Genomic DNA, 111,511 nt, shown 5'->3' on the forward strand with positions numbered 1-111,511 from the left:
GCGGGGGGGGTGTGGGCGGGGGGAGGAGGGGGGTTCAGCCCCCGCCCCCCACTTAACTGTTCATCTCCGGCCGCGGTTCCCAGGCCCTAGGGCCTGGGAACCACTCCTTTTTTGTTGCCCTCTTACCGGGGCGGCGAACGTGGGGAGATGAGGACCAGCAACCGCGCGACGGTCGCTGATCCATGCCCGCTGCGGTCAGGAGGGCTGCACCAGCTTGGTGTCGTAGGCTAGGATCACGGCCTGGATGCGGTCCCTGGCCCCGGTCTTCGCGAGCACGCGGCCCACGTGGGACTTCACCGTGGACTCGGCCAGATGCAGCCGCGCGGCTATCTCCGGGTTCGTCCAGCCTCTGCCGATGACGGTCAGGATCTCCAACTCCCGTTCGCTGAGCGAAGCGATGCGCTCGTCGACCCCGTCGTCTCCCTGCTCGGCCTCGGAGGGGAGGTGCTGCACGTACGCGTCGAGGAGCCGCCGGGTCAGGCTCGGTGCGACCACCGCGTCCCCTGTAGCCACGGCGCGGATGCCGGAGAGCAGCTCTTCGGGGAGGGCGTCCTTGACGAGGAATCCACTGGCTCCCGCCCGCAGCCCCGCGTACGCGTTACTCGTCCAGATCGAACGTCGTGAGGATCAGGACCCGGGTGTGTGCGCCGGCGGCGACGATGTGGCGAGTGGCGCCGATTCCGTCGAGGCCGGGCATGCGGATGTCCATCAGAACGACATCGGGGCTGAGGCGCTCGGTGAGGCGGACGGCCTCGGTTCCGTTGGCGGCCTCGCCCACGACCGTGATGTCGTCCTGGCTCTCCAGCAGCATGCGGAAGCCGAGTCGCTGCAAGGGCTGGTCGTCGGCGATCAGAACGGAGGTCACGTCACGGCTTCCTTGGGCAGGGGCAGCAGGGCGTGGACCCGCCAACCGATGGAGCGGCCCTGGTCGTCGGTGACAGGACCGGCGTCAAGTGTCCCCTGGTACAGGGCGGTCCGCTCACGCATGCCCGTCAGCCCCCGACCGGAGGACGGCGGACCGGGCGGACCGGATGGGCTGGGCGGCCGGGCGGACGGCTCGGTACGGGGCGACGGGCCGCTGCCGGGGGTGCCGCCGGTGTCCGTGACGGTGATGCTGACGAGTCCGGTCTCGTACCGGACCCGCACCTCGGCCGCGGCGCCGGGGCCCGCGTGCTTCATGGTGTTGGTGAGCGCCTCCTGGACCAGCCGGTACACGGTGAGTTGGAGGCCGGGCGGGACGGAGTGCGAGGTGCCGTGAACGGTGGTGCTGACCGGCAGTCCTGCGCTGCGTACGCGTTCTATGAGACCTTCGAGGTCCGCCAGGGCGGGCTGTGGGGACAGCTCGGGACTGGCCGCGGCCGGCTGGTCCTCACGCAGCACGTCGAGCAACCGCCGAAGCTCCGACAGTGCCTGTCGGCTGGTGCTCGCGATTGCTTGGAGTGCTTCTCCGGCCCGTGCCGGCGACTTCTTCGATGCATAGGCTCCGCCGTCGGCCAGCCCGGTGATCACGGACAGGTTGTGGCCGATGATGTCGTGCATCTCGCGTGCGATGCGTGTGCGCTCCGCGGCGGCGGCCAGACGTGCTTGCTGGTCCCGCTCGATCTCCAGTCTGCGGGCCCGTTCCACCAGGGCATCGGTGTGTTCGCGGCGACTGCGTACGACTGTTCCCAGGAGAGCGGCCATGACGCCCGCCCACAGCGGTTGGGCGACCGACTGGGACCAGCTCACTTGGGAGAAGCGGAGGGCTTCGGTGACCAGCGGTGCTGACAGCAGGGCGAAGGACCACCACAACATGCGGAAGGGCAGCCGGAGCGCGATGTGGAAGAGGGCGAGGAGTTGCAGGAAGGCTGCCTGGAAGAACGCCCCCGAGAGGGAGTTGGCGAAGGACACCACCGTCATGCACATCAGAACGGTGAAGGGGTGGGTCCGGCGCCAGAACAGCGGCACCGTGAATCCGAAGGTGAGGAACAGCATCAGCCAACCGGGCTGCTGGGGTTCCAGGGCCACCGTGCTCCAGCCGCCGCTGAGGTAGTCAGTGAGGGCGGCGCACACCCAAGCACCCGTCACCAACCCGTCCCAGAGGAACGGCCGGCGCAGGTCGATGGAGCGGCCGGCCTGCTGCACCCTGTGGATGAACTGGGTGTGGACCGGCTTGCCCGCGGCGGCCGTTGGGTGCGTCGGACCAGCCTCCGGCGCCCCGGGCACCGGCGTGCCGTGGGCCCGCGGACGGGGTGGTCGAGCGGTGTCGACGGTGTCGTACGTTCTTGTCGTGCGCACCTGAACATCGTCGTACGGGGCGGGCTCGTCGCACATCACACCACGGTCGTGGAACATCTCCCCCTGACCCCGTACCGGGGTATGAGAGGGATTCGCTACGCCAGTGTGATGTCCCCTGCCCCTCCACCATGGTCCTCTTCTCCTGCCCGGGTACGAGCCCGAGGGTTCCGAGTGAACCGTTCACGACGGTGCACCGGAGCGAACCAGTCCAGGAGAAGGGGCCCCGATGACGACGGCGACGACGAAGTGGCTGGTGCTGGTGCTGGTGCTGATGCGGCTGGCGGTGAAGCGCGTGGGTGTGTGGCAGTTGGAGCGGCAGATCAGGCGGGAAGTTCGTCCTCGGGCCAACGTGCCCGGGCCTGCTCACGGGAACGGAGCAGCGCCAGTGTCGGCAGCCCCCGCTCTTTCCCCGCGGCGAGCAGGGAGGGCAGCTGGGGGATGGGCGCGACCGCCGCCACATCGTCGAGGACGAGGGCGAGTGGTGGGTCGAGCCGACCGGAGGATGACCGTTCGGCCATGCGCCGGCCGTGCTCGACCACGCTTGAGGCCAGAGCCGTGAGGAGGGGCATGGCTCCGGGGCGGAGCTTGGGATCTTCGATCGCCTCGCCCACCAGATAGATCGTGCCCCCTTCGGACACGAAGGAATCCAGTGCGAGCGCATCAGTTCTGTTGGGTGTGCACGCCTCACGGACGTTCACGGTGAAGAGGGAGGAGAGCGTACGTGCCGTCAGCTCCTGTGCCATGTCCCTGCGTTCCGGGTGAGCGGTGAGCGCCGCTTCCAGTTCGCCCGCGCTGCCGGACGCGGCCTTGGGGTTGGTGCGCAGGGCGCGAACCGCTTCCTGGACCTGATTTCCCTGTGCCCACCGGTGGACGTGACGGAACTGGCGTCCGTCGACCGCGGCGGCGTGGAGGAAGCAGCGCATCAGGGTCTCGGCGGTATCGGCCACCGCCGCGTCCAGCTTCGCGGTGGGCCTCGTCGGAGCTAGCAGTGCCCTGGCCCGCTGTGCTGCCGTCTCCCGGTCCTCGCAGCCGCTGATCGGTGACCAGTGCAGGCGGGCCGGGGTGTCACAGAGGTGAAGGGGGTCGTAGAGGAGGACCGGGCCCAGCTTGGCACGGGCGTCCTTGGTGTCTTCCCACAGGGCAGGAGCGGAGGTGATGACGAGCACGGGACCTTCCGCGTCCCGTACTGCCTGGGCGGCCACGGGGTGGCGGTCCCGCGGGGGCCCCAGGAAAACGGGTCCGCGTGCGGCTGGTAGGGAGGTGTGGACGGGGGCACCGGGACCGGGGCCGGCTGGCCCGGTGGGTGGCACGGCGCCGCTCGTGGACGGCGTGCGGTGCGCCCGGCTCGGCGCATCGGCTTCGGCGGCGACCAGCGCTTGGGCTTGCACCTGCCGGGATTCCGATAGCTCGCTGAGCGGGGTATCGGCGGCATGAGAGGGGCGGGGACGGGGGGCGGGGGTGGGGGGAGCCCCCCGGAGCGGCTTCTCCAAACCATGCCGCTCCCCCACCTCCCCCGCGTACCGCGTCCCGTTCCGGTCCCCGGGAGCGCCGTCGTCTCCGTACTGCCGGGGTTCGTCGTACTCGTCCGCGTAGCGGGCGTGGGGGCCGCGGTGGCGGGCGACCTTGCGGGCGTGGGCGCGTTCGGCCCGGGTGAGGCCGGTGCGCAGGCGCGCGACCAGTCCCATCACGAGGAATCCGGCGACGACGAGTAGGGCGGTCTGAACGGCGAACAGGGTCCAGAACAGCTCGTGGCCGGAGAGTTGCTCGGCGGGGGTGGCGGGCCAGGCCCCGGTCACGTCCTGGGGGTTGGTGATCAAGTGGCGTAGCGCGGCGGGGGTGTTGTCGAAGGTGATCGCGGTGGGCCAGGAGCCGTGTGCCAGTCGGCCGGCGAGTCCGGTGGAGGACCAGATGAGCAGCGTTGCGCCGAGGAGAGCGGCGAGGCCGCCCACGAGGAGGGAGTCGGGCACGCCGCGACCGCCCTGCCCGCGGTCGCCGTCGTCGTACGGGGTTCCGTACCTGCTGCGGTCATGCCCGGGCATCAGGACACCGTCCGGTTCCGCATCGCTCCTCCGCTCGTACCTGTGTCACTGTCCCCAGTCGCCTCCGTGCTCACCCGCGTATCCCGGCAGGTGCGCCGCTGCACCACCACTGCTGCCGGGGTGCGGGCCGGTGTGCGGGTCATGCGACGGTCGATTCGGACGGGTCGCCCCACTGTTGTTCCACGAAGGCCGCGGCGCGGTGTTCCGCTTCGAGTTCCGCGGCGTGCAGGGCCTCGTCGCGGGTCGCGGAGGATTCGGTCATGGCGCGGTCGGTGAAGACGAGGGGGCGTTCGGCCTCGGTGACCAGGTGTTTGACGACCTGGACGTTGCCGTTGACGTCCCAGACGGCGATGCCCGGGGTGAGGGTCGGGATGATCTCGACGGCCCAGCGGGGCAGGCCCAGTACCCGGCCGGTGGCCCGGGCCTCGTCGGCCTTCTGGGCGTAGATGGTCCGGGTGGAGGCCATCTTCAGGATGGCCGCGGCTTCCTTCGCTGCGGCGCCGTCGACGACGTCGGACAGGTGGTGGACGACGGCGATGAACGAGAGGCCGAGGCGGCGGCCGAACTTCAGCAGCCGCTGGAACAGCTGGGCGACGAAGGGGCTGTTGATGATGTGCCAGGCTTCTTCGACCAGGAAGATGCGTTTCTTGCGGTCGGGGCGGATCCAGGTGTGTTCCAGCCAGACGCCCACGATGGCCATGAGGATGGGCATGGCGATCGAGTTGCGGTCGATGTGGGAGAGGTCGAAGACGATCAGCGGGGCGTCCAGGTCGATGCCGACGGTGGTCGGGCCGTCGAACATGCCGCGCAGGTCACCGTCGACCAGGCGGTCCAGGACGAGGGCGACATCGAGGCCCCAGGCGCGGACGTCGTCGATGGCGACGTTCATGGCCTGCGCGGACTCCGGTTCGGGGTGGCGGAGCTGTTCCACGATGTCGGTGAGTACCGGCTGCCGGTCCAGGATCGTTTCGTTGACGTAGGCGTGGGCGACCTTGAGGGCGAAGCCGGACCGTTCGTCGAGCCCGTGTCCCATGGCGACCTCGATGATGGTGCGCAGCAGGGCGAGCTGTCCGGTGGTGGTGATCGACGGGTCGAGCGGGTTGAGGCGGATGCCCATGTCGAGGGCGGCCGTCGGGTCGAGCCGGATGGGCGTTATGCCCAGTTCCTGTGCGACGAGGTTCCATTCGCCGACGCCGTCCTCGCCCTGGGCGTCGAGGACGACGACCTGTCGGTCCCGGAACCGGAGCTGCCGCAGGACGTAGGTCTTCTCCAGGGCGGACTTGCCGTTGCCGGACTCGCCGAGCACCAGCCAGTGGGGGGCCGGGAGCTGCTGCCCGTACAGCTGGAAGGGGTCGTAGATGTAGCCCTTGCCGGAGTACACCTCGCGGCCGATGATCACCCCGGAGTCGCCGAGGCCGGGTGCGGCGGTCGGCAGGTAGACGGCCTGGGCCTGGCCCGTGGAGGTGCGCACGGGCAGTCGGGTCGTTTCCACCTTCCCGAAGAGGAAGGCCGTGAACGCGTCCGTAAGGATGGACAGCGGGTCCCGCATCAGTTCATCAGCTCCCGTCCACACACATCACCCTGTCCCCGCTCATCGCTCATCATCGGTGGGTCCGGTTCACGTTCGCTGGCCTGGTTCGCGTGTTCACTGACCTGGTTCATGTTCGCTGGGGTCTGGTTCGTTTCCTGGACCCGGTCCACGTGCATGGCCTGGTCGTTCCCGTGGTGCGTGCCCTCCGTGGGGTGCAGGGCCGTGCGGTGGGGCCGGGTCCGCGGTGGTCCCGGCCGGGTGGTTCGGCTATTTGCGGATGCCGGTGGCGAACGGCAGGGTGTTGACGAAGGCGCGGTGGTGTTCGCGGTCGCACCACTCCAGCTTGAGGTAGGACTTGCCGGCGGAGGCGCGGATGGTGCGCTTGTCGCGGGCGAGGGCCTCGGGGGAGCGGGCGGACACGGTGATGTAGCCGACGAGGTTGACGCCGGCGGCGCCGGAGGCGAGGTCCTCGCCGCGTTGGTCGAGTCGGGAGTGGGCGGCGATGTCCCGGGGGTCGACGGTGCGGTTCATCTTGGCGGCGCGGCTGGCGTCGGCCTCGTCGTTGGTCTTCTCGGTGAGCATCCGTTCGATGGCGATCTCGGTGGGTTCGAGGTCCATGGTGACGGCGACCGTGCGGATGACGTCGGGGGTGTGCACGAGGAGCGGGGCGAGGAAGTTCACGCCGACGGGGGTCATCGGCCACTCCTTCACCCAGGCGGTGGCGTGGCACCAGGGGGCGCGGGTGCTGGACTCGCGGGTCTTGGCCTGGAGGAAGGTGGGTTCGACGGCGTCGAGTTCGGCGGGCCAGGCGTTGCGCTTGGTCATGGCCTGGATGTGGTCGATGGGGTGGTCCGGGTCGTACATGGAGTGCACGAGGGAGGCGAGGCGGCTCTGCCCCAGGGGTTGGCGCAGCCGGATGTCGGCTTCCTGGAGGCGGGAGCAGATGTCGGTGAGTTCGCGGGCCATGACGACGGCGAGTCCGGCGTCGCGGTCGAGTTTGCGGCGGCCGGTCTGGGCGCGGGCGGCGCGGGCCATGGCGTTGGCTTCGGCGGCGAGTTCCCGGCTGTGGTGCATGCAGGCGACGAGGTAGGCGCGGTGCTGTTCGCTGCTGGTGGACACCATGGACTGGAGTTGCTCGTAGGAGTCCTGGAGCCAGCCGGGGGCGTGGGTGTCGCCGCGCTGGGCGACGTCCTTGGCGTGCGCGTCGGGGTCGGCGGGCAGGGTGCGGGCGAGCATCTGGATGCGGGTGACGAAGCCGTCGCCGTTGGCCACGTGTTTGAGGAGGGTGCCGAAGCGGTCGACGAGGGCTTCTTGGTCCTCGGAGTCGCGCAGGCCGACGCCGGGGCCTTCGATTTCGATGGCGGCGGTGATGGTCTTGCGGTCGGCGTGGAGGAGGACGGCGATCTCGTCGGGTCCGAAGGGTGCGGAGAGCCAGGCGATGCGGCCGATGCCGGGCGGCGGCCCGATTTCGACTTCGTGGCCGTCGACGCTGATGCCGGCTTCGGGGGCTGCGGAGCGGTAGGTGGTGCCCCGCTTGAGTTGCCGTTTGAAGCTGCGGTTGATCTCGAACCACTTGTAGAAGGTGCGCCGTTTGTAGGGGACGTAGACGGCGGCGAGCGCGAGCAGGGGGAAGCCGAGGAGCAGCACGATCCGTAGGGACAGCACGGGGACGAGGAGTCCGCTCATCATGCCGATGAACGCCCCGGCGATGATGAGGGCGATCTCGCCGGTCTCGCGGTTGCGGCCGACGACGGCGTTGGGCCGGGCGCGGCCGATGAGATAGGTCCGGCGGGCTGCGGCCGGGTGGGACGCGTGGGACAGCGATTCGGTCGTCAACGTCCTTCACCTCCCGTGCGGTTGGTGTTGCGGTTGGTGCTGGCGTGCGGGCTGTTCATGGGGCTGGAGCGGGGTGCGGGTGCGGAGGTTCCGCCACCGCCCTGCCCGCTCTGTCCGCCCTGGCCGCGGCTGCTGTGGGCGGCGACGCCTCCGCTGACCGGGTTGCTGGGGCGGGGGGGTGCTCCGCCGCCGCCGTGGTCGGCGCGGGTGCTGTGGGTCTTGATGCCCTGGGAGACGAGGGCGGCGGGGGAGCTGATGACGGCGGCGGCGCGGCTTTCGGCGCCGTGTTGGATGCGGTTGTTGCGGGAGTTCGCGATCTCGTCGCCGAAGCCGGGGACGAAGCGGTAGATCATGGCGCTGGCGAAGATGGCGAGCAGGATGATCGCGAGTCCGGAGACGACGGCGGAGAACGCGTCGGGTCCGTCGTCGGAGCTGGAGAGGGCGCCGGCGAGGCCGAGGACGATCACGATGACGGGTTTCACCAGGATGACGGCGATCATGATGCCGGCCCAGCGGCGTACGTGGCCCCACAGGTTCTTGTCGACGAGTCCGGCGTAGACGACGGTGCCGAGGAGTGCGCCGACGTAGAGGAGGGCGGCGCGGATGACGAGTTCGAGCCAGAGGACGCCGGCGGCGAGGACCGAGACGAGGGAGACCACGATCAGCATGATCGGTCCGCCGCCGATGTCGTCGCCCTTGGTGAGGGCTTCGGAGAACGAGCCGAAGAACACGTCGGTCTGGCCGCCGGTGGCCTTGGCGAGGACGTCGGTGACTCCGTCGGTGGCGGAGACGACGGTGTAGAGGATCAGCGGGGTGAAGGCGGAGGCGATGACGGTCAGCCACAGGAACCCGACCGCTTCGGACAGTGCGGTTCCCATCGGTACGCCTCGGACGGCTCGTTTGGCGACGGCGAGCAGCCACAGCAGCAGGGTGAGGATGGTGGAGGCGGCGAAGACGACGGCGTACTGCTTGAGGAAGGTGGGGTTGGTGTAGTCGACTTCGGCGGTTTCCTTGACGGCCTCGGACAGTTTGTTCACGGTCCAGGCGGCGGCGTCGGCGCAGCCCTTGGCCAGGGCGTTCAGGGGGTCGAGGGCGTCGCCGAGGGTGTCCGCGGGGTTGTCGGAGGAACCGCTCCCGCCGCCTTCGTCCCGGTCACCGTCCTCGCAGTAGTCCTTGGCGGGGCCGCGGATGAGGTCGCACGGATCGTTGCTCGCGGAGGGGCTGGGCGTGGCGCTCGGCGATGAGCTCCCACTGGGCGAGGGGGTTGGCTCTGCGGTTGCCCGGGTGGCGAGGAGGACGAGTGTCGCCTGGACGGTGGTGACGGCGGCGGTGAGCGTGAGCGCGCGGTGGCGTCGGCCCGGAGGACGGAGGGCGTCGGTTGCGGGTGTGCGGGAGCGTTCGCTGCTGGGCGCTTGCCTATCGGGCATACGTGAACCCTCCGTACTCTTCGACTGCCTTCGCCAGGTCGTCGGCGGTGGACGCTCTCTGGTCACGCCCGGTGGGTACGGGCCCGTCCTGCTGGTCGAAGTCGGAGACCTTCCAGTCGCCGTCGGTCCACCGCAAGGTGTACGTGGTGGTGTACCAGCTCTCGGTGACGGGGTTCTTGGAGGTCTCGCCCGCGAGCCCGAACAGGGAGGTGTGCCATACCGCGACGGTCGCGGCGTCGGCGTTCGACTTCTCGACCTTGGTGCCGACGGGAATGGTCCGGGAGACGAAGGTCTGCCCGTCCGGTGTGCTGCCGTCGGGGCCCAGGCCGATGCGCTCCAGGAAGTCTCGTGCGCCGTACGCCTCGTCCAGGTCGGCCCGCCGTTCGGCAGCGGCATTGGGCACGTGGGTGGCTGTGATGATGGCGTCGCGGAGTGGTTTGTCGAACATGTCCGCCGAGCCGAGGGCGACCGCGTAGTTCGCGGCGGCCGACTGCGCCCCCTGCGCATCGCGGGCGAACCCGGTGGCGATGCCGCCCTGCTGGCCGTCGACGGGTCGGGTGCCGCTCGCCGCGGTGGAGTCGGCCTTGGGCCGTTCGGTGTCGGGGCGGGCCGTCGACGGTTCGTCACCGCCCCGGTTGGCGAAGGCGATCGCGGCGATGAGGAGGACGACGATCCCGACGACGGTGACGAGGCCGCGGGACGAGGAGCGGGCGGGTCTGCGGGGCCCGCCCGGGCGGTCGTCGGCGTAGTCGGGCAGTCGGGTCCGGGTCTGGCCGCTGCCGCCGGGCCCGGGCCTCCCGTACGGATCGGCGTGGCCGTCGCCGCGGCCGGGGTCGCCGTAGGCCCCCTCGTCCGGACTCATCGCGGGTGGGTCCCCTCCGTGTCGTGCCGGTCGCCGTCACCGGTCGCGGTGCGGGTACGGATGTCCGTACCGCGTGAGGCGTCCCCGTACCGACCGGTTCCGTGTCCGGTGCGTTCGCGCGGTCCGGCGCCCCCGTGCCCGGGTGTGTCGCCGGGGTGTGCACGGGGTCGTGCTGGTGTTCGCGGGGACGCGGTGTGGTGACGTGGCATCAGGGGACGCAATCTCAGCGGCGGACGGGTGGGCGGGGGCGGCCGGGGCGTGCCCCCGCGTGCGTCCCACCGGTGGGTGCGGGTCGCAGGGCGCGGCGACGGGGGTGCGGTGGCGGGGTCACACGGTCAGACGGCCATTCCGTACACGATGGTGAAGACCGTGCCGAGTGATCCGATGATGAAGACACCGGTGAGGCCCGCGACGATGAGTCCCTTGCCCTGCTCCGCGCTGAAGGTGTCGCGCAGTGCCGTGGCGCCGATGCGCTGCTTGGCCGCGCCCCAGATCGCGATGCCCAGACACAGCAGGATGGCCGCTGCCATCACCACCTGGATCATCACCCGTGCCTCGTTGCCCAGGCTCCCGAAGGGACCCCAGTCCGGGGCGATCCCGCCGATGATGGTGGTGATGTCGCCCTTGTCGGCTGCCCTAAACATGTAACTCACCGCCCCTGTATGGGTAGTTCCTGAACCCCCTGCGAGGGTGCAGAGGTCACGCTCATTCTCGCTGACGAATCCGCCTCAGCATGTCGACTTGGCGTCTTTGGTCGGCGGGTTTCGTACAAATTATTGTTCACCGGCTCACGCGGGGGCGTGAAACGGCATACAAGGGACCGTTTGATCACTCTGTGTATCATGCGGCGTCACGCCGGGCAATGATGGCCTTGCGCAACCTCACATCTGTTGGGTCGTTAGACCCTTTTCCCCTCCGTGGCGTGCCCTGCACCTGTTGCGGGTGTGCGCCGGGCGGCCCTCATGGTGCGTGCAAGGGCGCATCGGAGCGGTCGGCACCCCCTCGTTGCGCTCCTGTCGGGCCGTGGTGCCGGGCCTACACTTGCGGGCGGCGGACTCGCTGGCGCTGAGGAGGGGTTGACGGTGCGTAGGGCGCGTGGGGCCTGGATCGTCGCCGGTGCCGTCGTCAGCGGTGGGATCGGGTTCGTGTTGCTGCTGGTCGTCGCCACGTTCCTGGCCGCGGGGAACCTCGCGGGCGGTGGTGGTGGCCAGGGGGTCGGGCTGGCGAAGGGCGCGGTTCCGGCCGCGTACCAGCCGCTGGTGGAGAAGTGGGGCAACCTGTGCGCCGCGATCAACCCCGCTCTGCTCGCCGCCCAGCTGTACCAGGAGTCGGGCTTCAATCCGAGGGCGCAGAGCCCCGCGGCGGCGCAGGGCATCGCCCAGTTCATCCCCGGCACCTGGGCGACGCACGGTGTCGACGGGGACGGGGACGGGGACCGGGACGTCTGGGACCCGAAGGACGCGATCCCGTCGGCGGCCTCGTACGACTGTGCGCTCGCCACGTACGTGAAGGACGTGCCGGGCGACCCGACGAAGAACATGCTCGCCGCGTACAACGCGGGCCCGTACGCCGTGATCAAGTACGGCGGGGTCCCCCCGTACCGCGAGACCCAGAACTACGTGAAGATCATCACCAGTCTCCAGGAGAGCTTCGCGCGGCCGGTCGGCCGGGTGGAGCCCTCGCGGCAGGCGGCGGGGGCGATCCACTACGCCCAGGGGAAGCTCGGTACGGACTACCTGTGGGGCGGTACGGGCACGGCCGCGCAGGGCGGTCGCTTCGACTGCTCGGGGCTGACGCAGGCCGCGTACCGGAGTGTGGACATCGAACTGCCCCGGGTCGCCAACGACCAGTACAACGCCGGGCCGCACCCCTCGCGGGACGAACTGCTCCCCGGGGATCTGGTCTTCTTCTCGGACGACCTCACCAACTCGCGGGCCATCCGGCACGTGGGGATCTACGTGGGAGGCGGGTACATGATCGACGCGCCGAGGACGGGTGCCGTGATCCGGTTCACCCCGATCGATACACCGGACTATTTCGGGGCGACCCGGGTGACCCAGGACGGCGCGGAAGCGTTGCCGACGCGAACGCCGTCGACCTGAGGAGACCCGTCGTGACCAGGGGCGGGGCAGCGTGTCGGAGGGCTGAGGAGGCGTGTGATGATGAAGATCCGCACGCATCGAGTGGCTGGAATCTCCCTCCGGCGCCCGTCCCTGAGCTGCGATGACGAATCTCTCTTGGGTAACGTCTCAGTGATCTTTCGGTTGAGAGCGGAACGCGTCCCCGGGGGTTGTGCGTTCCTCGTGTACGTGGCCCCCGGGGCCGTCTCGGCCATCAGAGCGGGAGACCGCCCCGGCCGGGACCGAGGGACGGGCAGACGCCGGACGAACCGGCGGTGACCGTTCGACGTGACACGAGGATCAACGGGGGTTGGTCGGTGAGGCGCACAGCCGGGTGCGTCCGCAGTAGCGATGCATGACGAAGGGGCCGCGGCACCATGGCTGGACTCGAAGACTCCGGGTCGAACCCCGATGTCAGCCTGCTCTACGAGATCAATGGCCTGGCCAAGGACGCCCCGACCTGGTTCGACGACGTCATGCACTACGTCGGCGAGTACGGACTGATGTTCGCCCTCGTGCTGCTCGGGGTGTGGACCTGGTGGAAGCTGCGGGCCCGCGCGGGTTCGCTGGACGAGGCCGCGCAGTCGGCCGCCGCCGTCATCTGGGTGCCCCTGGCCGCCGCCATCGCGGTCATCGTCAACATCCCCATCCGCGGCTTCGTGGAGCGACCGAGACCGTTCAACGACCACGAGGGCCTGGAAGTCCTCATCGAGGGCAAGACGGACTACTCCTTCGTCAGTGACCACTCCACGCTCGCCATGGCCATGGCCGTCGGCATCTTCATCGCCCACCGCAAGTACGGGCTGATCGCCATCGTGATGGCGTTCTTCGCCGGGGTGTCCCGCATCTACATGGGAGTGCACTACCCCACCGACGTCATCGGCGGATTCGCCCTCGGCACGGCCGTCGCCCTGCTGCTCGCCCCGCTCGCCGCGATGCTGCTCACCCCGCTCACCCGGGCGATCGGGCGCTCCCGGCACGGCTCCTGGCTGATCGTGCCCCGCTCGGCCACCGATGTTTCCCGTGAAACGTTCGGCACCCCCGGCTCCCGCTCCGAGGAACGCGACCTCGCGGCCTGACGTCCACACCGGGGCGTACCGGGGACCGCGGCGCTACAGGGACTGCGGGAAGGTGAAGAAGCCCGACGGGTCGTACGTGGCCTTCACCGCCCGCAGTCGTCCGGCCGCCGCCCCGTAGTAGGCGGTGCGCCAGTCGGTCAGCGCGGCGTCGGTGTAGTTCTGGTAGGCGGCACCGGAGGCGTGCCGCCGCATCGCGGTGTGCGTCCCGTCGAGCCAGCCCGACGCCGCGGTGCCCGCCGTTCCCGCCGTCCAGGACACCAGGTACTGGGCCAGCATCCGGGAGCGACGGTGCACGAAGGCCGTCGCGGTCGGGGCGACCCGGTTCACGGCCCCGCCGAGCGCGGTCAGCGACACGCTCCCCGACCCGCCGCGCACCCCCTCGATCCGGCCGAGCAGGGCCCGCACCCCCGCCTCGGACAGGGACTGGTCGAAGAAGTCGGACCGGGCCGCATAGGTCTCCCGGCTCAGCGCGCCCCGCGGGGAACGCCCCGGGACCTCCCCCGGCAGTCGGCACTGCGCCGCCTCGCCGAAGCCCGAGCAGCCCGCGTACACCTCCATCGCCGCCGCGTACGACAGGCGCCGCAACCGGACGCTGCTCGCCGAGGCGCCGATGCGGTCGGCGAGCCGGTCCACCGCGTTCTGGAGCTCGCCGTACGTACCGAGCGAGAAGCAGTTGACCGCCACCCGCGGGGCGCCGCCCGGCGAGCGGGTCAGGTGCAGCGAGGACCAGATCTCGTCGGGCTGTGTGGGTCCCCACGCCTGCCACGCCTTCAGGACGGCCGCCGCCCGGGCCCACGGCCAGGTCAGCCGGCCCGAGACGGCGCGGGGTGCGGGACGGGTACGGAAGCGGAGTTCCGTGACGACGCCGAAATTGCCGTTGCCGGCGCCGCGCAGCGCCCAGAACAGGTCGCGGTTCTGTTCCCGGTCCGCGACCAGCTGCTTGCCGTCGGCGGTGACGATCCGCGCCCCGACGAGGTGGTCGCAGGTCAGCCCGTAGGCGCGGGACACCACACCGTGGCCGCCGCCGAGGGTGAGCCCGCTGATGCCGACGGTCGGACAGGAGCCGGCCGGGACGGTCACCCCCCGGGCGGCGAGCGTCCGGTAGACGTCGATGAGCTTGGCCCCCGCGCCCACCACGGCATCGGCGCCGTCCGCGCGGATGCGGGACAGCGCGGACACGTCGACGATCAGTCGCCCGTTGCCGGAGGACCAGCCGGTGTACGCGTGGCCGCCGTTGCGGATCGCCACCCGCATCCGCCGGGCCCGGGCGTACGCGAGGACGGTGCGGACGTCCTGTTCGTGCCGCACGTAGGCGACGGCGGCGGGGCGCAGCCCGTCGAAACGGGTGTTGTAGAGGACCCGGGCGGTCTCCCAGACGCGGTCGCCGGGCCGCACCAGCGTTCCGTCGAGGTCTCGCGCCAGGTCCCGCCACCGTGCGGGGACCCTGGTGGGCGCCGCGCGGGAGGCGGAGGCGAGCGTGGCGGGTGCCTCCGTGCTCGGTGCCGGGGAGGTGCGGGTGCCGACCGCTGCTCCGTCGTCCCGGGCGCCACCGCCCGTGCAGCCCGCCAGGGTCGTCACCGCGATCGCCGCGCCCGCGCCGATGAAGCCGCGCCGTTCCATGTCCGCCTCCCCCGGGGCCCGGTCGGCGGCACGCGGTGTGCGTCGCCCCGCCGACCGTCCGGCGCGCGACCGCCCGCCCCCACGCCCGTTCGTCCGTCACCCCCGTAGAGCCGTGGCGGTGCCGTTCGGTTCCCGGGCGGGTTCAGCCCAGGGGGCCGGACCGGTGTCCCTCGGCGTCCGAACGGGCCTTGCTCCGGGCACGGCGGGCCGCGCCGCGCCAGCCGCAGCTACAGGACGCGTTGACGAAGCGGCCCTGCTCCACGGTGGTGGTGCGGTGTTCCGCGGCGGTGGGGGGTTCGGTGAGATCCAACTCGTGCGCCACGGTTCCACGGTAGCGCCGCGGGGGCGCCATGCGAACCCGAGCGTGACGGGCGCCGGGACACGTCGTTAGGCGGAACGACACAGCACGGTGCCCTGACTCGTATCGACAGCTTCTCGACAGCCATGGGGGTCGGCGATGGTGGTGCGGCAGTACAGGCGGAACCCGGGCGCGGTCCTCGCGGCCGTCGCCGTGACGGGGCTGCTCGCTGGGACCACCGGGTGCACCGAGGCCGGGGTCGTCACCGGACAGTTGCCCCCGGCCGATCCGGTGGACGCCGTGCACCGGGCCGCCGCCCGGCTGGTGGGCGCGGGGACCGCCAAGGCCCGCACCGCGATGGACATGGCGACCGGCGGCACGCGGGTCACCATCCGCGGCGAGGGCGTGTACGACTTCGCGCGGCGGCTCGGTCGCTTGCGGGTGGTGCTGCCGCAGGACCCCACCGGAAGCCCTCGTCAGCGCCCCATCACCGAACTGTTGGCGCCCGGGGCGCTGTACATGAAGAACCGGGGGGCCGGGGTGCCCGCCGACAAGTGGGTCCGGGTCGACACCGCGTCCGTGTCCGACGGCAACCTGGTGACCGGTGGCGTCACCGATCCGTTCGCCGCCGCCGAATTGCTGCGCGGGGCCCGTGCGGTGCGGTACGTGGGGGAGACCAGGGTGGCGGGCACACCGGTGCGGCACTACCGGGGGACCGCGGACCTCGCGCGGGCCGCGGCCGTGGCGTCCCGGGAGACGAGGAGCGCCCTCGCCGCTGCGGCCAAGGGCTTCTCCACCCGTGAGGTGCCGTTCGACGTGTACCTCGACGAACAGGGGCGGGTGCGGAAGGTACGGCACCAGTTCAGCTTCGTGAACGAGCGGCACGCGGACGCGGTGGCCGTCGCGTCTACGACGCTGCTGTTCGGGTTCGGCGCACCGGTCGACGTACGGCTGCCGGACGCGGGGGACATCTACGCGGGAAAGATCGCGGAAGGGGCGTGAACCGGGGCCGCGCGCGCGGAGTGCACGGCGCGCGAGCCGCGGCAGGACGCTGGCAGGCGCAGAAGGGGCGTAGTCGTCAGGGCGGGGCGGAAATGGTCCGTCCGTGCCATGCGCGGTGTGTAGTCGCTGCCTACTCTAGGAAGTCGGTGGCGGCCAGGAAGAGGTGATGTGTGTGGCTCCGTCCAGGGGAACGGCAGTGCAGGACCACGTCGCTCTTGCTGAGATCGAGCTGTGCGGCGAGTTGATCATCGCTGCGAGTGCGTCGCACGAGGAGCGGTTGAGTGCGGCCCTCATCGACGAGGTGCTGCGGGTGCGCAGTGCGGCGGACGAGGGGCCGGTCATCGGCAGGACCGACGGCCGGACCGGGTGACCGCACGGCGTACGGCGTTCGCCCGACCGCGTACCGGTGTCGAGCCGCACCGGTACGCGGTCGGGGTCGCCGTACGGATCAGGTGCGGAGCAGCCGGGCGATGGCCTTCGACGCTTCCTCGACCTTGTCGTCGATCTCCGAGCCGCCCTTGAGGGCCGCATCGGCGACGCAGTGCCGCAGGTGCTCCTCCAGGAGCTGGAGGGCGAACGACTGGAGGGCCTTGGTGGAGGCGGACACCTGGGTGAGTATGTCGATGCAGTAGGTGTCCTCGTCCACCATCCGCTGCAGGCCGCGGACCTGCCCCTCGATCCGCCGCAGCCGCTTGAGGTGCTCGTCCTTCTGCTTGTGGTAGCCGTGGATGCCCAGGTCGTGGTCGGTGATCAACTCCGTGGTCCCCTCGGTCGCCGCCGCGCTGGATCCGGAGCAGCAGGCGCCCGTCGTCGTCGAGTCGGTGTCGGTGCTCGCCATGGCGTCCTCCGTACTGTCGCCGCGCGGAGCGGCAGCCTCAAGGTTGTATACCCCTAGTGGGTATATGGTACCGAACTTTTCCGGGTACGGGACGGTTGGACGGACCCGGTGCCGTCCGGTGCGTTCCATGAGCGACACTGGTGGAACGCCGGTTAGCGTGACTGGATGATGCGCCTGGCATCAGCCTGACCGAAACCACAGCATCCCGAGGACCCCACGTGCGTTTTCGTCTGACCCCCAGGGAGACGAGCTTCTACGACATGTTCGCCGCGTCCGCGGACAACATCGTCACCGGCTCGAAGCTCCTGATGGAACTGCTCGGGGCCGACGCGTCCGATCGGGCCGAGATCGCGGAACGGATGCGCGCTGCCGAGCACGCGGGCGACGATGCCACCCACGCCATCTTCCACCAGTTGAACTCCTCGTTCATCACGCCGTTCGACCGTGAGGACATCTACTCCCTCGCTTCCTCCCTCGACGACATCATGGACTTCATGGAGGAGGCCGTCGACCTGGTCGTCCTCTACCAGGTCGAGCAGCTGCCGAAGGGCGTGGAGCAGCAGATCGAGGTGTTGGCGCGGGCGGCCGAGTTGACGGCCGAGGCGATGCCGCACCTGCGCACGATGGAGCACCTCACCGAGTACTGGATCGAGGTCAACCGGCTGGAGAACCAGGCCGACCAGATCCACCGCAAGCTGCTCGCCCACCTCTTCAACGGCAAGTACGACGCCATCGAGGTGCTCAAGTTGAAGCAGATCGTCGATGTGCTGGAAGAGGCCGCCGACGCCTTCGAGCACGTGGCGAACACGGTGGAGACCATCGCCGTCAAGGAGTCCTGACCTTCGTGGACACCTTCGCGCTGGTCGCGACCATCGGGGTCGCGCTGTTCTTCACGTACACCAACGGGTTCCACGACTCCGCGAACGCCATCGCCACCTCCGTTTCCACCCGGGCGCTGACGCCCAAGGCCGCGCTGGCGATGGCCGCGGTGATGAACCTGATCGGTGCGTTCCTTGGCAGCGGGGTGGCCAAGACGGTCAGCGAGGGGCTGATCGAGACGCCGCACGGCAACAAGGGGATGGGCATCCTCTTCGCCGCGCTGGTCGGCGCGATCATCTGGAACCTGGTGACCTGGTACCTCGGGCTGCCCTCGTCCTCCTCGCACGCCCTGTTCGGCGGCATGGTCGGCGCGGCGCTCGCGGGCGGCACGGACGTCATCTGGTCCGGGGTGTTCGACAAGATCGTCATCCCGATGTTCCTGTCGCCGCTGGTCGGGCTGGTGGTGGGCTATCTGGTGATGTGCGCGATCCTGTGGATGTTCCGCCGGGCCAACCCGCACAAGGCGAAGCGCCACTTCCGGATCGCGCAGACCGTCTCGGCGGCGGGCATGGCCCTCGGGCACGGCCTCCAGGACGCGCAGAAGACGATGGGCATCGTCGTGATGGCCCTGGTGATCGCCGACGTCCAGGCGTCCGGCGACGAGATCCCGGTGTGGGTGAAGATCGCGTGTGCGGTGATGCTGTCGCTCGGCACCTACGCCGGCGGTTGGCGGATCATGCGGACCCTGGGGCGGAAGATCATCGAGCTGGACCCGCCGCAGGGGTTCGCGGCGGAGACCACCGGCGCGGCCATCATGTTCGGCTCGGCGTTCCTGTTCCACGCGCCGATCTCCACGACCCATGTGATCACCTCGGCGATCATGGGGGTCGGGGCGACGAAGCGGGTGAAGGCGGTGCGCTGGGGGGTCGCCAAGAACATCGTCCTCGGCTGGTTCATCACCATGCCCGCGGCGGCGCTGAGCGCCGCGCTGAGCTTCTGGGTCATCCAGCTCGGCTTCGGCTGACCTGACCTGACCTGAATTGGCCGGGCCCCAGCGCCGGTGGGTGGCGCCGGGGCCCAGTACCGGGGGCCCAGTATCAGGGGTCAGAACGCGGGGCGCACCGCGCCCACCTCGGCCGCGCCGCCGGTGAGGGGCGCCCGGCCGATGCGGTCCACCACCTCGTCATGGACGTCCAGCTGGTGCAGCACCCGGGCCAGGACGGGACCCAGGGCCCGCCCGCCGCCGTCCTCGATCTTGAAGGCGAGGGCGCGTCCGTCGGGCAGCGCCACCGCCTGGACCGCCTCGGCGCCCATCTTCGCCAGCGTTCCCGGCACCGCCCGCATCAGCCAGGTGTCGGCCCGCCGGGTCCCCGCCACGTACTCGGGGTGGCTGCGCATGGCGTCCGCCCCCGGCCGTGCGGGCCCCCCCTCGGGCGCCCGCACGAAGGAGCGGAACGCCCGGGCGAGCCCGGTCAGGGACAGCGCGAACAGCGGCGCCCCGCACCCGTCGGTGCCCGTCGCCGCGACGGTTTCCCCGGCGGCGTCCTCGACCGTGTCGCGCACCAGGAGCTGGAGCGGGTGGTCGGGGTCGAGGTAGGAGTCGAGCGGCCAGCCGTTGCGCAGACAGGCGGCCAGCATCGCCGTGTGCTTGCCCGAGCAGTTCATGGTGACCCGGTCCCGGGTGCCGCCGGCCGCCAGGTACGCTTCCGCCTCCGTCGCGTCGAGGGGCAGGTCGGGCGGGCACTGGAGCTGGTCCGCGGTGAGCCCGTACTCGGTGAGCAGGGTCCGCACCAACTCCAGGTGAAACGATTCGCCTGAATGGCTCGCGGCGGTCAGGGCGAGCCGCCGGCCGGTGAGCGGGACCCCCGCCCGCAGGATCGCGGCGGCCTGCATCGGCTTGTTCGTCGACCGGGGGAACACGGGTGCGTCGGCGTCCCCGAGCACCCGTTCCACCCCGCCGTCCGCGGCGAGCACCACCAGGTGCCCCCGGTGCCGCCCCTCCACGAAGCCGGACCGCACCACCTCGGCGAGCACCGGCGGTACGTCGGGCCGTGGCTCCGGGCCGGTGAGGGGGGCCGGCGGCCCGGGGACGGGGGCGGGGCTGGCGGACATGGCTGGTGGCCTCCGGGAGACGGCCCGTGACCAGCCGCCCGGGATCGCCGGGCCGACGGGGTCAGACGAGCAGGTCGTCGACTTGTGCTTCGCCCTCACGGTACCTGCGGGCGATCTCGGCGCTGCACTCGTCGGTGGTCCGCTGGAGGGTCTGTCGTCGTCCGGACACCTGCTGCTCGTACTGGACGAGCCGTCCCCGGGCGTCCCGCAGCTCCTGGTCGGTGCGGGCGGCGAGGTCGGACAGCTCGACCTCGCCGAGCATCTCCGCGGCGAGCCGCCGGTACTCCTCGCCGTGCGGGGTGCCGAGGGTGACGTGCCGGGCGGAGGAGCGGTGCCGGGCGGGCTGGTCGGCGAGGATCTCGGACAGCCGGTCCACGACGGGCGCCTTCGGAGCGGTGCGCCGGCCGAGCTCCGCGCACAGGATGTCGATGCGGCCCTGGAGCAGCCGCCGTACGTAGCTGAGGTCGGCCTCGTCCCGTTGGGCGTCCCGGCGCAGCCCGCGCAGCTCGGGCAGGGTCAGCGCGGTCAGGTCGGGTTGTGGCAGCCGTTCGAAGAGCGGGGTCTGGGCGGTGCGCTGTGCGGGTGGTCGCGCGCCCGTTCGCGTGCCGCCCTTCACGGTGCTTCTCGTCCGCGGGCTCGTCCGGGTCAGTGACACGGGTACGGGCTGCTGACGCCCGGTACTCGGTGTGCTCATGTGATCGTTAACCGTCCCCTCGACCGGTGCGGCCTACCGCCTGGGAAGCATCGTGCCACCCCGAGTGGGCGCTATGTGACCGAGTGCCCCCGATCGGCCCCGGATGGGGGGTTCGGGAGCATGCGAGTGCCCCCGGATGGGCGTGGGGGCACACGACCGGCGGGTGCGGGCATGATGGTGCGCATGCGAGCGGTGGTGCAGCGGGTGGACGGGGCGGACGTCGTCGTCGAGGGCGAGACGGTCGGCGAGATCGACGGGGAGGGCCTGTGCGTCCTGGTGGGGGTGACCCACGGGGACACCCCCGAGCAGGCGGCGCGGCTGGCCCGCAAACTGTGGACGTTGCGCATCCTCGACGGGGAGCGGTCCTGCTCCGACACGGGCGCCCCGCTCCTGGTGATCAGCCAGTTCACCCTCTACGGGGACGCCCGCAAGGGCCGGCGGCCCACCTGGAACGCGGCGGCCCCCGGCGAGGTGGCCGAGCCGCTGGTCGACGAGGTGGTGGCCCGACTGCGCGAGCTGGGGGCGAAGGTCGCCACGGGGCGGTTCGGCGCGTCGATGCGGGTGTCCCTGACGAACGACGGCCCGTTCACCGTACTGCTGGAGGTCTGACCCCCTCCGGCGGCGGGCCGTCTCGCGCGTCTCGGGTGTTCAGGGGGCGACGACGGTCTCCTGGGCCGCGGCGGTGGTGTCCGCGAGGAGGTCCGCGTCCACGGGGACGTTCCGCTTGATCAGCGCGAGGGCGATCGGTCCCAGTTCGTGGTGGCGGACCGAGGTGGTGACGAACCCGATCGCGCGTCCGTCGGGGCCGTCGGCGGCGCGCCGCAGCTCCGTGCCGCGGGGCGGGAGGTGCACCTCGCTGCCGTCGAGGTGGAGGAAGACCAGCCTGCGGGGCGGCTTGCCGAGGTTCTGCACCCGGGCGACGGTCTCCTGGCCCCGGTAGCAGCCCTTCTGGAGGTGCACGGCGGAACCGATCCACCCCAGCTCGTGCGGGATCGTGCGGTGGTCCGTCTCGAAGCCCAGCCGGGGCCGGTGGCCCTCCACCCGCAGCGCCTCGTACGCGAGGACGCCCGCCGGCGGGCCGAACGGGCCGCTGCCGGAGAGGTCCGCCAACCGGGCGCGCGGCAGGAACAGGTCCCGCCCGTGGCCGGTCTCCCGGACGACGACGTCCTCGGGTACGGGGGCGATGGACCCGGCGGGCAGGTGGACGACGGCGAACTCGTCCGTGCGGTCGGCGACCTCCACCCGGTAGAAGAACTTCATCGACTCCAGGTACGCGATCAGCGCCTGCTGCGTGCCCGGCTCGACGTGCACCCACACCGTCGTGCCGTCGTCGACGAGGTACAGGGCGTGCTCGATGTGTCCGTTGGCGGACAGGACCAGGGCCTCGGTGGCGCGGCCGGGCGGCAGTTCGCTGACGTGCTGGGTGAGCAGCAGGTGCAGCCAGGCCAACCGGTCGTCGCCGGTGACGGTGAGGACCCCGCGGTGCGACAGGTCCACGAAGCCGGTGCCGTCGGCGAGGGCGCGCTGTTCACGGAACAGGTCGCCGTAGTGGCCCGCGACGCCTTCGTCCACGCCTTCGGCGGAGACGGCACCGGGCAGCGACAACAAGGGGCTCTTCATATCCACTCAGGGTACGACCCGCTGCGGCCCGGGATTATTTCCCGGTGGCGTCCCGGTCCTCGCCGGCCGCCGGTTCGGGTCCGGCCGCCGGTTCGGGTGCGGTGCGGCAGCTCCCGCACCGTCCGAAGATCGCGAAGTGCTTCATGTCGGTGTCGAAGTCGAAGGCGGCGTGCAGCTTCGCGGTGAACTCGTCGGCGACGGTCACGTCCGCTTCGATGACGCCCGAGCAGTCCCGGCACACCAGGTGCAGGTGGTGGTGACGGGCGGCGAGGTGGTAGGTCGGCGCCCCGTGCCCGAGGTGGGCGTGGCTGACCAGGCCCAGTTCCTCCAGCAGCTCCAGGGTGCGGTACACGGTGGAGATGTTGATCCCGGACGCCGTCTTGCGCACCTCGCACAGGATGTCGTCGGGCGTCGCGTGTTCCAGCGCGTCGACGGCCTCCAGCACCAGCTGCCGCTGCGGCGTCAGTCGATAGCCGCGGCGCCGCAGGTCGGCCTTCCAGTCGGTGCTCACCACGCGACCAGTGTAGGCAGGGCGGGGCGCGTCGGGGCCCGGCCGACGCAATCCCCCCGGGACGCTGGCGGAAACGCGACGGCCCCGGCGCGAAGGTTCTTGCGCGGGGCCGTCGAGGGTCGCCGGGGGCCGTGGGGCCGGCGGGGCTACTTGAAGAAGGCGATGCCGTCGTCGGGGAGGTCGCCGAGGTCCTTCGCCCAGTTGGCGACGTCCTCGGGGCTGACGACCTTCTTCAGGTGGGCGGACATGTACGGGCGCAGCGGGACGTCGGGCGTCTGCTTCTCGCCGACCCACATCAGGTCGCTCTTGACGTAGCCGTACAGGCGCTTGCCGCCGGTGTAGGGGCCGGAGGCCGCGGTCCGCGCGACCGCGTCGGTGACCAGGTCGATCTGCGGCTTCTTGTCGGCCAGCTCGCCGTACCAGATCTCGACGACGCCGTCGTCACGGACCATGGTCACCTCGACCTTGCGGTCCGCGTCGATGCGCCAGAAACCGGCCTCGGACTCCAGCGGCTTCACCTTGTTGCCGTCGTTGTCGAGGATCCAGGTGTGGGAGCGGTACTCCAGGAAGTCCCGTCCGTCGTGGCTGAAGGTGACCTCCTGTCCGAAGTTGGCCTTTTCGGCCCCGGGGAAGTCGGTGACGCCCGCGCCCGCCCAGTTCCCGAGGAGGAACGCGAGGGGGACGAGGTCCTTGTGCAGGTCGGACGGGATCTCGATCATGAGCGGAGGTTCCTAGGTGGGGATCAGCGCTGGCCCTGGTACAGCTTCTTCACAGCCAGCCCCGTGAAGGCGAGGACGCCGACGCAGACGAGCGCGAGAAGGACTTCGAAAAAGATGACCACGGGGTGCTCCTCGGTGGGCGGTCGGGCGGGGCCGGCGGTACCGGGCCGGGCCCCAGTTTAGTGGGCGGGGGCCCGGGCTTCGCGGTGAGGTCAGCCGAGCAGCTGACCCTGGAGGGTCACGGTCTGTTGGAACGGGACGTCACGGGGGCCTCCCGCCCGGGACTGGGTGACCAGGCCGATGGTGTCGCCCGCGGTGAGGAAGGCGAGGCGGGTGTGCTTGCGGCCCTGCGGCTCGGCGTCCGTGAAGGGGTACGCGGTGACGTACTGCTGCTGGGCCTCCTCCGGGAAGTCCCGGTCGCGACGGGCGACCGACACGTCCTTGAGTTCGTAGACGGGACCCGTGCTGCTCCAGCCGTGGGCGAGCCGCCAGGACTCCGCCGCGCCCGTGCTGCCGAACCGCAGCAGGTAGACCCGGGTGCGGGTGCCGTCCGGCGTGGTCCAGCCCCGGGCGGCGATCCCCGGTACGGCGTAGTCGATGAGCTGCTGACGGGTCTCGGCGCGGTCGTCGGGCAGGGCGAAGAGCTCCGCGAACTCGCCGGGGGGCAGCCAACCGTCCTCGTCCTTCAGGCCCGGGTCGGGGACCGAGCCCCGCGGCGCCGGCAGCAGGAGTTCCCGCAGCGGGGCGTGGTGGACGGCGGCCGGGTTGTCCTCCGCGAAGGGTGCGGGGGAGCCCTCGGGCAGCGCGGGCCGCTCGATCCGGGGGTAGTCCCACCGGCCGTCGGACCCGGTCGCCAGGCCGGGCACGTCGGTGCGCTCGACCGCGGTCAGGCCGTAGCCGGTGCCGGTCGCCGCGGCGGCGCACACCAGTACCGCCGCCGCCCAGCGGACGAGGCTGCCCGGGCCGCGGCGCGGGCCCTTCGGGGGCGCCTCGTCCTCGGTGGCCACCGGGGTCTGTGCGATCGTCTCGATGGTCATGCGGGCTGCCCCTGCTGGGTGAGGCGGTCGAGTTGACCGCCGATGAGTCCTAGGCGGTCCTGGTCCAGGGGCCCGGCGGAGTGCACGAAGGCGAGCATCAGCACGTCGCCGACGTGGGCCACGCACTCCAGCGAGTCGACCCGGTCCGAGGGTTCGCTGGACTCCTTCGGTTGGATCGAGGGAAACCGGTAGCAGCGGGCTTCGTGGTGCCCCTCCGGTGTCGGCCCCGGCACGGCGCCGGGCTTCTTCGCGAGGGAGTCCGCCATGATCCGCGCCACGGGCCCGGTGTTCTTGCTCGGCAAGCGGGACAAGGAGATCCGGACGACGTTGCCCTGCCCGCCGTACTCGCGGGCGTAGCTCCGCACGGCCATGGCCTCGACGTCACTGTTCGCGAGACCCCGTTCCAGGTCTCGGCGCTCGTCGTCCGACCAGGTGGGGTTCCCGGCCCGGAACCGTTTCCTGATCTCGTCGCCGCTCAGGACGGTGTCGTGACCGCCGAGCTCGACGTCGTCGGGACCGGGTCGGTAGCCGTGGTCCGCTTCGTACGGAACGAGGAGTGCGGCGAGTCCTTCGGGGTGCTTCGCCGACTGTTCCGCGGGGTCCGCGAACGTCCAGCCGGGTGCGGGCGGGGTGCGGTCGGCGGTGGCCACCGTCGTGGCGGTGACTCCGGTGGCGACGACGGTCGCGCCGGCCAGGGCGAGGGCCGTCACCAGCTTGGCCCGCCGGCGCCCGGTCGTGGGAGCTTCCTCGTTCACAGCCGGGCCACCTGTCGTCGGGTCAGTTCGCTGATCTCCTGCTCGGCGATCGGCGTGGTGCCCGTGATGATCACGCGTACGACCACGTCGCCGCGCCAGGCATGGGCCTGGCCCAGGTACATCGGTCGGCCGTCGACCTGCTCGGGCGTCGTGTGCGTGAACACCATCCCGTTGCTCGAACCGGGCAAGGCGGTGCCAGGCGTCCCGCTCTCTCCGGCCGCCTGGTAGCTCATCGCGTCCACCACGCGGGGGAGATGGTGCTCCGGGCCTGTTCGGTACTGATCGAGCTGGATCTTGACCCCGCGGCTGCCGGTGCGCCAGGTGGCCTGGGCTGTGCGGCGGAAGTCGTGATCGACCAGGTTGCTCAGCCGCCCCGCCGGGATGCCGTACAGCGCCAGCTGCCGGCCGAGCGGCGACCAACCCCGCAGGTCGCGTGCCCCGCGGGGTGCGGGGAGCAGCAGCGCGCGCAGGTCGCCGTCGGTGCGGGCGGCGGGGTCGGCCGGGGCGGTGTCGCCGCGGGGCGCGGTCGGGACGACCGGCTGGGAGAGCGGTGCGAGCGGGGTGGGGGCGCGGTCGGCCTGGACCAGGTAGCCGACGCAGGCACCGGCGATGACACCGAGTGCCGCCGCTCCGGCGAGCAGCGGGAGTGTCCTCCTCCGGGGGCGGCCGGGTGCGGTCCGGGGCCCCTCGTCGGGTCTCGGTGGTTCCACGGGTTCTCCTCTGAGGATCAGTTCAACGCAGGGGAGACCCGCGGGCACACTGTGTGGTTGTGGGATACACGATTACGATTCGGGCATGGCGAAGAAGCTCGTGATCAAGGTGACGGCGGGTGCGGACGCGCCCGAACGGTGCTCCCAGGCGTTCACGGTGGCGGCGGTCGCCGTGGCCAGTGGCGTCGAGGTGTCGTTGTGGCTGACCGGGGAGTCGGCGTGGTTCGCGCTGCCCGGGCGGGCTGCCGAGTTCGAACTGCCGCATGCGGCGCCGCTGCCCGAGCTGATCGAGGGGGTGCTGGCCGGGGGGTCGGTCACCCTGTGCACGCAGTGTGCGGCGCGGCGCGAGATCACGCAGGGCGATGTGCTCGACGGGGTACGGATCGCGGGGGCGCAGGTGTTCGTCCAGGAGGCGATGGCTGACGACGCGCAGGCGCTCGTCTACTGACGTACCGCCGCTCGTACGGGGCGCCTGCGGCGGGCTCGTGCGTTCGTGCGGGTGCGTGGTGGTTGCCCGCGCAGTTCCCCGCGCCCCCTTCGGGTGCGTTCACCTGGCGGTGGGCTGTTTCCGTGCGGGTGCGCGGTGCGTTTGCGCAGTTCCCCGCGCCCCTGATGGGGCGCTCCTCATCGTCGTCGTCGCCCCACCCGGGCCCCGACAGGGGCGCGAGGAACTGCGCGAGCAACCCCCACGCACCCGCAGGGCCCCCGGAGGCGCAACAGCGCACCCGCACGGGAACAGCGCACCCGAAGGGGGGTCAGCGTTTGCCGTCGAGTTCGTCCCACCACTCGTCGGACTTGGGGTCACCGGACGGCGCGTCCCACCAGCGGTCGTCGGGCCCCCGACGGTTGGCCATGATCGCGGCGACCGGCGGGATGAGCATCGCGACCAGGCACATGGCGACGGCCGCGGGGACCGACCACAGGCGCACCACCGACCACGCCAGGACGAAGAGCACCACGCACGTGCCCATCATGGCGAAGTACACATGCCGCCTGCGTGCGTACATGTCTCCAGCGTACGTCCGGTGCCTGGGCCCGGCCCGATTGGAAGGCCCGTGGGCGACTGCTCGCTTCAGGCGACGGTCTCCAGTGTCTCGCCGAGGGTGGTCCGGCCCGGTGTGTCGGTGGGCAGCTTTCGGTGGAGGGCGAGTGCGCGGGTACGGGTGAGGCCCGTGCGGTAGACGGTCGGCAGGTCCGTGTACGTGCGGGTCGCGAGGTGGGCAGCCGCCTCACGGTCACCGTCCTGGGCCTTGCACGTGGCGGTGTCGAGGGCGATGAGGGCGCGGGTCATCAGCGATGGAGTCCGGGACAGTTCCAGGGCACGCCGCTGGGTCTCGTACGCACGGTCCGTCTCACCGAGCAGGGTGAGCGCCTGGCTCAGATGGACGTGGTGCTTCTGCGCGGGGTATCCGAACCAGGTGTCGGCACGCTGCTCCGGGGCGAGGCGTTCGGCCATGTGCTCCACGTCAGCGACTGCCTGCCGGGCCTCCTCGCGATGGCCGGCCGCGGCGAGCGCACGGGAGGACACGGCCGCGGCGAGCGCGGCAGCGGCCGAAGGGCGCCGACCTGCGAGGTGCCGGGCCCGGCCCGCCAACTCGGCTGCCGCCTGCGGAGCGCCGTAGTTCAGCGGAACCATGGCTTCGCGCGCGAGCACCCAGGCGTGCAGGAGCGCGTCTCCCGACTGCTCGGCCGCCCGGGAAGCGGTACCGAACCACCGGTGGGCCTCACGGTGGTGTCCCAGATCGTGCAACACGATGGCCACCATGCCTGCCATCCGACCGGTCACATGGCACAGTGCCGTACGGGCCTTGACCGTCTGCGGCTCGGACAGCCGCACACCGAGTTCCGCGAAGTCGTCGAGCAGCCCGGCCAGCACCTCCGCGGGCGACTGCCCGTGGTAGCCGTGACCGTAGCGCTCCGCCGTCGAATCCCAGAAGCCCAGGTCGGTGGAGCTCCGGTGGGCAGCCAAGGCCGCATCGACGTCGTGACGGGTGGCGGACAGAGCAGCGGCGAGCCCGGGACCTGCCGTACCGGCAGCGAGCGCGCCGCGCAGTGCGTCGCGGCGCTTCATCGGATCTTCTCCATCATGGTCATCCGGTAGGGGAGGTGGTGCGTCCACCTCCCATGGCCTCATGGCCAAGCCTAAACGCCCGCCTGGAATCCTGAGCCCGTCAGCGATCCGTTCCAGCACGGGAAGCGACGTGACGCTGCCGTCGCCCTGGGCGAGTTGACTGATGCGCTCGGCTCGGATGCCGGTCGCTTCGCTCAACTTGTTGTAACTCAGACCGGCTTCGCTGTGCGCCAGCGCGAAGACGGAGCCGATGTCACCCCGGTCTAGGGCTGCGACCAGCCGAGGGTCCCGTTGCAGAGATGCCGGGAGCGCACCGTGCGACTTCGGAAAGTACATGCTTCCCCTTCGCTGAAACACCCCCACGAACTGTACGCAGGAAGGGGGCCCCTTGATGGGGTTACCTCCCGCTTCGACCCGCCCTTAACTGAATGCGCGCAGGGAGGACTTCGTGCCCTCGACCTCATGAATGCCCCCGGAAAGGACCAGCACATGCCCACCAATGACCCTCCACCCCAGCCCGGGGCCCTAGTCCGCGACACCCAACGGGACACGCTGGGCCTGTTCATGGGGGAGGTGGGCGGGCGGTGGCTGTTGCGGCCCCTGGGCGGCGGTCGGGAGTGGGAGGCGGAGCCGTCACAGGTGGAGGCCGTGGCGGCGCCCGTGCCCCGGGCCGTCCGGTACCGGTTCGGGGAGTGGACGCACGCTCCTGGCGCCGGGCTCCGACTGCTCCCCTGGTCGTCACCCGAGGGCAAACCCTGCTACCTGGCGACGGCCGACGAGGACGGATACCTCGCCCGGCTCGCAGACGGAGTGGAGGCCACCCAACTCGGCATGGCGGAGGACCTGCTCGGACACGCCCGCTCGATGCTCGACGAACCCAAGCTCACCGTCCCGGAACTCAGGTTCACCGTGGCCCGGGTGGCGGAGGCGTTGAGCGACACGCTTCGGGTGGCCCACAGCCGGGGCCGGCGCTCGGGATGAGTGGACGCTCTGCGCAGCGCGAAAAGCCCGGAGTGCCGTACCCCGGTCCAGTGGCGTCCAACCCCTGGGGTACGGCCCTCCGGGCCGCTTCGTTGCGCGGTGGCCGTCAGACGGCGATCGCGACCTCGGCGAGTCCGCCGGTCTGGGCGACGACGGTACGGTCCGCCGTGCCGCCGGGCACCAGCGCGCGCACGGTCCACGTGCCCTCGGCGGCGTAGAAGCGGAACTGACCGGTGGCCGAGGTGGGCACCTCGGCGGTGAACTCGCCGGTCGAGTCCAGCAGTCGGACGTAACCGGTGACGGGCTCGCCGTCGCGGGTCACCTGACCCTGGATCGTGGTCTCACCGGGCTTGATCGTCGAGGCGTCGGGGCCGCCGACCTTGGCTCCACACATATGCGTCTCTCCTGAGTGGCTGTCTGGCTGTCGGTCGGGGGGGTTACTTGGCGGGGCCGAGCTCGATCGGCACGCCGACGAGGGAGCCGTACTCGGTCCACGAGCCGTCGTAGTTCTTGACGTTGGTCACGCCGAGCAGCTCGTGCAGCACGAACCAGGTCAGGGCGGAACGCTCACCGATGCGGCAGTACGCGATGGTGTCCTTGCTCAGGTCGACCTGCTCGTCCTCGTACAGCGCCTTGAGCGCGTCGTCGGACTTGAAGGTGCCGTCGTCGTTGGCGTTCTTCGACCACGGGATGCTGCGGGCGCTCGGGACGTGGCCCGGGCGCTGCGACTGCTCCTGCGGGAGGTGGGCCGGGGCGAGCAGCTTGCCCGAGAACTCGTCGGGGGAGCGGACGTCCACCAGGTTCTGCACGCCGATCGCGGCCACGACGTCGTCGCGGAAGGCGCGGATCGAGCTGTCCTGGGCCTTGGCCTTGTACGTGGTGGCCGGGCGGGCGGGGATCTCGGCGACCAGGTCGCGGGAGTCCAGTTCCCACTTCTTGCGGCCACCGTCGAGGAGCTTGACGGAGTCGTGGCCGTACAGCTTGAAGTACCAGTACGCGTAGGAGGCGAACCAGTTGTTGTTGCCGCCGTAGAGGACCACCGTGTCGTCGTTGGCGATGCCGCGCTCGGACAGGAGCTTCTCGAAGCCGGCCTGGTCGACGAAGTCGCGGCGGACCGGGTCCTGGAGGTCCTTCTGCCAGTCGATCTTGATGGCGTTCTTGATGTGGTTCTTGTCGTACGCCGAGGCGTCTTCGTCGACCTCGACGATGACGACCTTCGGGTCGTCGAGGTTGGCCTCGACCCAGTCGGCGTCAACCAGGACGTCGCTACGGCTCATGCTCGTTCTCCTCCGGGGCAGTTCGGGGCAGTTGCGGCGGGGCAAACACAGGGGATCAGGGCGCGCGGCGCGGAGCCCGGGTGTCCGGGGTGGCGCCTGGCTGCGCGGGCCTGGGTGGAACCGGCCGCCGGGGCGGCTCGATGAGGCGGGACCGCGCGGTTCGTCGGGGTCGGTGACCGAGGGTCGGGGTCCGCTCAGACAGTGCGACAGAGCATGGCGGCGACGCGGCACAGGTCGACTGCCCGCCGCTTCGTCAGATCCGCCTGTCCCCGCGTTCGGGGACCGCTCAAATAGCACTGCATGGGGACGATCGTAGGTAGCCGGGGGCGGCCGTGTCACCGATGTTTCACATGGCGAGACGGGATCATCCGCTATTCGGGATGGGTGGGTCCCGGCGGGCCGGCGGGGCGGGGTCCGGTGGACCTTCGCGCGGGGTCGTATCTGAGGTACGGACTTCGGCGTCTCGCACTGTGGACGGAGGGGGTTCCGCAGGGCCTCGGGGGAGGTGTTCCGCGAGGTGGCCGACGACCGGGGACTACCCGACGAGGCGGACGTTCGAACCCTTCACGGAGATGTTCACCCCGTCCGGGGCGGCCTCGACCTTGTCCAACTCGATGCCCGCGGGCAGGTCGCTGATCCGCTGCCGGAAGTCGGTGATCTCCCGGACCTTGTCCTCGGCGAGCGGCACCCCGAGGTTCGGCAGCGAGTCCGCGTCCACGGTCACCTCGCCGTTGCGCACGGTGGCGGAGCTGGTCACGGTGATCGGCTGCGGGAGCTTGCGGCCCATCACGGTCGCCTCGACGGACACCGCTATCTTGCCGTCGCCCCCGTCGGACAGCCCGATGACCTTCGCGGTCACCCCGCGGGTCAGCTGCACCGGCTTGACCTGTGCGGCCTTCAGGAGCTCGGGGTAGGAGACGAGCGCGGTGCCGGTGGCGCGCTTGGCGGTGGCGGAGGAGAAGTCGCCGGAGAAGTCGACGTCCGTCATCCGGGCCGTCAGCTTCTCGATCCGGACCGGCTTCGCGCCGTTGCCGCTGCCGGTTCCGGCGTTCGCGTCGTAGTCCTTGATGCTGACCTCGACCTCGTCCAGGGTGCCGCTCGCCGCCTGGGTGAGGAAGGGGAAGCCCTTGATCGAGACGTCGGGCGTGCTCGCCAGACCCTCGCTGGTGCGCAGCCGCCCGGCGGCCTCGTCCTCGGCGAAGAACACGGCGAGTCGGTCCGCGGCGACGAACAGGCCGCCCAGGATGACGGCCACGATCAGGAGTATGCGTAGTGCGCGCATGAACGGTCTCTTCCCCCGGCTGCATCGGTCGTAGACGGCGAGCCTAACCCCGTCCACAGGCTGTGGACGGGGCCGGTCGAAGGTTGTGGACCACCTGTGACGAGCCGGGTCCCGCCCCTCGTCGGGAGGGCGGGACCCGGCTCGGGACCGGGCCCGGGGGGCGTCCGTGCGGGGTCAGCCGAGGGCGCGGCCCAGGAAGTACACCGCCGGGCCCGCGGCGGCCAGCGGCAACGCGACGCCCGCCGTCATGTGCACGAACCGCGACGGGTAGTCGTAGCTGGCGGCCCGGTGCCCGACCAGTGCGCAGGCGCCGGCGGCGAGGCCGAGCAGCGCACCGTCCGAGCCCAGGTCGGTCAGCCCGCCGGCCAGGAACCCGCCGCCGGCCGCGGCCACCAGCGCCACCAGGACCGACACCACCGTGGGGAGCGGCAGGGCCCGGGCGAGCACGGCCGCGGCGACGGCGAGCGCCCCGACGACCACCGCGTCCGGTTCGGCGCCGAGGTGCCCGGCCGCCACCACCGCGAGCGCCGCCGACACCACCTGGGCCAGCAACCCGTACAGCCGTTCGTCCGGGCTGGCGTGGCTGCGCAGGGTCAGGACGATGGACAGCAGCACCCAGACGCCGAGGGTGCCGAGCACCGCGGCGGGCGTGTCCTCCCGGCCCGCGACGAGCAGCGCCACGTCGGCGACGAGACCGCCCAGGAACGCCAGGGCGATGCCCTGCCGGGCGGGCCACATGCCGTTGAGCCGGAACCAGCCGGCCGCCGTCACCGCCTGGAGCAGCGCCACCGGAAGGAACAGGGCGTACTGGTGCAGGGCCCCGGTGCCGGCGATCAGCAGCGCGAGGACCGCGGTCAGTGCGGCGGGCTGGAGCCCCGGCTCCAGGATCTGCGGCCGACCCTCCGCCCGGGCCCGGTCCGCGGCGGTCGCGTACTGCGGCTCCGCGGCGGGCGCCGCGTCGGAGCCGGTGCCGGTGCTCCCGGTCGTGGTGCTCCCCGCGTCGGTCTGCTGGGGGGCGCCCGGGTCGGTGGCCTGCGGTGTGGTGCGGGTGCCCCGGCCGTACGTCTGCGGGGGGCCGTACGCCGGACCCGGCGCGGCCGGCGCGACGGGGGCGACCGGTGCGTACGGGGCGGGCTGCTGCTCCTGCGCGGGTACGGGGGGCTGGAGCTGGGTCTCCCAGGTGGGCGCCTGCCACTGCTGGGTCTGCGGCCCCTCGTCGTACGGCTGCTCCGCGAAACCGGGGTGACCCGTGTGACCCGGGTACTGGTCGGGGTACTGGTTGGCCGCCGGCGGGAACGCACCGGGCGCCTGCCCCTGCTGCTGTCCGTACTGCTGCTGTCCGTACGGGGCGTGCCCGTACGACGCGCCGCCCTGCGGGTGCGACGGGTGCGGCTGATAGGGCTGATGGGCCATGGAGTCGTGGTCTGACTGGTCAGGCATCGTGCGGGGTCACCCTCCTGCGAACGGCGGGAGCACCTCGACCGTGCCGCCCTCGGCCAGCCGTACCGTCTCGTGCCCCCGGGTGCCGACGGGCTCGCCGTCGACCAGGAACGAGCTGCGGTCCAGCACGCGTACCAGTTCCCCGGGGTGGCGCTGTCGCGCACCGGCCAGTGCCTCGGCCAGGTTCCCGGCGTCGAACGGTTCCTCCGCCACCCCCGCGGCGGCCTTCGCCGCGGCCCAGTAGCGGATCTTCCCCCTCGCCATGCGTCGCCCCTCCGGAGTCCTCTGGTACGGCTCCCATCATGCCGTGCCCCGGGTGTCCGTCGTGCCCGTGCGGCAAGGCGGAGGGACGGTTCCGTGAGCGGCGGCACACTCCGGGCGACACGTTGACCCTGCCTACGGGGGAGGCATGTGGGTTATTCTGCTGGCAGAGGACTCGGGCGAAGTGGCCCCCGGGTCCTTTTGTGCTTTCCGGCGCGTTGTATACGACTCTGGAGTCGTGACGGGACAGAGTGCGCAGCAACATGAGCAGGACGAGCAAGAGCAGCAAGAGCAGTACGAAGCAGTGCCGTAAACGTCCTCGCAGGGACCGAGGAGGAACCGACGTTATGGGCGAGCGAACCGTGCACGCAGGCAGGACGACCCGGGCGGGTGGAGTGCGATGAGCTCCCTCCTGCTCCTGACCAATGCCCTCCAGCCCTCGGCGGAGGTGCTGCCCGCGCTCGGACTGCTCCTCCACAACGTCCGGGTGGCGCCCGCCGAGGGCCCCGCCCTGGTCGACACCCCCGGGGCGGACGTGATCCTCGTGGACGGGCGGCGGGACCTGCCGCAGGTGCGCAGCCTGTGTCAGCTGTTGCGCTCCACGGGACCCGGGTGTCCGCTGATCCTCGTGGTGACGGAGGGCGGGCTCGCGGCGGTGACCGCGGACTGGGGGGTGGACGACGTCCTCCTCGACACCGCGGGGCCCGCCGAGGTCGAGGCGCGGTTGCGGCTCGCGACGGGTCGCCAGCAGATCGGGACCGACGACTCCCCGATGGAGATCCGGGGCGGTGACCTGTCGGTGGACGAGGCGACGTACAGCGCCAAGCTGAAGGGGCGCGTACTGGACCTCACCTTCAAGGAGTTCGAGCTGATCAAGTACCTCGCGCAGCACCCCGGGCGGGTGTTCACGCGGGCGCAGCTGCTCCAGGAGGTGTGGGGCTACGACTACTTCGGGGGCACCCGGACCGTGGACGTCCACGTGCGGCGGCTGCGCGCGAAGCTGGGCCCGGAGAACGAGTCCCTGATCGGGACCGTCCGCAATGTCGGGTACCGGTTCGTCATCCCCGAGAAGCCCGACAAACACGACAAGCAAGACAAGCGGGACAAGCAGAACGAGCGAGAGGGTGCCGACCGGCGCGACGGGCGCGACCGGGCCGGCGAATCTGCGGGTTCGTCGCGGTCCCCCGCCGCCGCGCCCGTTCCGGGTGGGGTGCCGCACCGGCTGCGGGGGTGACCGGGCGGGGTTCGGGACGGTCGGCGCCGGACGTACGGTGGTCGTCGCGGGACCTGCGGTGGTCGGTGCCGGACCGGCATGGTCACCGTGGGATCGCCCTCGGGTCACCGGAAGATCCCAGAGAACGGACGACCCGCTCATTTCGGGGTCTCTCCGCGTAGACTTCGCGCGTGGCCAAGGTGACTCGGGACGATGTGGCGCGGCTGGCGGGTACCTCGACCGCGGTCGTCAGCTATGTGATCAACAACGGACCCCGGCCGGTCGCCCCGGCCACCCGGGAACGCGTGCTGGCCGCGATCAAGGAGCTCGGGTACCGTCCGGACCGCGTCGCCCAGGCGATGGCCTCCCGGCGCACGGACCTCATAGGCATGATCGTCCCGGATGCCCGGCAGCCGTTCTTCGCGGAGATGACGCACGCGGTGGAACAGGCGGCGGCCGAGCGCGGCAAGATGGTGCTCGTCGGCAACTCCGACTACCTCGACGAACGCGAAGTGCACTACCTGCGCGCGTTCCTGGGCATGCGGGTCTCCGGTCTGATCCTGGTGAGCCAGGGCCCCAGCGAGACCGCCGCGGCCGAGATCGACGCCTGGGACGCCCGGGTGGTGCTGCTGCACCGCAGGCCCGAGGCGATCGAGGACGTGGCCGTGGTCATCGACGACGTGGGCGGCGCCCAACTCGTCACCCGACATCTGCTGGAGCACGGGTACCCGTACGTCGCCTGCCTGGGCGGCATCGAGGAGACCCCGACCGTGGGCGACCCGGTCACCGACCACGTCGAGGGCTGGCGCCGCGCGATGGCGGAGGCGGGCCGCTCGATCGAGGGACGTCTGTTCCAGGCCCCGTACAACCGGTACGACGCGTACCAGGTCGCGTTGGAACTGCTCGCCGGACCTCGTAGGCCGCCGGCGATCGTCTGTGCGACCGACGACCAGGCCATCGGGGTGCTGCGGGCCGCCCGGGAACTGCGGATCGACGTTCCCGGGGAGCTGGCCGTCGCGGGTTTCGACGACGTGAAGGAGGCCGCGTTGACCGATCCGCCGCTGACGACCGTCTCCTCCGACCGGCCCGCGATGGCCCGCGCGGCCCTCGACCTCGTCCTCGACGACAGCCTGCGGGTGCCCGGTTCCAGGCGGGAACGGCTCAACCTGTTCCCGTCCCGCCTGGTCATCCGCCGGTCCTGCGGCTGTCACTGATACCCGGTCGACGCCGCCGCGGGCGCTCTCCCCGCAGCTCTGCCTACGCCTCCGAGCGGTACATCAGGTCCGTCTCGTGGGTGACGAAGCCGAGGCGTTCGTACACCCTCACCGCGGCGGTGTTGTCGGCGTCGACGTAGAGCATCGCGGTCGGTGCGCCCGTCGCGGCGAGGTGGCGCAGCCCGATCGTGGTGAGCGCCTTGCCGAGTCCGCCGCCCTGGACGCCGGGACGCACCCCCAGCACGTACACCTCGCCGAGTCCCTCCTCGGCGTGCACCTTCGTCCAGTGGAAGCCGACGAGTTCGCCGTCCCGCTCGGCGAGGAAGAACCCGGACGGGTCGAACCAGGGCTGTGACGTGCGGGCGTCCAGGTCGCGCTGGGTGAGCGAGCCCTGTTCCGGGTGGTGGGCGAAGGCCGCGGCGTTCAGCGCCAGCCAGTCGGCGTCGTCCCGGCCCACCACGAAGGTCCGTACGGTGACGCCCTCGGGCAGGACCGGGTCCGGGAGGTCCAGGGCGGTCAACGGGCGTCGCATCTGGCGCAGTTCGCGGAACAAGGTCAGGCCGAGCACCTGGGCGAGGTGGCGCGCGGCGGAGTGGCCGCCGTGCGCCCAGACCCGTAGCCGCTTGCCGGTTGCGGCCAGCAGGGCGGTGCCGAGGGCGCGGCCGTGGCCCCGGCCCCGGAGCGCGGGCCGGACGACCAGTTCGGCCGCGGGGGCCTCCACCGGGTCGGTGTCCTCCAACTGTGCGTAACCGGCGAGTTCGTCGCCGACGAGCAGCAGCAGGTGGCGCACGCCCTCGCGGGTCCCGCCGCTCAGCTGGAGCCGGCCCTGCTCGGACACGGCGGGTTGGCCGTCCTCCCGGGCCGCCTCCTCGATCAGCTCCAGCACGGCGTCCGCCTGGTCGGCCGTGAGCGCCGTCAACGTTTCGATCCGCCGCAGCGGTCCGCCCGCAGGCACAGTCTCGCTCGTCATGCCCCCGAGCCTACGTCCCGGGCCGACGCTTGCCGGGGTGGTGGTGCGGTGGCGCGGTGGCCCGCGGGTTCCGCCCCCGCAACCACTCCGTAATCCTTACCCCCTGTTGCGCTACGCGCGTTGACTCTAGGCTTCCGACGATTGCCACCGACGACCGCACCCACCCAGGGGGCCCCGTGCGAATCCATTCGACCCCGTCCAGACGGAACTTCCGCGTCCTCGCCGCCGTGGCCGCCGCCGCCACGGTCGGCGCGCTCACCGCAGCCCTTCCCGCCTCCGCCGATTCCGGTCGGGGCGACCGTGACGAGCACCGTGGTCACGGCCACGGTTCGTCCCGCACGGTGGACGTCCAGCTGCTGTCCTTCAACGACCTGCACGGCCACCTGGAGCCGCCCTCGGGCTCCTCGGGCAACGTGACGGAGCGTCAGCCCGACGGGACGACGAAGCAGATAGCGGCCGGTGGCGTCGAGTACCTGGCCAGCTCCCTGCGGGACGCCCGCAAGGGCGAGCGGTACTCGGTGACCACCGCGGCGGGCGACCTGATCGGCGGCAGCCCCATGCTGTCCGGTCTGTTCCACGACGAGCCCACCATCGAGGCCCTGAACGAACTGGACCTGGACGTCGCGGGCGTCGGCAACCACGAGTTCGACGAGGGCATCAAGGAACTCCAGCGCATCCAGCGCGGCGGCTGTCACCCCACGGCCGGCTGTTACGAGCCGGGCCGGAAGTTCGAGGGGGCCGACTTCCCGTACCTCGCGGCCAACGTGACCAACGAGAAGTCGGGCCGCCCGGTGCTCGCCCCCTACTGGGTGTGGAAGGAGAAGGGCGTCAAGGTCGGGTTCATCGGGATCACCCTGGAGGGGACGCCGGACATCGTCTCGGCGGACGGCATCAAGGGCCTCAAGTTCCACGACGAGGTCGAGACGGTCAACAAGTACGCGAAGGTGCTGGAGCGCCAGGGCGTGAAGTCGATCGTCGCCGTGATCCACGAGGGCGGCTACCCGGCTTCGACCTCGTACAACTACGACTGTGACTCGCCGGGTGCGGGCGACGGCATCTCCGGTCCGATCGTGGACATCGCCAAGGGCATCTCGCCGCAGGTGGACGCGCTGGTGACCGGGCACACGCACCAGCCGTACGCGTGCACGATCCCGGACCCGTCGGGCAAGCCCCGCACGGTGACGTCCGCGGCGTCGTTCGGCCGTCTGTACACGGAGACCACGCTCACGTACGACCGGCGGACCAAGGACATCGTCCGCACCAGCGTGAAGTCCGCGAACCACGTGGTCCGGCGCGACCAGCCGAAGGCCGCGGACATGACCGAGCTGATCGGCCGCTGGAACAAGCTGGCCGCTCCGGTGGCCAACCGTCCGGTCGGCTACATCTCCGGTGACGTCCCGGGTCGCGGCGCCACGACGCCCGAGACCCCGCTGGGCGATCTGATCGCCGATGCGCAGCTCGCGCACGCCAAGTCGCTGGACCCCAAGGCTTCGCTGGCCCTGATGAACCCGGGCGGCATCCGCGGGGACCTGGTGCACCGGGCGAGCGGGGCCGAGGGCGACGGTGTGGTCACCTTCGGCGAGAGCTTCACCGTGCAGCCGTTCGGCAACACGGTGAACCTGGTGGACCTGACCGGCGCCCAGCTGGTCACCGCCCTCCAGCAGCAGGTCACCGGCTCCAACACGGCCGCCCCGAAGATCCTCCAGGTCTCGGACGGCTTCACGTACACGCTGGACCTGACCAAGTCCGGTGCGGACCGCGTCGTGGTCGACTCGATCCGGCTGAACGGTGCGCCGCTGGACCCGAACGCCACGTACCGGGTCGCCCTGAACAACTTCCTCACCGGTGGCGGTGACGGGTTCGCCGAGCTGGGCAAGGGCAAGAACCCGCTCGTCGGCGGGGACGACCTCAAGGCCCTCAACGACTACCTCGGCGCGCGTTCGTCGGCCGGGTCCCCGTTGGCCCCGCCGAAGGCGGACCGCATCAACGTCGTCCGCTAGCCCCTAGTTCCTAGCCCCGCCCCACCTGCCTCACCTGCCCGAAGGGGCCGTACGGAACCCGCGTCCCGTACGGCCCCTTCGGTGCGTCTCGGTGGCTCCGGTCAGGCGGGTTCCGGGGGGTCGTCCGGGGGTTGCGGGGGTGGGGTGGGGGCGCCTGGGAGGCGTACCGAGACGAGGGTGCCGCCACCGTCCGCGGCCTGGAGACGAACCGTTCCGCCGGACTGTTCGACCGTGCGCGCCACGATCGAGAGGCCGAGGCCCGAGCCGGGTAGGGAACGGGCGGACGGGGAACGCCAGAAGCGGTCGAAGACGTGGGGGAGGTCATCGGGGGAGATGCCGGGCCCGTGGTCCCGCACCGACAGCTCGCCCTCCCGGAGGGTCACCGTGACCTCGCCGCCGGCCGGGCTGAACTTGATCGCGTTGTCAAGGATGTTGATGACGGCGCGTTCCAACGCGGCCGGTTCCCCGCGCACGTACCAGGGGGTGAGGTCCGCGGTGATGGTCAGCTCCGGGCCGCGCAATCGGGCGCGGCGCAGTGCCAGGTCGGCGAGGTCGTGCAGGGCGAGCACCTGGACGCGGCGGGTGCCGTCGGGGCGGGAGAGTTCCTGGAGGTCGCCGATGAGGGAGGCGAGTTCCGTCATCTGGGCCTTGACCGAGGCGAGCAGCGCGGTGCGGTCGTCGGGGGGCAGGGCACGGCCGGTCTCCTCGCTGCGGGCGAGCAGTTCGATGTTGGTCCGCAGCGAGGTGAGCGGGGTGCGCAGTTCGTGGCCCGCGTCGGCGATCAGTTGCTGTTGGAGTTCCCGGGACGAGGCGAGGGCCTCCGTCATCGCGTTGAAGGAGCGGGACAGCCGGGCGATCTCGTCGTCCCCCTCGGTCGGGATGCGCACGGTCAGGTCCTGGGTGCGGGCCACGTGTTCGACGGTCCGGGTGAGTTGGTCGACGGGGCGCAGTCCGGTCCGGGCCACCAGGGCACCGGACATGCCGGCGACGACGACGCCGAGGCCCGCGGCCAGCACCAGGACGAGGGTGAGGTCGGAGAGGGTGTCGTCGATCTCGTCGAACGGGCGGGCGATCGACAGGGCGTAGGGCGCGCCGCTGATCTGGTACGTCAGGACGCGGTACTCCCGGCCGCTCGCGTCCTTGGTGTCGTGGTAGGCGTCGATGAGGGTGCCCCCGGCGACCGCCCTGTCGCTCGCGGAGACGGTGAGGGGTTCGCCGCCGAGGATCAGGCAGGTGGTTCCGTCGGGCGCGACGGTCTGGAGGGTCATCCCGTACCAGGTGGTCTCCTGGTTGGGGGTGCGCGGTGCGCACTGGATCGTCGGGGGCTGGGTCTCCATGAGGATCCGGACGTCCCGGTCGTTCGGCCGGTTGGTGCTGAGCGACTTGTCGAGCGAGTCGACGAGTGCGCCGCGGACCACGAGCCAGCTGGTGGTGGCGATGGCGGCGACCGCGAGCGCCACCGTGGCGGCGACGAGCAGGGCGAGGCGGGAGCGCAGCGGCAGGGCGCGGAGTCGGCGCAGTGCGCCCCGGCTCACGGGCCGTGCGCCGGGGTCCGGGTTCCGTGGGTCCGAGGTCCCGGGAGCCGAGGTCCCGGGGTCCGGTCCTCCCGCCGCGGTGGGAGCGCCGCTCACGGGGCCCCGTCCGTGCTGCCCGGCCGCAGTACGTACCCGACGCCCCGCACGGTGTGCACGAGCCGGGGTTCGCCGCCCGCTTCCGTCTTGCGGCGCAGGTACATCACGTACACGTCCAGGGAGTTGGAGGTGGGCTCGAAGTCGAAGCCCCACACGGACTTGAGGATCTGCTCACGGGTGAGGACCTGGCGGGGGTGGGCGAGGAACATCTCCAGCAGGGTGAACTCGGTGCGGGTCAGTTCCACCGGTCGCCGGCCCCGGTGGACCTCACGGGTCGCCAGGTCCATGCGCAGGTCGCCGAAGGAGAGGACGTCTCCCTCCGGGGCCCGTCCGGCGGCGGTGGTGTAGGTGCTGCGGCGCAGCAGGGCCCGGATGCGGGCGAAGAGTTCGTCGAGTTCGAACGGTTTGACGAGGTAGTCGTCGGCGCCCGCGTCGAGTCCGGTGACGCGGTCGCCGACGGTGTCGCGTGCGGTCAGCATCAGGATGGGCACCAGGCTGCCGCCCGCGCGCACCCGGCGGGCCGCGGTCAGACCGTCCATCCGGGGCATCTGGATGTCCAGGATGATCAGGTCGGGGCGGGTCGCCGCCACCTTCTCCAGGGCGTCGGCGCCGTCGACGGCGACCTCCGTCAGGTAGCCCTCGAAGGCGAGGCTGCGCTGAAGGGCCTCGCGCACGGCGGGCTCGTCGTCCACGATCAGGATGCGCTGCGGTTCGCCTTCGGGCGCGGAGTTCATCGGTACGGCTCCGGTGAGTGAGTGAGTGAGTGTGGGTGGGTCAGCGGGTGCGGGTGCGGGTGCGGGTGCGGGTGCGGGTGCGGGGCTTACGGGGTACCGGGGTTACGGGGGTTACGGGGGGTACGGTACGGGGCCGGTCAGCCGTCCGCTCCGGCTCGCAGGGCCGGCAGATCGGCCTTCACCGTGTTGACGGGGATGGCGAACCCCAGACCCACGCTGCCCGCGTCGCCGCCGCCCGCGCTGCTCGCGCTGTACATGGCCGAGTTGATGCCGATGATGTGCCCGTTCATGTCGATGAGGGCGCCGCCGGAGTTGCCGGGGTTGAGCGAGGCGTCGGTCTGGATGGCCTTGTACGTGGTGGTGGACGCGCCGGGGTCGCCGTTGAACTCGCGGCCACCGAACTCGAAGGGCCAGTCGCCGCCCGGCTGCCGCGGCTGGTCCTGGTTGTTGGCCACCGTGACGTCGCGGTTGAGGGCGGAGACGATGCCGCTGGTGACGGTGCCGGTGAGGCCCTCGGGCGAGCCGATCGCCACGACCTCCTGGCCGACCCGGACCCGGTCCGAGTCGCCGAGGGTGGCGGCCTTCAGCCCGGCGGCGTCCTTCAGCTTGATCAGTGCCAGGTCCTTCTTGCTGTCGGTGCCGACGAGCTCGGCGGCGTACTTCTTGCCGTCGCTGGTCGTCACCTGAATGGCGGTGGCGCCGGCGACCACGTGGTTGTTGGTGATGACCTCCCCGTCGGAGGTGATGATCACACCGGAGCCCGTGGACTGGCCGGCGGTGCCGGAGGCCTTGATCTCGACGGTGCTCGGGGTGACGGCCGCGGCGACGCCGGCGACGGTGCCGCGGCTGCTGGAGGCCACCGGGCTCGCGGCGACCGCGGAGCTGGTCGTCTGGTGGGTGGTGAGCTCCTGGATGCCGTACGCGGTGCCGCCGCCCACGGCCGCGGCGACGATCGCCACGGTGGCGAGCAGGGCGAACGGCCGTCGCGCCCGGCGCCGGCGCGGGCCCGCCGTCGGGGTGGGCGCCGGGGCGCCCTCGGGGACCGGGCTGGTGCCCCAGGCGACCGCGGGCGTCTCGGCGGCTGCCCGGGACCCCTCGCCGTCGGGCGGCTCGGGCGGTGGCGGCGGGTAGGCCCCGTACGACGGCTGCTGAGCCCCGTGCTGCTGGCGTCCGTGCTGCCGGGGTCCGGGGTCGGTGCTCCACGAGGGGTGCGTGGGGTGTGCGGGCGGGACCGGGTGCGTCCGGGGCGCCGTGGCGTCCGGGGTTCCGCCGGTCGGGGCGCCGTGCTGCTGGTCGTGGTCGCGTTCGGGGGAACCGCCGTCGCGGCGGGAGCTTTCGGTCATGTCCATGAGCGTGTCGGGGGTGGATGAGAGTGATCTGAGGACGAGCTGAGAAGCCCGACAGAACCGCGTATGCCCGATATAAGGAAGCAGGGTGCTCGGCTTCCCTGGTGGCTCCCGAGGTGGGGGTGTTCGGGATCGGTGCAGGTCAGGGGTGTGATTCCGGGTTCGACTTGACGATCACCGGGGACTTGCACCACCCTTTCACTACTCAATTAGTGAAAGGGTGGTTGTTCGAGTGGTCGAGTACCGGATCGACCGGCGCAGCGGCGTCGCCACCTACGTCCAGATCGTCCAGCAGACCAAGCAGGCGCTGCGGCTCGGTCTGCTGGAACCGGGTGACCGGCTGCCCACCGCCCGCGAGGTCGTGGAAGCCACCGCCATCAACCCGAACACCGTCCTGAAGGCGTACCGGGAGCTGGAACGGGAGGGCCTGGTCGAGGCCCGCCGCGGACTCGGCACCTTCGTGCGACGTCGGCTCGGTGCCGGGGCCGCCGACTCGCCGCTGAGGGCCGAGCTGTCCGCCTGGGCCGCTCGGGCCCGTGCCGCGGGGCTCGACCGGGACGACGCGTCCGCGCTGCTCGCCTCGGTCCTGGACGAGCACTTCACCGCCGCCGACGGAACACCGCCGGCACCACACCTGACCGGACCGTCCGAGGGCGGACGGACTCACGAGGGGGACACCGCATGACCGAGACCGCCATCGAGGCGGCCGACCTCGGCAAACGCTATGGCGGGCGCCGCGCACGGGGGACCGGCGGCAAGGACGGCTGGGCCCTGCGGGGCTGCGATTTCCGGCTGCCCGCGGGCCGGGTCTGCGCCGTCGTCGGACCCAACGGCGCGGGCAAGTCCACACTGCTCGGCCTCGCCGCCGGGCTGGCCCACCCCAGCACGGGCACCCTGTCCGTCCTCGGCACCCGACCGGCCGCCGCCCGCGAGCGGATCGCCTACGTCGCCCAGGAGAAGCCGCTGTACCCGCAGCTCACCGTCGGCGAGACGCTGCGACTGGGCGCCGAGCTCAACCCGGGCCGCTGGGACGCCACCGTCGCCCGGCGGATCGTCGGGGACGGCGCGCTGCCCAAGGGCGCCCGGATCAAGGCGCTGTCCGGCGGTCAGCGCACCCGGGTCGCGCTGGCGCTCGCCCTCGCCAAGCGGCCCGAGCTGCTGCTGATGGACGAGCCGATGGCCGATCTCGACCCGCTCGCCCGCCACCAGCTCATGGGCACCCTCCTCGCGGAGGCCGCCGAGCACGGCACCACCGTCGTGATGTCCTCGCACATCCTCGGCGAGCTGGCCACCGCCTGTGACTTCCTGCTCCTCGTCAGCGAGGGCCGGGTCCGGCTCGGCGGCACCATCGACGACCTGATGGGCGCCCACGCCTTCGTCGTCGGGCGCGGCCCGGTCGAGGAGCTGGCCGTCCACACCGTCGTGGAGTCCCGGGCCACCGGACGGGGCACCACCGCCCTGATCCGCCCCACGGGCCCCGTCGAATTCGGCTGGGAGACCAGCGAGCCGACCCTGGAGGACGTCCTGCTCGCCCATCTGCGCTCACCCGGCGCCCCCACGTTGCTCACCCCCGGCGCCGACCCGGCCGTCAACCGTACGGGGGTGGCCGCGTGAGCGCCCCCGCCCCCGCCCCGGGCACCGGCACCGCCGCCCCGTCCGGGCCCGACGCGGTCACCCCGCCGCCCACCGGTCCCCGCGGGCCGGACTCCGGAGGCTTCCGCGCCACCCTGCGCGCCACCCACCTGGTCCACCGGGGCGCGGTCCGGATCGCGGGCGTCGCCGTGCTCCTCGCCACCGCCGTCACCTTCGGCCTGTACCTGTGGACGCGGCTGGCGCCGGACCGGGATCGGTGCGACTTCCGCGACAGGGACATGCTCACCAAGGACGAGGACCTGAAGCGCCTGTCCGAGTGCTACGACTCCGACTTCGGCTATCAGAGCGCCTTGTCCTGGTACCGGCTGCTGGTCACGGAACTGGACCTGTGGGTGCTCGTCCCGGTGGTGCTCGTCGCGGTCTTCGTGGCGGGCCCGCTCATCGCACGGGAACTGGAGTCCGGGACCTTCCGGCTGGCCTGGACCCAGGCCGAGACCCCGCGCCGCTGGCTGACCGGCCGCCTGGTGCTGGGCTGTGCGGTGGTGATCGTCGCGGGCACGGTCTGCGTCGGGCTGATCCGCTTCGCACGGGCGACGTCCGTGGAGGAGGGCATGCTCTGGTCGAACGAGAGCGTCTTCCCCAGCCTGGGCCCGGTACTGGTGGCCTACCTGGTGCTGGCGGTCGCCCTCGGCGCGCTGGTCGGGCTGCTGGTGCGCCGGGTCATCCTGTCGATGGCCGCCGCCCTGCTCGGCACGGTGGGCGTCCTCGTCGGGCTGGCCCAGTTGCGGCCGTACCTGTGGCCGCACGAGACCTATGTGCGCAAGGGCGAGGGGGAAGGGGCGTTCCCTGCGGGGAATTCCTACCAGTTCGACTTCGGGCTGCTCACCCTCGACGGGGACCGGGTGCCGCACACCTGGCTGAACTGCCCCGGGAGGGAGAGCGTCGCATGCCTCCGGGGCCAGGGATACGCCGGCCGGTGGATCGACTACCACCCCGCCTCCCACTTCTGGCCGCTCCAGCTGGTGGAGACCGGCATCGTGCTGGCGCTCGCCGCGCTCGCCGTCTTCGTCTCGCTGCGGGTGCTGCGCAAGATCGCCCCCTAGAACCCCGAGGCCCTGAAGTCCGCTGCACGGGGGGACGGGCCGGGCACGCCACCGCGCGCGCCCGGCCCGTACCGGAGGGCCCTTGACCACGGCCCTCGACCACGCACCACGGCCACGGCCCCTGACCACGGCCACGGCCTTTCACCACGGCCCCTGACCAGGGCCCCGGCCCCCGGACGCCCGCACCACGGCGTCCGGGGGCCGCCTCGCGCTGCCCCGCACGTCATGTCCTCGTAACCACGCATTCAGACGGGGTTGCCACGCTTGGTGCATGCAGCCCGCCGCGCCCGCCCCCCGAGCCAACGGGACGCCCGCGCTCCCCCGCGCCCGCTCCGACGCGCCGCCCCGCCCGGTAAAGCGGAACAATGGGACCATGAGTCAGCCAGACGCCCAGGCCAAGGTCCAGCACGCGCAGCCCTCCGTGGGGTCGATCGCCGCGCACCGCCCGCACACCGTCTCCGCGGCGGTGTCCGATCTGGAACCCGACATCGACGCCGACCTCGACGCCTACGAGGACGACGACACCGAGGGCGCCCAACTCCCCCAGGGCCGGTTCCTGGACCGGGAGCGGAGCTGGCTCGCGTTCAACGAGCGGGTGCTCGAACTCGCCGAGGACCCGAACACCCCCCTCCTCGAACGGGCGAACTTCCTGGCCATCTTCGCCAGCAACCTGGACGAGTTCTTCATGGTCCGGGTCGCCGGACTGAAGCGCCGCATAGCCACCGGCGTGGCCACCCGCTCCGCGTCCGGCCTCCAGCCCCGCGAGGTGCTGGACATGATCTGGGCCCGCTCCCGGGAACTGATGGCCCGCCACGCCGCCTGCTTCCAGGAGGACGTGGCCCCGGCCCTCGCCGAGCACGACATCCACCTGGTGCGCTGGGCCGAGCTGACGGACAAGGAACAGGCCCGGCTGTTCACCCTGTTCCGGCACCAGATCTTCCCCGTGCTGACCCCGCTGGCCGTCGACCCCGCGCACCCCTTCCCGTACATCTCGGGCCTCTCGCTGAACCTCGCGGTCGTCGTCCGCAACCCGGTGAGCGGACACCGGCACTTCGCCCGGGTCAAGGTCCCCCCGCTGCTGTCCCGGTTCCTGGAGGCCTCGCCCTCGCGGTACGTACCGATCGAGGACGTCATCGCCGCGCACCTGGAGGAGCTGTTCCCGGGCATGGAGGTGCTGGAGCACCACATGTTCCGGCTCACCCGCAACGAGGACCTCGAAGTCGAGGAGGACGACGCCGAGAACCTGCTCCAGGCCCTGGAGAAGGAACTCATGCGCCGCCGCTTCGGACCCCCGGTGCGGCTGGAGGTCGAGGAGTCCATCGACCGGTACGTGCTCGACCTGCTGGTGCGCGAGCTGAAGATCAGCGAGGCCGAGGTCTACCCGCTGCCCGGCCCGCTCGACCTCACCGGCCTGTTCGGGATCTCCTCGCTGGACCGGCCCGAGCTGAAGTACCAGAAGTTCATCGCCGGCACCCACCGCGACCTCGCCGAGGTGGAGTCCGCGTCCGCGCCGGACATCTTCGCCGCGCTGCGCGAACGGGACGTGCTGCTGCACCACCCGTACGACAGCTTCTCCACCTCCGTGCAGGCGTTCCTCGAACAGGCCGCCGCCGACCCGGGCGTCCTCGCCATCAAGCAGACCCTGTACCGGACCTCCGGCGACTCCCCGATCGTCGACGCGCTGATAGACGCGGCCGAGTCCGGGAAACAGGTCCTCGTCCTGGTGGAGATCAAGGCCCGCTTCGACGAGCAGGCCAACATCAAGTGGGCCCGCAAGCTGGAGGAGTCCGGCTGCCACGTCGTCTACGGACTCGTCGGCCTCAAGACCCACTGCAAACTCTCCCTGGTGGTCCGCCAGGAGGGCGACACGCTGCGCCGCTACTCCCACGTCGGCACCGGCAACTACCACCCCAAGACGGCCCGCCTGTACGAGGACCTGGGGCTGCTCACCGCCGACTCCCAGGTCGGCGCCGACCTGTCCGACCTGTTCAACCGGCTGTCCGGCTACTCCCGCCGCGAGACGTACCGCAGGCTGCTCGTCGCCCCCAAGTCGCTGCGGGACGGGCTGATCTCGCGCATCAACAAGGAGGTCCAGCACCACCGCGCCGGCCGCCCCGCCTACGTCCGCATCAAGGCCAACTCCATGGTGGACGAGGCCCTGATCGACGCGTGCTACCGGGCGTCCCAGGCGGGGGTGCCGGTCGACGTGTGGGTCCGCGGCATCTGCGCCGTGCGACCCGGTGTTCCGGGCCTTTCGGAGAACATCCGGGTACGGTCCGTACTCGGCCGCTTCCTGGAGCACTCCCGGATCTTCGCCTTCGGCAACGGGGGCGAACCCGAAGTGTGGTTCGGCAGCGCCGACATGATGCACCGCAACCTCGACCGCCGCATCGAAGCGCTCGTCAGGGTCACCGACCCCGCCCACCGGGCCACCCTCAACCGGCTGCTGGAGACCGGGATGTCCGACTCCACCAGCTCGTGGCACCTGGGACCGGACGGCGAATGGACCCGACACGCGACCGATGCGGACGGCCAACCGCTGCGGAACGTACAGGAGATGCTCATTGACGCCCGGAGGCGCAGGCGTGGCACATCGAAACCTTGACCCCGTGGTCCACCCGACGGCGGGGGACGTCCTCGCGGCCTACCTCCAGGCCCGCGCCACGGACTTCCTCCGCTCGCTCAGGCTGCACCGCGAGTCCGGGTCCGGGGCGGGCGGCAACCCCGCCCCGGCCGAGGCGGCGGCGCGACTGCGCCGCTCCTCCCGCCGCATCAGCGGCACCCTGCACACCTTCCGCCCGCTGCTCGACCGCGAGTGGTCCGACGCGCTGCGCGCCGAACTGGCCTGGCTCTCGGGCACCCTGGCCGGCGAACACGCCCACGGCGACCGGCTGCAACGGCTGCTCGCCGCACTGGCCCGGCTCTCCGGCAAGGTGCCCGTACCGGGCCCGGCGCGCACCGCGCACCCGCCCGGCTGCACGGCGGCACCCACCGTAGGGGGAGCCGGGGCCACCGGGACGGCGGGCACCGCCACCGGCACCCGGACCGTCCGCACGGTGGCCCCGCCCGTCGCCGGCCCGCCGCTCCCCCCGGCCGCGGGGGCCCCGGGCAGCCTCACCCTCGGCGCCGCCAAGGCCGGCGCCCTCCTCGAACGCCAACTCACCCTGGCCCGCACCCGGGCCCACTCGGCGGCCCTCCAGGCCCTCGGTTCCGCCCGCTTCCACGCCGTCGCCGACAGCGTCGCCGTCCTCGCCAGCGAGGTCCCCCTCACCCCGGCCGCCGCGGCCCCCGCCGCCGCGCTCACCCCCCTCGCCACCGAAGCCGAGGCCCGGCTCCTCGACGCGACCGGCATGCTGCCCCTGCTCACGGCCGGGCACCCGTACAACGCGGAGGCGCTCGCCGCCGAGCCCTCGCCGCAGGCCCAGGACGCCCCCTGGCACCAGGTCCGCCTCCTGCTGCGACTGCACCGCTACGCCCACGAGGTGCTGGGCGCACCCGCCGGAGCCGAACCGGAACTCGCCCGGCTGCTGCGTGCGGGACGCGCCCTCGACCAGCACCGCGACGCGTCCGAGGCGGCGACGGCGGCGGCCACGGCGGCCCGCACCCCGCGCATCGCCCCGGCGACCGCGTACGCCCTCGGGGTGCTCCACGCCGACCAGCGCCACGAAGTGGAAGCGGCCCGCTACGCCTTCCAGCGGGCCTGGACCCGGGAGGTGACCACCGGATGAGCGACCACCCGACGCCCGGCACCGACCGCACGATCCACGCGGCCGGCTGCGTGCTGTGGCGACGCACACCGCACGGGGGCGACGGCATCGAACTGTGCCTCGTCCACCGGCCCCGCTACGACGACTACAGCCACCCCAAGGGCAAACTCAAACGCGGCGAGGACCCGCTGACCGGGGCGCTGCGCGAGGTCGCCGAGGAGACCGGGTACGCCTGCCTGCCCGGTACGGTGCTGCCCACGGTCCGCTACGAGGTGGGGGGACGGCCCAAACAGGTCTCCTACTGGGCGGCCGAAGCCACTCAGGGTCGCTTCGTCCCCAACGACGAGGTGGACCACCTGCTGTGGCTGGCCCCCGACGAGGCCCGCGCACGGCTCACCCACGCACACGACCGCATCCTGGTCGACGCGCTGCTCGCCGCCACCGCGCCCCACGCGTAGCTCCCGCGTCAACTCCAGTACCACCGCCACCGCCACCGCGACCCCGGGGCGTCCACACCTCCACCGGTGCGGGCGCCCCGCACTGGTGTCCGCCCGGTCACGCGCGCGGACCGCGTATCCGATTACGGAGCGTACGTCCCTCCGCAGTGGGATGAGCCGTGCGTAACCTCCGGAAGGGGGAGGGAGTTTCCAAACCGCCCGAAAAGCACTGGAGTTGAATATATGACCGAAGGAGCTGTTGGGCCGACGGACGGTTTGGAATGGTTCGGACGCGAGATCTCCGAAGCCTTGCTGCACAAGGGGGTGACACCGCAGTACCTCGCCGACGCGACGGGGTACGAAGTGCCGTACGTACTGAAGGTCAGCAGTGGAAAGGCGCTGCCCTCGACGGCGTTCGCCAAGGGCTGCGACCGCTACTTCGGCACCTCGGGCTGGTTCACCCGCCTGCTCAACCGGATCAACGAACGAGGGCATCCAGGATGGTTCGTGCCTTACCTCAAGCTCGAACGGGAGGCGGCCCGCATCGAGGACTACAGCAACATGTTCGTGATGGGCATGCTCCAGGTGCCCAGTTACGCCGAAGCCGCCTTCCGCGCCGCGCACCCCCGGGAGGACGACTTCCAGATCAAGGCGCGGGTCGAAGCGCGGATGCGCCGTCGCGAGGTCATGGACACCACGATGCCGCCGCTGCTGTGGATCATCCTGCACGAGTCCGTCCTGTGCACGGTCGTCGGCAGTCGGGCCGTCATGTCGAGCCAACTGCGCTATCTGCTCCGGGAGGCCGCGAGTCCCCATGTGACGCTCCAGGTGCTCCGGTTCACCGCCGGCGCCCCGGCCTCGTCCATGGCGTTCACGCTGCTGAAGCCCAACGAGGGGCCCACCGTCGTGTATTCGGAGGCACGGGACGTGGGCCACGTAAACGATTCCGCAGTGGCCGTCAGCAACGCCCGCACCGCCTACGAACGCCTCCGCGCCTCCGCCCTGTCGCCGGACCTCTCCCTGTCGTTCATCCGGGAGATCGCAGAGGAGCACGGTCGGTGAGCACCGCTCCCGGAACCGTTCCGGGACCGGCCTCCTGGCGCAAGAGCACGTACAGCGGTGGTGAGGGCGGGCAGTGCGTGCAGTGGGCGCCCGGACCCGTGGCCGGTACGGTCCGGGTCCGGGACGGCAAGGACCCGGACGGCCCGCACCTCGTCCTGACGGCGGCGGCGTTCGCGGGCCTGGTGGCGCTCGCCGTCCGGCACGGCACTGGTCACCCGGCCGGGTGAGGGACCGGGGGCTTGGCGGGCCCCTACGTCGAGCGCCCGCCGCGGCTGTGGGCGACCCGGAGCGTGTCGCTCAGCGCTTCCGCCAACCGGGCTACGGTGAAGCGGAGTTCCGGGACGGTGAGCTTGGGTTCGTCGAGCATCGCGTGGGCGTGCCCGAGCAGGTCCTCCGCCATCCTGAGTTGGGTGGCTTCCACTCCGTCTGCGAGTCGGGAGAGGTATCCGTCCTCGTCGGCGGTCGCGAGGTAGCAGGGTTTGCCCTCGGGTGACGACCAGGGGAGCAGCCGGGGCCCGGCGCCGGGGGAGTGCGTTCGGTCCCCGAACCGGTACCGGACGGCTCGCGGCACGGGCGCCGCCAGGGCCTCCACCTGTGACGGCTCCGCCTCCCACTCCCGGCCACCCCCGAGGGGCCGCAGCAACCACCGCCCGCCCACCTCCCCCATGAACGCGCCCAGCGCGTCCCGTTGGGTGTCGCGGACTAGGGCGCCGGGCTTCGGTGGATCGTCGCGGGTTGGCATCTGGTGTTTCTCCTTGAGTCACTTGCAGGATGGAAGGAACGCAGGTCGTGTCATGAGGAAAACGCCTTTACCGAGGGAACGCTGAGACTTGATGCGCCTGACCCATGCGCGTATTCGCAGGTGCATAAGGAGATCCGCATCCTACGAACGGATGCATATGGTGAGGAGCAGACGGTCATGAGCTGGTCGGAGAACAAGGCCCGCGAAGCCTCTGGGATCGGCGACTACGGGCGGGTCATAGAGCTGGCTCGCAAGGAGGCTCGGATGACCCAGCGGCAACTAGGTCACGCCTGCGGGCTGTCGCAGTCAGCGATCTCCCGGATGGAGAAGAGGGGAGTTGGTGCCTACAACATGACCACCCTTGCCAGAGCCGCTGGGCACCTGGGAATCTCTCCCGCGCTGGTTGGCCTCGCGGGCTCAGATGTGGCAACCGCATTGCCACCAATGCGGCCTGAATGGACGCCTGGACGCCGGTTCCTCGCGCAGAAGCCGGCCAACGCCGCGCGGTCATCCGTCAGCGGTCCATCGCCTCGCTTCTCTGGGGAAGTAGCCGACCAAGCGGACGCGTTGCGTCTCGCCACCAACGCATATCGACGTATGGACGCCACCGTCGAAGCTCGGCAGCTCTCTGACACCGTTCAAGGCCATATGCGGCTGGTGCAAACCGTGGCGGCCCGAGCCGTCGATCCTGTGAGTCGGGCCCAGCTCGCCGCGGTGGGGAGCGAAGCAGCCAGTCTTGCTGCATGGTTGAGCTGGGACATGGCAGACACCGGTTCGGCAAGGACCTGGTACGGGGCCGCGATCAAGGCTGCTCGGCGCTCTGGTGACCGGCTGTTGATGGCATACCAGCAGGGCAGTTTGGCCCAGTTCGAGGTTGAGGCCGGCAACGTGACCCAGGGCCTGAGGATGATCCGCAGCGCCCGAGGCCAACTCGGGGATGATCAGCCGGCCATCGCCACTGCATGGCTGGCGGCTCTCGAAGCCGTCGCCCATGCCACGGCTGGGAACGGGCATGCGGCGGATCGAGCTCTCCTCGACAGCGCGGATGGAGTGGAGAAGATGTCGGCAGAAGAGCCGCCGCCTTGGCCCTGGGTCTTCGCCTTCGATCAGCGCAAGGTGGCAGCTGCTCGGGTCGCTTGTGGCGCACGGTTGGCACGGCCTCAATGGGTCGCCACGTCACTCGATGACGCGAAGGCAGCCTTGTCTTCCCACCACCACAAACAGCGGGCGCTGCTCGGTTTGGACATGGCGGTTGGTCATCTGGCTTCCGGTCACATGGATATCGCATTTGACCTTGCCACCCGCGCTCTCGATACGGGCCTCCGACTGCGCTCCGGCCGTGTTGTCGAACGTGCTCGCACATTCCGCCGGAGCTACACATCGAAGACACCGCCGGCAATCGTTCAGGATTTCGACGCGAGACTCCACGACGCATACATGTAGGCGTCTGTAGGGGCTACCCGCATCACAAGGAGATGGGAGATCAATCATGAGACTGGGAATCACTGGCCACCGAGGTCTGTCGCAGGAGGTCGAAGTGCAGGTGCGGGGTCTCCTCGCCGAGGCGGTGGCTTCCTACAACGCGACTGAACTGGTGGTCGTGAGCTGCATCGCCGATGGCCCCGACACATGGTTTACCCTGGCCGTCCTCCAACACGGCGGGCAGCTGGAAGTCGTCCTGCCTGCCGAGGCGTACCGCGCGGACCTGCCCGACTGGCACCACGGCACCTACGATGACCTCCTCCGCCGAGCTACTGCCGTGCACCGCACGGGACTCGACGCGTCCGGTTCCCGTGCCCACATGGCGGGCAGCGAAATCCTGGTCGACCAGGTCGATCAACTGATCGCCGTCTGGGACGGGCAGCCCGCGCGCGGGTACGGAGGAAGCGCCGACGTCGTCGCGTACGCACGCGAGAAGGGCGTGCCCGTGACGGTGATCTGGCCGGCCGGCGCCACACGGGATTGACCGACCCCGGACATCCGCGAGGTGTTCTTGCCTTCGGCGGGAGTTCGAGGGAACGGCCGGGTGACCCGATTGTGTACTGGTCCGTGAGGGGTCGTCTCGGCGATCCTGGACGGGGTACGGAACTTCGTGAGCTACCGAGAGGTGGACACGGTGGACGTGGGGGACTTGGGGCGACGCCGGCTTCTCGGTGTGGGCATCGGCGCCCTGGCGCTCGCCCATCCGGGCTGGACGGATCTCGTGGCACGGGCGGACGCGATGCGAACGGGACGGGTCGCACGGGTGGGGCGGGGCGAAGTGCGCGTGGTGGAGGACGTCACCGTTGCGCTCTCCCGGCTGGACGACCGGTACGGCGGACGGGCGGTCCGGCCCGTCGCCGCCGCGTTCCTCAAGGGCCCCGCGACCGTGGCCCTCCGGGCGGACTCCACCGAGCCGGTCCGTGGCGCACTGACGACGGCCGTCGCGTTCTGCGCCTACTTGACCGGGTGGATGGCGATGGACGAAGGGCAGGACGCTCTCGCGCGGCGCCACTTCGACCAGGCGCTGGAGCTGGCGCGGAGCGTTGACGACCAGCGGTCGTACCGTCACATCTTGCGAGGCATGTCCGTGCACGCCGTGGACCTCGGTGAGGGGCGGACCGCGGTGGACCTGGCGGAGGCGTCCACCGCGCGACCGCCGCAGGCGGGGATGGTGGCGTTCATGGCCGGGCAGCAGGCCCACGCGCACGCGGTGGCCGGCGACCGGGCTGAAGCCTGGCGTTGTCTACGACGGGCGGAGCGGGCCATGGACCGGGCCCTGAGCGGGGCCAAGACGTTCGGGGGGTACAACCCGTCGACCCTCCAGTACCACGTGGCCCAAGTCCGCCACGCCCTCGGCGACACGACGGGCAGCGTCGCCTCGCTACGCGCGCACTTCCGTTTGCGGGATGCCTCCGACAGCGACCGGTCCGCTCTCCGTTTCGGCTCGATGCTCGCCGAACGACAGCTTCAGACGGGGCACCTGGAGGCAGCTTGCGCCTCCTGGGGAGCGGTGCTGGACGGGTTGCCGTCGATGCAGTCGGGACGGGTGGACCAGCACGTGGCACGGATTCCCGGTCTGCTCCGCCCGTACCTGGCCAGCCCGGTGGCACGGCAGCTGAACGAGCGGGTCCGCCAGCGGACACGGGGTGAGGGTCCGTGACGCTGCCTGGGTAGGGGGACCGGTGATCCGCCGTCACGTCCCGCTCGGCGCGCTCGCCGCCGGCACGGTCGGTTCCGGGCTCCGCTCCGGCAGTCGCCCGCGGAGGTGCTGGCCGGGCTCCTGGATGACTTCGCGGAACTCGGTATGCGGCTGTCCGAGCCGCAGACGGTCAAGGCCCGTACGGCACTGTGCCATGTGGCCGGTCGGATGGCGGGCATGGTGGCCATCGTGTTGCACGATTCGAGTGGAGGATCAGGTACAACGGACTTCCGCAGTGGGGCTACGGTCCGTACTCCGGCTACGGGTCAGTCCCGGGTCCCAGCAGGCCGGGGCGTCCGCGGTGAAGGAGCAGCGCAGTAGGATCCGCCGCGACAGCGTGGCGGAACCAAGCACTCCGCCGAAGCCCGCTCGCGCGCCCCCGTCACGTGGGCCGACGGCGCTTGCGACCCTGACGAAGGCAGTGAAGGTGACCACGCAGACCCACCGCGGCGACCCCGTCGACCGCGAACTCATCGAGGCCGCGGAGCACACCGCTCGCACCCGCTGCCAGGGCGACAACCACACCGTCGCGGCCGCGGCCCGCGCTCGGGACGGCCGGATCGTCACGGGAGTGAACGCGTACCACTTCACCGGAGGGCCCTGCGCCGAGCTGGTCGTCATCGGTGCGGCTGCCGCCCAGGGCGCGTACGAGCTGGAGACCATTGTTGCCGTGGGCGATCGCGGGCGGGGTGTCATTCCTCCGTGCGGCCGGTGCCGTCAGGTCCTGCTCGACTACTTCCCCGCCGTCAAGGTGATCGTCGGCGCCGGTGTCCGCGCCCGAGCCGTCCCGATCGCCGAGTTGCTGCCCGAGAGTTACGTTTGGGCCGATCACCGGCTCGACGCCGAGTAGGTTGCACCGGAGAGGGGAACGGTCAGTGATTTCGGCGCAGGTGTGGCGGGACGCGGGGACCGTCTGGGAGTACCACCAGATGCATCACGTCCCGAGGGCGTGTTCGGTCGCGATCGGGCTCGGTAGTCATGACCTGAGCGTGGCGACGACGGCGGCGGAGGCGTACGCGGCGGGTTTGGTGCCGTTGCTCGTGTTCAGCGGGGCCAACAGCCCGACCACGCGGGCCCGCTTCCCGGAGGGGGAGGCCGTTGCCTACCGGAAGCACGCGCTGGACCTCGGGGTGCCGTCCGGTGCGGTGCTGGTCGAGCCGCACGCCACGAACACCGGGCAGAACATCACGTACGCGCGGAAGCTCCTGGAGGCGGCGGGGGTCGACGTCTCGTCCGTCCTCCTGGTGTCCAAGCCGTACGAGCAGCGGCGGGCGTACGCGACCCTGCGCAGGCTGTGGCCCGGGGTCGAGGTGGTGTGCACCTCGGCGCCGATGGAGTTCCGGGCGTACGTGGACGCCATCGGGGACGGTCGGCTGGTGATCGACATGCTGGTCGGTGCGCTCCAGCGGCTCGTGGTCTACCCGCGGCAGGGGTTCATGATCGAGCAGGACGTGCCCGGGGACGTGGTCGCCGCGTACGAGCGACTGTGCGGCGCGGGCTTCACGAGCCGCCTGGTGGCCTAGCGGTCAGGTCATGCGAGGAGCAGGAGCAGGCTGATCGTCAGCATCACCGAGGCGGTGGCCCCGTGGATGCCGTAGGCGGCCGACTTGGGCCCGTTGCTGCGCAGCACGATCAGCGCGTCGCCGACGGGTATGACGGTCGCGGCGAGCAGGAACCAGCCGAGCAGGTGGGGTGTCGCTCCGAGCAGCAGGACGAAGACGAAGAGGCCGGCGGCGATGTCGCGCACGGCCTTGACGGACAGCCAGGCCCGGAAGGTCCGGTCCTCGGTCGGCGTGCCGGGGATGCCGAAGTCGACCGCGGCCTGCGGTGCCCATAAGGTGCGCGCGCCGATGAAGACGATGCCCGCGCCGATCAGTCCGGCGAGGACGTAGGCGACGTTGGTGAGCATGGGGTGCTTCCCCTTTCGTGTATCTAGCGCTGCTAGCGTTAGTAGCGACGATAGACCTAGCTTCGAAAGGATGTCTAGCGTTGCTAGGATGTCGGCATGTCCGCCATCAACGAGCGTCGTGAACGGGAACGCGCCCACCGGCACCAGCTGATCGTCACGGCCGCGCGTGAACTCGCTGAGGCCGAAGGCTGGGAGGCGGTGACCACGCGACGGCTGGCCGAGCGCGTCGAGTACAGCCAACCCGTGCTGTACAGCCACTTCGACGGCAAGGACGCCATCGTCAGCGCCGTCGCCCTCGACGGCTTCGGTGAACTCGCCGCCCAGCTGCGCCGCGCGCGGCAGGGCGCCCCGGAGAGTGCGCCGGAGTCGGGGCACGCCCTGCGTGCCGTCTGCCGCGCCTACTTGGAGTTCGCGTCCGGGCGGCCCGCCCTGTACCGGGCCATGTTCGTGCTGCCCACCGACCTGAAGTTCGCGAGCGCCGAGACGCCGCCCCCGCTACGGGCCGCCTTCGGCGAGTTCGTCAGCTGCTTCCGCGCGGACGAGGAGCGCCGCGAACTGTTCGCCGAAGTCACCTGGAGCGCCCTGCACGGCATGGCCGTCCTGTCGGACACCGGCCGCATCCCCCGGGGCGGGCAGGAGGAGCGGCTCGACTTCCTCGTCGCCCAGGTCGCCGGCGCCCGGGCGGGCTGAGTGCCGCCCACGGCGCGGTGGAAGGCGTTGGCCCGGCCGCCCACGACGTCGGTGAGCTTGCGACCTCGTTCATCGGCGTCGACGGCGAGCGCGGCCAGGTCGTTGACGGAGTCGTTCTGCCAGCTGCGCGGGGTGGCGGCGGCACGGACCGCGAAGGCGCCGTGCACCAGGTGTCGGAGCCGTTCGCGTTGACGAAGAAGAGGCGTCCCGACGGCCTTGATGCGGGCGGGCGTCCAGTGGGTGAGGGCCGCCTTGCGTTCGCCGGCGGTGTACTTGAGGACCGAGACGGGGGTGGCGGGGGCGGCCTGCGCGGACCCGGCCGTCACCGCGACCGGGGCGGCCAGGGCGAGTGCCGTGGCCGCGGTGGTGAGTGCCGCGGCCCGGGAGCGAGGGCGCCGGATCGCGGAGGGGGAGGTCATCTCGGTCATGCGGGCGCTGTGCGGTTGGGGCTGTCGTGGTCCTGTGACAGGGGTGTGCACGGGCGTGGACACGGGCTCGTGGTCCGCAGCCGTCCGCCGGCCAACTCAATACCCCCCTGGGGTAATTGACGGCGGTCGGGGTGCGGGCTAGCCTCGCTTCAGTGGATACCCCGCCGGGGTATTCGGGAAGGGGTAACGGTGATGAGCGAGACCGACTGGCACCTCAAGGGCGAGTGGTTCGACGTGTGCAGCTGCTCGATGCCCTGTCCTTGCACCTTCGCGCAGGCCCCGACGGACGGTGCCTGCCTGTTCACGCTGGTGTGGCAGATCCACGAGGGCCACTTCGGGAACGTCCGGCTGGACGGCCTGGGCGTCGTGGCGCTCGGCGAGTTCGTCGGGAACATGTGGGTGGGCGACCCGGACGCCACGATGGCCGCGATGTTCTACGTCGACGCCAAGGGGACGCCGGCGCAGCGCCACGCACTGGAGGAGGTCTTCCGCGGCAACGTCGGCGGCTGGCCGGGCACGTTCGGTGCGCTGATCAGCGAGGTGCGCGGCGTGGAGTACGCCCCGATCCGCTTCGACGCCGCGCCGGACCTCGCGTACTGGCGCGCCACCGTGTCCGACCGGGTGGACGTCGGCGCCGTCGCGCTCACCGGTCCCACCGCGGACCCCGGCCGCCGGGTGCAGCTGATCAACGCGCCCGGTGCGGAGGTCGGTCCCGGACAGGTCGCCACCTGGGGCGTGGTGAACGCGGACCGTGCGGAGGGCTTCGACTTCTCCCGCACCTACCGCGGAGGGTCCAGCAAGCACTTCCCGTTCGACTGGCGGCCCGACGCCTGACCGCGTCCCCGCCCCCTCGGCACGCCCGTCCGCGGTCCGCGGGCGGGCGACCGTGCGGTCAGTGCGGGCGGGCGGGTGGACCGCCGGGTCAAGCGGATGTTCGGTCTGGTCAAGCCGCACCTCGGCAACCGACATGCCCGTGCGCTGTACGAACGGGCCCGCGCGCAGACGCCGACCGCACTGCACGCCTGAGGCACCCACTACGGTGGATGCGCATGACCCACACCAAGACGGAGATCACCGCGGAACTGGTCCGGGACCTGCTGCGCGACCAGCACCCCGATCTGGCCGACCACCCCGTGGAACTCGGCGCGCGCGGCTGGGACAACCAACTGTGGCGGCTCGGCGACGAGCTCGTGGTCCGCTTGCCCTGGGCGACGCAGACCGCGGACGAGCTGCTGCTCAAGGAACACCGCTGGCTGCCCACGCTCGCCCCGCACCTCCCCCTGCCGGTTCCCGTTCCGCAGCGCCTCGGCGAGCCGTCCGAGCGGTTCCCGCGGAGCTGGATCGTCACCACCTGGGTGCCCGGTGAGCCCGCCGACCGCGCCCCCGCCACGCGCGCGGAAGCGGCCGACTCCCTGGCCGCCTTCCTGACGGCCCTGCACCGACCCGCACCCGACGGGGCGCCCACCGGCCGTGGCCGCGGCGGTCCGCTGTCCGACCACGTCGGGCACTTCGCCGACGGGCTCGCCTCGCTCACCGGTGCGGGGCTGATCCCCGACCCGGACGGCGTCCGTGCGGTCTGGGCGGACGCCCTCGCCGCGCCCGAGTGGGAGGGCCCGGCGCTGTGGCTCCACGGCGACCTGCATCCGGCGAACGTGCTCACCGCCGACGGCACCTTCTGCGGCGTGATCGACTTCGGTGACCTCTTCGCCGGCGACCCGGCCAATGACCTCTCCGCGCCCTGGCTGCTGTTGCCGGACGGCGCCGTCGACCGCTTCCACCGGGCCTACCGGCCGACCGTGGACGCCGCGACCCTGCGGCGCGCCCGCGGGTGGGCGGTGCTGCGCGCCTTCGTCTGCATCTCGGTCGGGGACGACGGCCTCCACGGCCGCCTCGGTGGCAAGGAGAGCTGGGGCCCGCCCGGTCAGGCCGCGCTGCGCCGCCTGATCGCTACGGCCGACCGCTGAGGGGGAACCACCTCTCGGCGCCCGCCCGCGATGACACGATGGCGCGATGGGCGAGCCCGATCCGAAGCCGTACTGGAACACCAACGTCGCGCGACACCCCGGCATCCTGCGCGCCGTGCCCGAGGGGTGCGGCGACGCGTTGGACGTGGGCTGCGGGGACGGGCTGTTGGCGCGCAAGCTCACCGGGCGGGCGCAGCGGGTCACCGGGATCGACAGCTCGCCGGAGATGATCGCCCGGGCCCGGGAGCACCCCGTCGGCCGTCCTCGACTCGACTTCGTCGAAGGGGACTTCCTCGCGGCCGAGCTGCCTGCGGCGGGTTACGACTTCATCTGCTCGGTGACGACCGTCCACCACATGGACTTCGACGACGCGCTTCTGCGGATGCGTGAACTGCTGCGCCCGGGCGGGGTGTTGGTGGTGGTCGGGTTGGCGCGGGAGACGAGCCCGGGGGAGTGGGCCGCGCTGATCGCGGCGGCCCCGGTCGTGCGGATCACCAAGGTGCTGCGTCGGGCGGGCGGTCCGGAGGGGGTGCCGGTCGCCGTTCCCGGGATGGGGTACGGGCAGGTGCGGGCCGGGGCCCGACGGCTGCTGCCCGGCGTGCGCTACCGCCGGCACGTGCTCCGCCGGTACTCGCTGACCTGGCGCAAGCCCGGGCCCTGAACCGGGATCGGTGGGGCCGCTCGACACCTGCTGCGACGCGCATTCGGGAGGGCTCGCCGCGTCGAGCCCTCTCGGGGCCGGAGGTGTCAGGAGAATGAGGGAGGGTGTGGGGACTTTTCGCTTTCCTGAATCTGGCCGATTCTCGGAGCGTGAATGTTCGGTCGACCGAGAATCCTTCTGCTGAAGGTACATGTCTGGTCCATGTAAGCATTGGCCGATAAGGCTGTTCCGATGGGCAGGAGGCGCTCGTTACGGTAGGGGCACCTGATCCGCAATAGAGGAGAGAAACGTGAAGCTGCCCTTACGTCGACCTCTCGGGGTCGCTGTCGCCGCGATGGCCGCCTTGGCCGCCTTGGCCGCCTTCGCCGTACCCGCCGCTGCCAGCAGCAGTATCGCCCCGCCCATCCACGGCGTGCCCTGCAACCGGACCGATTATCTGGAGATCCACAACAACAACGGTCAGAGCGTTCTCTGTTTCGCCGACCGCGGATTCGTGGGTGTGGCCATTTATGGCGTCAACTGGATCGAGTCGGGCAACAATAGGGTGAACATCCAGTTCCAGCGGAATCTCAGCAGTCCGGGGCTGGAAAGCGTCACCATAGAAAAGTGGAGTTCGTGGAATCCTGGCCACATCCACAAGGTGACTCGGATCGAGATTTTCTGACCGGGCTGAGCGTCCAGTCCCGCGGCGGCGCCAGCGCCGGCAGTTCGCCGACGAAGTCGCACCGCCGCTGAACGGACGGTCCGCACGGATGCGTGTGCTCGGCAGGTGTTCGGGGGACGGTCGCGGTGGCCGTCCCCCGAACGGAGTGCGTGGGATTGGTGGGGCCGACGAGTACGGCCGCCCGGGTGACCACGGCATGGAGCCGAGCGTGGCCCCGGCGCTCACCCCAGCGGAGTCACGTCCTGGGGCGCGGCCGGCCACTCGTGGCCGGTGTCCGGGCAGCGCAACGTCCACTGGCGGTCGGTCCCGGTGAGGAACTCGCCCGGCAGATGGCGTCCGGCGTCGAAGAGGAGGGCGCCGCGCCGGGGCGGGGCGAGGGCGGTGCCGTTCGCCGCCTCGTGGAGGCCGTGGCGGCGGGCCCGGGCGGCGACCGTGCGTCGTCGAAAGGTCATCGGAAGTCCTCGGAGTCCTCGGGGGTGCTCAGGGCGAGGCGGGCGCGGGGGCGTGGTGACGACGACCGTAGAGGGGTGACCTTCGGTAAGGCTACCGGTGCGGTGGGTGACCGCGGGCGGAAACGGTGCGGCGGTGCGCGGTCGTACCCCCGTAGGGTCACCCGGGTGCACCGCGGCGCCGACTTCCGTCGCGCCCCCCCGTTCGCGTCCGCATCCGACGCCCGCACCCGAGGACGACGTACATGCTGCTCACCGCCGACACGGACGCCGACCTGGAGGTCTTCCTCACGGAGGTGGGACGGCACCTCGCGGGGATCGGCGCGCAGGTGTCCATCGACCTGTACGTGGACGAGGAGATCGCCGACCCCGGTGCGCGCCGCCTGTACGAGGAGCTGCGCCGCACCGTACGGGAGGAACGGGAGCGGGCGGGTGGCCGCGAGTGGCGGCGGGAGTCGTACACGGGGGTGCCGTTGGACCTGGGCAGCGGGGACGGGCTGACCGCCTTCGTGCGGCTGGCGCACCGCACGATCGGTTCCGAGGCCGTCCTCGCCGACCGGATCGTCTTCTCCGCCGTCGAGAACGAGCGGATCGTCTGGCTCCCGCTGCCCGGCGCGGACGTCGACCGGCTGGTGGCGCGGGCCCGGGAGGCGGGTGCGCTGAGCCTCGCCCCGGTCCCGCCGAAGCCCTGAAGCGACCGGCCGGCAGGGCGCCGAAGTCGTCGTCCCCTCGCGGACGGAGCCGGCGTGCGGAGGTACGGGCCAGCGCGCGCGGTCGGTTCCGCGCCCTGCGCGGGCCCCCGTGCGTCAGGTGGTTCACCCGAACGGCAGGCGCCGTTTGCGCGCGCCCGCGTGAACATCGGCCGAGGAACACCCACTGCACGGATGCGCGGGTTCCGCACCCCTCGTGCGGGCGGCCGGGCGGTAGCCCGGGAACACCCCCTCCCGGCGTGCCGCGGCTCCCGCCGGTGACCGGTTCGCGTCCTCGCCGTGAGCGTTCCGTGACCGCACCACACCGACCGCACGGGTTCACCGGCCGTTCACCTGCGGCCGTAGGCCACTTCACCTGTTCTGCCTAATTTCGGCCTTACCGGGTGCGAGCCGGGGCCGACACGGTCCCACGGTCCGCGCCGGGTGAACGCACGACTCGGACACCCTCCGGGCCCACCCCGTGACGGGGGAGGTCCGACCGACACACGCACGCCGCCGCGCAGCACGCCGGGGCGGCTCCTGGAAGGAACTCCCGAACAGTGAAGCTTCAGCGCAAGAACCGGCTGCGCGCCCTCTCCCTCGGTGCGGTCGCCGTCTCCGGCGCACTGGCCCTCACGGCGTGCGGCTCCGACGACACGGGCGGCGGGTCCAACGGTGCCAGCGGCGGGACGCAGAGCGCCGCCGCGGGTTCCATCAAGTGCGACGACGCCCGGGGCGAGATCCTCGCGGCCGGCTCCTCCGCGCAGAAGAACGCGGTGGACGCCTGGGTGAAGAACTACCAGGCGGCCTGCAAGGACGTCCGGATCAACTACAACCCCAAGGGTTCCGGCGCCGGCATCACCAACTTCCTCCAGGGCCAGACCGCGTTCGCGGGCTCCGACTCCGCCCTCAAGCCGGAGGAGATCGCCGAGTCCGCCAAGGTCTGCAAGGACAGCCAGGCGATCGACCTGCCGATGGTCGGCGGCCCGATCGCGGTCGGCTTCAACGTCCCCGGTGTGGACGAGCTGGTCCTGGACGCCCCGACCCTCGCCAAGATCTTCGACGACAAGATCAAGACCTGGGACGACGAGGCCATCCAGAAGCTGAACCCGGACGCCAAGCTCCCGGACACCAAGGTCCAGGCGTTCCACCGTTCCGACGAGTCGGGCACCACCGACAACTTCACCAAGTACCTCAAGGCCGCCGCCCCCGAGGCGTGGTCGTACGAGGGCGGCAAGGCGTGGCAAGCCAAGGGCGGCCAGTCCGCGCAGGGCTCCTCCGGGGTCGCCCAGCAGGTCAAGGAGACCGCGGGCGCCATCTCGTACTTCGAGCTCTCGTACGCCAAGGACGGCATCAAGACGGTCGACGTCAAGACGGACGCCAGCGAGCCGGTCGCGGCCACCTCGGAGAACGCCTCCAAGGCCATCGCCGCCGCGAAGATCGTCGGCAAGGGCAAGGACCTCGCCCTGGAGCTGGACTACAAGCCGACCGCCGAGGGCGCCTACCCGATCACCCTGGTGACGTACGAGATCGTCTGCGAGAAGGGCAACAAGGCCGAGACGCTGCCCGCGGTCAAGTCCTTCCTCTCCTACGTGGCCAGCGAGGACGGTCAGGGCCTCCTCGCGGGCGCCGGGTACGCCCCGCTGCCCGCCGAGATCGCCACCAAGGTCCGCGAGACGATCGCCTCGCTGAGCTGACCGAGCCGACCGAGCTGACCGAGAGCCGATCGAGCTGACCTGCCTGAGCGTGCGGGCGGACCCCGCGCTCCCCGTCCCCGCCTCCCCCGTCATGGGCTTCCCCGAGGCCGGGAGAACGGGGCACGGGCCCGCCCGCACCGTCCGGTGCACCGCCGCCTGGAACCGCACACCACCCCGTGCGGCTCCGCAGACCGGAGAACTCCATGGACATATCTACTAAGGACATTCCGCCCCCACCCGCCCCCGCCCCGCCCTCGGAGATCGAGTCGCAGCGGGCCGCCCGGGGTGCCACCCGCCCCGGTGACCGGATCTTCCTCGGTCTGACGCGCGGCTCCGGCATCCTGCTGCTGATCGTCATGGCCGCCATCGCGGGTTTCCTGACGTACCGCTCCGCACTGGTGCTCACGAAGAACGAGGGCAACTTCTTCACGACGTTCGAATGGAACACGGGCGTCAACCCGCCGGTCTTCGGCATCGCCGTGCTCGCGTTCGGCACGGTCGTCTCCGCGCTGATCGCCATGGTCATCGCGGTGCCGATCGCCGTCGGCATCGCGTTGTTCATCACCCACTACGCCCCGCGCCGCCTCAGCGGCCCGGTCGCCTACGTGATCGACCTGCTGGCCGCCGTGCCGTCGATCGTGTACGGCCTGTGGGGCGCATTGGTGCTGGTCCCGCACCTGACCGGGCTGTTCAGCTGGCTGGACACCTACTTCGGCTGGACCGGGATCTTCGCCTGGCAGGGCGGCGCCCCCCGCTCGATGCTCACCGTCGGCATCCTGCTCGCGATCATGATCCTGCCGATCGTGACCAATGTGTCGCGCGAGGTGTTCAAGCAGGTCCCGCAGATGCACGAGGAGGCCGCGCTCGCCCTCGGCGCCACCCGCTGGGAGGTCATCCGCATGGCGGTCCTCCCGTTCGGGCGCTCCGGGGTGATCTCCGCGTCGATGCTCGGCCTCGGCCGTGCGCTCGGCGAGACCATGGCGGTCGCCACGGTCCTGTCGCCGACGTTCGACATCAACGCCAGCCTGCTCGACCCGGGCGGCGGCACCTTCGCCCAGAACATCGCCAGCAAGTTCGGCGAGGCCAACACCACGGGGCAGGACGCGCTGATCGCCTCCGGCCTGGTGCTGTTCGTCATCACCCTGCTGGTCAACGGCGCGGCCCGCGGCATCATCGCCCGCCGCAAGGAGTACTCGGGGGCCAACGGATGAACCAGTCAGCCACCACCCGGCGGCCCGAGCAGCCGGTGTCCTCCCGCATCCAGGGAGCGACCCTGCCGCGTTGGACGCCCTGGGCGCTCGCCGGTGCGTCCGTCGCCCTGTCCGTGGGCGTCGGCCTCCTCTTCGACCTGCACAGCCGGGTGCAGTGGGGACTGCTCGCCGCCCTGCTGTTCGTCCTGCTCACCTACGGCGTCGCCGCCCGGGTCGAGGGGCGCCGGCAGGCCCGCGACCGGGTCGCCACCAGCGTCGTGTGGGTCGCGTTCGTCCTCGCGGTGATCCCGCTGGCCTCCCTCATCTGGGAGACCGTGAAGCGGGGCGTGACCGTCCTCGACGGCTACTTCCTCAGCCACTCGATGGGCGTCGTCGCCGACACCGAACCCGGCGGCGGCATCTACCACGCCCTCATCGGCACCCTGGAGCAGGTGGGCATCGCGACCCTGGTCGCTGTGCCGATCGGGGTGCTCACCGCGATCTACCTGGTCGAGTACGGCCGCGGCAAGCTCGCGGCGGCCGTCACCTTCTTCGTCGACGTGATGACGGGCATCCCGTCGATCGTCGCGGGTCTGTTCGTCCTCAGCTTCTGGATCCTGATCCTCGACCTGGGCCCGTCCGGCTTCGCCGGTTCGCTGGCCCTGGCCATCCTGATGATGCCGGTCGTCGTCCGCTCCACCGAGGAGATGCTCAAGCTCGTCCCGAACGAGCTGCGCGAGGCGTCCCTCGCGCTGGGCGTGCCGAAGTGGCGGACCATCCTCAAGGTGGTGCTGCCGACCTCCATCGGCGGCATCACCACCGGGGTGATGCTCGCGGTCGCGCGCATCACCGGCGAGACGGCGCCCGTGCTGCTGCTCGTGTGGGGCACCAACTTCATCAACAACAACCCCTTCGAGGGGGCGCAGGCGTCGCTGCCGCTGTACATCTACCAGCAGTACGCGAACAGTGCGGGCTCCGGCGCGGCGTACGACCGCGCCTGGGCCGCGGCGCTCACCCTGATCGCCTTCGTCATGATCCTGAACCTGGTGGCCCGCGGCATCGCCCGCTGGAAGGCCCCGAAGACCGGTCGCTGACGCGTCCCGGCGGAAAGAAGTGTGATTCCCATGGCCAAGCGCATCGACGTCAGCGGCCTCACCGCGTACTACGGCACCCACAAGGCGATCGAGGACATCTCGATGTCCGTCGAGCCCCGGAGCGTGACGGCCTTCATCGGCCCGTCCGGCTGCGGCAAGTCGACGTTCCTGCGGACCCTCAACCGGATGCACGAGGTCACCCCCGGCGGTCGGGTCGAGGGGAAGGTGCTCCTCGACGACGAGGACCTGTACGGCAGCGGGGTCGACCCCGTGGCGGTGCGGCGGACCGTCGGCATGGTGTTCCAGCGGCCCAACCCGTTCCCGACGATGTCGATCTTCGACAACGTCGCGGCGGGCCTGAAGCTCAACGGCGCGTACAAGAAGTCCGAGCTGAACGACGTGGTGGAGAAGTCGCTGCGCGGCGCGAACCTCTGGAACGAGGTCAAGGACCGGCTGAACAAGCCCGGTTCGGGTCTCTCCGGCGGTCAGCAGCAGCGGCTGTGCATCGCCCGGGCCATCGCGGTGGAGCCGGAGGTGCTGCTGATGGACGAGCCGTGCTCGGCGCTCGACCCGATCTCCACCCTCGCGATCGAGGACCTGATCGGGGAGCTGAAGTCGCGGTTCACGATCGTCATCGTGACCCACAACATGCAGCAGGCGGCGCGGGTCTCCGACCGGACGGCGTTCTTCAACCTGGCGGCGGTGGGGCAGCCCGGCCGGCTCATCGAGATCGACGAGACCGAGCGGATCTTCGCCAACCCGTCCGTGCAGGCCACCGAGGACTACATCTCCGGCCGCTTCGGCTGAGCCGCCCCGGTCCCGCACCGCCCGCACGGCCGCGCAGGGGCCGGTGGACCGGACGGGGACCGACCGGACTCCCCGCGGCGCTGCATGGCGGTGCAGCCGCGGGGCCCCGGGCCCGCCCCCGACCCCCGGGGGCGGGCCCCTCCCCTTCCACGGCCCGGCGACCTTGCGGGGCGCCGCAAAAAGGAGGCGACAGACGGGACGGCCGCGCCTAGCGTGGAGGGATGGGTGGAGACGGAATCGATGTGCGTCCCCTGCGGGACGGCGAACTGGCCGACTGGTTGCGGGCGTTGAACACCGGCTTCCTGAGCCCGCCCACTCCGACCGCGCGCGATGTGGCGGGCCGTACGGAGATCGTCGCCGACTCCCGGGTGCTCGGTGCGTTCGACGCGGGTCGCTGCGTCGCCACGTACCGTTCGTTCGACCAGCAGGTGACCGCGGTGGGCGGGGCGCCCGTCGCGTCGAACGCCATCAGCAACATCACCGTCAGCCCCACGCACCGCCGCCGCGGACTGCTCAGCCGCCTGATCGACCTGGACCTGCGGGCCGCCCGCGAGCGCGGTGACGCCCTCGCGACGCTGATCGCCGCCGAGTACCGGATCTACGGCCGCTTCGGCTTCGGCCCGGCCACCCGCGGCACGGAGTGGGTCGTCGACGTGGCGCGCACCGGCCTGGACCCCCGCTGGTCCGGGCCCGCTGAGCCGGGTGCCCGGATCGACCTGGTGGACCTCGCCGAGGTGCGGGTCATCGGCCCGGTGCTGTACGACGGGTTCCGCCGCCGGCAGCCCGGGGCCACCGACCGGGACGCGATGTGGTGGCGCCGCTCCACCGGGGAACTGCGGCTGGACGTCCACCCGTGGAAGGAACCGTTCTACGCGGCCTACCGGAACGCGGACGGTGCGGTCGAAGGACTGATCGCCTACCGGACCGAGGAGAAGTGGGGCGAGGGCAAGCAGCCGCTGAACACCGCGACCGTCGAGGACCTGGTGGCGCTCACCCCGGCCGCCGAGCGCGCGCTGTGGGCGTACGTGTGCTCGATCGACTGGATCGTCACGGTCCGCACGGGCATGCTCGCCCCGGACACGCTGCTGCCCGATCTGTTCCCCGACCCGCGGGCGGCGCGGGCCGCCACCCAGGGCGACTGGTTGTGGGTGCGGCTGCTGGACGTCGCCGCTGCGCTGTCGGCCCGGACGTACGAGGGCACCGGCTCCGTCGTGCTGGAGGTGGTGGACGAGCCGCTGGGCGCGGGCGGGACCTCGGGCGGCCGGTTCCGGCTGGACGCCTCGCCGCAGGGCGCCCAGTGCGTCCGGACGACCGCCGCCGCGGACCTGACGCTGTCGCTGGGCACCCTGGCGTGGCTGTGGCTCGGGGAGGGCTCGGTGCAGCGGTTGCTGGCCCTGGGCCGGATCACTCAGGAGCGCCCGGGCGCCGCCGCCGTTGCCGACGCCCTGTTCCGCACCTCCCGCCGCCCCTGGTGCCCGGACGTCTTCTGACGCCCTCGGGGAAACCATCGCCACGCACCCCCCACTCTCCTAGGCTCTCCCCACAGGGCCTAGTGACCGCGGACACCGCGCCGCCGACCGAGTGGGTGACCCCCGAGACGGTGAGACACACGACCGAGCACCTCGACCAGACGATCGCGGGCGCGAAGGCCGTCCTCTGGGACTTCGACGGGCCCATCTGCCGGCTGTTCGCCCCGCCCCGGGCCGAGCGGGTCGCCGCGGGCCTCGCCGAGTGGCTGGCGGGGCGCGGACTGCGGGGCCTGTTGACCGACGAGGAGCGCGCCCTCGCCGACCCCCACGTCGTGCTGCGCGCGGTGGACCGCCGACACCCCGGCAGCGACCTCGTCACCGAACTGGAGGAACGCCTCACCCAGGAGGAGCTGCGGGCCGCCGGCACCGCCCGGCCCACCGCCTGGGCCGATCCGCTGATCCGCACCTGGACCGCGGTCGGCGCCCGGCTCGCCGTCACCACCGACAACTCGCCCCGGGCGGCCGGCGAGTACCTGGCCGGCCGCGGACTCGCCGACTGCTTCGCCCCGCACGTCTACGGCCGCACCCGACAGCTCCAGCTCCTCAAGCCCGAGCCGCACTGTCTGATCCGCGCCCTGACCGCGACGGGCACCGTGCCGTCCGAGGCGCTGATGATCGGCGACACGCCCTCCGACCTGGAGGCCGCCCGGAAGGCCGGGGTGCCGTTCCTCGGCTACGCCCGCAACGACGCCAAGCGGCATCTGCTGCAACGGGCGGGCGCGGGCCTGGTCGTCGACTCGCTGGAGGTCGTGCTGCGCTCGGTGGAGCAGCTCGGCCGCGTGCGGCGCGGTATCGGCTGACGGGGCGGACGGGGGAGGCGGCGGGTGCGCCTACGCTCGTCGGCATGAGGGGTGCGCATGAGCGGTGAGACGGGGTTGCGGGAGCGCAAGCGGCTGCGGAGGTACCGGGAGGTGTCCGACGCGGCGATCGCGCTGTTCCTGGAGCGCGGCTTCGACGGGGTGTCCGTCGCCGAGGTCGCGGCGGCGGCCGAGATCTCCAAGCCGACGCTGTTCCGGTACTTCCCGGCCAAGGAGGACCTGGTGCTGCACCGGTTCGCCGACCACGAGGACGAGGCGGCCCGGGTCGTGACGGCGGCGCTGGCCGCGCGGATCGCCCCGCTGGCCGCGCTGCACCAACACTTCCTGGACGGTCTGGACCGGTACGACCCGGTGACCGGACTGTGCGACGAGCCCGACGTCCTCGCCTTCCACGGGCTGCTCTACGGGACGCCCGCGCTGGTCGCCCGGTTGTACGGGTACCTGGAACGCACCGAGGAGCACCTCGCGCGGGCGCTCGCCCCCGGCGCCGCGGACACCGGGGGCACCGGGGCGGGTGCGCTGCCCGTCCGGGCCCGGCTCGCCGCCGCGCAGATCGTCGCGGTGCGCCGGGTCCTCGCCCAGGAGAACTGGCGGCGGATCGCGGCGGGCGCCCGCGCGGAGGCGGTGCGCCCGGGGGCGCTCGCCCAGGCGGACCGCGCGTTCGTCGAGCTGCGCGCCGGATTGCCGGCGTACGCCTGACAGTCCCGGACGCGGGTCGGCCGGTTGACGTTACTGAGTAAAAAACATAACTCGGTAACGTTTTCCGTCTAGGGTGGGGCCATGTTGCGTTCCGACCGCCCTTCCCCGGACCCCGCCGCCGACCCCGTACCGTCCGCCCTGCGCGAGGAGCGGGCCCACCACGAACGCTGCCGGGCCGCGTTGACCGTGATGGCACGGGGCGCCGAGGAACACGTCGTCACCGGGGAGGACGTCTCCGCCTCCGGTGCCGACGCCGAGGTCCTCGGGCGGGCGCTGCGCACCCGGGCCCGCCGCTTCCGCGAACTCCCCGAAGGCCCCCTCTTCTTCGGCCGGCTGGATTTCGCGTCCGCGGCCCCGGGAGGCGGCTCCGAGGTCGAGGGCGAGGTCGAGGGCGAGGCCGGCGAGCGGGGCGCGCACGCCGGGCAGAGTTACCACATCGGCAGGGTGCGGATCACCGAGGACCCGACCGCCCCGCCGCTGGTGGTCGACTGGCGGGCCCCGGTCTCGCGGGCGTTCTACCAAGCGGCCCCGCACGACCCCCAGGGCGTCGCGGTCCGCCGCCGCTTCGGCTGGACCCCGGGCGGCCGGGGCGCACCCGAGGACCTGACCGCACTGGAGGACGAACACCTGGCCGAGCCCCCGTCCGACCCCCCGTCCGGGCACCCGGACGCCGTTGCACCCGGTGGGCTGCTCGCCGCCGAGATCCGGCGCCCCCGCACCGGCCCGATGCGCGACATCGCCGCCACCATCCAGCCCGACCAGGACGACCTCGTCCGCGCGGACCCCGCCGACTCGTTGTGCGTGCAGGGCGCCCCCGGCACCGGCAAGACGGCCGTCGGCCTGCACCGGGCCGCCTACCTGCTCTACGCCCATCCGCAACGCATCCGCCGCTCGGGCCTGTTGGTGCTCGGGCCGCACCGCACCTTCCTGCGGTACATCGCCCAGGTGCTGCCCGCCCTCGGTGAGGACGGCATCGGGCAACTGACCGTGGCGGACCTGCTCGCCCGGCAGCCGGTGCGCGCCCGGGACGGGGCGGCGACGGCCCGGCTGAAGCACGACCCCCGGATGGCCCGGGTGCTGCGCCGCGCCCTGTACGCGGCGGTGCGGCCCGCCGCGGTCGCCGACGCGGGGCTGACCGTCCCGGACGGCTCCTACCGCTGGCGGGTGTCCGCGGACGAACTCCATGCGCTCGTCGCGGACGTCCTCGCGGAGCGACCCCCGTACGGGACCGGGCGCGAACGGGTCGGGGCGCGGGCCGTGGCGCGGTTGCGGGAGCGGGCCGAGCGGCGCGCCGGTCCCCGTAGCGAGGGCTGGGCCCGGCGGCTGGAACGGTCCCGGCCGGTCACCGCGTTCCTCGACGCGGTGTGGCCGAAGGCCGTCCCCGAGGAGGTGTTGGCCGGGCTGCTGTCCGGGTCACCGGCGCTGGACCGGGCGGCCGACGGGGTCCTGGACGCGGACGAGCGGGCGGCGCTGCGCTGGGACCGGCCCCCGCGTTCGTACCGGACGGCCCGCTGGTCGGCCGCGGACCTCGTCCTGCTCGACGAACTCGCCGGGCTGGTCGGGCCGCCCGAGGGGTTCGGCCACATCGTGGTCGACGAGGCGCAGGACCTGTCCCCGATGGAGTGCCGGGCGATCGCCCGGCGCGCCCCGCACGGTTCGCTGACCGTCCTCGGCGACCTCGCCCAGGGGACCACCCCGTGGGCGGCCCGGTCCTGGCCCGAACTCCTCGGTCACCTGGGCAAGCCCGGGGCGCGGCGGGTCGCCCTGAGCACCGGGTTCCGGGTTCCGGGGGCGGTGGCCGAGCTCGCCAACCGGCTGCTCGACGCGCTCGGTCTGCCCGCGGCGGACGTGCCGCGCATCCGATCGCTGCGCGCGGACGGCACGTTGACGGTGCGCCGGGTGCCGGACACCGCCGCGGCGGCGGTCACGGCGGTGCGGGCCGCGCTGGCCGCCGCGTCCGGGTCCCTCGCGGTGATCGCCGCGGACGCGGAGGTGCCCCGGCTGCGCACCGCGCTCACGGCGGCCGGGCTCGACCCCGACGACCCGACCGCCGCCACCGCGGGGTCCGGCCCGACCCTGTTGCCCGCCACCCTGGCCAAGGGGCTGGAGTTCGACCATGTCATCGTCGTCGAACCGGCCGCCGTCCAGGAGGCGGAGCCGCGCGGTGCGCACCGGCTGTACGTGGCCTTGACCAGGGCGGTCACCCATCTGGAGATCCTGCACCGACGGCCGCTGCCGTTCGACTGACGGCGGCCGGGGCGCGGCGCTCAGAAGTTGATCATGTGTCCTGCGAGGCCGTGCACGGCCTCCTTGACGGCCTCGCCCAGCGTCGGGTGCGCATGCACGTTGCGGGCGACCTCGTGCACCGTCAGGTCCCACTGCTGGGCCAGGGTCAGCTCGGGCAGCAGTTCGGTGACGTCCGGGCCGATCAGGTGTCCGCCGAGCAGTTCGCCGTGCTTCGCGTCGCTGATGAGCTTCACGAAGCCGACGGTGTCGCCGAGCCCGTGCGACTTGCCGTTGGCGGTGAACGGGAACTTCGCGACCTGCACGTCGTACCCGCGCTCGCGGGCCTGCGCCTCGGTGTAGCCGAAGCTCGCGATCTGCGGCTGGCAGTAGGTGGCGCGCGGAACCATCACGTAGTCGAGTTCCATCGTCTCCGCGTCGGCGATGGTCTCCGCCGCGATGACGCCCATCGACTCGGCGGCGTGCGCCAGCATCAGCTTCGCGGTGACGTCGCCGATCGCGAAGATGTGCGGCACCGAGGTCCGGCAGCGCGCGTCCACGTCGATCGCGCCGCGTTCGGTGACCCGCACCCCGGCCGCCTCCAGGCCGTACCCGGTGACGTTGGGCTGGAAGCCGATCGCCTGGAGCACCTTGTCGGCGCTCAGCACCCGCTGCGCGCCGTCCTTGCCGGTCACCGTGACCTGCACCTGTGCGCCCGACTCGTCGATGGAGTCGACCCGGGTGGAGGTGAGCACGTCGATGCCGAGCTTGCGGTACTGGCGGGCCAACTCGGTGGAGACGTCCGCGTCCTCCAGCGGGGCGATGCGGTCCAGGAACTCGACGATCGTCACCTTCACGCCGTAGTTGTGCAGGACGTACGCGAACTCCACCCCGATCGCCCCCGCACCGGCGATCACGATGGACTGCGGTACGTCGTCGGCGAGGATCTGCTCCTCGTAGGTGACGACCCGTTCGGTGCGGCGGGTGCCGGGCAGCAGCTTCGGGGTGGCGCCCGTCGCGATGATGCAGTGTTCGAACGTGAGGGTGCGGGTGGTGCCGTCGGCGGCGGCGACCGTGAGGGTGTTCGGGTCGGTGAAGGTGCCGCGCCCGTCGATCTCGGTGATCGCGTTCTTCTTCATCAGGTAGTGGACGCCCTTGACCCGGCCGTCGGCGACGCGGCGGCTGCGCCGGAACGCCTCCCCGTAGTCGAACGACACCGAGCCCTCCACCTTGATGCCGAAGGTCTTGGCCTCATGGGTGAAGAGGTGCGCGAGTTCCGCGTTGCGCAGCAGGGCCTTGGTGGGGATGCAGCCGACGTTCAGACAGACGCCGCCCCAGTACTTCTCCTCGACGACCGCGACCTTCTTGCCGAGCTGGGCGGCCCGGATGGCGGCGACGTAGCCGCCGGGTCCCGCGCCCAGGACGACGACGTCGAAGCGGTCTACTTCCGTGGTCATGGAGTGCTCCCTGCCCTGTGGTGGGTGTACTCCTCGATGGTCGCACCCGGCTCGTGCGTTGCGGAGCCGGGCCACCCTCTCGGCGGAGCCGGTGACCATCCGGTCAGCCGGTGACGTCGAGCGCCGTTCCGTACAGCCGGGTGACCCGCAGCCTGATCACCACGCGCCGCTCGGCGACGAGCGTCGCGAGGAACGCCGCCTCCTCGGCCGGGTCGTCGAACCCGGGGGTCAGCGCGAGCAGTTCGCGTCCGACCGCGTCCCCGGGGGTGGTGGTCGGCTCGGACAGTTCGACGGTGCCCTCGGCCACCGCGAAGGACCAGACGTCCGGCCCCTGGACGTGCAGCGCGGCGTGCGGGTCCTTGCGCAGCAGTCGCGTCTTGAGCCGTTCGGCGGTGGTGGAGACCCGTACGGTCCGCTCGGTCGGGTCCCATCCGTACAGCACCGTTGACAGGTGGGGGTGTCCGGTGGACCGGACGGCGGCGAGCGTCCCGAACTGGGCGCCGGCCAGCAGCTCGGACACGGCCGCGTCGTCCAGGACGCGGGGCGGGGGCCCGGAGGTCTTCCCGGGCTCGGGGTCCGTGGTGGGGGCGGTCACGGGGGCGGTGGTTTCGCTGGACACGGTGGGGCTCCCTGTCGGTGGGGGCGCCGAGGTGTGGACGGCGCCGTGGTCGACGACAGGACCGACCGTAGCAGATAGTTTTGTTGCAGACTATATGTTGCCCTTGCGCTGCCGGGCCCGGCGGGCCGGCTGGGTGCTCTCGGTGGGGGTGGCCAACGGGCCCTCGGTCAGGTGGCGCAGGGCGTGTACGAGGGCGTCGCGCTCTCCCTCGGCGAGTGCGGCCAGGGCGTCCCGGTGCACCCGGTCGGCGACCTCCTGGCTGCGTCGGGCCATCTCGGCGCCCTGTTCGGTGACGGCGATGATCCGGGCGCGGCGGTCCGTCCGGGAGGGGCGGCGTTCGGCGAGGCCCGCGTCCTCCAGGGCGTCGACCGTGACGACCATCGTGGTCTTGTCCATGCCGCCGAGCTCCGCGAGTTGGATCTGGGTGCGTTCCTCTGCGAGGGCGTGCACGAGGACGCAGTGCATGCGGGCGGTGAGGCCGAGTTCGCCTAGTGCGGCGGCCATCCTGGTGCGTAGGACGTGGCTGGTGTGGTCCAGGAGGAACGAGAGGTCGGGCTCCTTGCGCGTCATGCACCCAGGGTAGTCCCGTACAGGACTATCCAGAACCGGACGTTCTTCCCCCGGGTGCGCTTCCCTCCGGGTGCGTTGTTCGGTGCGGGTGCGCTGGGGTTGCCCGCGCGGGAAGGGTGTCAAACGCCCTGCGTGTGATGCGGCCCCGTCTGGTTGGTTGCCGGACGGGGCCGGTCCTGGCGGAGCTGCTAGTTGCTGTGGTTGAGGGTGCACGGCTGGGCGGCGTTCACGTGCTGTGGGCACACCCGGTGTGTGACGAACGTGGGGCCGGTCGGGCTGCTGTAGCCGATCGTCACGGGGGCCATGGTCCACTGTCCGCAGATGCAGCAGTGCGCGCCGGATGGTGCGGGGGGCTCGTTGGTGAGCGCGTCGCGGGTCATGCCGACGCCTTCACGCCGGTCGGGGCGGTGGCGGGGACGTTGCGTAGTGCGGACGGGTAGGTGTACGGGTACTCGCGTCCGGCGGTCACGGCCACTATCGCGAGACGTCGTTCCTGCTTCTGCGTTTGCTCCCACTGTTCGGGCTTGAACCGCTCGGACAGCTCGACGTACCGGAGGCGGACTGGCGGGATCTCCGGTAGGTCGGGGTCGTGGCCGGGGATGCGGTCGAACGCACCTCTGAGTCCCCGCAGATCTACAGCAATGCGATCCGGGGCGGGGGCGGGCGTGGGCGGGTTGGGGGCGCGGTGTTGTCCCCGGGCGGGAAGGAGAAGCCGAAGCACCCACGCGAGGATGCGGGCGATAGAGTCGCGCATACGTCGGTCAGCTCCTCGAAGCTGGTTCGGCGGAGCCCTGGCGGACCGGTCCTACGCGGTCTGTCGGGGCGTTTTCGTGTTCAACGGTATGGCCATCTGGATACACCTGTCTATAGCTACCTGTGCCTATGGGCATCTATGTAGTGATGGGTGGGGTGTGTACTGTCCGTCGCGTGATGGAGTTCGACCCGACCCGCCCGAAATGGCAGCAGATTGCCGACGTGCTGCGGCGACGGATCATGACGGGTGAGTATCCGCCCCAGCACCGTATCTCCGAGGTTCAGTTGGAAAATGACTTTGGCGTGGCGCGGGTGACGATGCGCAAGGCGACGGCCGCTCTACGGGAAGAGGACCTGATCACTACCGTTACCGGTATGGGTTCGTTCGTTACCGCCCAGTCCGCCAATGACGACCAGGGCGACGTGTAGCTAGCCGCGCGGGTGGTCGACCATTTCCCGCGTGTGCGCAAGGCCGTGCCCCTTGGGCAGCTCGCACGGAAACCGTTCGCCGGATGCGAGGGTGCTGTCTGACACTTCGCACGGCGTGGCGATGAGGTACGTGCACCCGGAGCCAGTCCACGTGACCCACACCTGAACGGCGGGGTCGTGCGCAACTTCGCTCACGTAGTCGACGTGCGCGCCCTGGTGGCCTCTGGCAAGTTCGCACACGAGCTGGTCATGCAACTCTGACGCCGCAAGTTCCCGCTGGTCTGCGGCTATGTCAGCCCAGGGCGCACGGATAGCGACGGTGCAGCGGTACATGATCAGATCTCCGGGTGAAGGGGCGAGGAGCCCCGCCCATGTGCCACGGGGAGGAACACACGGGCGGGGCGGGGGCGACACGGGTGCGGACCGTGCCGACCGCTTGGCCGTTCCGGGACTTCCCCTGTGTGGGGCATGTGGCCCGGAACGGAGTACGGGGGCTGGTGGGGCGCTCTAGGCTCCGGCCATGTCTGAGCCCTTCAACAGCGACGTGCACCACCGTGCGTGCGGCATCTGCCCGTCGCGGTTCCATCCGGTTGGCGAGTTCGACGTGCTCTTGCGCCCGACCCCGGAATGCCCGTTCAACAAGGCTGACGGACACCGGTACTTGAGCGATGGGACACCGGTCTGTGTCCATCCTGACCGGGTGGGCTTGCCCGCCGGGCGATACAAGAGCGAGAACGTGCCAATCACCGTCAAGCTCTGCTTGCCCGCTGACGAAGCGGCGGTCGTCCCCTACTTGCACGACTTGTTGTACGGCGCAGCGCCGTCCCTGCTCGATGACCTCATCGAGCAAGCCGACATGGCGATCCGGCGGACGTTCCCGAACCTTGACCCCGTCGCGACGCTGCGCCGCGCGCTCAACTAGACAGTGGCGAAGTCGATCCGGTGCTCACGCCCGGACCGGTGAAGCCCGATGCTGTCGTACAACTCGGCCAGTACGGCACGGCGCCGTACAACTTCCGCATGGTCCAACCAGTACCGGGCGGGCGGCTCCTCGCCCCACGCGGCGCGGTACGCCCGGTGGGTGTAGTCGCCGTGCGTCCAGTCGGTGTGTTCCTGGTCGGTCTGGTGGATCACGCTGACGCCGACACGGTCCATGATGCGCGCGAGAAGTTGCGGTTGCGCGATCATCGCGTGCGTCATCTCATCGACGGGCACGGCGACGGGGATTTCTGCGGCGTTCTCGTCCCCGGTCATCTGGTAGACGGCTGCCTTGAGGGCGAGGGCGCGCAGGCCCTCGACCAGCAGCGGGGGCGCGTCGTTCTCAAGGTTCCACCGGTCGATGACGGGGAACCCGGTAGTGCACTGCCAATCGGAGCTGTACTCCAGCGTCGCTGCCTCGAACGCGCCGAACTCGCGATCCTCCTTGATGGCCGCCAGGATCTCCCGGGCGCGTGCGGCCACTTCCTCAGGGGCCGGACGCATGACTACTTCTGTCACTGTGCACTCTCCTCTTACGGCTGGTGCTCGGTGAACCCTGCGGTGCGCGCAGGGGGCCATTGGGCCCCGGTCGCCGCGGCGGGGTGGCGACCGGGGCCAGGAGCGGGCAGCAACAACGCCCGCCCCTCTTCCCGCGGGCCATGTGTTCTGCACGGCCCGCGGGGGGTGCCGCTCCGCGTGGTCTCCCCGGTGCCTTGTGACACCGCCACGCGGAGCGGGGGTATGGGGGTGGTCCGCCCGGCTAAACCCCAGCAAAGCCGGGCGGACCGTTTGCCGCCCCGCATGATGAACCCGCGTTACGAAAGTGGCCGGGTATTCAGGGGGCGGACGTTCTCAGGACTGGTACAGGACCAGCAGTGCCAGCAGGGTCGACGTGCAGAGGAATCCCAAGAGAAAGAACAGCGCGACGGCGTACGGACGCCACCTCACGTGGTCACTCCCTTGATGGTTCGCGGGTCGACGTCCTCGGGCGGGTCCCACTGGACGGTGTCGAACAGGACCCGGTCGTAGCGGCGGTGGCCGGTCTGGCGCAGGTGTTCCTCGGCCCACGTGAGCACGCCGTCCGGCGTCCGCCGTTCCGGGGGTGAGGTGGCGCCGCACTGCGGGGTCCCGGACACGCACTGGATGTGCGCGCGGACCCCCCAGAACTCCAACCGTTTCAACGTCCAGGTGACCTGCCAGAACAACCTGGTCACTCCCACGTCGAACCCCCGTACCTGCTACGGGTGTTGACCTCGGTCAGCGCGGGCCGAAGCTGGTCCGTCACGGTGGCCGGACGAACGTCCTCGTACGGCGCGTCCCACTCGACTCCGCCCCGGGGCGGCCGGAGGGAGTAGCGCCCGGCGGTGTCCGTAGCCATGACCACCCCAAGTGCACGCTTGACGGTGTCGTACGCGAGTTCGCCAACGCTGAGTTGGGGCGCAAGCAGATCCGCTACCTTCTCCCGGGACACGGGACCACTCCCCTCCGTAGTTCGTCGACTACCAGGGGTTCAGAGTGGCCCTACGTTGAGGCACTCCTCAACGTACGAAATCCGGAGGGAACATACTTGAACCGAAAGGAACTGGACCCCGACCGTAGCCCTGAGGCGGCGTTCGGCGCGCGTCTACGCAGGGCAAGGGAGGGGCGGGGGTGGACTCAGGATCAACTCGGCAAGCTCATGGAGTGCAGCGGACGGCACATTTCGGGCGTTGAAACTGCCTCCAAACCGCCAACCCGCCGCCTAGCGATGAACGCTGACGCCGCCCTCGGCACCGGAAACTTGTTTGAGCGTGAGTGGACCAAGATTCGACACGGCAGCTTGTTGGAGGGGTTCCCCGAGTACGTAGTGTGCGAGGGGCGAGCAGCCGAAGTGCGCCTGTACGAGGTAGGTATCGTTCCCGGACTGCTCCAGACGCCGGACTACGCCGCTGCACTGGCAGACAGCGCCGTCAGACGTGGCAAGATCAGCCAAGATCAGGCAAGCGAGAGAGTTGCGATGGTGGCGCAGAGGCAAGCCGCACTCCGACGCACACCCCCGCCAACGGTGCTGGCCGTGCTAGATGAGGGCTGCATCCGCAGGCCCATTGGCGAACCTGCCGTGATGAAGGCACAGTTGGATTGGTTGGCCGCGTTCGCGGAGCAACCGAACACCGTGCTGCAAGTAGCGCACTTCGGCATGGGGGAGCTTCGTCCGTTTGATCTCCCGCTCTACATCCTGACCATGCCGGATCGGTCGCTGATGTCCTATGCGGAGTCCGCATTTAGGGGTCAGCTTGAACGGAACAGCGCCGCGGTAGCCCCCGTGCTGGGGGATTACCATCAACTTCAGGCGCACGCACTCTCACAAGCCGCGTCTGTCGACTTGATCGATCAGTTGAGAAAGGGCGCTCCGTGACGACTAGCTCTTCGTCTGCCCGTTGGTACAAATCCTCCTACAGCAACAACGGTGGCGCCTGCGTTGAGTGGGCACCGTCCAACGCCCCCGCAACCGGCATCGTCCCCGTACGCGACAGCAAGAACCCCGATGGCCCGGTACTGAACGTGTCCGTCCCCGCGTTCGCCGGACTGGTGACCCTCGCCCGGTCCGCGAACCTGTAGCGCACGCACCAGAGCCCCGCTGTTCTCCTCTCCGGAACGGCGGGGCTCTTGCGTTAGGAGCCTTCCGGTAGTCGAACGCCCTCGACCCCGTCCTCGACGTCCGGCTCGACACCCTGCCGGGACGGCGTGGGTACGGCGCCCGGCCCCGCGTGGGCCTGGCGCCCAACGTCGGCCCACCCTCCTCTCGCCACCGCCGGTCTACAGGATCACACCCGGTATCCCTGCCCACTCAGGCGCGGAACGAGGATTGGGCGTTTGGCATCCTTCCTGTGCAGTTCCCCGCGCCCCTGACGGGGCGCTCCCCACCGTCGCCATCCGCCCAGAAACGGGCCCCGATAGGGGCGCGGGGAACGGCGCGAGCAACCCCCACGCACCCGCACGGGACAACGCACCCGCAGGGGCGCGGGGAACTGCGCGGGCAAGCACCACGCACCCGCAGGGGACAGCGGACCCCCGGAAGGCCCTGGTAGCCCCGCTGGACAGCGCAACCGCTTACGTTGTGGGGTAGGTGGATACGGAACGGGAGTGGCACGAACCCCGCGTTCGACACCCCGTCGGCGCGACAGAGAGGTTCCCCCGTGAAGGCCCGTCAGACGTGTGAGGCACCCCTACCCCAGCTGATATCCGATGCGGAGCACCCGGATTCCCACGGCATCCTGAACCGCTTGGAGCTGGCCGCGCCGGACTTCGAGCACCGAATACACCAGGCGTTGGACACCGCGGAACAGGAACTCCAGAGCTGCGCACAGGGCTCCGCGGACCCCCGCATCGCCGCCCTCACCGGCCACCTCGCCGCGGCCGGCGGCAAGCGCCTGCGGCCCCTCCTCGTCCTGCTGGGCGCCGAGTTCGGTGACCCGTCGCGAGACGGGATCACCCAGGCCGCCGTCATCGCGGAACTCGTCCACCTCTCCTCGCTCTACCACGACGACGTGATGGACGCGGCCCGCACCCGGCACGGCGTCCCCAGCGCCAACGCCCGCTGGGGCCAACGGGCCGCCGTCCTGGGCGGGGACTGGCTGCTGGCCCGCTCCGTGCAGCTCGCCGCGGACCTCGGCGCCGCGGCCGTCCACCTCAACGCCCAGGCCGCGGGCCGACTGGTGGCGGGCCAACTGCGCGAGCTGACCGGGCCGGCGCCCGACGAGGACCCGGTCGAGCACTACTTCCGGGTGGCCCTCGGCAAGACGGCCGCGCTGTTGTCCATGTCGTTGGGACTGGGCGCCGTGCAGGCCGGGGCGCCCGCCCCGTGCGTCGCGGCGCTGACCGAGTTCGGCGAACACATCGGCATCGCGTTCCAGATCGCCGACGACCTGTTGGACCTCGCCTCGCCCACCGAGGTCACCGGCAAGGAACAGGGCAAGGACCTGCTCGCCGGCGTGCCGAGCCTGCCCGTCGTCCTCGCCCTGGCCGGCGACGAACCCGGCGACGAGGAACTGCGCGCCCTCCTCGCGGCCGGCCCCACCTCGGACCCCGCCGCGCACCGCCGCGCGCTGGAGCTCTTCGGTCGCTCCCCGGCGCCCGCCCGGGCGGCAGCGGTGATGTACGAACGGCTGGACCGGGCCCGTGACACCCTCACCGCGTTGCCGCCGCTGGCCGCGCGCCGCGCGCTGCACGGACTCTGCGACTTCGTCGGCCGTCGCTCCGCCTGACCGCTGCCGCGCGCGACCGCACTGTCAGTGCCCGGCCCTACTGTCGACGGCATGGGAAGGGTGACGTTCGTCGACGAGACGACTGCAGGGGACAGGGACGGCGGCCGGGGGCTGGACGTCGCCGAAGACCGTTTGGTGTTGCGCGAGTTGATCCGTAGACGGGTCCACCAGGAGGTGGCGGAGTACCACGCGGGCGGCGGCGTGCGGTTCCGCGGCCTGGTGCGACCACGGGAGGTGGATCCGGGACGGCGGGTGGACGCCGGGGCACAGACCGAACGGGCCCTGCGGGCGTTCGAGGGCAACGGCCTGCTGGTGCTCGTCGGCGACCGCCAGATCACGGAGTTGGACGAGGAGATCCCCCTCCCCGCCGGCACCGAGATCACCTTTCTGACGCTCGTACCGCTGGTGGGGGGATGAGAGCCGTGGACGGACAGCTGAACGCGCACCCGGCGCCGTACGGCCTGCTGCGCGAGGAGTGGCGGCGGCTACTGGGACCGGTCACCGCCGACTACCTCCTGGCGGGCGACCACCGCGCCGCGGCCGACCACCTGCTGCGGACACCCCGGGAAGGTCCCGTGGCCCACGAGGGGTTCCGCACGTGGCTCGGGGCGTTCACCCGGCTCCCCGAGGTGCCCCGCCGGGCGATCCTCGCCGCGCTGGTGGACTGTTGGCACGAGGAGACCGCCCCGTCCGACCGCCGCCCGCGCCGCCCGCGCCATCGGGAGGAGTCGCCGACGGACGTGCTGTGGTTGATCGCCGTCGTCGGCGCGGGCCTGCCGGACCTCCCGCTGCCCGCCGAACGCGCCGCAGCGGTGGCCGAGATGGGGGAGTGCCACGGCATCAGCCAGGCCACACCGCAGTACCCCCTCATCGCACAGGAACGCGTCGAGGGCCGGGAGCTGACGGCGGCCACCATCGCGACGGTCAGGCGCACCGCGGCGTCCATCGCCAGCCACTACGAGAACTACGACGGCGCGTTCGCCGCCACCCTGACCGAGCCGGTGCTCAACGTCGGCGAGGCGTGGGCGGACCGTGCCGTGGCCGAGCAGCGGTTCGACCCCCGTCCGGTGCTCGCCCACGCCCTGACCGCCACTTCCTCGAAGCCGTCGGCCAGGTGGGACCGGGGCGCCCGTGCGGTGCTCGCCGCGGCGGGCGACCCGGACACCGTGCGCACCGCCCTCCTCGACTGGCTGGCCCGGGTGGGCCGCCCGCGGACGCTGTCCCTCAAGCCCAACTGGTACGAGCAGCAGGTCAACGACCTCTTCGACGCTTTCAACATCGACGCCCTGCGCGGTCTGGCCTGGATGCTCCCGCTGCTGCCCCCGCACCCGGACGTGCCGCGGACCCTCGGCGCCCTGGTCGCGAGCGCCCTGCGCAAGGTCGCCGGGACGGGCGCCCGCAGTCCCAGGACCGCGACCGCCGCGATCCACGCCCTGGCCCGTACGGAGGGCGAGGAGGCCCTCGCGGAGCTGGCCCGGCTCCGTACCCGGGTCGTCCACAAGCCGACCGTCAAGGTCCTCGACGGCGTCCTCACCGCACGGGCCGCCGCGCTCGGGCGGGGCCGCGAGGAGATCGAGGAACTCGCCGTCCCGTCCTACGGACTGACCGAGGTCGGCCGCGCCGAGCACACCCTGGGGGAGGCCACCGCGCTGCTGACCGTCGAGGGCACCCGGGCCCGGCTGGCCTGGCGCAACGCTGCGGGCAAGCAGGTCAAGGCCGCTCCGGCGGCGGTCCGGCGCGACCATCCCGAGCGGGTGAAGGAGCTACGGGCGCTCGCCAAGGACGTCGACCGGATGCTCAGCGCCCAGGCCGACCGGCTGGACCGCCAGTTCCTGGCCCGCCGCAGCTGGGTCCACCACCAGTGGCGCGCCCGCTACCTGGACCACCCCCTCGTCGGGACGCTCGCCCGGCGCCTGATCTGGACCGTCGACGACGTCCCCGTGGCCCACGGCACCGCCCCCGGTGACCCCGACGGCACCCCGGAGTCCGGGCTGCGCACCGTCGAGGGCCGCCCCGTGCTGCCCGCGCCGGACGCCGAGGTCCGGTTGTGGCATCCCGTCGGACGCGCCCCCGCGGGGGTCACCGCCTGGCAGGACCGCCTCGAACGGCTCGCGGTGACCCAGCCGTTCAAGCAGGCGCACCGCGAGGTGTATCCGCTGACCCCCGCCGAACGCACCACGGGCACGTACTCCAACCGGTTCGCCGGGCACCACCTGCGGCAGCACCAGTTCCACTCCCTGACCGCGGTCCGGGGCTGGCACAACGCGCTGCGCCTCTCCGTCGACGACGGGTGCCCGCCCGCCGAACGGCTGCTCCCTGAGTGGGGGCTGCGCGCCGAGTACTGGATCGAGCCCGACACCAGCGGCCCGAGCTACGACCTCACCGATGCGGGCACCTATCTGCGGCTGCGCACCGACCAGGTTCGCTTCTACCCCGTGGACGCCCCGCGCAACTACGCGTACGCCGGCGGCGGCGCCTACGAACAGGTGCGCAGGCCCGGCGCACCGCTGATCGGGCCGGTGCCCCTGACCGAGGTGCCCGAACTGGTGCTGAGCGAAGTGCTGCGGGACGTCGACCTGTTCGTCGGCGTCACCAGCATCGGCAACGACCCGACCTGGGCGGACGGCGGACCCGGCGGCCACTTCCGCAGGTACTGGACCTCCTACGGCTTCGGCGAGCTGGACGGTGCGGCCGACACCCGCCGAGCCGTACTGGCGCGGCTGCTGCCCCGGTTGGCGATCGCCGATCGCTGCACGATCGAGGACCGCTACCTGCACGTCCGGGGCGACCAGCGCACCTACAAGATCCACCTCGGTTCCGCCAACGTCCTGATGGTGCCCGGCGACACCTATCTCTGCATCGTCCAGGGCAGCGCCGGGTCCGCACCCGACACCGGGTACCTCCCGTTCGAGGGGGACCGCCGGCTCGCGCTGATCCTCTCCAAGGCCGTGCTGCTCGCCGATGACACGGCGATCACCGACCCGACGATCACCAGTCAGTTCCCCCGGAGCTGACCGTGCCCCGACCGGTCCGGCGCTGCTGGCCGCGGACCGGTCGGTGCGGCGCGAACCGCAGGAGCACCTCGGCGGCCGGTTCGCCGGTGCGCCGGGCGTGCACCAGCCGCTCGCGCACCTCGGGCAGGGTGCGGGGCCGCCAACCCGGCCCGCCGCAGCAGCTCTTGTGGAACCGCACGCCCGCGTGCAGGAGCACGGACAGCGCCCGCCACGCCCTGGTGTCCCGGCGCCGGGGTGCGGCGAACGCCGAGCCGACGTGGATCAGCGCTCCGGAGCAGCGCGGACAGACCCGTTCGCGGCCCGCGGGAACGCCCGCTTCGGGGTGGGGCTGCTTGTACGCGGCCCGGCAGGGCAGGCAGACGAACGAGGTCCTGGACGCAGGCATCACACCACGCTAGGGCCGCTCGCCCTTCGGTCGCCAGCCAATTCCCCGGTCGCTCCCCGCGGCCCGGGCGGCTCAGGTGACGGGCAGGGGGACGGTGGCCACGTACACCGTCCGGTCGGACAGTTCGTTTCCGGTGTGCACCGCGCCCTCCAGCGACGGGGCGATCTCCTCCACCTCGCGCACCAGCAGCCGCACCCGCCCGGGCGGAACGGCCAGCCGCGGCAGCGGTTCGTCGAGGCGGCCCGCCACCGTCGCCCCGGGGACGTGCACCCAGGCGGGGAACCCGGGCGCGGCACCGGTCAGGGAGGTCAGCTCGACGGGCGCCCCGGGCACGTCCGGTGCGTCGCACCGCTCGACGGACGCGAAGACCCGGTTGGGCAGGTCGCCCGCCCGGCCGAGACCCGTCAGCGTGACCAGCAGGGCGTCCTGTTCCTGGTGGACGGCGAGGGAGCGGTCCGGGAGCAGCGGCACCATCTCCGTGCGCACGACCTGCGACAGGCTCAACTCCGCCAGGCTGGCCCGCTGGTAGCGGGCCAGCGCGAGGTGGACGAACGGGGCGTAGGACGAGGCGGCGGCAGCGGGCATCTCGATGTCGGCGTACCAGTGGCCGTCGTCGAAGAAGACCGGGTAGGGCAGGACCCGTACCGTGTCTCCGGTCTCCACGAGCGGGACCTCGGCCGGGGTTTCGAACCCGGCGAACATCGAGGCGTCCGCCAGGGCCCGGGGCGCCGGCGCGGGGTGGATCGGGTCGCGGTTGAGCCAGGACACCAGGGGGCGGACCGCGTCGGGCACGGCCTCCTCCGCGCCGGGCCAGAGGACCACCGCGAGTTGTTCGCCCTCACCGGTGGTGAACCACGGCCGGCCGAGTTCCACGCGCAGTCGACCGGCGGCCCGCTCCCGTAGCAGCCCGCCCTCGGGGTGCGATGCGTCCGACCAGGCGAACGCGGGGACGGTGGAGAGGATGCGTGGGGGCGCGGGCAGGGCCGTGCTGGGGAGGGAGAGGGTGCCGAGGTCGGTGCTCGCCCGGAACCCCTCTTCGGGATCGGTGGGGGCGAAGCAGTCGCGGTAGCGGCTGACGGCGGTCGCGGTGTAGCGGACGTTGCGGTGCCGGGTGTCGCCGAACTCCTGGCGGATCTCCGGCAGGTGCTGCGCCCCGCGGGCCACCGCGAGGGGCGGCAGCGGCACCGAGGTCGGTACCGGATCGGGGGCGTCGCTCCACTCGTCCCAGTCGGCCCGCAGTTCCAGTTGGGCGGTGCTCGGCGTGTGCAGTCCCAGGGTCGGGTCCTGCGGTGCGAGGACGGCGTACGTGTCGCCGGGGACACGGGAGGTGGACAGTCGGCCCGTGGGGGCGTCGAGCGGGCGGCGTACGGCGTGGACGAGTTCCAGCCGGTGCGGCGGGGTCAGCATCGGGTGGCGGCCCTTGGCCGCTGCCACGCCCGCGTCCAGGTCCTCGGCGTCGTCGGGGTTGGCGGGTTCCGGGGGCTCGCCGTCCCCGTCGCCGGTGACCAGCCGTCGGATCTCGAACCAGTCGAGCCGGTCCAGCAGGATCGTGGAGGACAGTTCGACGAGGACCCGTTCCCCCGGTGGCACCGTGATCCGGACGGTGGACGCCTCGGCCTCCTCGACGGGTGCGGGGCCCGCTTCGGCTCCCACCCAGTCGAGGTCCGGCTCCTCCCCCCTGCGGCCGGCGGGGGCCAGTTCGATGCGTTTGGGGTCGAGGTCGGGCCAGTTCCCGGCCCACGGGCGCGGGTCGGTGATCCGGCGGGTCGGTCCGCCCGGCTCGGGGACGACGGTCGCGGCGACGCCGAGGGCCATCGGGTCCGGCAGCGCGGGGTCCGGGGTGGCGGCGCCCGCGCGGTTGGCCAGGGTCCGGCCGTTCTCCGCTTCACCGCTGAACACGCCGTGTTGTTCGGCGAGTTGGAAGGTGGTCGGCGGTGCGGAGAGGGTGCGCCGGTCGTTGGCCGGGTAGGCGGCGTCCCCGTCGAAGTCCTCGGTGCGGAAGGAGCCGTCGGGCCGGGGCGTCGTCCGTACCACCAGGCGTTCCAGGGTGCCGCCCGGGCCGAGCACCTTCGCGTCCACGAGGAACCTGCCCGGCCGGGCAGGGTCGGGGACCAGCAACCCCGGCGGCACGGTGAGTTCCGGCGGCGGCACCGGCTCCCACCGGGTGTAGGGCACCTCGCCGGTCGGCTGGGAGTCGGCGTCGCGATCGTCCACGTCGAGGCCGCCGCCGGCGATGTCGGCGACCCGTGCCCGCAGTTGGTAGATCCGGCCGAACCGCAGCTCGGGCAGGCTGTTCTTGGCGGGCCTGCACGTCACGGTGAACCGGTACGGGACCAGCTCCTCGGCCTGTGCGGTGGCGGCGGCCGGTCGCCGGGCGCCGTCGAAGGCGGGTCGGGGCGCGGCCAGGCTCCAGCCGCTCCACTGGGCGACGACCTGGTCGGTGCGCACCCCGTCGCGTTCCTTGAGCACCGCGTGCGGTTTGAGGTGCCCCTCCTCCTCGACGGTGAGCCGGGGGCCGACCGGTTCGCCGTCGACGGCGTAGTCCGCGGTGCGGGCGTGCAGCGAGAACCAGGTGTTGCTGTTCTGCGGGCGGACGTCGATGCGGTACCCGAGGACCAGGTCGTCCGCGGCGAACACCCGGTCGGCGAGTGCCTCCTCGGCTCCCCGGTCGCTCAGGTCCTGCAACTGCCGGGCACGGTCCTTGCGGACGAGTTGCAGACCGGCCGACTTCAAGGTGGGCAGCAGCAGCGGCCCCTCCCCGTCGGGGCCTGCGGGGCCGTCGCCCGCACCGTCCTCGTCGGCATCGCCGAGGACGACGCGTGCGGTGTTCCGCAACTTGTCGACCCCGCCGTGCACATCGAGGGTGATGACGTCCCAGGTGTCCTCGTCGGAGAGGTCGACGAAGCCCGATCTGATGTCACCGGCGGACGCCGGGAGAAAGTGGCGGCCGTCGAACTCGTAGAGCGTCCAGGGCGACTCCACCGGGATCGGGGACTCCGGCCAGCGCACCCGTACCCGGGCCGGTGGCCCGTTCTCGCTCCGCGGGAGCCCGTCGACCGGCACGTCGAACTCCACGATCAGGCCGAGCATGCGCAGGACGAACGGGTGCTCGCGCAGCAGCGAGACCGCGCGGTGGAAGTCGAGCCGGGTGAAGACGGGCTCCGGTGCGGGGGGCACGGGGGCGGCGTCCGGCGGGCCCTGCCACTGCGCCAACTCGTCCCGGACGACGGCCGGGTCGCCCGGCTTGTTCGCCGCCGCCCGGTAGGTGGTCCGCACCGCGTCGAGGTCCTGCAACGTCGGATCGACGCCCAGCACCCGGTACCCCGCGGGCGGCTGCCACGGGGTGACCCCGATCCCGTGCCCGAAGAAGCCCCGCCAGGCGTCGCTGCGCGCTTCCCGGCGCGGGGTGCTCGGGACGGTACGTGTCGGTTGCCCCGCCGGCTGCACCTCGACGACCGGCTCCGCCGCGTTGATCACCGCCGGCCAGTCGGTCAGCACGGCGCCGGTCAGTTGCTCGGTCAGCCGGGGGACGATCAGCACGCGCAGGGTGGCGCGGTCGGCCTCCGCGTCGACCCGGCCGCCCGGTACCGCGATCCAGCCGAGGGTGCTCATCACTCCTGCCCTTCCGCGAACGCGCCCCGGTAGTCGTCCCACTCCTGGGCGCTCGCACCGGGTGCGGCGGCGGGCAGGGGTTGCGGCCCCCGGTCCCGTCCGCCGCCGGCCAACACCCAGGTGCCCGTGTCGATCTCGACGGATTCGCTGAACAGCGTCAGGTCGATCTCCAGCACGAGGGTGGCCCGCCCGGTCATCTCATTGGTGTCGCTGTGGTACTCCAGGGTGATGGTCAGCTCCACGGACACGGTGACCAGCCCGAGGACGCTGACGTGTCCGCCGAGCCGCAGGTAGCCGCCGAGCACGAACGTGCCGTCGGCGAGCCGGAGGTGGACGCCGCCCATGGCGTGCACCTCGCCGGAGGCCACGAGGAAGTCGACCGCGACCGAGGCGCCGAACTCCAATGCCGCCTCCAGCCGCCGCAGACCGGTCCGGTCGATGACCACGTCGACGTACCCGCCGCCGCCGAACATCAGGACGGACAGGTTGAACGGCTTCTCCCGGCTGGCGAAGCCGAGGGAGACGGTGACGGGCCGGGTGTCGAAGGGCACGTCGATACCGGCGTGGAAGGCCAGTCCGGTCATCCGGAAGACGCCCGCGGTCACGTCCGGGACCGGCAGCGCGTAGGTGGCGGACACCCCGGTGGTCGAGGATTCGATCTGCGGGGCCGAACCGCCGAGGTCCACCTGTTCCTGGAGTTCCTTCAGCAGGTTCAGCGGTCCGAAGAACTCCGCGTGGATGCCGTCGATCCTGAGGGTGGGCGGCTGCCCGCCCTCCTGGATGAACTCGATCTTGTCGAAGGAGACCTCAAGCAGCTTGTCGGCCCGGTCGGGCAGTGCCAGCGCCACGTTCGTCACCGTGCAGGTGACCTTCTGTCCCTCGGCGGCCATGACGACGTCGAGGTCCAGCTCGGACTCCCCGCCGTGCCCGGTGACGAACGATCCCGCACCGGTCGCGAGCTTCACCCGGCGCCATTGCAGGGTGATCCTCGGCGGCCGGCCCTCCTGCGGCTCGGTCAGGACGGCCGGCGGTGCCTTCAGCACGTCCGCGTCGATGAGGTCGGACAACCGGTAGCCGAGCAGGGTCGCGGTGTCGCCGAGGATCTTCGCGGGGTCCAGCTTGCCGGCGGCGTTCCGGTCGAGGAGTCCGGCCACGTTGACGGGCCCGTCCAGGCGGGAGATGCCGTCCGCGACGAGGTCGGGCGCGACCAGGCCACCGCTACGCGCACTGTTCTCGGTGAACTTGACGGCCAGGTCCTCGACCCCGACCGGCAGCACGAACGGCACCTTGAGCTCGGGCTCCGACCGGAGCAGCGCGCCGCTGAGGGCCAGTCGCACCGTCGACTTCTCCGGGCCGAGCAGCGCGCGCACCGCGGGCAACGTGGCGTCGAACCCCCAGCGGCCTTCGGGTGGTCGCCGCCCCTCCTCGGCTGCGGGTTCGACTCCGAGCCGGGCGCGGTAGCCGCCCTCGTGCCGGGTGCCGACCACGTGCAGCCGGGCGACCTCGCACACGTCCTGGGTCACGGGCGCGGCCGAGCGGACCAGGTCGATCCGGGCGCCCCGCGTGTCCACGACCGCGCCGCCCACCCCCTGGTGGGTGGCCCTGAGCCAGTCCGCCACCTCGCTGTCGGTGAGGGAGACGAACGGCGGGTCGAACAGCCCCTGCGGTTTGTCGATGTCCTCCAGGAACACCAACGGCATCGACACGTGGAGGTCGCCGAGCCGGCCGCGCAGCCGCACCGGGAAGTCGATGGCCGTGCCGCCGGCACCGGGCACGAAGAGCACGCGGAGCGAGACCAACCCGTGGTGCGGGAGGGCGTCGATCTTCTCGTCGACCTCCGCCAACTCCTCCTGGAGGTTCAGGTAGGCCCGCGCGGCCGACGCGTCCGGGGTCTGTCCGTCCGCCAGGTCCTCGATCGGCGGGGAGCCGGAAGGCCGTCCCCCGTCGACGTAGAGCCGCTCGTAGACGGACCGGGCACCGGTCAGCAGCCCGCTGCGCGCCCCGAGGAGTGCTTCCAGCTCCGGCACGGGGAACTCCTTGAACTCCTCGTTCAAGGGGGTGACGCCTTCGAAGAACGTCCGCTCGATCTCCACCTCCTCGAAGGGGAAGGCGGCTTGGAGCCCCGGGTCGGCGGGCTCCTGCCGGACGGGGTCCGTGATCGTGAGGGTGGTCGACTTCCGCAGGTGGGCGATCGCGCCCTGAGCGGTCGACGCGAAGACGCGCTCGGTGGACTCGGTGTACACGGCCCGCTGCCCGAAGGGGTAGAGCACCCCTTTCGTCACCGTCCGCACCTTGCGGTCACGGCCGAGCGTGGCGTCGTGTTCCCACCGGAAGGTGCCCCAGTCCCCCGCGGCGGTCAACGAGCCGCCCAGGGAACTCAGGGCCAGCCGGTCGATCCGGGCGGTGGGCGGCTCCAGCAGGATGCGGGCCCGGGACGCCCCGGTCAGCGGCACGGGGAACGGGTCGTTCGAGGTGGCGGAGAGGGGACGCAGGGTGAGCCCGGCCGGGGCGCCCGCAGCCGTTCCGGCGGCCGAGACGGTCGTCTGCCAGAGCCCGACCGACTCCGTGGGGGACCGCACGGCGGCGGCCGGGTGCGCACACCGCACCTCGCCCTCCGCGGGCGGGTGCGGGGAGAGCACCAGCCCGTACGGGATCTCCAGGGCCGTCTTCCTGTCCTGGGTGCCCGTACCGGGCAGCAGCCGGCCGCGACGCACGGCGTCCAACACGCCCTCCGCCGTCAGCGGCACCGGCGGGTCACCGCTCGGGAAGCCCACCACGATCCGGCTGGCCCCCGACAGCGCCGCCCGCCAGGTGGGGAACCCGCCCGTGGCGCCCGGAGGGAGCCCCGGCACCACGGCGCCCACGGCGGGGACGACCTCCTCGGCCACGTGCTGCGGCGGCAGCAGCACCGTCAGTTCCGCCCCGGCGCCGGGGACCAGTTCGGCCGGTGCGCCCGGTGGGGTGCGGACGGTGAACCCGCTCCACCGCACGCCCAGCAGGACCAGGTCCTCCGGCCGCACGAGCAGCAGATCGGGGTCGAGCGGCAGCGGCGTCATGGTCTGCGGTGCCGGCTCGGGCTCGGCCGGGTCCATGACCGCGTCGTCGAGGACCAGGGGCACCGCCTCGCCCATGCCGCCCCCGGGGTCGACGGTGAAGTGGTAGTAGTGGAAGGCGCCGTCCGGGCGCCGGTGGAGCGTCTCGAAGTCGTCCTCCCCGAGGGACCAGGCGGCCGGGGGAAGGGCACCGGATTCCAGGGTGCTCGGCCCCGCCCATGCCGCGGGGGTTCCCGGGGTCGGCGGTTCCAGGGTCCAGCGGACGACGGAGCCGTCCGCTTCGCGGGCGATCAGCACGAGCCGTTCGCCGCCGAACGCCACCAGGTGCACCTCGCTCACCACGGGCTGCGGTGCGCCGGGCGGCGGCATCTCCAACCGCTTCTCGGCGTCGAACCAGCGCGCCCCGTTCCAGCCCCAGTGCAGGGGCACTCCGTCCGAGCCGACGGCGAAGACGTCCAGCCGGCGGGGTGCGGACGAGTCCACGGTCGGTCGGCCGACGAGGTGGCCGCCGCCCCGCGGGGTGGACGTCCAAGAGGTGCCTTCCTCCTTCGACCACTGCCGCAGCCCGCCGCCGGAGGCCGCCGCGAACACGTCGATGACGCCGGCGGTCCGGCAGATCGCCACCGGACGGGACGCGGCGAGGTCGGAGGTCAGCCGACGGGGCGCGGTCCACCAGGCCCCGGGGCGGTGCAACCAGCGCCGGATCTCCCCCTCGACCCCGAGGGCGAAGACGTACACGTCACCCGCCACGAGCACTTCGGGGTCGGTGAGGCAGAACCCGGGCAACACGTCCTCGGCCGGCGGACCCAGCGGTCCCGCGTGAGCCGGCCCGTCCCAACTCCAGTCGACGATCCGCTGCCCCGACCTGCCCAGGAGGTGCAGTCGCCCCTCCGGGAAGTCACGGGCGACGGGGTCGGAGTCGAAGCGCCCGCCCAACAGTTCCGGGCCGTACAGCCCGTCCGCGGTGTGCCAGTAGTGTTCGACGTTCCCGCCGTCCCCCCGGACGAAGACGTCGAACACCCCGATGTCCGAAGGCAGCACCGACAAACGGTGGTGCAAGGCTGAACGATCAAAATCCGTCACGGCACGTACATCTCCCGCCGGACGCGCTATCGATGGCTCCGTGAATGCGTGACCGACGCGGGCGCGCGCGAGGGTCCACGGCCATTCATCAGGTTATCCCCAGCGGTCCTCGCCCGCAGCGCGGCGGCGGCGACGGGCGTATGCTGGGAAATGAAGTGCGTTTCGATGTGAGCACCGGATCGGAGTTCGTCCGCACCCGTCCTGAGGCATCATCAGGCGATGTCGTTGACGTGACGGTCGGTGCCCCGGGAATTCCCGTAGGAATGCTTCCCGAACACCGGCGCAGATGTTTTCACTTCCCTGGGAGTTGCGCCATGACGGACATCGTCTTCGCCGACAGCGCCAACCCGATCACCCCGGACAAGGCGATCATCCATGACAACGAGTCCTTCCGCGTCCAGTGGGCCGCGCTCAACGTCAGCACGCAGGACTTCCCCGCCTTCGTCGACCGCCTGTTGATCGAGAGCATCCCGGAGGGGTGCCCCGGCTCGGACGACACCGAGCACGAGGCCGTCTTCGACAGCGAGGTGGACGGCGACGCCAACGACTTCTCCGAACCGGACCTGCTCGCCGGTGGCACGGGGCCCGTGCTGAATCCTTCGGTCGGCCCGTTCCCGGTGGGGGACTACCGACTGACGGTGACGCTCGCGAACGACCTCGGCGTGGGGCACACCACGTTCCTCTGCATCCCGATCGTGGCGGCGGTCTGACGGCCGGAATCCCCTAAGCCGGAATCCCGTAGGCCGGAATCCCGTAGGCCGGAGAATTCCGTAAGCCGGAATCCCGTAAGGAGGTCCCGTCGTGGGTTTCCACCTCATCATGTCCAATCCCTTTTCGACCGGTGCGAACGGACTCTTCCACGGAGGTCCGAGCGGACATCCGGGAACCACCTGGTACAGCTCGTTCGGCATGGACCTCGGCGCGCCGGTCGGAACCACGGTGCGTGCGGTGTTCGACGGCGAAGTCACCGACTTCAAATTGCCGGCCGGCACCTCGACCGAGTACGGGCACCAGATCTGGGTGCGGGCCAAGACCACCGATCTGGTGCCGACCGCTCCCGGGGGAGTCGGCATCTTCTACACCCATCTGCAAGCCGATCCCGGCATCGCGATCGGCGTGACCGTGCACCGGGGGGACCCGATCGGCTCGGTGGTGTCCTTCCCCGGAGTTCCCGTCCACCTCCACTGTGCGATCGCGGAACGCCGCGGGGGCACCAACTTCGGCGTGGACCTGTACGCCGACTTCAAGGCGACGATCAACTCGACGACGGAGATGAACGTGCTGTTCCCCCAGGACGGCACTGCGGCGAAGGTCGACTGACGCCCACGGGTTCGGTGCTCCGGGTGCTGTGGGGGGCTACTCCTTCCGCACCCGCGCCCGGTCGAGGGCCCACGCACCCAGGCCCACCAGCACGGCCGCCCCGGCCCCGTACACCGGCAACCACCGGGTCGTGGTGGCCGACAGGCAGTCCGCCACGGCCTCATGGCGGTGGGCCTCCCGGGCACGGGCCAGGGCGGCGCCGTCGCGACCGGCCAGCTCCGCCAACGCGGCCTCCGTCTGGAGCGATGCGTACCGGCCCAGCTCCGGGCACCCGTCACGGGTGTCCGGCATCGGGAACAGCCACCCCCAGCGTTGCAGCGCCGGGGCCAGGGTGATCGCCACGCACAGGCCGATGACCATCGAGAACGCGACCAGGTTCCGCAGGTACGCGGAGCGCAGGCCGGGCGTCCACCGCGGCAGCCGGTAGGAGGAGAACACCAGGGCGAGGAGCGTCACCCCGATGTAGGCGGAGAACCACTGCCAGGACCCCTGGGTGAGGGCGAACGTCAACACGGCGGCCAGCACGATGCCGATGACCCCCGGCTGCGCGGGCACGTCCCGCTTCGCCGACTCGGCCGTCGATCGGCTGGCGCCCGGCGGGCTGGGGTCTTCCACGGCGGCTCCTGCACGGTGGGGGGCGACCCCCAGCATCCGGCCGGGTCGCACCCCGGCCCGGCGCCATGCCGGACCGAGCCGCAAGTCCCCACCGGTTGGCGGCGCCCTGCACGCCGCCGTCCCGACGGAGCGGGCGTCAGCGCGCCGCGAGGTCCGCCAACAGCTCCGCGGCGGGCCGCGGGTGGGCGAGCCAGTGCAGATGGCTCCCTCCGAGGGTCCGGACCTCGAAGGGGTTGTCGGGCGTGAGCGCGTCCCCCTCGCGGATCAACCGGTCCTGCATGGCGAGCGGAATGCTGGCGTCGGCGGCCAGCCGCACGTAGGTCCGGGGAATCCGGCCCCAGGTCGCGGCCCGTGCCCGGTCGGCCGACGTACCGGCGTCCAGGTTCTCGTCGGGCTGGAAGGTGTTCAGGAAGTTCAGGAACTCGTCATCGGTGAGGTCGGCGGCCGTCGCCCGCTTGAACGCGGCCAGCGTCGCCGGGTCGGCGGTGCGGAAGTTGCACCGGAGCAACCCGAGTTCGGCCGGGTTCCCGACGAACGCGGCGGCGAGGGCCGCCGGATCGACGTCCGCCATCTCCGGCTCGGCGTAGTAGTCGCCCACCTCCAGATCGACCGGGCACCAGGCGGCGACGTACACGATCCGGTCGATCAGGTCGGGCCGGGCGTTGGCGACGGCGGTGATCGTGATGCCGCCCCGGCTGTGCGCGACGAGGACGGTGGGCCCGTTCCGCCGGGCCCGTTCGAGGGCGTCGATCACACGGGCCGCGTTGTCGGCGAGCGTGACGCCCTTGATGCGCCCCGGTGCCACGGCGAGGGCGTCGAGGTCCTGGGGCGCCTGGTAGGCCGCGGGGTAGGTCGCCTCGAACCCGTGCCCCGGGAGGTCCACCGCGGCCGAGCGGTGCCCGAGCAGGGCCAGTTCGGCTTGGAGCGGCGCGAACGAGAACGAGTTGGCGAAGGCTCCGTGCACCAGGACGTACGTCGGTTGATTGGGCATGCCCCACCCTCCAACAGAACGATCTTCACGACAAGTTGTCACCGCCCCGCACTCGTGTGACGTTCCGCCCACTGCGCCCCCGGGCGTACGCCCGGGGGCCACCGGGGCCGTCCCGCTCGTGGCCGACGGCCCGATGCCCGGACGGGCCGCGACCCGGCAGCGTGGACACCGTGATCGAAGCGACCGAACTCACCAAGCGATACGGCGCGACCACCGCCGTCGACCGACTGTCGTTCACCGTCCGTCCCGGGGTGGTGACCGGATTCCTCGGCCCGAACGGGGCCGGGAAGACCACCACCCTGCGGATGGTCCTCGGACTGAACCGGCCCTCCGACGGCACCGTCACCGTCGACGGGCAGCCGTTCGGCGACCGGCCCCGTGGCCTACGGCACGTCGGCGCCCTCCTCGACGCCCACGACGTGCACGGCGGGTGCACCGCCCGCGCCCATCTGACGGCACTGGCGGTCGGCAACGGGCTGCCCCGCCGCCGGGTCGCGGAGGTACTGACCGAGGCGGGCCTGTCCGAGGTGGCCGGACGCCGGATCGGCGGGTTCTCGCTGGGCATGAAACAACGGCTCGGCATCGCCGCCGCCCTGCTCGGCGATCCCCCCGTCCTGCTCTTCGACGAGCCGCTCAACGGCCTCGACCCGGAGGGCGTGCGCTGGGTGCGGAACTTCTTCAAGCGACGGGCGGACGAGGGCCGCACCGTGCTCGTCTCCAGCCATCTGATGCGGGAGATGGAGCAGACCGCCGAGGAACTGATCGTCATCGGCCGCGGCCGGCTGATCGCGGCGGAGGGCTTGCGGGACTTCGCGGCCCGCAGCACCCGACGCCGGGTGAGCATCCGCACGCCCGACGCGGACGCCCTGTCCGGGCCGTTGACGGACGCGGGGGCGACGGTGCGGGCGGAGCCCGACGGGGCGTACACGGTGACCGGTCTGCCCGCGGACCGCATCGGCGAACTCGCCTTCGCGCACGGGGTGCGCCTGCACGAACTCAGCCCCCATGCGGCCTCCCTGGAGGAGGCGTTCATGGAACTCACCGCACAGGGCGTCGAATACGCCGCAGGAGCCCCCCGATGACGACACTCCCCGTACGCGACCGCGCCGCCGCCCGTCCTGCGGCCCCCGCCCCGGCACCGGCCCGGTTCCGGCACCTGCTGGCCGCCGAGTGGATCAAACTCTGGTCGCTGCGCTCCACCCACGGGGTGCTCGGCGTCGGCGCGCTGACCGTGATCGGCATCAACGTGAACTCCGCCGTGTCCAACGCGGACCGGCTGGCGCACCAGCCGGAGCCGCCGCCGGGCGCTTCGGCCCGCCCCGAGATGCTGTTCGACCCGCTCGCCACGGCCTTCGTCGATCCCGCCTGGCAACTGTTGATGATCATCGCCGCGGCGGTGGGCGCGATCACGGTCTTCGGCGAGTACGCCAGCGGGCTGATCCGGACCACCTTCGCCGCCGTCCCCGACCGACAGGCGGTGATCGCCGCCAAGGCGACCGTGGTGTCGGCGGTCATGCTGGCCCTCGGCACGCTCGTCTCCGGCGCCTCCTTCGGCCTCACCCAGCTGCTGCTACGGGACCACGGCGGCCTGTCGCTGGGCAGCCCGGGCGCCCTGCGCGCCGTGGTCGCAGCCGCCCTGGTCGCCCCGCTGTGCGCGCTGGTCGGCATGGCGGTGGGCGCGACCGTCCGGCACGCCGCCGGCTCCGTCGTCACCGTCATCGCCCTGCTGCTCCTGCTACCGGCGTTCTTCCGGGGCGAGCGCTACCGCTGGGTCAAGGAGATCGGCAACGCCATGCCGCTCAGCGCCTGGACGCGCCTGGTGACGAACCCGGAACGGTGGCGCCCCCCGGGCAAGTACCCGCTGACCGTCGCCGAGGCGTGGACCGTGTACGGCGCGTGGGCCGCGGTCGCGGTGCTCGTCGCGGTGCTCGTGGTGCGCCGCCGGGACGTCTGAGCCCGACCGGGACGCGGGGACGCCCGGACGCGGCGACGCCCTGACGCCGGGGCGTCCTCGCGATGACGGCCGGGTCAGTCGGTGGCGAGCAGCGAGAGCGTGTCGATCACGCGGTTCGAGAAGCCCCACTCGTTGTCGTACCAGGCGACCACCTTGACGTGCCGGCCGTCGACGCGGGTCAGCGCCGAGTCGAAGATGGCCGAGGCGGGGTTGCCGGTGATGTCGGACGACACGAGCGGGTCGTCCGAGTACTCCAGCACCCCGGCGAGCGGCCCCTGCGCCGCGGCCCGGTACGCCGCCAACACGTCCTCGCGCGTCACGTCCCGGGCGACGGTCGTGTTGAGTTCGACGATCGACCCCACCGGAACCGGCACGCGGATCGAGTCGCCGGACAGCTTCCCGTCGAGGTTCGGCAGCACCAGGCCGATCGCCTTGGCGGCGCCCGTCGTGGTCGGCACGATGTTCACGCCGGCGGCGCGGGCCCGGCGGGCGTCGCGGTGCGGACCGTCCTGGAGGTTCTGCTCCTGCGTGTAGGCGTGCACCGTCGTCATGAAGCCGTGCTCGATGCCGGCGAGGTCGTCGAGCACCTTGGCCAGCGGGGCGAGCGCATTGGTCGTGCACGAGGCGTTCGAGACGATCGTGTGCACGGCCGGGTCGTACGCGTCGGTGTTGACCCCGAACGCGAGCGTGACGTCCGCTCCGGTCGCCGGCGCACTGACCAGTACCCGCTTGGCGCCCGCGTCGAGGTGGGCGCGGGCGGCCGTGGCCGAGGTGAAGCGGCCGGTCGCCTCCAGCACGAGGTCGACGCCCAGCTCGGCCCACGGCAGCCGTCCCGGTTCGCGTTCGGCGAGCACCGTGATCCGTCGACCGTCGACGACGAGGGCGTCCCCGTCGACGGTCACCGGGCGACCGAGCCGGCCCGCCGTCGAGTCGTAGGCGAGCAGCCGCGCCAGCGCGGCGGGCTCCGTGAGGTCGTTGACGGCGACGACCTCCAGATCGCTTTCACGTTCGAGCAGGGCGCGCAGCACGTTGCGTCCGATGCGGCCGAATCCGTTGATGGCGATGCGAGTCATGAGTGGTGTCCCCTTGTTCGGTTCCCCACCAGGTTCCCGCCCGGCGTCCGCCGGTGACAGCGACGTGATCGCCACGGTCCGCAAGGATCGTGCCAGGTGACGGCCGACTACTCGCCGCGGGCTGCTCGCTGCGGGCTATTCGCCGCGGGCGAAGGTGCGCCGGTACTCGCTGGGCGTGGTGCCGAGGATGCGCTGGAAGTGCAGCCGCAGATTCGCCCCGGTGCCGAGCCCGGCGTCGGCGGCGATCTGCTCGATGCCCCGCTGCGAACGTTCCAGCAGCTCACGGGCCACGTCGACGCGGGCCCGCATCACCCACTGCATCGGCGTGTACCCGGTGTCCTCGACGAAGCGCCGCGAGAACGTGCGCGGCGACACCGCCGCGTGCCGGGCGAGCACGTCGAGGGTGAGGGGCTCGCCGAGCCGGTGCAACGCCCACTCGCGGGTGGCGGCGAACCGCTCGCCGAGCGGCTCGGGCACGCTGTACGGCACGTACTGCGCCTGACCGCCGCTGCGGTAGGGGGCCGCGACCAGGCGCCGGGCCGCGTGGTTCGAGGCGGCCACCCCGAGGTCGCCGCGCAGGACGTGCAGACACAGGTCGATGCCCGAGGCGGCACCGGCCGAGGTCAGCACGCTGCCCTCGTCGACGAAGAGCACGTTCTTGTCGACCCGGACGAGCGGACGTTTCGCCGCGAGGGCCCGCGTGTAGTGCCAGTGCGTCGTGGCGCGCTTGCCGTCGAGCAGCCCCGTCGCGGCGAGCGCGAAGGCACCCGTCGAGATGGCGGCGAGCCGCGCACCCCGGCCGTGGGCGGAGACCAGCGCATCGACGACGGCCGGCGGCGGGTCCTCGCGGTCCGGGAACCGGTAGCCGGGCACGAAGACGATGTCGGCCCAGGCGAGCGCACTGAGGTCGTGGGCGACGTGGTACGACAGACCGTCGCCGCCGGCCACGGGACCGGTCGCCGCGCCGCACACCCGCACCTCGTACGGCATGCTCGCGCGGGTGGTGAACACCTGCGCGGGAATGCCGACGTCGAGCGGCTTCGCACCTTCGAGGACGAGGACGGCGACGCGATGCAGGGGTGAGGCTGGCACGGGAAGAGGGTACGCAGGGCGGCCGGCCCCGTGCCGTGGCCACGCATCAGCCGGCCGAAGCCCCGGTCCCGGTACCGGTCCCGGCGTCGATGTCGGTGTCGGCGTCGGTGCCCTGACCCAGGCCGAGGGCGGAGAGCATCCGGTCGACCTCCCGCTCGTCGGCGCCCTCGACGAGGACGTCGCCCCCCACCCGTAGATCGAGGTGCGCGAACCGGGGTGCCAGTTCGGCGAGAACGGCCGACGGCTCCCGGTCCGCGTCCGTGTCCTCGATCACCAGCTCCCGGATGCTCAGCTCTTCGAGCTGGGGAAGGACCGAGGACCCGGCGAGCACGACGAAGTCGCCCGCCCCGTCCGGCTCGAAGCACGCCCGGCGCAGATCGAGGCTCCGCAGCCGCGGGCAACCCCCGCCAGCGCGCCCTGGACCTGTTCGACGCCTTCGGCACCGAGGAGAAGACGCTCCACGCCAACCTGGGCGGACACACCGGCACCCCGTGGTTCGAGGTGGACGACGGGAACCGGTTCTTCGACCGGCACCTGAAGTGAGCCGGGGTCCCCGCGACCGGTAACGAACGGGAGGCCGCGGCCGGTTGACGCCCCGAGCGCGCCGGCCGCGGCCCCCGGTGCGATCATCCGTCCATGGACGCGAGCGCAGGAACGATGATCGCCGTCCCGTCGGGGCGGGTGACGCTGTCGGACCGGCGGACGCAGCGCAGCTGGTCGGTCGAGCTCGCGCCCTACGAACTCGCGGCGCTGCCCGTCACCCAGGCCCGGTACGAGCAGGTCACCGGTCTGCGACCGAGCACCGCCCAGGGGGCCGGCCTGCCCGTGGAGAGCGTTTCCTGGTGGGACGCGGTCCGGTTCTGCAACGCCCTGTCCCGACGCGACGGGTTCGCGTCCGCCTACCACCTCCACGCCGACGGCGAAGGCATCGCGTGGGACCCGTCCGCGGACGGGTACCGGCTGCCGACCGAAGCCGAGTGGGAACACGCCTGCCGTGCCGGTACGACCGGACCCCACTACGGACCCCTCGACGAGATCGCCTGGTACCGCGGCAACTCCCGGGAACAGATCCACGACGCGGGTGGCAAACGGCCCAACCCGTGGGGCTTCCACGACATGCTCGGGAACGTCTGGGACTGGTGCTGGGACGTCTACGACGCCGAGGTCTACGGCGACTACCGGGTGCTGCGCGGCGGCGGCTGGTTCGACGAGCACTGGAGCTGCCGGGCCTCCGCGCGGCGCCGCAGCCACCCGACCTTCCGGGTCGACGACGTGGGATTCCGCCTCGCCCGCTCCCTCGCGCCCTGACCCGCGCCGCGGGTCAGCCCACGGGGTACAGCTGCCAGCGGCGGTCCGACACTTCGATGTCGCCGTTGATCTGGCCCAGGATGGCCAACCGCCGCGGATGTCCCCGCCGCTGAGATTCCTCCTCACCCACAGAGCTCCCCTCAGGATCGAGGGAATCCGTCAGTACGCGACAGCGCGCGACCGCGAGTGGCGACCTGTGCCATGAGCCTGGACGCGCCGATCGACGCTGAAGCGCTACTTGACCAAGTGGAAGTCGGGATGCCGCAGCCAGGCTTCCAGAAACTCCATGTCTCCGACATGTCGAAGCCACCGGCCTCCACCGTCGGTGTCATAGGAGACCTCCACGAGCCTTCCCGGGAGGTCTGATGCCAGTGCTCTCGCCCGAGCCAGGACTGCTTCGTTGCTCGTGTCGTCTCCCGCGGTGCGGTGACCACCCAAGAGGCCGTCGAAATCGACCAGCGCATCGAGACGGCGGGCGAGAGCGAACGTCAGGTGGCCGAGCAGCACGTGGTTCACCGACCCCGAGCAGCCGGCGCCGACTGTCAGCCCCTGCACTGGTGACCGCGAGAATGCCGAGTAGTCCTCGTCCTCGGCGGGGATCTCCTCGTCCTCCGACAGGAAGAACACGCCGACTTCGGCCGGGTCGAGGGCAGGCAGGTCCAGGGCCGAACCGTCTCGCACCCAGAAATCCACGTCACCGCTGGCCTTGGCCTCCACCGGCTCGCAGAAGGTCTCCAACCACGGGACCACATCGGCCAGGATGTCCGCGAACCCGCGTGGTTCGAAGAGCCACAGTCCCATTGCCGGTCCCGACATACCGCCCCCAGAGCCTCGTGACCCAAGCGCCACCGGGACCCAGTTCTACCAGGTCCCGACGGCGGACGTCTGATTCATGTGGGCCACGGCCCAAGCCACGGCGGGCCATGAGCTGATGTCCGGGCAGTAGTCGGTCGACTGGCTGCTGACCTCCTCGACCACCCACCGCTCGGACTCCTCGCGGAAGTTCATCTCACCGGCGCCAACCTAGTGGCTCACACAGCCGGGGCCTGGGGAGTTGCCGCTCGGCGACTACGGCCGACTGGTGACAGAAAACCCCTGCGAAGTGACAGTCATCGCTGCGAGTCACACCCGCTGTGACTCGCAGCGATAACTGTCACCGAGCGGGGGATCTGACCTGGTCCTCTCGGTCGAGTTCGCAGCGATAGTTGTCACCAGTTGCTCGGGCTAGTTGTCACAAGGCGCGTGCTTGCAGTCGGGTTGTCACCAATTTCGAAGTGTGCCGGTGCGGGCGTCGTGGTGGGCGTCTGCTTGAAGGCATGGCCGATGAGTACGGACTGCTGCCTGTGGCGGCCCCCGAGGCGGGGGCGGTGTGGTCACACCGCTGCCGCTGGGACGACTTGCTCGTACGGGCGTCGGTTGCCTCTGGACGTCAGGATCTGGATCTTTCGGATGGCTGGACTCGTCGCTGGGCGGTCACCTTGAACCTCGGAGGCGGCGAACTGATCGTGCCGGTCCGGGACCTTGCCCAGGTTCAGCTTCCTGGGGTCGGGCCGGTTCGCTGGTTCTCGTGGCATCGGCGGCAGCGTCATCGGCCTGGGCTTCAGTACATGGTCAGCACTGGGCGGCATCACGGCTTCGAGAGTCTGGAGGAAGCGAAGGTTCTGCTCGCGCTGGATTTCGCCTGCCAGGTGCGGGAAGTGGTCCCGCAGCCTTTGAAGCTGCAGTTCCGGACCGGCGGCGGGCCGCGTGTCCATGTTCCGGACTTCCTGGTGCTGTCCCGGGCCGGGGTGTGTCTGATCGATGTCCGACCGCTTGACCGGGTGCGCGCGAAGGACGTCGAGTCGTTCGCCGCCGCCTTTGAGATGGCACTGGCCTGCGGCTGGGAATACGTAGTGGCCGCAGACTGGAGGCGACACGTCTTCAACGGGCTGGACACTTTGTCCTGCCAGCGCCGCCCGCTGCCCGATCCACTCGGGCTGCGGGCGGATCTCTTGGAACGGGCTCGGTCTCGGGTGACGTTCGGGGAACTCGTGGCTGCCTCCTCGGTTCCTGCGCTGGCTAGGGCGGAGTTGCTGCACCAGCTCTGGCACCGTTCCCTCGGTATCGATCTCTCTGTCCCGCTGAGTGACCACTCGCTGGTCGAGCCCGCAGATGAGGCCCTGTGAATCCTCGGCTGGCGCTTGATCTCGCTCCGGGGGCCGGGCTCGTCCTGGACGGGGTGGAGTGGACTGTCGAACGGCATGAGCCCCATCTGGGACGGGTTGTAGTACGCGATCCGGCGGGAGCCCGCCAACAGCTGACCTTCCGGTTCCTCGTCAACCATCCGACTTGTCGGCCGTCCTCGCGCACATCGGCCGACGGCCCGGACCGCGGGCGGCAGCCCGCGTCCGTGGCTGATCTTCCGCCGGGGAAGCTGGAGTTGGTCCGGCTACGAATGGCCCACCTGCTGGAGGTGGGCACTGGGTTCCGTAGCGGGAATCCGGAGGATCCCAGGCCGGGAGAACCGAGGTCGTGTTACGACCCGGCCACCACCACGCTGACCGAGCGACGGTGGGCCAAGGTCGCCGAGCTGGCAGCGATGGACCGGCAGGAGGCCCGGCTGTTGGGACTGGATCGGGTCGGGTACCGCACGCTGATCCGCTGGGAGCGTGGCCGTGAGCGGTCCGGGCTGATCGGATGCGCTGATGACCGGTGGCTGCGGCCGGGCGGGCGCCGCCCGAGCATCCGCCCGGAGGTCCGGGAAGCGATCTTCGCGGTCCACGCCGAACTGCAGGGCCGGTCCCGGGTCGGGATGGCCACCCGCACCCGCCTGATCCATCAGTACGTACGCGAGACCTACGGGCCCGACCTGCACGTCCCGTCATACAACACGCTGCGGCAGGTCTGGCACGAGTGGTTTGGCCCCAGCGGGTCACGGCCGCGCAATCTGGGGGCGGCTGATCTGCCGGTACGGTCCGGGCATGTGCTGGTCGACCGTCCCGGGCAGGTGGTCGCACTGGACACCACGGTGCTGCCGGTGATGGTCCGCGAAGGTGTCTTCGGCGAGCCGGTCAGGGCCCACCTGACCCTCGCGCTGGATGTGTTCACCCACTCGCTCTGCGCTTTCCGGCTCACGCTGGTGTCGGACACCGCGGTGGACGCGGCGATGATGCTGCGTGACGTGATGCTGCCACTGCCGATGCGGCCGGAGTGGGGGCCGGAGATGGAGTGGCCGTATCCGGGGCTGCCGTCCGCGCTGGTGGCCGAGTTCGCCGGCCATCCGGTGGCCGGTCTGCCGTTCTTCAGCCCGGAGACAGTCACCACCGACCACGGGTCTGTCTATCGCAACCACCACCTGGTGGAGGTTGAGCGGAGGCTGGGCTGCAACATCCTTCCGGCCCGGGCCCTGCGGCCTCCGGACAAGCACGCCGTCGAGCGGGCCTTCGGCGCGATCAGGACGCTGCTGTTCGAGCACCTGCCCGGCTACACGGGCGTCGATGCCGCCGACCGCGGGGCCGCCCCCGAGGACGAGGAGGTGCTGACGCTGGAGGAGATGGAACACCTCGTCGCCACCTGGATCGTGGGCATCTGGCAGCGGAGGCACCTGGGAGAGTACGCCCCGGCCTGGGACGTCGGCGGCAGCCACAGCCCCAACACCCTGTTCGCGGCATCCTTCGAGCAGACCGGCCTGGGGCTGCGGCTGCCGCAACCGGACCTCTACTACGAGCTGCTGCCGTCCCATCCCATCTCCGTGCTGCGGGAGCGCGGAGTGAAGATCAAGGGCCTTTGGTATTACGGCGACGCGCTTGAGCCCTACCTGAACGAGCGCTCGACTCGGGGCGGGAGGTTCAAGGGCCGCTGGTGCGTCCACCGCGAACCGCGCGACCGCCGCACCGTGTTCTTCCAGGACCCCCTCACCCACAACTGGCACGAACTGCGCTGGACCGGACTGCCCCCGGTCGGCACGGTGCCCGCGTTCGGTGACCGACGGGTCTCCGAGCTACTGGCCGCCGCACGCGAGGCAGACATGCGGCCCCGCACGGATGCCGAACTTCTGCCCCTGCTGCTGGAGATCCTCGCCGCCCGGGCCCCGGTCAGCAGTTGGAAGACGGCCACCACCCGCTCCGAACGCATCAACCACGCCCGGGACGAGACCCAGGCCCGGGCCGCCGCCGAGGACCGGGCCGCTGCCCCGGCCCCCGTCTCACCCGTGACCCCCATGTTGCAGCGCGTCGAGCAAGCCGTCTCCGGCCTTGACGCCGAGCGCCGGCACCGCCGCGAGGAGGCGGTGTCAAGACGTCCCACCAAACCCGCGCGGCTGGGAGCGAGTTATCGCACCGGCAACCTGTTCCTGCTGCCCGAGGACGACACCGACCACCCCCAGCCAGGCCCGCCGGACGAGGGAGCGTGAGCCATGGACGACCGCGCCACGAGCGGTGATGGCGAGGCGGGCATCGTCTCGTTCCTGCGAGCCGGACCGCCACCGGACCGGCTCAGCTTCGAGGGATGGCAGCGTTGGCGCACGACCCGCAGCGCCTTCATCCCAGCTCCCCGGCTGAGCCCGGACCAATACCGGGCCCTGCCCACTCGCCGCCGGGCCCTGCACGATCTGCACCGCACCGCCTCGCACGTCAACCTCGGGCTGCAGGAGACTCCGATGAGCCGCCGGGTCACCACGCTGATGAGATCCCGCATCCAGAACAACGCTCTGAACTTCACCCCCGGCACCCGCGACGGCCTGATGATCAGCGGGGGCGGCTACCAGGGCAAGACCGAGACAGCATGCGAGGCCGCAGCGGCCTTCGAAGACTTCTGGCGCGACCTCCACCAGCAGCTCAACCCCAACGCGATCGAGGGGACCCGGGACCTGTTCGTCCCCGTCGCCTACTGCCAGACCCCGGTCAAGGCCACCCCGAAAGGGCTCTGCGAGGCGATCCTCGACTTCTACGGCGCTCCCTACGCCAAGACCCTCCGCGGCCTGATCCGCAGTGTCCGAGCCTCCCTGCACGACCACAACACCACCGTGCTGATCCTGGACGACATCACCCGGTTGAAGATGCACCGCGAGGACGACCAGGACACGCTCGACCTCATCCGCGACCTGATGTCCTTTAACGCCACCGTCATCCTCATCGGCGTCGACATCCCCGGCTCGGGCCTCCTGCGCGAAGGACGGCCCGACCCCCGCACTGGCCAGTGGACCCTGCCCAGCGCGCGGCGAGGCCGCAGCGACCAGGCCGCGACCCAGACCGAACGCCGCTTCGACCTGGTCGATCTCGACCTGTTCACCTACGACACTCCTCAGCAGATCAACGCCTGGATCGAGCACCTGGCTGGCACCGAGGAACAACTCCGACTCCTCGGTGCCCGGGACGGCATGCTCACTGATGGCGACATGCCCGAATACCTCTTCCGCCGCACCGGAGGCATCGTCGGTCTGCTGCGGCGACTCGTCCAGGACGGCTGCACCCGCGCCATGGAAACCGGCCAGGAGGCACTACATATCCCGCTTCTCGACGAGATCACCATCAACCTCGGCAACCTCCTCGACCGCGACCCGCAGGCCGGCGAAATCCCCGCCGTCCCTGCCAAGCCCACTCCGAAGCGCCGCCAGAAACCCCGCAACACCGTCTTCGACAACAAGGCCGCGGGAAGGTGACGGTACGCATGCCTCAGCTCCGCCCGCTGCCCCGCAGCTTGGCCCCGCTCCCGGACGAAAGCCTCGTCGGCTTCCTTCTACGCCTGGCCCACCACAACAACGTCAGCCCCGGCACGATCGTTAGTCGCACCGGGATGAGCGCCCACCGGACGGCGCTGACCGAGCACATCCCCCTCAGCCAGCAGTACCTGCAAACACCAGAACAAGCAGCCGAGTTCGCCCGCACCACCCGACTGCACCCTGACGAAGTCCCCCACTTCTTTCTCGCCCCGTTCGGCTCCCGCTACGGCCCGCTCGACACAACTCTGATGCGCCGGTCGCCGAAACGGATTCTCCACAGCAACCGCGGCGTGTTCCGGCGCTGGTCACGGTTCTGCCCCCGTTGCCTGACCGGTGACTCCGATGTCGAACGCGCCCACGGAGGCAGCTGGAAACGCCTCTGGCGGCTCCCTCCGGTCTTCGCCTGCACCACCCACCGCTGCCTGCTCCGCCATAACTGCTTCGAATGTGGACATCCCGGCCTGGAGGCCCAGGGCGTCTCCCTCATCCCCCGAATCAAGGACGAAGACCTCCACCCCAACCAGTGCCGCACCGTCGTCGAAGGCCGACCGGGCCGCCTCAATGCCCCGATCTGCGGCGCCCGCCATCACCAAAGCCCCCCACCCACCTGCAGCGAAGCCTTCCTCGAAACAGCCCTCGCGCTCCAAGGAGAACTGCTCATCGCCCTGGGGCCCGACGGCCCACGAGAAGTGGGAAGCGTTGGTTGGATGATCGACACCAGTCAGTACTTCATTGACCTGCACACCATCGCCGGCCTCATCACCCTGACCTGGCCAGCAGCCCAAGACCTCGCCCTCAGCGACGAGCACGCCCGAATCCTTGAGCGCGACGCTCAGCTGAGGGAAGAACTTAGGGGCCGCCTGCACGCGGTCAGAGGCAAGTTTCACTACCTTCACGTGCTGACTGGCCCCGCCCCCGACTCCCGGGCCTACGTGGCAGCGACCGGAATTGCCCACCAGATCTTGAAGGGCACTGACCTACGAGCCTTGGATATGCTCGCTCCGATCCATGCACATCTGCAGAAGGTTCAGGGCCCTGTGAAGGCTGAGGGTGACAGGATGCGCAACTCGCCGAAGAACTCGCCGCCGCTGAGGTCGCTCCTCACCCGCAGAGCCCCGATCACCGTCAAGGAATTCCGCCACTACCCGGGAGCACGCGATCGTGAGTGGCGTCCTGCGCCCGCCGCTATGAATGGGTGAGCTACGTGACAGCCAAGGTGAGTAGGTGAGTTGGTGCTGAGCGCAGACTTGAGCGCGATGCCTGTCACCATTTGGGCACTCCGGTTGCCGCCACCTGGGGATTTTCGCTTTGGTTGTCACCCGCTTGGATAGTTGGGTTCGGTGTATGTCGACCGCGCGGTTACTTGGCGGCGTGGATGCCAGCCCTTGCTGAAGTCATCTCGCGTCACAGCCCACGAGAGTTTCTAGACGCCACGCCTTTGCATGTCCTCCCATTTTCTTTTAATCGGAAGAACGGTGTTGGTCAAAACGCCAAACTCGACAGGATCTGGCTCTTTGCACCGCGCTTCTCCATTTGGCCCGCGTTCGACCATGCAGAGCTGTTCCGCGTGACGACCATCCCTTGTGACTGCGTATACAGAAAGAGCCTCCATCCGGTCGAGTCGATCTCGCGCCGGGAAAAATACTGTCCCCAACTCCTTCTCCTTTTCGGTCTGAACGGCAACCCACATTTCGCCGATGACCAAAACCCCGTCAGATCTTGTAGATTCGACGAGTTCGGCAACATGCTCGAAAGAAAGCATCTTCTCTTGTTGGTTGTTGAACTGTAGCTTTCGCATTGCGGCCAACTCATTTCCTCGATAGAGGAAGCAGAGGGTGTCGTGATAGCCGTCCTTGTTCATGACCCTTCGGGCGGTCTCCATGAACCCGGGAACGTTTGAAATTGGATCAAGGGCCGGAAGATCGATGCCACCAATTCTCTCGGCTGAGGCTCGGCCCCGTTCTAGGTCAATTTCAACTGATTCGAATATCGGTTCAATTTCTCTGTTGTCGGTTAGGGAAAAGTGTCCTTGAAGATCAGATGCGGCAAGGTCCATGCAGGAAAGGCGGCTGGGGTTATCGTTGAGCGCTGACGTGACACACTCGATCGATCGGTCTTCAATGTCGCACTCATGTACTCCGGCCGCTGAGTGGACTGTCCACAAGAGTCGAGCAAGCCGAGAGTATGCTTCCGCGGTGGCATCAAGGAGCTCCCATTCAGGGAGTTCCTTGTCGACCCACCGCCGCCGCACGGTGATAAGTCCGATAGGGGCAATTCGGCGCCGTCTGAGTTCGTCGATGATTTCACGGGTCGACATATGCGGTGGAAAAGTCTCCGCATTCTCGACTCGGCTGACCCAGTTCAAGGTCCAAGTGACTTGACAACTGCTAAGTAGGTCGAGGTCCGATTCCTTTGTGACTCGGTTCCGGGAGTCGACGGACCATCTTGCAATCTGGTTCCGCTTAGCTTCTTGCTGGAATTGAGGATACCAGGTGTCATAGTCAACGAGTTTCGCCTTCTGCTTCTGAAGCAAGAAAGTTACATTCCTCAAATTTTGAAGAAGTGAATTCAAGTGCAGCCTGAACATGTCAGGGTCGAAATACGACTCATGCATGTGGTGCCATTGTGTATGGCAATCCATGAGTCGTCGGTGGGAATCAGCGGCCGGGCAGGGGAGGGCGTGATCCGAAGGCATGCAGAGATTCTAGGCTGAAGGGGCCCGTCCCTGTGAGGAATTCTTGCAATATCGGGCGGTCGAGCGGCGTGGACGGTTGGTCGGCTTGGCGGCCGGTCGCCGTGCTGGGAACGTCGAGAATAGGCGGTCGTCAAGGGCTACGGCTCGGAGAAGCCGTACGAGCGGCTTTGCCGCTTGCCTGCAGGACGCGAGGTCACGCGCCCCTCGCCAGGCTTACGACTGGGTGTGGCCGTGCCGACTTGACTGACACAGGGCATCCCTGCGATCCCGGGATCGCGGCGTCCGTGACCGCTCTCCTGCCGACCTCCCCTGGTGGCACTGCCGGATCCGCAGCTGACCTTGAGGTCCTCCGGGGACAGCTACCGATCGACGTCGACGGGAAATCCACGCATCTGCAGCCGGGCCTTCAGGAACTCCATCTCCGACAACGTCCCCACCAGGCCATCGTGGGTCAGCTCCTCGACCAGTTCACGAGCCCGTGACAAGGAGGCCGCTGAAATCTCTCGAAAGACCTTCAATGCTGGGACGAGACTGGGAACCGAACCGACCAACCGCAGCCTGACGGACCCATGCGCTGAGAGGAGAGCCTCCCGAACCTCATCAGGTGCTGGTCCCGGACCAGCGTTTTCGCACAGGTATGTGCCGCAAGACTCGCAAGTGAACTCCGAGTCCCACCACAACTCATCGCGAAGGATGAACTGGTTCACCTGCCGCACCGCCATGCTTCCGCACTCGCAACGCGATGCGATCTTCGCGGTCTGACCAGTCACCCGGGCTCCCCAGCGCTCCACTCCCGCGGCAGATCCTCACCGCAGAAGACGCAGACGAAGTCCTCCTCCCGCACGATGTTGAGCCCCCGGCAGGAGTGGCATCGGCGAAAGACCACCTCGTGCGTGAATCCGGGCGGTCGACGGATCCCGATCCGATCCAGAGCCTTGGCCACGGCGGGCCATGAGCTGATGTCCGGGCAGTAACCGGTCGACTGGTTGCTGACCTCCTCGACCACCCACCACCCGGACTCCTCGCGGAAGCTCATCTCACCGGCGCTCAGCACCTCTCCGCCGCCGGCACACACCACGTGCTCACTGCGGCGCGGAGCCAGTCGCAGCACCCCGCCGCCATCGACGACGAACGTGAACGGCTCGGCCAACTCGTCCAGAGGCAGCGCCGAGACCCACGCGCCGAAGTCCGCCGCCGAGCGGATGCTCCGCCCCTCACCACCCGCCCGGACGAGCTCCTTCAGCTCAGCCGGACCCACATACCGATACCTCTGCCCCCGTGTCTCCACGCACACCAACCTAGTGGCTCACACGGTCAGGGCCTGGGGGATTACCGCTCGGCGACTACGGGCGACTGGTGACAGAAATCCCTGCGAAGTGACAGTTATCGCTGCGAGTCACACCCCGCCCGCACCACCTGCCGCGGCCTTTTGCTAGCAATGCGCTTGCAATTGTTAGCGCGAGGGTGCACGGTAGGGGCATGGCATCGCTCAACGTCGGCAACCTCGGCGAGTACCTCCGCGAGCAGCGGCGCACCGCGCAACTGTCCCTGCGGCAGCTCGCCGAAGCCGCCGGCGTCTCGAACCCCTATCTGAGCCAGATCGAACGCGGGCTGCGCAAGCCGTCCGCCGAGGTGTTGCAGCAGGTCGCGAAGGCGCTGCGGATCTCCGCGGAGACCCTGTACGTCCGCGCCGGAATCCTCGACGAGCGGGAACGGGACGAGCTGGAGACGCGGGCCGTCATCCTCGGCGACCCCTCGATCAACGAGCAGCAGAAGCAGGTGCTGCTCCAGATCTACGAGTCCTTCCGCAAGGAGAACGGCACCGATGCGCCGGGTACCGGCCCCTCGCGGGCGGGTGCGGACGGCGCGATATCCGGACCCCGCGCGGCCGACGGCGACGGAACCGGAGCCGCACCCGCGCAGCCGCAGTGACCGCGCACGCCGACCGCCGCAGACCCACGACGCACCTGAACGACGTGATCCAGGAGGACCGCTGACCATGGCCATCACCGACGACCTGCGCAAGACCCTCTCCGACCCCACCCCCCTCTACTTCGCCGCCGGTACGGCCGACCTGGCGTTCCAGCAGGCCAAGAAGGTCCCGGGACTCGTCGAGCAGCTGCGCGCCGAGGCCCCCGGCCGCATCGAGGCGGTCCGCAACGCCGACCCGAAGGCCGTGCAGGACAAGGCGAGCGCCCGGGCCCGGGAGGTCCAGGAGACCGTTCAGACGAAGGTGAACGAGTTCTTCACCGCGCTCGACGGGGACTTCAAGAAGCTCGGCGACTCCGCCCAGGACCTCGCGCTGCGCGGCGTCGGCGTCGCCGCCGAGTACGCGATCAAGGCCCGTGAGACGTACGAGAAGGTCGCCGAGCACGGTGAGCAGACCGTGCGCACCTGGCGGGGCGAGGCCGCCGAGGAGATCGTCGACCTGGCCGGAGCCGTCGAGCCCGAGCCGGCGCCCGCCCCCGCGCCGAAGAGCCGCGCCCGGTCCGCGTCCGGCACCCGGTCGGCGTCCCGGACCGTGCCGGCCCAGGACTCCGCGCAGGGCGGCGCCCGGGACTCCGCCGTGGACCCGGAGGGTGCCGCCCCGGCCGAGAAGCCGGTCGCGAAGAAGACTCCCGTCCGGAAGCCGGCGGCGAAGAAGAACGCCCCGCCCGCCGAGTAGGCGCGGGCACCGCGGCGGCCAGCGGGATGCCCGCCGCCGCACAGCGCGCGGCACAGGCCGCCGCACGCGCCGGACAAAGGGGCCGGGCACGATTCGCGTGCCCGGCCCGTTCAGCGGGTACGGTGGCGGCGTAGGGACGATTCGACACGGGTGGTGGACGCTGTGCTGCGAGCCGGATTCAGCGATGTGTTGTTGCTGATCTACTTGGCCATGCTCGTCATGGCCGCGGTGGCCCTGGTGA

111 protein-coding genes and 2 pseudogenes (1 of these 113 cut by a window edge) are annotated in these 111,511 nt (G+C 71.2%); 59 read left to right on the plus strand and 54 right to left on the minus strand.

What is annotated here, in order from left to right; translation table 11 throughout:
- Positions 1–195: 195 nt before the first annotated feature.
- The 8 genes and pseudogenes from ACFWIA_RS14180 to ACFWIA_RS14215 form a co-directional block, all read right to left on the minus strand.
- Positions 196–865 (minus strand): annotated as a pseudogene (locus tag ACFWIA_RS14180) (response regulator).
- A complete protein-coding gene (locus ACFWIA_RS14185; protein ID WP_387003871.1) occupies positions 862–2,277 on the minus strand; it encodes a sensor histidine kinase in 1,416 nt (471 codons plus the stop codon). The pseudogene ACFWIA_RS14180 and the gene ACFWIA_RS14185 overlap by 4 nt, the downstream one beginning before the upstream one ends.
- Positions 2,278–2,597: 320 nt before the next feature.
- Positions 2,598–4,316, minus strand: coding sequence for a type VI secretion protein (locus ACFWIA_RS14190; RefSeq protein WP_387003872.1), 1,719 nt, complete (start codon positions 4,314–4,316; stop codon positions 2,598–2,600).
- Between the two features lie 139 nt (positions 4,317–4,455).
- A complete protein-coding gene (locus ACFWIA_RS14195) occupies positions 4,456–5,865 on the minus strand; it encodes an ATP-binding protein (protein WP_387003875.1) in 1,410 nt (469 codons plus the stop codon).
- Positions 5,866–6,114: 249 nt separating this feature from the next.
- Positions 6,115–7,668: an SCO6880 family protein gene (locus ACFWIA_RS14200; protein WP_387004167.1), complete on the minus strand. Its 1,554-nt coding sequence runs from the start codon at positions 7,666–7,668 to the stop codon at positions 6,115–6,117.
- Between the two features lie 11 nt (positions 7,669–7,679).
- A complete protein-coding gene (locus tag ACFWIA_RS14205; protein ID WP_387003878.1) occupies positions 7,680–9,110 on the minus strand; it encodes a hypothetical protein in 1,431 nt (476 codons plus the stop codon).
- Positions 9,100–9,972, minus strand: coding sequence for a hypothetical protein (locus ACFWIA_RS14210; RefSeq protein WP_387003881.1), 873 nt, complete (start codon positions 9,970–9,972; stop codon positions 9,100–9,102). Before ACFWIA_RS14210 ends, ACFWIA_RS14205 begins: the two co-directional genes overlap by 11 nt.
- Positions 9,973–10,307: 335 nt before the next feature.
- Positions 10,308–10,616 carry a hypothetical protein gene (locus ACFWIA_RS14215; RefSeq protein WP_385490204.1) on the minus strand — a complete coding sequence of 103 codons (309 nt, stop codon included), beginning with the start codon at positions 10,614–10,616 and terminating at the stop codon, positions 10,308–10,310.
- 432 nt (positions 10,617–11,048) lie between these two features.
- On the opposite strand from ACFWIA_RS14215, the gene ACFWIA_RS14220 reads away from it, so the two are divergent.
- Both ACFWIA_RS14220 and ACFWIA_RS14225 read left to right on the plus strand, forming a co-directional pair.
- Complete coding sequence (locus tag ACFWIA_RS14220; RefSeq protein WP_387003884.1) at positions 11,049–12,074, plus strand: NlpC/P60 family protein; 1,026 nt, start codon at positions 11,049–11,051, stop codon at positions 12,072–12,074.
- Between the two features lie 395 nt (positions 12,075–12,469).
- On the plus strand, positions 12,470–13,171 hold the full coding sequence (locus ACFWIA_RS14225) for a phosphatase PAP2 family protein (RefSeq protein WP_387003886.1): 702 nt from the start codon (positions 12,470–12,472) through the stop codon (positions 13,169–13,171).
- Between the two features lie 33 nt (positions 13,172–13,204).
- Here ACFWIA_RS14225 and ACFWIA_RS14230 read toward each other — a convergent pair whose 3' ends face one another.
- Both ACFWIA_RS14230 and ACFWIA_RS14235 read right to left on the minus strand, forming a co-directional pair.
- Complete coding sequence (locus ACFWIA_RS14230) at positions 13,205–14,791, minus strand: FAD-binding oxidoreductase (protein WP_387003889.1); 1,587 nt, start codon at positions 14,789–14,791, stop codon at positions 13,205–13,207.
- 142 nt (positions 14,792–14,933) lie between these two features.
- Positions 14,934–15,113 carry a hypothetical protein gene (locus tag ACFWIA_RS14235; RefSeq protein ID WP_387003892.1) on the minus strand — a complete coding sequence of 60 codons (180 nt, stop codon included), beginning with the start codon at positions 15,111–15,113 and terminating at the stop codon, positions 14,934–14,936.
- A 135-nt stretch (positions 15,114–15,248) separates the two neighbouring features.
- Between ACFWIA_RS14235 and ACFWIA_RS14240 the strand changes: the two genes are divergently transcribed.
- A complete protein-coding gene (locus ACFWIA_RS14240) occupies positions 15,249–16,091 on the plus strand; it encodes a hypothetical protein (protein ID WP_387003894.1) in 843 nt (280 codons plus the stop codon).
- Positions 16,092–16,257: 166 nt separating this feature from the next.
- Positions 16,258–16,461: a hypothetical protein gene (locus ACFWIA_RS14245; protein ID WP_387003897.1), complete on the plus strand. Its 204-nt coding sequence runs from the start codon at positions 16,258–16,260 to the stop codon at positions 16,459–16,461.
- Positions 16,462–16,539: 78 nt separating this feature from the next.
- On the opposite strand, the gene ACFWIA_RS14250 is transcribed toward ACFWIA_RS14245, so the two are convergent.
- Complete coding sequence (locus tag ACFWIA_RS14250) at positions 16,540–16,929, minus strand: metal-sensitive transcriptional regulator (protein ID WP_385490130.1); 390 nt, start codon at positions 16,927–16,929, stop codon at positions 16,540–16,542.
- 218 nt (positions 16,930–17,147) lie between these two features.
- Here ACFWIA_RS14250 and ACFWIA_RS14255 point away from each other — a divergent pair, with 218 nt between their 5' ends.
- Both ACFWIA_RS14255 and ACFWIA_RS14260 read left to right on the plus strand, forming a co-directional pair.
- Positions 17,148–17,768, plus strand: a complete 621-nt coding sequence (locus ACFWIA_RS14255) for a DUF47 domain-containing protein (protein WP_385490127.1) — start codon at positions 17,148–17,150, stop codon at positions 17,766–17,768.
- Between the two features lie 5 nt (positions 17,769–17,773).
- Positions 17,774–18,772, plus strand: a complete 999-nt coding sequence (locus tag ACFWIA_RS14260; protein WP_385490124.1) for an anion permease — start codon at positions 17,774–17,776, stop codon at positions 18,770–18,772.
- Positions 18,773–18,852: 80 nt separating this feature from the next.
- On the opposite strand, the gene ACFWIA_RS14265 is transcribed toward ACFWIA_RS14260, so the two are convergent.
- Positions 18,853–19,860, minus strand: a complete 1,008-nt coding sequence (locus tag ACFWIA_RS14265) for an asparaginase (protein WP_387003900.1) — start codon at positions 19,858–19,860, stop codon at positions 18,853–18,855.
- A 61-nt stretch (positions 19,861–19,921) separates the two neighbouring features.
- A complete protein-coding gene (locus ACFWIA_RS14270) occupies positions 19,922–20,554 on the minus strand; it encodes an ABC transporter substrate-binding protein (protein ID WP_387003903.1) in 633 nt (210 codons plus the stop codon).
- Positions 20,555–20,737: 183 nt separating this feature from the next.
- Here ACFWIA_RS14270 and dtd point away from each other — a divergent pair, with 183 nt between their 5' ends.
- Positions 20,738–21,163 carry a D-aminoacyl-tRNA deacylase gene (gene dtd / locus ACFWIA_RS14275; protein ID WP_387003906.1) on the plus strand — a complete coding sequence of 142 codons (426 nt, stop codon included), beginning with the start codon at positions 20,738–20,740 and terminating at the stop codon, positions 21,161–21,163.
- 39 nt (positions 21,164–21,202) lie between these two features.
- On the opposite strand, the gene ACFWIA_RS14280 is transcribed toward dtd, so the two are convergent.
- The 6 genes from ACFWIA_RS14280 to ACFWIA_RS14305 all read right to left on the minus strand — a co-directional run bounded on the left by ACFWIA_RS14280 (position 21,203) and on the right by ACFWIA_RS14305 (position 25,906).
- Positions 21,203–22,174 (minus strand): YgfZ/GcvT domain-containing protein, encoded by a 972-nt coding sequence (locus tag ACFWIA_RS14280; protein ID WP_387003909.1) that lies wholly within the window; start codon positions 22,172–22,174, stop codon positions 21,203–21,205.
- Positions 22,175–22,208: 34 nt separating this feature from the next.
- The gene (locus ACFWIA_RS14285) at positions 22,209–22,688 is read right to left on the minus strand and encodes a Fur family transcriptional regulator (RefSeq protein ID WP_387003912.1); all 480 of its coding nucleotides are present in this window, start codon (positions 22,686–22,688) and stop codon (positions 22,209–22,211) included.
- Positions 22,689–22,831: 143 nt separating this feature from the next.
- Positions 22,832–23,404 carry an FABP family protein gene (locus tag ACFWIA_RS14290; protein WP_385490107.1) on the minus strand — a complete coding sequence of 191 codons (573 nt, stop codon included), beginning with the start codon at positions 23,402–23,404 and terminating at the stop codon, positions 22,832–22,834.
- Between the two features lie 212 nt (positions 23,405–23,616).
- Entirely contained in the window at positions 23,617–24,441 is an 825-nt protein-coding gene (locus tag ACFWIA_RS14295; protein WP_387003914.1) for a hypothetical protein, read from the minus strand.
- Positions 24,438–25,196, minus strand: coding sequence for a hypothetical protein (locus tag ACFWIA_RS14300; protein WP_387003917.1), 759 nt, complete (start codon positions 25,194–25,196; stop codon positions 24,438–24,440). Before ACFWIA_RS14300 ends, ACFWIA_RS14295 begins: the two co-directional genes overlap by 4 nt.
- Entirely contained in the window at positions 25,193–25,906 is a 714-nt protein-coding gene (locus tag ACFWIA_RS14305; protein WP_387003920.1) for a hypothetical protein, read from the minus strand. Before ACFWIA_RS14305 ends, ACFWIA_RS14300 begins: the two co-directional genes overlap by 4 nt.
- Before the next feature lie 85 nt (positions 25,907–25,991).
- Here ACFWIA_RS14305 and ACFWIA_RS14310 point away from each other — a divergent pair, with 85 nt between their 5' ends.
- Positions 25,992–26,354 carry a DsrE family protein gene (locus tag ACFWIA_RS14310; RefSeq protein ID WP_387003923.1) on the plus strand — a complete coding sequence of 121 codons (363 nt, stop codon included), beginning with the start codon at positions 25,992–25,994 and terminating at the stop codon, positions 26,352–26,354.
- A 307-nt stretch (positions 26,355–26,661) separates the two neighbouring features.
- Here ACFWIA_RS14310 and ACFWIA_RS14315 read toward each other — a convergent pair whose 3' ends face one another.
- Positions 26,662–26,913, minus strand: a complete 252-nt coding sequence (locus ACFWIA_RS14315) for a DUF3099 domain-containing protein (protein WP_387003926.1) — start codon at positions 26,911–26,913, stop codon at positions 26,662–26,664.
- A 65-nt stretch (positions 26,914–26,978) separates the two neighbouring features.
- Positions 26,979–27,977: a hypothetical protein gene (locus ACFWIA_RS14320; RefSeq protein ID WP_387003929.1), complete on the minus strand. Its 999-nt coding sequence runs from the start codon at positions 27,975–27,977 to the stop codon at positions 26,979–26,981.
- Positions 27,978–28,466: 489 nt separating this feature from the next.
- Between ACFWIA_RS14320 and ACFWIA_RS14325 the strand changes: the two genes are divergently transcribed.
- Entirely contained in the window at positions 28,467–28,958 is a 492-nt protein-coding gene (locus ACFWIA_RS14325; RefSeq protein WP_387003932.1) for a hypothetical protein, read from the plus strand.
- A gap of 106 nt (positions 28,959–29,064) precedes the next feature.
- On the opposite strand, the gene ACFWIA_RS14330 is transcribed toward ACFWIA_RS14325, so the two are convergent.
- The 6 genes from ACFWIA_RS14330 to ACFWIA_RS14355 form a co-directional block, all read right to left on the minus strand.
- Positions 29,065–29,352, minus strand: coding sequence for a DUF1416 domain-containing protein (locus tag ACFWIA_RS14330; protein ID WP_385490085.1), 288 nt, complete (start codon positions 29,350–29,352; stop codon positions 29,065–29,067).
- A gap of 43 nt (positions 29,353–29,395) precedes the next feature.
- Positions 29,396–30,235, minus strand: a complete 840-nt coding sequence (locus ACFWIA_RS14335; RefSeq protein ID WP_387003934.1) for a sulfurtransferase — start codon at positions 30,233–30,235, stop codon at positions 29,396–29,398.
- Positions 30,236–30,429: 194 nt separating this feature from the next.
- The gene (locus tag ACFWIA_RS14340) at positions 30,430–30,537 is read right to left on the minus strand and encodes a putative leader peptide (protein WP_385490079.1); all 108 of its coding nucleotides are present in this window, start codon (positions 30,535–30,537) and stop codon (positions 30,430–30,432) included.
- Between the two features lie 233 nt (positions 30,538–30,770).
- Positions 30,771–31,517 carry a DUF2993 domain-containing protein gene (locus ACFWIA_RS14345; protein ID WP_387003937.1) on the minus strand — a complete coding sequence of 249 codons (747 nt, stop codon included), beginning with the start codon at positions 31,515–31,517 and terminating at the stop codon, positions 30,771–30,773.
- A 174-nt stretch (positions 31,518–31,691) separates the two neighbouring features.
- Positions 31,692–32,957 carry a hypothetical protein gene (locus ACFWIA_RS14350; protein WP_387003940.1) on the minus strand — a complete coding sequence of 422 codons (1,266 nt, stop codon included), beginning with the start codon at positions 32,955–32,957 and terminating at the stop codon, positions 31,692–31,694.
- Positions 32,958–32,966: 9 nt separating this feature from the next.
- Entirely contained in the window at positions 32,967–33,221 is a 255-nt protein-coding gene (locus ACFWIA_RS14355) for a MoaD/ThiS family protein (RefSeq protein WP_387003942.1), read from the minus strand.
- A gap of 397 nt (positions 33,222–33,618) precedes the next feature.
- Between ACFWIA_RS14355 and ACFWIA_RS14360 the strand changes: the two genes are divergently transcribed.
- Both ACFWIA_RS14360 and ACFWIA_RS14365 read left to right on the plus strand, forming a co-directional pair.
- Positions 33,619–34,452 (plus strand): response regulator transcription factor, encoded by an 834-nt coding sequence (locus tag ACFWIA_RS14360; protein ID WP_387003945.1) that lies wholly within the window; start codon positions 33,619–33,621, stop codon positions 34,450–34,452.
- A gap of 170 nt (positions 34,453–34,622) precedes the next feature.
- On the plus strand, positions 34,623–35,645 hold the full coding sequence (locus tag ACFWIA_RS14365; RefSeq protein WP_387003948.1) for a LacI family DNA-binding transcriptional regulator: 1,023 nt from the start codon (positions 34,623–34,625) through the stop codon (positions 35,643–35,645).
- A gap of 43 nt (positions 35,646–35,688) precedes the next feature.
- Here ACFWIA_RS14365 and mshD read toward each other — a convergent pair whose 3' ends face one another.
- A complete protein-coding gene (gene mshD, locus ACFWIA_RS14370; RefSeq protein WP_387003950.1) occupies positions 35,689–36,615 on the minus strand; it encodes a mycothiol synthase in 927 nt (308 codons plus the stop codon).
- A 182-nt stretch (positions 36,616–36,797) separates the two neighbouring features.
- Here mshD and ACFWIA_RS14375 point away from each other — a divergent pair, with 182 nt between their 5' ends.
- Positions 36,798–38,615, plus strand: a complete 1,818-nt coding sequence (locus ACFWIA_RS14375) for a bifunctional metallophosphatase/5'-nucleotidase (RefSeq protein WP_387004170.1) — start codon at positions 36,798–36,800, stop codon at positions 38,613–38,615.
- A gap of 101 nt (positions 38,616–38,716) precedes the next feature.
- Here ACFWIA_RS14375 and ACFWIA_RS14380 read toward each other — a convergent pair whose 3' ends face one another.
- From ACFWIA_RS14380 to ACFWIA_RS14390, 3 genes are all read right to left on the minus strand, one after another.
- On the minus strand, positions 38,717–40,150 hold the full coding sequence (locus ACFWIA_RS14380) for a sensor histidine kinase (RefSeq protein WP_387003953.1): 1,434 nt from the start codon (positions 40,148–40,150) through the stop codon (positions 38,717–38,719).
- Between the two features lie 92 nt (positions 40,151–40,242).
- Positions 40,243–40,980 carry a response regulator transcription factor gene (locus ACFWIA_RS14385; protein ID WP_387003956.1) on the minus strand — a complete coding sequence of 246 codons (738 nt, stop codon included), beginning with the start codon at positions 40,978–40,980 and terminating at the stop codon, positions 40,243–40,245.
- 137 nt (positions 40,981–41,117) lie between these two features.
- The gene (locus tag ACFWIA_RS14390; RefSeq protein ID WP_387003959.1) at positions 41,118–42,323 is read right to left on the minus strand and encodes a S1C family serine protease; all 1,206 of its coding nucleotides are present in this window, start codon (positions 42,321–42,323) and stop codon (positions 41,118–41,120) included.
- Between the two features lie 235 nt (positions 42,324–42,558).
- On the opposite strand from ACFWIA_RS14390, the gene ACFWIA_RS14395 reads away from it, so the two are divergent.
- The 8 genes from ACFWIA_RS14395 to ACFWIA_RS14430 all read left to right on the plus strand — a co-directional run bounded on the left by ACFWIA_RS14395 (position 42,559) and on the right by ACFWIA_RS14430 (position 50,455).
- Positions 42,559–43,011 carry a GntR family transcriptional regulator gene (locus tag ACFWIA_RS14395; protein WP_387004173.1) on the plus strand — a complete coding sequence of 151 codons (453 nt, stop codon included), beginning with the start codon at positions 42,559–42,561 and terminating at the stop codon, positions 43,009–43,011.
- Entirely contained in the window at positions 43,008–43,940 is a 933-nt protein-coding gene (locus ACFWIA_RS14400) for an ABC transporter ATP-binding protein (protein ID WP_387003962.1), read from the plus strand. Before ACFWIA_RS14395 ends, ACFWIA_RS14400 begins: the two co-directional genes overlap by 4 nt.
- Positions 43,937–45,022 (plus strand): hypothetical protein, encoded by a 1,086-nt coding sequence (locus ACFWIA_RS14405; protein ID WP_387003965.1) that lies wholly within the window; start codon positions 43,937–43,939, stop codon positions 45,020–45,022. Before ACFWIA_RS14400 ends, ACFWIA_RS14405 begins: the two co-directional genes overlap by 4 nt.
- A 373-nt stretch (positions 45,023–45,395) precedes the next feature.
- Positions 45,396–47,627, plus strand: coding sequence for an RNA degradosome polyphosphate kinase (locus tag ACFWIA_RS14410; protein WP_387003967.1), 2,232 nt, complete (start codon positions 45,396–45,398; stop codon positions 47,625–47,627).
- A complete protein-coding gene (locus ACFWIA_RS14415; RefSeq protein ID WP_387003969.1) occupies positions 47,608–48,750 on the plus strand; it encodes a CHAD domain-containing protein in 1,143 nt (380 codons plus the stop codon). The genes ACFWIA_RS14410 and ACFWIA_RS14415 overlap by 20 nt, the downstream gene beginning before the upstream one ends.
- Complete coding sequence (locus ACFWIA_RS14420) at positions 48,747–49,187, plus strand: NUDIX hydrolase (RefSeq protein WP_387003972.1); 441 nt, start codon at positions 48,747–48,749, stop codon at positions 49,185–49,187. The genes ACFWIA_RS14415 and ACFWIA_RS14420 overlap by 4 nt, the downstream gene beginning before the upstream one ends.
- Positions 49,188–49,409: 222 nt before the next feature.
- Positions 49,410–50,228, plus strand: a complete 819-nt coding sequence (locus tag ACFWIA_RS14425) for a DUF5753 domain-containing protein (RefSeq protein WP_387003974.1) — start codon at positions 49,410–49,412, stop codon at positions 50,226–50,228.
- Entirely contained in the window at positions 50,225–50,455 is a 231-nt protein-coding gene (locus tag ACFWIA_RS14430) for a DUF397 domain-containing protein (RefSeq protein ID WP_387003977.1), read from the plus strand. The genes ACFWIA_RS14425 and ACFWIA_RS14430 overlap by 4 nt, the downstream gene beginning before the upstream one ends.
- A gap of 23 nt (positions 50,456–50,478) precedes the next feature.
- On the opposite strand, the gene ACFWIA_RS14435 is transcribed toward ACFWIA_RS14430, so the two are convergent.
- Positions 50,479–50,970 carry a hypothetical protein gene (locus ACFWIA_RS14435; RefSeq protein WP_387003980.1) on the minus strand — a complete coding sequence of 164 codons (492 nt, stop codon included), beginning with the start codon at positions 50,968–50,970 and terminating at the stop codon, positions 50,479–50,481.
- A gap of 177 nt (positions 50,971–51,147) precedes the next feature.
- On the opposite strand from ACFWIA_RS14435, the gene ACFWIA_RS14440 reads away from it, so the two are divergent.
- The 5 genes from ACFWIA_RS14440 (at position 51,148) to ACFWIA_RS14460 (ending at position 55,674) form a co-directional block, all read left to right on the plus strand.
- Positions 51,148–52,413, plus strand: a complete 1,266-nt coding sequence (locus ACFWIA_RS14440) for a helix-turn-helix domain-containing protein (protein ID WP_387003983.1) — start codon at positions 51,148–51,150, stop codon at positions 52,411–52,413.
- A gap of 46 nt (positions 52,414–52,459) precedes the next feature.
- Positions 52,460–52,936 (plus strand): hypothetical protein, encoded by a 477-nt coding sequence (locus tag ACFWIA_RS14445; RefSeq protein ID WP_387003985.1) that lies wholly within the window; start codon positions 52,460–52,462, stop codon positions 52,934–52,936.
- A gap of 126 nt (positions 52,937–53,062) precedes the next feature.
- Positions 53,063–54,112, plus strand: coding sequence for a transcriptional regulator (locus tag ACFWIA_RS14450; RefSeq protein WP_387003987.1), 1,050 nt, complete (start codon positions 53,063–53,065; stop codon positions 54,110–54,112).
- 466 nt (positions 54,113–54,578) lie between these two features.
- Positions 54,579–55,001: a cytidine deaminase family protein gene (locus tag ACFWIA_RS14455; RefSeq protein WP_387003990.1), complete on the plus strand. Its 423-nt coding sequence runs from the start codon at positions 54,579–54,581 to the stop codon at positions 54,999–55,001.
- A 25-nt stretch (positions 55,002–55,026) separates the two neighbouring features.
- A complete protein-coding gene (locus ACFWIA_RS14460) occupies positions 55,027–55,674 on the plus strand; it encodes a YdcF family protein (RefSeq protein WP_387003992.1) in 648 nt (215 codons plus the stop codon).
- Between the two features lie 8 nt (positions 55,675–55,682).
- Here ACFWIA_RS14460 and ACFWIA_RS14465 read toward each other — a convergent pair whose 3' ends face one another.
- Positions 55,683–56,060, minus strand: coding sequence for a DUF4267 domain-containing protein (locus ACFWIA_RS14465; protein WP_387003994.1), 378 nt, complete (start codon positions 56,058–56,060; stop codon positions 55,683–55,685).
- A gap of 96 nt (positions 56,061–56,156) precedes the next feature.
- Between ACFWIA_RS14465 and ACFWIA_RS14470 the strand changes: the two genes are divergently transcribed.
- The 5 genes from ACFWIA_RS14470 to ACFWIA_RS14490 all read left to right on the plus strand — a co-directional run bounded on the left by ACFWIA_RS14470 (position 56,157) and on the right by ACFWIA_RS14490 (position 60,467).
- Positions 56,157–56,750 carry a TetR/AcrR family transcriptional regulator gene (locus ACFWIA_RS14470; protein WP_387003996.1) on the plus strand — a complete coding sequence of 198 codons (594 nt, stop codon included), beginning with the start codon at positions 56,157–56,159 and terminating at the stop codon, positions 56,748–56,750.
- A 620-nt stretch (positions 56,751–57,370) separates the two neighbouring features.
- Positions 57,371–58,012, plus strand: coding sequence for a DUF1326 domain-containing protein (locus ACFWIA_RS14475; protein ID WP_387003999.1), 642 nt, complete (start codon positions 57,371–57,373; stop codon positions 58,010–58,012).
- Between the two features lie 215 nt (positions 58,013–58,227).
- On the plus strand, positions 58,228–59,142 hold the full coding sequence (locus tag ACFWIA_RS14480) for an aminoglycoside phosphotransferase family protein (protein WP_387004002.1): 915 nt from the start codon (positions 58,228–58,230) through the stop codon (positions 59,140–59,142).
- A gap of 46 nt (positions 59,143–59,188) precedes the next feature.
- Positions 59,189–59,803: a class I SAM-dependent methyltransferase gene (locus ACFWIA_RS14485; RefSeq protein WP_387004005.1), complete on the plus strand. Its 615-nt coding sequence runs from the start codon at positions 59,189–59,191 to the stop codon at positions 59,801–59,803.
- Between the two features lie 289 nt (positions 59,804–60,092).
- Positions 60,093–60,467: a beta/gamma crystallin domain-containing protein gene (locus tag ACFWIA_RS14490; protein ID WP_387004007.1), complete on the plus strand. Its 375-nt coding sequence runs from the start codon at positions 60,093–60,095 to the stop codon at positions 60,465–60,467.
- Positions 60,468–60,688: 221 nt separating this feature from the next.
- On the opposite strand, the gene ACFWIA_RS14495 is transcribed toward ACFWIA_RS14490, so the two are convergent.
- Positions 60,689–60,919, minus strand: a complete 231-nt coding sequence (locus ACFWIA_RS14495; protein WP_387004010.1) for a hypothetical protein — start codon at positions 60,917–60,919, stop codon at positions 60,689–60,691.
- Between the two features lie 242 nt (positions 60,920–61,161).
- Between ACFWIA_RS14495 and ACFWIA_RS14500 the strand changes: the two genes are divergently transcribed.
- The 9 genes from ACFWIA_RS14500 to ACFWIA_RS14540 all read left to right on the plus strand — a co-directional run bounded on the left by ACFWIA_RS14500 (position 61,162) and on the right by ACFWIA_RS14540 (position 71,686).
- A complete protein-coding gene (locus tag ACFWIA_RS14500; protein ID WP_387004013.1) occupies positions 61,162–61,608 on the plus strand; it encodes a hypothetical protein in 447 nt (148 codons plus the stop codon).
- A gap of 557 nt (positions 61,609–62,165) precedes the next feature.
- Positions 62,166–63,302 (plus strand): phosphate ABC transporter substrate-binding protein PstS, encoded by a 1,137-nt coding sequence (gene pstS, locus ACFWIA_RS14505; protein ID WP_387004016.1) that lies wholly within the window; start codon positions 62,166–62,168, stop codon positions 63,300–63,302.
- A gap of 203 nt (positions 63,303–63,505) precedes the next feature.
- Entirely contained in the window at positions 63,506–64,513 is a 1,008-nt protein-coding gene (gene pstC / locus ACFWIA_RS14510) for a phosphate ABC transporter permease subunit PstC (RefSeq protein WP_387004018.1), read from the plus strand.
- On the plus strand, positions 64,510–65,586 hold the full coding sequence (gene pstA / locus ACFWIA_RS14515) for a phosphate ABC transporter permease PstA (protein ID WP_387004021.1): 1,077 nt from the start codon (positions 64,510–64,512) through the stop codon (positions 65,584–65,586). The genes pstC and pstA overlap by 4 nt, the downstream gene beginning before the upstream one ends.
- A gap of 30 nt (positions 65,587–65,616) precedes the next feature.
- Positions 65,617–66,393, plus strand: coding sequence for a phosphate ABC transporter ATP-binding protein PstB (pstB, locus tag ACFWIA_RS14520; protein ID WP_387004024.1), 777 nt, complete (start codon positions 65,617–65,619; stop codon positions 66,391–66,393).
- A gap of 221 nt (positions 66,394–66,614) precedes the next feature.
- On the plus strand, positions 66,615–67,883 hold the full coding sequence (locus tag ACFWIA_RS14525) for a GNAT family N-acetyltransferase (protein WP_387004027.1): 1,269 nt from the start codon (positions 66,615–66,617) through the stop codon (positions 67,881–67,883).
- A 110-nt stretch (positions 67,884–67,993) separates the two neighbouring features.
- Positions 67,994–68,722: an HAD family hydrolase gene (locus ACFWIA_RS14530; protein WP_387004030.1), complete on the plus strand. Its 729-nt coding sequence runs from the start codon at positions 67,994–67,996 to the stop codon at positions 68,720–68,722.
- A gap of 57 nt (positions 68,723–68,779) precedes the next feature.
- Positions 68,780–69,439 (plus strand): TetR family transcriptional regulator, encoded by a 660-nt coding sequence (locus tag ACFWIA_RS14535; RefSeq protein WP_387004033.1) that lies wholly within the window; start codon positions 68,780–68,782, stop codon positions 69,437–69,439.
- 81 nt (positions 69,440–69,520) lie between these two features.
- Positions 69,521–71,686, plus strand: a complete 2,166-nt coding sequence (locus ACFWIA_RS14540; RefSeq protein WP_387004036.1) for a HelD family protein — start codon at positions 69,521–69,523, stop codon at positions 71,684–71,686.
- Positions 71,687–71,706: 20 nt separating this feature from the next.
- Here the strand turns inward: ACFWIA_RS14540 and lpdA are convergent, their stop codons facing one another.
- From lpdA to ACFWIA_RS14565, 5 genes are all read right to left on the minus strand, one after another.
- Positions 71,707–73,119, minus strand: a complete 1,413-nt coding sequence (gene lpdA, locus ACFWIA_RS14545; RefSeq protein ID WP_387004038.1) for a dihydrolipoyl dehydrogenase — start codon at positions 73,117–73,119, stop codon at positions 71,707–71,709.
- A gap of 103 nt (positions 73,120–73,222) precedes the next feature.
- Positions 73,223–73,738, minus strand: a complete 516-nt coding sequence (locus ACFWIA_RS14550; protein ID WP_387004039.1) for a TIGR03618 family F420-dependent PPOX class oxidoreductase — start codon at positions 73,736–73,738, stop codon at positions 73,223–73,225.
- Positions 73,739–73,828: 90 nt separating this feature from the next.
- Positions 73,829–74,308 carry a MarR family winged helix-turn-helix transcriptional regulator gene (locus ACFWIA_RS14555; RefSeq protein ID WP_387004042.1) on the minus strand — a complete coding sequence of 160 codons (480 nt, stop codon included), beginning with the start codon at positions 74,306–74,308 and terminating at the stop codon, positions 73,829–73,831.
- 188 nt (positions 74,309–74,496) lie between these two features.
- Positions 74,497–74,688: a hypothetical protein gene (locus tag ACFWIA_RS14560; protein WP_387004045.1), complete on the minus strand. Its 192-nt coding sequence runs from the start codon at positions 74,686–74,688 to the stop codon at positions 74,497–74,499.
- Positions 74,685–75,062: a hypothetical protein gene (locus ACFWIA_RS14565; RefSeq protein WP_387004048.1), complete on the minus strand. Its 378-nt coding sequence runs from the start codon at positions 75,060–75,062 to the stop codon at positions 74,685–74,687. Before ACFWIA_RS14565 ends, ACFWIA_RS14560 begins: the two co-directional genes overlap by 4 nt.
- A gap of 176 nt (positions 75,063–75,238) precedes the next feature.
- Here ACFWIA_RS14565 and ACFWIA_RS14570 point away from each other — a divergent pair, with 176 nt between their 5' ends.
- Both ACFWIA_RS14570 and ACFWIA_RS14575 read left to right on the plus strand, forming a co-directional pair.
- Positions 75,239–75,490, plus strand: coding sequence for a GntR family transcriptional regulator (locus ACFWIA_RS14570; RefSeq protein WP_387004175.1), 252 nt, complete (start codon positions 75,239–75,241; stop codon positions 75,488–75,490).
- 520 nt (positions 75,491–76,010) lie between these two features.
- Positions 76,011–76,412, plus strand: a complete 402-nt coding sequence (locus ACFWIA_RS14575; protein WP_387004051.1) for a hypothetical protein — start codon at positions 76,011–76,013, stop codon at positions 76,410–76,412.
- Here ACFWIA_RS14575 and ACFWIA_RS14580 read toward each other — a convergent pair.
- The 3 genes from ACFWIA_RS14580 to ACFWIA_RS14590 form a co-directional block, all read right to left on the minus strand.
- Positions 76,409–76,987 (minus strand): hypothetical protein, encoded by a 579-nt coding sequence (locus ACFWIA_RS14580; protein WP_387004054.1) that lies wholly within the window; start codon positions 76,985–76,987, stop codon positions 76,409–76,411. The genes ACFWIA_RS14575 and ACFWIA_RS14580 overlap by 4 nt on opposite strands.
- Positions 76,988–77,412: 425 nt before the next feature.
- A complete protein-coding gene (locus ACFWIA_RS14585) occupies positions 77,413–77,682 on the minus strand; it encodes a hypothetical protein (RefSeq protein ID WP_387004056.1) in 270 nt (89 codons plus the stop codon).
- Complete coding sequence (locus ACFWIA_RS14590) at positions 77,679–77,846, minus strand: hypothetical protein (RefSeq protein WP_387004059.1); 168 nt, start codon at positions 77,844–77,846, stop codon at positions 77,679–77,681. Before ACFWIA_RS14590 ends, ACFWIA_RS14585 begins: the two co-directional genes overlap by 4 nt.
- A 189-nt stretch (positions 77,847–78,035) precedes the next feature.
- On the opposite strand from ACFWIA_RS14590, the gene ACFWIA_RS14595 reads away from it, so the two are divergent.
- From ACFWIA_RS14595 to ACFWIA_RS14615, 5 genes are all read left to right on the plus strand, one after another.
- Entirely contained in the window at positions 78,036–78,863 is an 828-nt protein-coding gene (locus ACFWIA_RS14595; protein WP_387004062.1) for a Scr1 family TA system antitoxin-like transcriptional regulator, read from the plus strand.
- A complete protein-coding gene (locus tag ACFWIA_RS14600; protein WP_387004065.1) occupies positions 78,860–79,066 on the plus strand; it encodes a DUF397 domain-containing protein in 207 nt (68 codons plus the stop codon). The genes ACFWIA_RS14595 and ACFWIA_RS14600 overlap by 4 nt, the downstream gene beginning before the upstream one ends.
- Before the next feature lie 578 nt (positions 79,067–79,644).
- Entirely contained in the window at positions 79,645–80,712 is a 1,068-nt protein-coding gene (locus ACFWIA_RS14605) for a polyprenyl synthetase family protein (protein ID WP_387004068.1), read from the plus strand.
- Positions 80,713–80,763: 51 nt separating this feature from the next.
- A complete protein-coding gene (locus tag ACFWIA_RS14610; RefSeq protein ID WP_387004071.1) occupies positions 80,764–81,129 on the plus strand; it encodes a hypothetical protein in 366 nt (121 codons plus the stop codon).
- Between the two features lie 5 nt (positions 81,130–81,134).
- On the plus strand, positions 81,135–83,726 hold the full coding sequence (locus ACFWIA_RS14615; protein ID WP_387004074.1) for a DUF4132 domain-containing protein: 2,592 nt from the start codon (positions 81,135–81,137) through the stop codon (positions 83,724–83,726).
- Here ACFWIA_RS14615 and ACFWIA_RS14620 read toward each other — a convergent pair.
- The 3 genes from ACFWIA_RS14620 to ACFWIA_RS14630 form a co-directional block, all read right to left on the minus strand.
- Entirely contained in the window at positions 83,701–84,111 is a 411-nt protein-coding gene (locus ACFWIA_RS14620) for a deoxyxylulose-5-phosphate synthase (RefSeq protein ID WP_387004076.1), read from the minus strand. The genes ACFWIA_RS14615 and ACFWIA_RS14620 overlap by 26 nt on opposite strands.
- Positions 84,112–84,183: 72 nt before the next feature.
- Positions 84,184–87,723, minus strand: a complete 3,540-nt coding sequence (locus tag ACFWIA_RS14625) for a hypothetical protein (protein ID WP_387004079.1) — start codon at positions 87,721–87,723, stop codon at positions 84,184–84,186.
- Complete coding sequence (locus ACFWIA_RS14630) at positions 87,723–91,817, minus strand: hypothetical protein (RefSeq protein ID WP_387004081.1); 4,095 nt, start codon at positions 91,815–91,817, stop codon at positions 87,723–87,725. The genes ACFWIA_RS14625 and ACFWIA_RS14630 overlap by 1 nt, the downstream gene beginning before the upstream one ends.
- A gap of 356 nt (positions 91,818–92,173) precedes the next feature.
- Between ACFWIA_RS14630 and ACFWIA_RS14635 the strand changes: the two genes are divergently transcribed.
- Positions 92,174–92,569: a hypothetical protein gene (locus tag ACFWIA_RS14635; RefSeq protein ID WP_387004084.1), complete on the plus strand. Its 396-nt coding sequence runs from the start codon at positions 92,174–92,176 to the stop codon at positions 92,567–92,569.
- A 91-nt stretch (positions 92,570–92,660) separates the two neighbouring features.
- On the plus strand, positions 92,661–93,179 hold the full coding sequence (locus tag ACFWIA_RS14640; protein WP_387004087.1) for a M23 family metallopeptidase: 519 nt from the start codon (positions 92,661–92,663) through the stop codon (positions 93,177–93,179).
- A gap of 36 nt (positions 93,180–93,215) precedes the next feature.
- Here the strand turns inward: ACFWIA_RS14640 and ACFWIA_RS14645 are convergent, their stop codons facing one another.
- Positions 93,216–93,794 carry a hypothetical protein gene (locus ACFWIA_RS14645; RefSeq protein WP_387004090.1) on the minus strand — a complete coding sequence of 193 codons (579 nt, stop codon included), beginning with the start codon at positions 93,792–93,794 and terminating at the stop codon, positions 93,216–93,218.
- Positions 93,795–93,930: 136 nt separating this feature from the next.
- Entirely contained in the window at positions 93,931–94,785 is an 855-nt protein-coding gene (locus ACFWIA_RS14650) for an alpha/beta fold hydrolase (RefSeq protein WP_387004092.1), read from the minus strand.
- A 170-nt stretch (positions 94,786–94,955) separates the two neighbouring features.
- On the opposite strand from ACFWIA_RS14650, the gene ACFWIA_RS14655 reads away from it, so the two are divergent.
- Positions 94,956–95,867, plus strand: a complete 912-nt coding sequence (locus ACFWIA_RS14655; RefSeq protein ID WP_387004095.1) for an ATP-binding cassette domain-containing protein — start codon at positions 94,956–94,958, stop codon at positions 95,865–95,867.
- Positions 95,864–96,739: an ABC transporter permease gene (locus ACFWIA_RS14660; protein WP_387004098.1), complete on the plus strand. Its 876-nt coding sequence runs from the start codon at positions 95,864–95,866 to the stop codon at positions 96,737–96,739. The genes ACFWIA_RS14655 and ACFWIA_RS14660 overlap by 4 nt, the downstream gene beginning before the upstream one ends.
- Positions 96,740–96,813: 74 nt before the next feature.
- On the opposite strand, the gene gap is transcribed toward ACFWIA_RS14660, so the two are convergent.
- From gap to ACFWIA_RS14675, 3 genes are all read right to left on the minus strand, one after another.
- The gene (gene gap / locus ACFWIA_RS14665; RefSeq protein WP_387004101.1) at positions 96,814–97,812 is read right to left on the minus strand and encodes a type I glyceraldehyde-3-phosphate dehydrogenase; all 999 of its coding nucleotides are present in this window, start codon (positions 97,810–97,812) and stop codon (positions 96,814–96,816) included.
- A gap of 135 nt (positions 97,813–97,947) precedes the next feature.
- Positions 97,948–98,904, minus strand: coding sequence for a GlxA family transcriptional regulator (locus ACFWIA_RS14670; protein WP_387004103.1), 957 nt, complete (start codon positions 98,902–98,904; stop codon positions 97,948–97,950).
- Positions 98,905–98,950: 46 nt separating this feature from the next.
- Entirely contained in the window at positions 98,951–99,235 is a 285-nt protein-coding gene (locus ACFWIA_RS14675) for a hypothetical protein (protein ID WP_387004183.1), read from the minus strand.
- A gap of 65 nt (positions 99,236–99,300) precedes the next feature.
- Between ACFWIA_RS14675 and ACFWIA_RS14680 the strand changes: the two are divergent.
- Together ACFWIA_RS14680 and ACFWIA_RS14685 are read left to right on the plus strand one after the other, a co-directional pair.
- Positions 99,301–99,447 (plus strand): annotated as a pseudogene (locus ACFWIA_RS14680) (alpha/beta hydrolase); the annotation flags it as partial.
- 93 nt (positions 99,448–99,540) lie between these two features.
- Positions 99,541–100,212 carry a formylglycine-generating enzyme family protein gene (locus tag ACFWIA_RS14685; protein ID WP_387004106.1) on the plus strand — a complete coding sequence of 224 codons (672 nt, stop codon included), beginning with the start codon at positions 99,541–99,543 and terminating at the stop codon, positions 100,210–100,212.
- 234 nt (positions 100,213–100,446) lie between these two features.
- Here the strand turns inward: ACFWIA_RS14685 and ACFWIA_RS14690 are convergent, their stop codons facing one another.
- Both ACFWIA_RS14690 and ACFWIA_RS14695 read right to left on the minus strand, forming a co-directional pair.
- Positions 100,447–101,028, minus strand: coding sequence for a DUF6368 family protein (locus ACFWIA_RS14690; RefSeq protein WP_387004109.1), 582 nt, complete (start codon positions 101,026–101,028; stop codon positions 100,447–100,449).
- A gap of 45 nt (positions 101,029–101,073) precedes the next feature.
- On the minus strand, positions 101,074–101,220 hold the full coding sequence (locus tag ACFWIA_RS14695) for a hypothetical protein (RefSeq protein WP_387004110.1): 147 nt from the start codon (positions 101,218–101,220) through the stop codon (positions 101,074–101,076).
- Between the two features lie 308 nt (positions 101,221–101,528).
- Here ACFWIA_RS14695 and ACFWIA_RS14700 point away from each other — a divergent pair, with 308 nt between their 5' ends.
- Genes ACFWIA_RS14700 through ACFWIA_RS14715 form a run of 4 tightly spaced genes read left to right on the plus strand, consistent with a single transcriptional unit; the run spans position 101,529 to position 107,109 of the window.
- On the plus strand, positions 101,529–102,377 hold the full coding sequence (locus ACFWIA_RS14700; protein WP_387004113.1) for a TnsA-like heteromeric transposase endonuclease subunit: 849 nt from the start codon (positions 101,529–101,531) through the stop codon (positions 102,375–102,377).
- Complete coding sequence (locus ACFWIA_RS14705) at positions 102,374–104,602, plus strand: transposase (protein ID WP_387004115.1); 2,229 nt, start codon at positions 102,374–102,376, stop codon at positions 104,600–104,602. Before ACFWIA_RS14700 ends, ACFWIA_RS14705 begins: the two co-directional genes overlap by 4 nt.
- A 3-nt stretch (positions 104,603–104,605) precedes the next feature.
- Positions 104,606–105,850 carry an AAA family ATPase gene (locus tag ACFWIA_RS14710; RefSeq protein WP_387004118.1) on the plus strand — a complete coding sequence of 415 codons (1,245 nt, stop codon included), beginning with the start codon at positions 104,606–104,608 and terminating at the stop codon, positions 105,848–105,850.
- A gap of 8 nt (positions 105,851–105,858) precedes the next feature.
- Positions 105,859–107,109 (plus strand): TniQ family protein, encoded by a 1,251-nt coding sequence (locus ACFWIA_RS14715; protein ID WP_387004121.1) that lies wholly within the window; start codon positions 105,859–105,861, stop codon positions 107,107–107,109.
- A gap of 224 nt (positions 107,110–107,333) precedes the next feature.
- Here the strand turns inward: ACFWIA_RS14715 and ACFWIA_RS14720 are convergent, their stop codons facing one another.
- Both ACFWIA_RS14720 and ACFWIA_RS14725 read right to left on the minus strand, forming a co-directional pair.
- Complete coding sequence (locus ACFWIA_RS14720; protein ID WP_387004124.1) at positions 107,334–108,524, minus strand: hypothetical protein; 1,191 nt, start codon at positions 108,522–108,524, stop codon at positions 107,334–107,336.
- Between the two features lie 847 nt (positions 108,525–109,371).
- Positions 109,372–109,893 carry a hypothetical protein gene (locus ACFWIA_RS14725; RefSeq protein WP_387004126.1) on the minus strand — a complete coding sequence of 174 codons (522 nt, stop codon included), beginning with the start codon at positions 109,891–109,893 and terminating at the stop codon, positions 109,372–109,374.
- A 191-nt stretch (positions 109,894–110,084) separates the two neighbouring features.
- Between ACFWIA_RS14725 and ACFWIA_RS14730 the strand changes: the two genes are divergently transcribed.
- The 3 genes from ACFWIA_RS14730 to ACFWIA_RS14740 all read left to right on the plus strand — a co-directional run.
- A complete protein-coding gene (locus ACFWIA_RS14730; RefSeq protein ID WP_387004128.1) occupies positions 110,085–110,537 on the plus strand; it encodes a helix-turn-helix domain-containing protein in 453 nt (150 codons plus the stop codon).
- A 67-nt stretch (positions 110,538–110,604) separates the two neighbouring features.
- Positions 110,605–111,270: a hypothetical protein gene (locus ACFWIA_RS14735; RefSeq protein WP_387004131.1), complete on the plus strand. Its 666-nt coding sequence runs from the start codon at positions 110,605–110,607 to the stop codon at positions 111,268–111,270.
- A gap of 162 nt (positions 111,271–111,432) precedes the next feature.
- Positions 111,433–111,511, plus strand: partial view of a DUF2516 family protein gene (locus ACFWIA_RS14740; RefSeq protein WP_387004178.1) — the start only. The gene runs 257 nt beyond the window's last position; only the first 79 of its 336 coding nucleotides appear in the window; the start codon lies at positions 111,433–111,435; its stop codon lies beyond the right edge, outside the window.

The organism is Streptomyces sp. NPDC127068, assembly GCF_042724695.1.
GTDB lineage: Bacteria > Actinomycetota > Actinomycetes > Streptomycetales > Streptomycetaceae > Streptomyces.

Excerpts from the sequence above, each read along its gene's own strand:
- ACFWIA_RS14190 (WP_387003872.1), bottom strand. The coding sequence starts at position 4,316 with ATGCCCGGGCATGACCGCAGCAGGTACGGAACCCCGTACGACGACGGC.
- ACFWIA_RS14195 (WP_387003875.1), bottom strand. The coding sequence starts at position 5,865 with ATGCGGGACCCGCTGTCCATCCTTACGGACGCGTTCACGGCCTTCCTC.
- ACFWIA_RS14205 (WP_387003878.1), bottom strand. The coding sequence starts at position 9,110 with ATGCCCGATAGGCAAGCGCCCAGCAGCGAACGCTCCCGCACACCCGCA.
- ACFWIA_RS14210 (WP_387003881.1), bottom strand. The coding sequence starts at position 9,972 with ATGAGTCCGGACGAGGGGGCCTACGGCGACCCCGGCCGCGGCGACGGC.
- ACFWIA_RS14215 (WP_385490204.1), bottom strand. The coding sequence starts at position 10,616 with ATGTTTAGGGCAGCCGACAAGGGCGACATCACCACCATCATCGGCGGG.
- ACFWIA_RS14225 (WP_387003886.1), top strand. The coding sequence starts at position 12,470 with ATGGCTGGACTCGAAGACTCCGGGTCGAACCCCGATGTCAGCCTGCTC.
- ACFWIA_RS14230 (WP_387003889.1), bottom strand. The coding sequence starts at position 14,791 with ATGGAACGGCGCGGCTTCATCGGCGCGGGCGCGGCGATCGCGGTGACG.
- ACFWIA_RS14240 (WP_387003894.1), top strand. The coding sequence starts at position 15,249 with ATGGTGGTGCGGCAGTACAGGCGGAACCCGGGCGCGGTCCTCGCGGCC.
- ACFWIA_RS14245 (WP_387003897.1), top strand. The coding sequence starts at position 16,258 with ATGTGTGTGGCTCCGTCCAGGGGAACGGCAGTGCAGGACCACGTCGCT.
- ACFWIA_RS14250 (WP_385490130.1), bottom strand. The coding sequence starts at position 16,929 with ATGGCGAGCACCGACACCGACTCGACGACGACGGGCGCCTGCTGCTCC.
- ACFWIA_RS14265 (WP_387003900.1), bottom strand. The coding sequence starts at position 19,860 with ATGTCCGCCAGCCCCGCCCCCGTCCCCGGGCCGCCGGCCCCCCTCACC.
- ACFWIA_RS14270 (WP_387003903.1), bottom strand. The coding sequence starts at position 20,554 with ATGAGCACACCGAGTACCGGGCGTCAGCAGCCCGTACCCGTGTCACTG.
- dtd (WP_387003906.1), top strand. The coding sequence starts at position 20,738 with ATGCGAGCGGTGGTGCAGCGGGTGGACGGGGCGGACGTCGTCGTCGAG.
- ACFWIA_RS14280 (WP_387003909.1), bottom strand. The coding sequence starts at position 22,174 with ATGAAGAGCCCCTTGTTGTCGCTGCCCGGTGCCGTCTCCGCCGAAGGC.
- ACFWIA_RS14290 (WP_385490107.1), bottom strand. The coding sequence starts at position 23,404 with ATGATCGAGATCCCGTCCGACCTGCACAAGGACCTCGTCCCCCTCGCG.
- ACFWIA_RS14295 (WP_387003914.1), bottom strand. The coding sequence starts at position 24,441 with ATGACCATCGAGACGATCGCACAGACCCCGGTGGCCACCGAGGACGAG.
- ACFWIA_RS14310 (WP_387003923.1), top strand. The coding sequence starts at position 25,992 with ATGGCGAAGAAGCTCGTGATCAAGGTGACGGCGGGTGCGGACGCGCCC.
- ACFWIA_RS14315 (WP_387003926.1), bottom strand. The coding sequence starts at position 26,913 with ATGTACGCACGCAGGCGGCATGTGTACTTCGCCATGATGGGCACGTGC.
- ACFWIA_RS14320 (WP_387003929.1), bottom strand. The coding sequence starts at position 27,977 with ATGAAGCGCCGCGACGCACTGCGCGGCGCGCTCGCTGCCGGTACGGCA.
- ACFWIA_RS14325 (WP_387003932.1), top strand. The coding sequence starts at position 28,467 with ATGCCCACCAATGACCCTCCACCCCAGCCCGGGGCCCTAGTCCGCGAC.
- ACFWIA_RS14330 (WP_385490085.1), bottom strand. The coding sequence starts at position 29,352 with ATGTGTGGAGCCAAGGTCGGCGGCCCCGACGCCTCGACGATCAAGCCC.
- ACFWIA_RS14335 (WP_387003934.1), bottom strand. The coding sequence starts at position 30,235 with ATGAGCCGTAGCGACGTCCTGGTTGACGCCGACTGGGTCGAGGCCAAC.
- ACFWIA_RS14340 (WP_385490079.1), bottom strand. The coding sequence starts at position 30,537 with ATGCAGTGCTATTTGAGCGGTCCCCGAACGCGGGGACAGGCGGATCTG.
- ACFWIA_RS14345 (WP_387003937.1), bottom strand. The coding sequence starts at position 31,517 with ATGCGCGCACTACGCATACTCCTGATCGTGGCCGTCATCCTGGGCGGC.
- ACFWIA_RS14350 (WP_387003940.1), bottom strand. The coding sequence starts at position 32,957 with ATGCCTGACCAGTCAGACCACGACTCCATGGCCCATCAGCCCTATCAG.
- ACFWIA_RS14355 (WP_387003942.1), bottom strand. The coding sequence starts at position 33,221 with ATGGCGAGGGGGAAGATCCGCTACTGGGCCGCGGCGAAGGCCGCCGCG.
- ACFWIA_RS14360 (WP_387003945.1), top strand. The coding sequence starts at position 33,619 with ATGAGCTCCCTCCTGCTCCTGACCAATGCCCTCCAGCCCTCGGCGGAG.
- mshD (WP_387003950.1), bottom strand. The coding sequence starts at position 36,615 with ATGACGAGCGAGACTGTGCCTGCGGGCGGACCGCTGCGGCGGATCGAA.
- ACFWIA_RS14385 (WP_387003956.1), bottom strand. The coding sequence starts at position 40,980 with ATGAACTCCGCGCCCGAAGGCGAACCGCAGCGCATCCTGATCGTGGAC.
- ACFWIA_RS14390 (WP_387003959.1), bottom strand. The coding sequence starts at position 42,323 with ATGACCGAAAGCTCCCGCCGCGACGGCGGTTCCCCCGAACGCGACCAC.
- ACFWIA_RS14400 (WP_387003962.1), top strand. The coding sequence starts at position 43,008 with ATGACCGAGACCGCCATCGAGGCGGCCGACCTCGGCAAACGCTATGGC.
- ACFWIA_RS14410 (WP_387003967.1), top strand. The coding sequence starts at position 45,396 with ATGAGTCAGCCAGACGCCCAGGCCAAGGTCCAGCACGCGCAGCCCTCC.
- ACFWIA_RS14420 (WP_387003972.1), top strand. The coding sequence starts at position 48,747 with ATGAGCGACCACCCGACGCCCGGCACCGACCGCACGATCCACGCGGCC.
- ACFWIA_RS14425 (WP_387003974.1), top strand. The coding sequence starts at position 49,410 with ATGACCGAAGGAGCTGTTGGGCCGACGGACGGTTTGGAATGGTTCGGA.
- ACFWIA_RS14435 (WP_387003980.1), bottom strand. The coding sequence starts at position 50,970 with ATGCCAACCCGCGACGATCCACCGAAGCCCGGCGCCCTAGTCCGCGAC.
- ACFWIA_RS14440 (WP_387003983.1), top strand. The coding sequence starts at position 51,148 with ATGAGCTGGTCGGAGAACAAGGCCCGCGAAGCCTCTGGGATCGGCGAC.
- ACFWIA_RS14445 (WP_387003985.1), top strand. The coding sequence starts at position 52,460 with ATGAGACTGGGAATCACTGGCCACCGAGGTCTGTCGCAGGAGGTCGAA.
- ACFWIA_RS14465 (WP_387003994.1), bottom strand. The coding sequence starts at position 56,060 with ATGCTCACCAACGTCGCCTACGTCCTCGCCGGACTGATCGGCGCGGGC.
- ACFWIA_RS14470 (WP_387003996.1), top strand. The coding sequence starts at position 56,157 with ATGTCCGCCATCAACGAGCGTCGTGAACGGGAACGCGCCCACCGGCAC.
- ACFWIA_RS14475 (WP_387003999.1), top strand. The coding sequence starts at position 57,371 with ATGAGCGAGACCGACTGGCACCTCAAGGGCGAGTGGTTCGACGTGTGC.
- ACFWIA_RS14480 (WP_387004002.1), top strand. The coding sequence starts at position 58,228 with ATGACCCACACCAAGACGGAGATCACCGCGGAACTGGTCCGGGACCTG.
- ACFWIA_RS14485 (WP_387004005.1), top strand. The coding sequence starts at position 59,189 with ATGGGCGAGCCCGATCCGAAGCCGTACTGGAACACCAACGTCGCGCGA.
- ACFWIA_RS14495 (WP_387004010.1), bottom strand. The coding sequence starts at position 60,919 with ATGACCTTTCGACGACGCACGGTCGCCGCCCGGGCCCGCCGCCACGGC.
- ACFWIA_RS14500 (WP_387004013.1), top strand. The coding sequence starts at position 61,162 with ATGCTGCTCACCGCCGACACGGACGCCGACCTGGAGGTCTTCCTCACG.
- pstC (WP_387004018.1), top strand. The coding sequence starts at position 63,506 with ATGGACATATCTACTAAGGACATTCCGCCCCCACCCGCCCCCGCCCCG.
- pstA (WP_387004021.1), top strand. The coding sequence starts at position 64,510 with ATGAACCAGTCAGCCACCACCCGGCGGCCCGAGCAGCCGGTGTCCTCC.
- pstB (WP_387004024.1), top strand. The coding sequence starts at position 65,617 with ATGGCCAAGCGCATCGACGTCAGCGGCCTCACCGCGTACTACGGCACC.
- ACFWIA_RS14525 (WP_387004027.1), top strand. The coding sequence starts at position 66,615 with ATGGGTGGAGACGGAATCGATGTGCGTCCCCTGCGGGACGGCGAACTG.
- ACFWIA_RS14535 (WP_387004033.1), top strand. The coding sequence starts at position 68,780 with ATGAGCGGTGAGACGGGGTTGCGGGAGCGCAAGCGGCTGCGGAGGTAC.
- ACFWIA_RS14540 (WP_387004036.1), top strand. The coding sequence starts at position 69,521 with ATGTTGCGTTCCGACCGCCCTTCCCCGGACCCCGCCGCCGACCCCGTA.
- lpdA (WP_387004038.1), bottom strand. The coding sequence starts at position 73,119 with ATGACCACGGAAGTAGACCGCTTCGACGTCGTCGTCCTGGGCGCGGGA.
- ACFWIA_RS14555 (WP_387004042.1), bottom strand. The coding sequence starts at position 74,308 with ATGACGCGCAAGGAGCCCGACCTCTCGTTCCTCCTGGACCACACCAGC.
- ACFWIA_RS14560 (WP_387004045.1), bottom strand. The coding sequence starts at position 74,688 with ATGACCCGCGACGCGCTCACCAACGAGCCCCCCGCACCATCCGGCGCG.
- ACFWIA_RS14565 (WP_387004048.1), bottom strand. The coding sequence starts at position 75,062 with ATGCGCGACTCTATCGCCCGCATCCTCGCGTGGGTGCTTCGGCTTCTC.
- ACFWIA_RS14570 (WP_387004175.1), top strand. The coding sequence starts at position 75,239 with ATGGAGTTCGACCCGACCCGCCCGAAATGGCAGCAGATTGCCGACGTG.
- ACFWIA_RS14575 (WP_387004051.1), top strand. The coding sequence starts at position 76,011 with ATGTCTGAGCCCTTCAACAGCGACGTGCACCACCGTGCGTGCGGCATC.
- ACFWIA_RS14590 (WP_387004059.1), bottom strand. The coding sequence starts at position 77,846 with ATGGCTACGGACACCGCCGGGCGCTACTCCCTCCGGCCGCCCCGGGGC.
- ACFWIA_RS14610 (WP_387004071.1), top strand. The coding sequence starts at position 80,764 with ATGGGAAGGGTGACGTTCGTCGACGAGACGACTGCAGGGGACAGGGAC.
- ACFWIA_RS14620 (WP_387004076.1), bottom strand. The coding sequence starts at position 84,111 with ATGCCTGCGTCCAGGACCTCGTTCGTCTGCCTGCCCTGCCGGGCCGCG.
- ACFWIA_RS14625 (WP_387004079.1), bottom strand. The coding sequence starts at position 87,723 with ATGAGCACCCTCGGCTGGATCGCGGTACCGGGCGGCCGGGTCGACGCG.
- ACFWIA_RS14635 (WP_387004084.1), top strand. The coding sequence starts at position 92,174 with ATGACGGACATCGTCTTCGCCGACAGCGCCAACCCGATCACCCCGGAC.
- ACFWIA_RS14650 (WP_387004092.1), bottom strand. The coding sequence starts at position 94,785 with ATGCCCAATCAACCGACGTACGTCCTGGTGCACGGAGCCTTCGCCAAC.
- ACFWIA_RS14660 (WP_387004098.1), top strand. The coding sequence starts at position 95,864 with ATGACGACACTCCCCGTACGCGACCGCGCCGCCGCCCGTCCTGCGGCC.
- gap (WP_387004101.1), bottom strand. The coding sequence starts at position 97,812 with ATGACTCGCATCGCCATCAACGGATTCGGCCGCATCGGACGCAACGTG.
- ACFWIA_RS14685 (WP_387004106.1), top strand. The coding sequence starts at position 99,541 with ATGGACGCGAGCGCAGGAACGATGATCGCCGTCCCGTCGGGGCGGGTG.
- ACFWIA_RS14690 (WP_387004109.1), bottom strand. The coding sequence starts at position 101,028 with ATGTCGGGACCGGCAATGGGACTGTGGCTCTTCGAACCACGCGGGTTC.
- ACFWIA_RS14695 (WP_387004110.1), bottom strand. The coding sequence starts at position 101,220 with ATGAACTTCCGCGAGGAGTCCGAGCGGTGGGTGGTCGAGGAGGTCAGC.
- ACFWIA_RS14700 (WP_387004113.1), top strand. The coding sequence starts at position 101,529 with ATGGCCGATGAGTACGGACTGCTGCCTGTGGCGGCCCCCGAGGCGGGG.
- ACFWIA_RS14710 (WP_387004118.1), top strand. The coding sequence starts at position 104,606 with ATGGACGACCGCGCCACGAGCGGTGATGGCGAGGCGGGCATCGTCTCG.
- ACFWIA_RS14715 (WP_387004121.1), top strand. The coding sequence starts at position 105,859 with ATGCCTCAGCTCCGCCCGCTGCCCCGCAGCTTGGCCCCGCTCCCGGAC.
- ACFWIA_RS14720 (WP_387004124.1), bottom strand. The coding sequence starts at position 108,524 with ATGCATGAGTCGTATTTCGACCCTGACATGTTCAGGCTGCACTTGAAT.
- ACFWIA_RS14730 (WP_387004128.1), top strand. The coding sequence starts at position 110,085 with ATGGCATCGCTCAACGTCGGCAACCTCGGCGAGTACCTCCGCGAGCAG.
- ACFWIA_RS14735 (WP_387004131.1), top strand. The coding sequence starts at position 110,605 with ATGGCCATCACCGACGACCTGCGCAAGACCCTCTCCGACCCCACCCCC.